This is a genomic window from Streptomyces sp. WMMB303 (assembly GCF_029351045.1).
Classification (GTDB): Bacteria; Actinomycetota; Actinomycetes; order Streptomycetales; family Streptomycetaceae; genus Streptomyces.
Window position 1 is genome coordinate 5689030 of sequence record NZ_JARKIN010000001.1, and the last position, 113414, is coordinate 5802443.

Genomic DNA, 113414 nt, shown 5'->3' on the forward strand with positions numbered 1-113414 from the left:
TACTTCTCGAAGCAGGGCGAACACTCGTCGAAATGCTCCTGGAACTTGGCGCAGTCGCCTTCGGGCATCTCCCGATCGAGGTACTCGTAGAGGTGGTCGAGGACCTCGGAGCAGTCCGTCTCGTGCGGCTCTCCGCAACTCATGAGCCCGAGCCTTTCCGGTCTTGCGACCCGTCCGCCGCGGCACCGGCCGGGACCAGGCCGCGCTCTTGCGCGTAGCCCTCCAGCATCTCGCGAAGCTGGCGCCGTCCGCGGTGCAGACGGGACATCACCGTACCGATGGGTGTCCCCATGATGTCGGCGATCTCCTTGTACGCAAAGCCCTCGACGTCGGCGAGGTAGACGGCGATGCGGAACTCCTCGGGGATGGCCTGGAGTGCTTCCTTCACATCGGAGTCCGGCAGGTGGTCGAGCGCCTGCGCCTCGGCCGAGCGCAGCCCGGTCGACATGTGCGACTCGGCGCGGGCCAGCTGCCAGTCCTCGATCTCCTCCGCGGCACTGCGCTGGGGCTCGCGCTGCTTCTTACGGTAGGAGTTGATGAAGGTGTTCGTCAGAATGCGGTACAGCCACGCCTTGAGGTTGGTGCCCGCACGGAACTGGTGGAAGGACGCGTACGCCTTCGCGTAGGTCTCCTGCACCAGGTCCTCGGCATCGGCCGGGTTCCGCGTCATCCGCAGCGCGGCGGAGTACATCTGGTCGAGGAACGCGAGCGCGTCCCGCTCGAAGCGCGCACTGCGCTGCTCCACCGTCTCCGACGCCGCTGTCTCCTGCTCTGCGCTCGAGCCGCCTTCGGTCCCGGTGACCGGACCCACCTCCTCCAATGTGGTGGCGAGCCCGAACGAAGACCCGCCCGAATCGGAGAATAGACGACGACCGCCACCGCCCGCCGCTTGAATCTTCGCGCCGGAGGACAGTGCCACCGTGGCCCAGTCCAGGTCAGCGGCCCGCGGACGCTGGGGGCAAGCGACAGAACCCATCGGGGCGGCTCCCTTTCCTCATGGAGGGTATGGCTGCTCTCACACTGTTCCCGGCCGCGGACCTGCTCCACGACCGGACACCCCGCACAACCATCCGGGTGCGCCGATCATTCCCGGTCCCCGCGGGGAACGCTCATCCGCGGCGTCGCCACGCCTCCCGGCCACCGGTGATCCACCGGGTGACGGCATCGGTGACCAGCCCCATCGCCGCCGCCTCGGTCAGCTCGGCGGACTTGGGCAGGGCGAAGCCGTGGTCGGCGCCGGGCACCTCCACCGGAGCCGTACCCGCCGGGAACTCCTCGGGGCGCCCGAACGGGTCACGGCCGCCCTGCACCACCAGCACCGGCAGCTCCACCGAGGTCAACTCCTCGGCGCGGGACCTCTCCGGCCTGCCGGGCGGGTGCAGCGGGAAGGACAACGCCAGCACCGCGCAGGCGCCCAGCGCTCCCGCGGTGCGGCAGGCGACGCGGGCACCCGCGCTGCGCCCCCCGGCGATCACCGGAAGCCCCGGCAGCGCCAGCGCCGGCCACAGGGCGCTCCACGCGGCGTCCAGGGTGCGGGGCGCCGGAGCCACCTTCTTCCCCGCCACCCGCCAGGGCTGCTCGACCAGGGCCACCGTCACACCCTGGGCGGGCAGCGCCGCGGCCAGTGCGCGCAGGTCCCGGGCCTCGATCCCGCCGCCCGCGCCGTGCCCGAGCGCCAGCACCATGTGTGCCGGACGCGCGTCGTGCCAGGTGATCCTGGCCTCGCCCGCCGGTGTGACGACGGTCTCGGCCCGGGGTCCGGCCCTCCGCGGCTGCGGGGCCTGCTGCTGCGTGCTCATACCGGCATCCTGCCAGCGGTCCGCGCGGAAACCCTCGGCAAGCAGGCACCCGGCACGTCCCGGCACACGCAGAAACGCCCGGCACGTTCAGAAGAGCGTCTCCTCCTCCGGCGCGGGAAGCTCCTTGAGGAGGTGCGGGCCGTTGTTGCGGACGTTGCTGACGTCCGTGGAGACGGGCCAGGCGCGCAGCAGGCCCTCCGGCGGCGGGGCAAGCAGCTCGCGGAGTTCCCCGGAGTCGGTGCGGGCGGGGTCCAGCCAGGCGTCCCAGCGGTCCGGGGTGAGCATCAGCGGCATCCGGGGATGGATGTCGGCCAGCGACCGGGGGCCGCCCTCGCTCTGCTCGTCCGCGTCGGCCAGCGGCGTGGTCTCCGCCGCGGTGGTCAGGACGGTGCACGTCGCCCACCAGCCCTGCGGATGATCCTCGGGCAGCGTCTTGTCCCGCCAGAACTCGTACAGGCCGGCCATCGCCATCACCGGCTGCTCCTGCTGGGCTCCGTGCACGGCCGGAGCGTGCGGCGCGGGGGCGTGCGGCGCGGGGGCGTGCGGCGCGGGGGAAATGAAGTAGGGCTGCTTGCGGGGGCGCTTGCGCTTGCCCTCCTGTTCGAGCTTCAGCTCGCCCTGTGCGGTGACCCACTCGTAGTAGCCGTCGGCAGGCAGCAGGCAGCGGCGGGCGGCGAAGGGGCGGCGGTAGGCGGGCTTCTCGTGCACGGTCTCGGCCCGGGCGTTGATCATCTTGACGCCCATGTCCGGTGACTTGGCCCACCCGGGCACCAGACCCCACTTGAGCGTGCGCAGCTGCCGCACCGGCCGCCGGTCGTCACTTCCCTTGAGAGGGCGGTCGAGGACCGCGTGGACCTGCTTGGTGGGAGCGACGTTCCAGTCCGGGCCCGGCGCCTCGGCGGGCTCCCACTTCTCCACCTCGAACAGCCGGACCAGGTCCTCGGCACTCCGGCTCGCTGCATACCGTCCGCACATGCCTGCAAGACTGCCACGGCACGCCGGGCCGTCGCCGTGCGTCGACCGGACGCGGAGCGGCACGGCTCACGAGCACACGAGGAGAGCACCCCGAACATGGACAACGCGAGCATCACGGATGTCTGGGACCGGGTCGTCGGCGGCCAGCAGCCCCCCGAGGAGTGGCTGGTGCTGGTCACCGGTCTCGTCGCGCTGCTCACGGTGGCGCCGCACGGTGTGTGGCGGATCTCGCGCAACGCGGTCACCATCGCGCACGAGGGCGGACACGGGCTCATAGCCCTGCTCACCGGGCGCCGGCTGGACGGCATACGGCTGCACTCGGACACCTCGGGGCTGACGGTCTCGCGCGGCAAGCCGCACGGTCTCGGCATGGTGCTGACCGCCGCCGCGGGCTACACCGCTCCCCCGCTGCTCGGCCTGTGCGGCGCCTGGCTGCTGTCCTCCCACCACATCACCGCACTCCTGTGGGGAGCCACGGCGCTGCTGGTGGCGATGCTGGTGATGATCCGCAACGCCTACGGCGTGCTCGCCCTCGTCCTGACCGGCGGCGCGTTCCTGCTCATCTCCTGGCTGACCGGCCCCCAGGTGCAGGCGGCGTTCGCCTACGTGGTGGTCTGGTTCCTGCTGCTGGGCGGGGTGCGGCCGGTGTTCGAGCTGCAGGGCAAGCGGCGACGACAGGGCGCGCGCCGCGGCCCGGCCGGGCCCGGTCTGCCGGACTCGGACGCCGACCAGCTCGCCCGGCTGAGCCATCTCCCGGCAGCCGCGTGGCTGTTCCTCTTCCACGCGGTCGCGCTGTGCTCCCTCGTCGGCGGCGGGCGCTGGCTGCTGGGGCTGTGAGCCGGGGCCCGGCCGCGACCGCGGGCGGGGGTGCCGACCAAGCGGGGCGCCGACCACCAGCCATTACAGTGGCTCCATGACCGACCAGCGCACCAGCCCCGCAGAGACCGCACTCTGGCCCGCTCCCACCGCACCGGGCCGGGTCGAGGCGACCGTCACCGTGCCGGGGTCCAAGTCGGTCACCAACCGCGCCCTGGTACTGGCCGCGCTCTCCTCCGAACCGGGCTGGCTGCGCCGCCCGCTGCGGTCACGGGACACCCTGCTGATGGCGGAAGCGCTGCGGACCCTGGGGGTCGGGATCGAGGAGACCGTCTCGTCCTCCTCCTCGGCCACCGCGGCCGACAGCGAGCGCCCCGGCGGCGAGGCGTGGCGGGTGATCCCGACGGCGCTGCGCGGCCCGGCGACCGTGGACGTCGGGAACGCGGGCACCGTGATGCGCTTCCTGCCGCCGCTGGCGGCGCTGGCCGAGGGGCCGATCCGCTTCGACGGCGACCCGCGTTCCTCCGAGCGCCCGCTGCACGGCGTCATCGACGCGCTGCGCACGCTGGGCGCCCGGGTGGAGGACGAGGGGCGCGGCGCGCTGCCGATGACGGTGCACGGCAACGGCTCGCTGGCGGGCGGCCCGGTCGAGATCGACGCGTCCTCCTCCAGCCAGTTCGTCAGCGCCCTGCTGCTGTCCGGCCCGAGGTTCAACCAGGGTGTCGAGGTGCGGCACACCGGGCGCACGCTGCCGTCCATGCCGCACATCCGGATGACCGTGGACATGCTGCGCGCCGCGGGCGCGAAGGTGGACGCGCCGGAGGGCGGCGGCGCCCCGAACGTGTGGCGGGTGACGCCGGGGGCACTGCTCGGCCGGGATCTGACGGTCGAGCCGGACCTGTCCAACGCGCAGCCCTTCCTCGCTGCGGCGCTGGTGACCGGCGGCCGGGTCACCGTCCCGGACTGGCCCGAGCACACCACGCAGCCCGGTGACGCGCTGCGGGAGATCTTCACCGCCATGGGCGGCTCCTGCGTGCTGGACGAGCGGGGCCTGACGTTCACCGGCGGCGGCCGCATCCAGGGCATCGACATCGACCTGGGCGAGGTGGGCGAGCTCACCCCGGGCATCGCCGCCGTCGCCGCGCTGGCCGAGGGCGAGTCGGTGCTGCGCGGTGTCGGGCATCTGCGGCTGCACGAAACCGACCGGCTGGCGGCGCTCGTCAAGGAGATCAACGGCCTGGGCGGGGACGTGACCGAGACGGAGGACGGACTGCGGATCCGGCCGCGCCCGCTGCACGGCGGCGTCTTCCACACCTACGACGACCACCGGCTGGCCACCGCGGGCGCGGTGCTCGGCCTGGCGGTCGAGGGCGTCGAGGTGGAGAACGTCGCGACGACGTACAAGACCCTGCCGGACTTCCCGCGGATGTGGGACGAGCTGCTGGGACTCGCGTCCGGGGCCGGAGCGAGAGCCTGAGAGGGCGCCCGCGATGCGCCGCTACGGCAAGCACACCGACGAGGACGACATCCGGGTGCGTCCCTCGCGCCGGGGCAGCCGCCCGCGCACCCACACCCGGCCCAAGCACGAGGACGCGGCCGAGGGCCTCGTCCTGACCGTCGACCGGGGCCGGCTGACCTGCCTGGTGGAGGGGCGCACGGTCACCGCGATGAAGGCCCGCGAGCTGGGCCGCAAGGCGGTCGTGGTGGGCGACCGGGTGGCCGTGGTCGGCGACCTGTCGGGCGAGAAGGACACACTCGCCCGCGTCGTCCGGGTGGCGGAGCGCAGCTCGGTGCTGCGCAGGACGGCGGACGACAACGACCCGTACGAGCGGGTCGTGGTGGCCAACGCCGACCAGCTCGCCGTCGTCACGGCGCTGGCCGACCCCGAGCCGCGTCCCCGGCTGATCGACCGCTGTCTGGTGGCGGCCTTCGACGCGGGGCTGGAGCCGCTGCTGGTGCTGACCAAGTCCGACCTGGCACCGGCCGGTCCGCTGCTGGAGACGTACGCGCCGCTGGGGGTGCGCCATGTCGTCACCAGCCGGGCGGAGCTGGCCGAAGGGCCGGGCGCCGAGGAGGTGCGCGAGCAGTTGCGCGGCCGGACCACGGTGTGCGTGGGGCACAGCGGAGTCGGCAAGACCACGCTGGTCAACGCGCTCGTGGAGCGGCAGCGGGCCACCGGTGTGGTGAACGCGGTCACCGGGCGCGGGCGGCACACCACGACCTCGGCGCTGGCGCTTCCGCTGCCGCCCTCACCGGTCGGCGCGGACGGCTGGGTGATCGACACCCCGGGGGTGCGCTCCTTCGGCCTGAACCACATCCAGCTCTCACGCGTCATCCACGCCTTCCCCGATCTGGAGGAGGGCGCCGCGGAGTGCCCCCGTGCCTGCAGCCACAACGAGCCCGCCTGCGCGCTCGACCGGTGGGTGGCCGACGGACACGCCGACCCGGCCCGCCTGCACTCGCTGCGCCGCCTGCTGGAGACGCGGGAGAGACGCGAAGGGGACTGACCGATTCCACCCGGCCTCCGCTGCATACTGGGCTTCCTGCGCTTGACCTGCTGCCCCACCGGAGCAACGAGAGGAAGAGCACATGGCGTGGCTGCTGGTGATGGTCGCGGGATTGCTGGAGACCGGCTTCGCTGTGTGCCTGAAGCTCTCGCACGGCTTCACCCGGCTGTGGCCCACGGTCGCGTTCTGCGCCTTCGCGCTGGGCAGCTTCGGCTTGCTGACGCTCTCGCTCAAGCGACTGGACGTCGGTCCGGCGTACGCGGTCTGGACGGGCATCGGCGCGGCGGGGACGGCCATCTACGGCATGGTCTTCATGGGCGATGTGATCTCCGCGCTCAAGCTGGTCTCCATCACGTTGGTCATCGTCGGCGTCATGGGGCTCCAACTCTCGGGCAGCGCACACTGAGCACGCCCCGAGCCCTCTCGCGGACCGGCCCGGCGTCTCGGTGCGGGGCACCGGATCAGCCCGGCAGCAAGGCGCGGACGACCTCGTCGACCCGTCCGCACGGTTCCTCGTCGCCGCGCTCGGGCGCGACGACGTAGGAGAGCGCGATCCGCAGCCCGGCCTCGTACGCGCGCTCCAACTCCTGCCGCCCTGCACCGCGCCACGCCGGGCCGCCGGGCGCAGGGCCGCCCACGGGAACCCGACCGCTGCGCTCCAGCCCGGCGAGTGCGCGACTGCGCAGCAGGGCGGCGAGCCCGCCCGGCTCGCCATCGGGCCCGCGGCCGGACGCCGGACGGGCGGGCAGCGGCATCCGCGCGCCCCAGCAGTCGGTGAGCGCCGCCCGGACGATGGGCTCGGCACGCGCCGTCCGCAGGATCCAGTGCGCGGCGGCGGCGCAGCAGGCCGCCGGGTCGGATCCGCTTCGGCACGCCTCGGCCACCGCTCGGCCCGCGCCGTCCAGGAAGTCGTCCAGCAACCGGTCGACCAGTGCGGCACCCAGCCCTTCCTTGCTGCCGAACTCGTTGTAGAGCGTCTGCCGCGACACCCCGGCGGCCGCGGCGACGTCGACCATCCGCACCGCCGTCCAGGGTCGCGCCCGTACCGCCACATGGGCGGCGTCCAGCAGGGTCTCGCGTGCAGCAGGCATCGTCGCCTCCCCGGCCCGTACCCCGCTGCCCCGACCTGTGCCGACGGCCTGTGCGCGCGAGGCGTCCGCAGACGGGCTGACCGGCAGCCCGGTGTGCGGCACACAATTGACGCACCGCCAAGAGGTGTCAATACGCGGCGCACGCGCATGGCCCTGTGGCCGGGGGTTTCGCCGCTCGATACTGTTCGGACATGCTGGACTATCACGATGATCTGCGTCTCGCCCATGTACTGGCCGACGCCGCCGACGCCGCGACCATGGAGCGGTTCAAGGCTCTCGATCTGGAGGTCGAGACCAAGCCGGACATGACGCCGGTGAGCGAGGCCGACAAGGCGGCCGAGGAACTGATCCGCGTCTCGCTCCAGCGCACCCGGCCGCGCGACGCGGTGCTGGGCGAGGAGTTCGGCACCGAGGGCCATGGGCCGCGCCGTTGGGTGATCGACCCCATCGACGGGACGAAGAACTATGTGCGCGGCGTTCCGGTGTGGGCGACGCTGATCGCGCTGATGGAGATGGGCGAGGGCGGGGACCGGCCGGTGGTCGGCGTCGTCTCGGCGCCCGCCCTCAACCGGCGCTGGTGGGCGGCGAAGGGTGCGGGGGCCTACACCGGCCGCAGCCTGTCCAAGGCCACCCGCATGGAGGTCTCGAAGGTCTCCGGAGTGCGGGATGCCTCGTTCGCCTACTCCTCGCTGCACGGCTGGGAGGAGCGCGGCATGCTGGGCGGTTTCATGGACCTGACCCGGGACTGCTGGCGGACCCGCGGCTACGGCGACTTCTGGCCGTACATGATGGTCGCGGAGGGAGCGGTGGACATGTGTGCCGAACCGGAGCTGTCGCTGTGGGACATGGCGGCGAGCGCGGTCATCGTCGAGGAGGCGGGCGGTGTCTTCACCGGGCTGGACGGGAAGCCGGGCCCGCACAGCGGCAGCGCGGCGGCATCGAACGGGCTGCTGCACGAGACACTGCTGAGCTATCTGACGGCCTGATCCGGCCCCTCGTCCGGGTGGTCCGTACACGCGTCCTTGTTGTGACCTCCGGCACATGTGAGCATGAGAATCCGCTCGCTTGTGCCCTTGTGAATCACTTCTCGAGGTCCCGGCCGGCTGTCCGCCGGGGCCCCGGGAGGTATTCCGCCAAGGAGGTAGCTCCCTCATGCCCGGACACGTCCAGCACGCCATGAGCACCGTCGTCCTCACCATCGGCCCGGCCCACACCCTGCGCCAGGCGGCCCGGCTGATGTCGGCCCGCCGCGTCGGTGCCGCCGTCGTCCTCGACCCCGACACCAGCGGGCTCGGCATCCTCACCGAGCGCGACATCCTCGACTCCCTCGGCGCGGGCCAGGACCCGGACCGGGAGCGGGCCCACGACCACACCACGAACGACGTCGTCTTCGCCACGCCGGACTGGACGCTGGAGGCCGCGGCGGAGGCCATGACGCGCGGCGGCTTCCGGCATCTGATCGTGCTCGACGAGCGGGAGGCGGTGGGCATCCTGTCGGTGCGCGACATCGTCCGCACCTGGTCGGACCGGCGCGTTCCGGCGGCACCGGAGCCCACCGAAGAGATCGCCGTCTAGGGCCCCAGGGGCCGGGCGCCCGGGATCGGGCGTGCCGGACGGACCCGCCGACGGGGTCGGACGCACCGGAGGGGCCGGAGCCCCATGGCGTCCGGCCCCTCCGGGCTCGTACGGCGAGCGGTCGATCAGCCGCGCAGGGCCTGGACCGCGGCCTCCAACCGCTTGCCGTAGTCCGGGTCCGCCTTGCGGAAGTTCTCGATCGCGCGCTGGGCGATGTCGTCGCGGGAGACGCCCGCGATGTTGCCCGCCAGGTTGTCGATCAGCCGCTGCTTCTCGTCCTCCGACATCAGCCGGTAGAGGTTCCCCGCCTGCACGAAGTCGTCGTCCTCGGCGTGAGCGGCCGCCGGGTGGTCCTCGGTCGTACCGCTCACCGAGGCGTGCTGCCACAGTGGACGGCCCGTCTCGGTCGGCGCGCCGAAGCTGTTCGGCTCATAGTTCTTCGCACCGCCGTGGCGGCCGTCGTACATCAGGCCGTCCCGGCCGTAGGTGCGCGCCTGGGTCGCCTTGGGCTCGTTCACCGGCAGCAGATCGGCGTTGATCCCGACCCGGTAGCGGTGCGCGTCGCCGTAGGCGAACAGCCGGCCCTGGAGCATCTTGTCCGGCGAGGGGCCGATGCCCGGCACGAAGTGGTGCGGGGAGAAGACCGACTGCTCGGTCTCGGCGAAGATGTTCCGCGGGTTGCGGTTCAGCTCCAGCTTGCCGATCTCGATCGGCGGGTAGTCCTCGTGCGGCCAGACCTTGGTCAGGTCGAACGGGTTGAAGCGGTAGTTGGCCGCCTCCGCCGCGGGCATGATCTGGACCTGCACGGTCCAGGTCGGGAAGTCGCCCTTCTCGATGGACTCCCGCAGGTCCCGCTGGTGGCTGTCGGGGTCCTTGCCGGCCAGCGCGTCGGCATCGGCAGCCGTGAGGGTCCGGATGCCCTGGTCGGTCTTGAAGTGGTACTTGACCCAGAAGACCTCGCCCGCCTCGTTCGTCCACTGGAAGGTGTGCGAACCGTAACCGTTCATGTGGCGGTAGGACGCCGGGATGCCACGGTCACCGAAGAGCCAGGTGACCTGGTGGGTGGACTCGGGCGAGAGGCCCCAGAAGTCCCAGACGTTGTCGGGCTCCTGCGACCCGGTGTAGGGGTCCCGCTTCTGGGTGTGGATGAAGTCGGGGAACTTGATGGCGTCCTTGATGAAGAACACCGGGGTGTTGTTCCCGACCAGGTCGTAGTTGCCCTCCTCGGTGTAGAACTTCAGCGCGAACCCGCGCGGGTCACGCACCGCGTCCGCCGCGCCGAGGTTGCCGGCCACCGTGGAGAACCGCAGGAAGACCTCGGTCTCCTTGCCGATCTCGGAGAGGAACTTCGCCCGGGTGTACTCGGTCACGTCCGCCGTGACGGTGAACTTGCCGTACGCACCCGCGCCCCGGGCGTGCACGATGCGCTCGGGGATGCGCTCGCGGTTGAAGTGGGCCAGCTTCTCGAGGAGGTGCTGGTCCTGGACGAGCACCGGTCCGCCCACTCCGGCGGTCTGGCTGTTCTGGTTGTCCGCGACCGGCGCACCGGCCTCCGTCGTCATGGGTCCGGCCGTCTCGTCCTGCACGGTCACGTGCGCCTCCTGTGCATCACATCTGTCCTGTGGGCCAACCACTCGACAGCCTACATTGGACTTTGTCCAAGTCAAGATGAAGACAAAACCCGTACGAGTTCTGCTCATGGACCCGCCACTGCTAGGCTGGCCGTATGAGTGACCTGCTGGAACGGCTGCGCGATCGCGGTTGGCGACTCACCGCACAGCGGCGAGTCGTCGCCGAGGTACTCGACGGCGACCATGTGCACTACACGGCGGACGAGGTACACGCCCGTGCGACGGACCGCCTGCCCGAGATCGCCCGCGCGACGGTCTACAACACCCTGAGCGAGCTGGTCGCTCTCGGTGAGGTGCTGGAGGTGAGCACCGACGGACGCGCCAAGCGCTACGACCCGAACGCCCGCCACACCCACCAGCACCTGGTCTGCTCCCGCTGCGGGGCGATCCGCGACGTCCACCCGACCGGCGACCCGCTGGCGGCGCTCCCGGAGAACGAGCGCTACGGCTTCGCCATCGCCGACGCCACCGTCACCTACCGGGGTGTCTGCCCGAACTGCGCCGGCGCCTGAGCGCTCCCGGCCCGGATCCACCGGATCGGCGGACTCCCCTCCCCGGCCCCGCACGGCCCCGCACCCCGCCCGGGTGCGGGGCCGTTCGCCGTCGCACACCAGGGCGCCGGCACCCGGGGCGTCGGGTCGGGAGGAGGAAGGCACGAGGTCATCGGAAAGAACGAAGGCCCGGATCCTGAGATCCGGGCCTTCGTCTTCAGTAGCGGGGACAGGATTTGAACCTGCGACCTCTGGGTTATGAGCCCAGCGAGCTACCGAGCTGCTCCACCCCGCGCCGTTGTGTGCACAACTCTAACCCGGCTCGACGACCAGCGCAAATCGAGATCCCGGGGGCGGCTGTGGCCCGTGTGCCGGCGCTATCCCGGCCGCCGCCAGCCGCCCCGGGCCGCCGCCGACACTTCCGACGTCACGGCAGCGGCCGAATGGGCTGCCCTCCCGAGCCGCGGGAGAACACCCCGTCCCCACCCCTGCCGGGGACGGGGACGGACCCGCGAGCAAGGACGGAAAGGCCCCGTCAGGCCGTCAGCTCCGAGCGGAGGGCCTCACGGAGTTTCGCGGCCCGTTCGGCCACCTCGGCCGGGCCGAGCTCCATGGCGCGGGCGCACCAGAACTGCCCCTCGTCCAGTTCGCCGCCGCGGGCGCTGATCAGCGCCAGCCGCAGTGCGGCCCTGCCATGTCCGGCCTCGGCGGCACGGGCCCACCACACGGCCGCCTCCGGCTCGCTGCCCTCACGGGCCAGCAGCAGACCCAGGTTGAAAGCCCCGTTCGGGCTGCCCGACTCGGCCGCGGCACGGTACCAGCGGGCCGCGTCCACGACCTCGCCGCGCGCGGCGGCGCACATGCCCAGCCGCACCTGGGCCCGGCGGTGGCCGTGTTCCGCGGCACGTTCGTACCACTCCTCGTATTCGGGTCTGGCGCCGTCCGCACGGCCGAGTTCGTGTTCCGAACCCAGCTCCCCCGCGCCGTGCCGGGTGACCCGTTCCAGCAGCGCGCCGAGCCGGAAGGCGCCCTCGACACTGCCGCCGCCCGCGGCGCAGCGCAGATGCCGCTCAGCGGTGTGCAGTTCGCCCTCGCGCAGCAGCGCGATGCCGACCTGGAGGGCGGCCTCCGCGTGACCGGAAGCGGCAGCCCGCTCGTACCACTGGCGGGCGGTGGGCTCGTCGCCCCGTCCGGCGTACAGGATGCCGAGGTTGAAGGCCGCGTCCACGCTGCCGGACTCGGCGGCCTTGGAGAACCACGGCTCGGCGCCTTCGGCGTCCCCGCGCTGGAGCAGCAGCACGGCGAGCGCGTTGGCGGCCTCCCGGTGCCCCGCGTAGGCGGCTCGGCGGTACCACTGTTCGGCCTGCGCGGTGCGGCCCTGGGCAGCGGAGAGCAGCCCGAGGTTGAAGGCGCCGTTGTCGGAACCGGCGTCGAGCGCGACGCGGTACCAGCGCTCGGCGGCCTGCCGCTCGCCCCGATCGGCGTGCAGCGCGCCCAGCGCGTTGGCCGCGCTGCCGTCGCCGTCCTCAGCCGCCCGGCGCCACCACACGGCGGCACTCTCCTCGTCGCCCGCGTCCCGCAGCAGGAACCCGAGTGCGCAGGCGGCCCGCGCCTCACCGTCCTTGGCGGAGGTGAGGTACCACCGGCCGGCCTCCTTCAGCTCGCCTCGGCGCTCCAGCAGCGCGCCGAGGCGGAGCGCCGCTCCGCGGTGACCGCGGGCGGCCGCCTGCCGGAACCAGCGCTCGGCCTCCTCGGCGGTCTCCCGCACCGCGGCGGCCGTGGGTCCGCTCCGGGCGGCCAGTTCCTCGGCCCGCGCGTGCACCGCCCGGGCGACGCGGTAGGCCGCCTCTCGGTGCCCGTGCTCGGCGGCGGCCCGGAACCACTCCTCGGCGCCGTCCTCCCCGTGGTGCTCCAGCAGGTCCGCCAGCGCGTAGGCGCCCAGCGCGTGACCGGACTCGGCGGACTGCCGCAGCCAGTAGAAGGCCGCGGGCTCGTCCCCGCGTTCCCGGTGGTGGCGGCCGAGCGCGTGCGCGGCGGCCGCGGAGCCGGCGACGGCCGCGGTACGCCACCACTCGGCGGCTTCTTCCGGATATCCCCGCTGGTGCAGCAGCACCCCCAGGTTGTTGGCGGCGGCGCGGTCGCCCGCGGCGGTGGCCGCGCGCAGATGCGGTTCGGCGCCGTTCAGGTCCCCCCGGCGCAACAGTTGGGCGCCCAGCACACTGTCGGCCGCGGTCGTCTCGGCCGGCGCCCCTGCGCTCTCTTCCGCTGTCGTCCTCCCGACTGCCGTCGTCTCCTCGACTGCTGCGATCCGCACGGCTGCTGTGGTCTGCTCGGTGTACTCCTCCACGCTCAGGCCCGGACCGGGACGCACCGGGCCCGTCAGCCTTGCCTTCTCCCCCATAAGCTCCATCGTCGCACCACCCGCAACCCGCGTACACCTCGTATACCGCAGCCGACGAGGTCACTTCAGAGGTTTGTCGACTTCCCGACGAAGAGATTCCCCAAACCCCCTGGTCCAACTGTCCCCCGCACAAGCGAAAGAGGCCCGGAGTCTGTTGACTCCGGGCCTCTCCCGAGTGGTAGCGGGGACAGGATTTGAACCTGCGACCTCTGGGTTATGAGCCCAGCGAGCTACCGAGCTGCTCCACCCCGCGCCGTTGTGAGTACAACTCTACACCACTCGGCAGGGTGGTCTCACCCGCGCTACCCGCCGCTGCCGGATGAGCTCTCGCCACTGCCCTTCTGCTCGGCCTCGGCCGCCTCGTCCAACGCGTCCTCCAGCGCCTCCTGCTGCTTGCCGTACTCCTCCCAGTCGCCCTTCTTGCGCGCCTCCTCGCTCTTGTCCCACGCGGTCTGGGCGTCCTTGAGCGCTTCGGCGACCGAGGCGTTGGGCGGATTCTTCTCCTTGTCCTTGCCCTTGTCCTTCTCCTGGTCGCCGGGGCCGGTCCGTTCTCCGTCCTGCTGCCGGCCCTCGGTGTCGAAGACCTTGTTCAGCGCCTGTTCGAGGCTGTCCTCGAAGGCGATGCGCTCGTTGTAGGCGACGAGGACCTTGCGCATCCGCGGATAGTTGGTACCGGCACCGCGGACGTAGACCGGCTCCACGTAGAGCAGACCGCCCTCCACGGGCACGGTCAGCAGATTGCCGTACTCGACCTCGGAGTCACCCTTCTTCAGGATGTTGATCTTGTCCGCGATCACCGGATCGGAGTTGAACTTGCTCTGCACCTGTGAGGGGCCGGCGACCGTGGTGTTCGGCGGCAGTCTCAGCAGCCTGAGCTTGCCGTAGTCGCCGCTCTTCGCATCCGCGTCGACGGCCATGAACGCGCCCAGCGTCTCGCGCTTGTTCGGGTTGAACGTCGTCGTGAGCTGGAACTGCTGTTCCTTCTGACCCGGCATCTTCATGCTCAGGTAGTACGGCGGGACGGCGTTGCCCTTGTGCGTGGGGTCGTCCGGGACCTGCCAGCGCTCACTGCCGCTGTAGAACTGCGACGGCGAGGTCACGTGGTAGGTCTGCAGCAGGTCGCGCTGCACCTTGAAGAGGTCCTGCGGGTAGCGCAGGTGGTCCATCAGGTCATCGCTGATGGCGCTCTTGGGCTTCACCGTGTCGGGGAACGCCTTCATCCAGGTCTTCAGTACCGGGTCCTTCTTGTCCCACTGGTACATCTCGACCTTGCCCGTGTAGGCGTCCACCGTCGCCTTGACCGAGTTGCGGATGTAGTTGACGCGGTTCTGCTGGGCGACCACCGCGCGCTGTCCGTCGGTCAGCGAGTCCTCCGTGGTGTCCCCCAGGGTCGTCCGCGACGAGTAGGGATAGCCGTTGGAGGTGGTGTAGGCGTCGACGATCCACTTGATGCGCCCGTCGACCACCGCGGGATAGGGGTCGCCGTCGATGGTCAGCCACGGGGCGACGGCCTCCACGCGCTCCTTGGGGGTGCGCTTGTACAGGACCCGCGAGCCCTCGCCGATCGCCCCCGAGTAGAGGATCTGCGGCTCGTTGAAGTTGACCGCGTAGGCCGCGCGGTTGAGCGGGTTGGAGAGGTTGACGCCGCTGTTCGCCTTGTAGGTGTAGGTCTTCTCCCCGTTGTCGTCCGCGTAGTCCAGTTCCTTCTGCGGACCGCCGACGATGGAGTACTGCGTCGTCTTCTCCCCGTAGTAGACCCGGCCCTGGTACTTGCCCAGGTCGCCCTCCGGCGGCAGGTCCTTCTCGGTGAAGTCGGGAGCACCGTCCTTGTCCACCGAGGTGCCCTTGGCCGCGACCATGCCGAAGCCGTGGGTGTACTTGAAGTGCTCGTTGATCCAGTTCTTCTCCGGGATGCCGTTGGTGTTGATCTCCCGGAGGCCGACGACGGTGTCCTGCTCCTTGCCGTCCTTCGTGTAGCGGTCCACATCCAGGGTCGCCGGGAACTGGTAGTACCCGCGGACCTGCTGCTTCTGCTGGAAGGTCGGCGAGACGACGTTCGGGTCGAGCAGCCGCAGGCTCGCGGTGGTGTCGGCCGCGTTCCGCAGCTTCTCGTTGCTCGCCTTGCTGGTGCCCCGGTAGTCCTGCTCCTCGGCGTCGTCGATGTCGTACGCCTTGCGCGTCGCCTCGATGTTCTTCTTGATGTACGGCGTCTCCTTGGCCTGCTCGTTCGGCGAGACCTGGAACTTCTGCACCAGCGCCGGGTAGAGCCCGCCGATCAGGATGGCCGAGAGCACCATCAGCCCGAAGCCGATCACCGGCAGCTGCCAGGTGCGGCGCCAGATCGTGGCGAAGAAGAGCAGAGCGCAGATGATGGCGATGATGAACAGGATCGTCTTCGCCGGCAGGTAGGCGTTGGCGTCGACGTACTTGAGGCCCGTCCAGTTGTCGGTCGCCTTGAAGTCGCCCGACTTGACCGCCAGGCCGTACCTGTCCAGCCAGTAGGCCACCGCCTTCAGCGCGACGAAGACGCCCAGCAGCACCGAGAGGTGGCCGGTCGCCTGCGCCGTCGCCCGCGCGCCCGGGGTCGTCACCCGCAGCCCGCCGTAGAGGTAGTGCACCAGGGCGGCGGCCAGCAGCGAGAGGATCGCGGCAGCGAAGCCGAAGCCCAGCAGGAACCGGTAGAAGGGCAGGTCGAACGCGAAGAACGAGATGTCCTTGTGGAACTGCGGGTCCTTCGAACCGAACGGGACGCCGTTCACCCACATCAGCCAGGTGCGCCACTGGCCTGCCGCGGAGGCACCGGAGATCAGCCCGATCAGGGCCGTGGCCCCCAGCAGCACCCACTTCTTGTAGGGCGCCAGCGCCATGCGGTAGCGGTCGAGGCTCTGCTGCTCCATCGACATCGCGCTCAGCGGCGGGCGCAGCCGGTGGGCCAGCCAGATGTTGAACCCGACAGCCACGGCCATCAGCAGTCCGAAGACCGCGAACAGGCCGATCTTGGTCCACAGAGTCTTGGTGAAGACCGAGCTGTAGTCGACCGAGCGATACCACAGCCAGTCCGTCCAGAACCCGGAGAACATGACGAAGAGCATCGCCAGGACCACCAGCACGCCCGCTGTCATCAACAGCGTACGGGCGCGCCGGGAAGGCCGGCCCACTCTGATCCGTGGCCCGGAGGGGCCCCCTGAGCCCCGGTCCGGCATCTGGAAAGCCAAGGTGCGCACCTCAAAGATTCGCAGTTGATGAAGCGATGATGCTGGGCCCGCATCGTAGGCCCACCTAGGCAACTTAACGAAGCTTTACCCAGTTCCCGGTTCCGGGGTCCGAGTCACGTTTTCCGGCACCGGGACGGCACGATATGGGGATGGACAATCTCTCTCCCGAGGGCACGCCCCTCGCCTCCGGACCTCTGACCCGCGCGGTCCTGGAGATCGACGAATACGCCTCCGGCCTGGGCTGGGACCAGCCCGCACGGCTCTTCGCGCTGGTGAACACCGAGCGGCTGCGGGCCGAGGAGCCCGGCCTGGCCGGGCAGCTGGGGCTGGACCAGCAGCCGGACAGCACCCGGGGGACCTCCTTCACGCCGGTCGAGCAGGACGAGATCTCCGCGGAGGTGCCGCTGGACGAGTTCCTGGGGACGATCGCCTGGCCCCCGTCGGTCGACGGCTGCGCCGTCACCGTGGAGCGGCTGATGCTGCCGCCGTCGGCGGAGGCGACGGTGCCGCAGGACCTCGGCGAGGAGGAGCTGGCCCACTGGGTCGCCGAGCATCCCGAGCGCAGCGAGGTGCGGATGACGGTGGCGGTCCTGCGGGACGGGGAGCGCGAGTCGGCGCTACGGCTGCGGGAGAAGGACTCCGCCACGGAGGTGCTCACCGGTGGCGACCTGGTGCCCGGTCTCGCGGAGGCGCTGGCCGCGACCTTCGCGGAGTAGCCGGGGCCGGAGGGCGGCGCCGCACCGCGCCGCCGCCCGGCCCTGCGGGGCGGCCACAGGGGCCGCGCGGCGGAGGCTGAGGGGGCGGCGACGTCCCGGGGGCGCCTTCGCGCCCGGTGCGCCGCTCAGGGCGCCTTGCACCGGGTGAGCTCGTCGGTCCTGCCGCTGCGGATCTTCTTCAGCGCGCTGAGCGCGTCGTCGATGGTGGCGGTCTTCACCAGGGTGAGGCCCTCGGGCTTGTCCTTGGCGGCGGAGGCGCAGTTGCCCGCGGGGGTGAGGAAGTACTCGGCGCCCTTCTTGCGGGCGCCCACGGTCTTCATCTGGATGCCGCCGATCTCGCCCACCTTGCCGTCGTCGTCGATGGTGCCCGTCCCGGCGACGAACTTCCCGCCGGTCAGGTCGGCGGGGGTGAGCTTGTCGACGATGCCGAGCGCGAACATCAGTCCGGCGCTGGGGCCGCCGATGTCGGCGAGCTTGATGTCGATCTCGAACGGGAAGGTGTGCCCCACCGCGGGCTGGATGCCCACGACCGCACGGCCGTCGTCCGCGGCCTTCCGGGTGCCGACGGTGACCTTCTCGGCGTCCTCGGCCGGGGGCTTCTCGCCCCGCTTCTGGGCGGCCTTCACCCGGGCCGCCGGGATCACGGTGAAGGTGACCTTCTCGCCGGGCTTGTGCCGGGTGACCAGCTTGCCCACGCTCTGCGCCCCTCCGACCGGTGTGCCGTCCACCGCCGTGATGACGTCTCCCGCGTGCAGCCGCTTGTGCGCGGGGGCGCCCTTCTCCACGGAGCCGACCAGGATGTGGGTGCTGACCGGGAGATCCAGCTCCTTCAGGGCTGCGGCCTTGGCGCTCTCCTGGGAGGCGGTGAATTCCTCGGCGTTCTCCTCGTCGACCTCCTGGGCCGATTTGTCGTCCGGGTAGAGCGTGTGGTGCGGGACGACCAGGCTGTCATGGCGCAGCCAGCCGGACAGTGCCCCGAAGAGGGTCATCTTGTACTCGGAGCTGGTGACGCGGACGGTCGTCATATTGAGGTTGCCCGAGGTGTCGTACACCTCGGGACGCCCTTTGCGGCCCGGCTCGTCCTTGACGTTGAGCACCGGATCCCCGTCGTGCGAACCGAGGGTGTTCACCGTCGGGCCCGGTGACATCTCGGCATAGGGCACGTTCAGGAGCGCTCCGGCGCAGAACATCGTTATGAGCAGCAGCGCAGAGGTCAGCAGGGTCGCGGTGCGGCGAGGCATGGCACGACAGTACGGGAAGGGCCTGTCAACCTGCTTCCCGGGCCGGTCCGTCCGGGGTCGTGCGGGCCGCCGCGCCGGCGGAGGCGAGTTCGTGATCCGCCTTGCGCCGCCACCACCGGGGGTCGCGGCGGGCCTCGGGCTCGTCGGCCACCGCAGAGGCGTCGGGGGCGTCGTCGGCGCGGGACCGCTCCATGGCGACCCGGAAGCGCTCGTAGCCGGCCACCCCTGCGGCGTCGGGCGTCTTGACCCGGCGCCGCCCGACCCAGCTTCCCCACATGCTCGTGGCGACAGCGGCGACCAACGGGATCAGCAACCAGGCGAGAGCAGCCATCCGGAACCTCCCGACCCTCGTAGGTGCCTCCCGGGCACACGGCCCGGCGACCGGCAGACCGGCCGATGAGCAGATTAACCGTCGGTGTCTCAACGGTCAGGGCGAGGGGCCGGTTACGCAACCGGAACGAGCTGCACCCGCGTGCGCGGCGGACTGTGCCGAGCCCCCGGGATTCCGGGGTGATTCCCGGGCCGGGAACGGCTGCCTAGACGCCCACCCATTCCTCGGCTCCGTCGGCGAACGTCTGGTGCTTCCAGATCGGGACCTCGTGCTTGAGGTCGTCGATGAGCTTGCGGCAGGCGTCGAACGCCTCCGCACGGTGCGGACAGGAGACGGCCACGACCACGGCCAGGTCCCCCACCGCCAGCTCCCCGACACGGTGCACCGCGGCGAGGGCGCGCACCGGGTGGTCGGCGACGACCTTCCCGGCGACCCGGCGCAGCTCGGCCTCGGCCGTGGGGTGCGAGGAGTAGCCCAGACGGGCGACGTCGGCGCCGCCGTCATGATCGCGGACGGTACCGACGAAGAGCGCCGTGCCGCCCGCGGCGTCGTCGCCGACCGCGGCGAAGACCTCGTCCACGGACAGCGGGGCCTCGCGGATCTCCAGCAGCCGGATCGGGTCCGCGGCCCCCAGTTCACCGGGGTGGTCGGAGTTCACGCGCCGGTCCCCGGACCCGTGCTCGCCGTCGTACGTCTGTGCCATGCCGGTCATGCTGCCCTACCTGCCCCGGATCCGGAACACCCCGCCTGTCGCACCCGTCGTGTCGTACCCGCGCGACCGAGCTGGGCCCGCGGGGACCGCTCACAGCCCACGGGTGCCGCTACAGCCCGCGCCGCTTGCGCGCCCTGCGCACCAGTGCGGCGGTCCCCAGCAGCGCGACGGTCGCACCCGCGGCGCCGGCCGCGGTGGCCGCCTCCGTACGGCCCAGTCGCCGCCCCGCGACGGTGTGCCTGCCCGAGACGTCCTCCAGCAAAGCCTCGAGCACCTCCTCGTTCGTCCAGGCCGGACGCCAGCCCGCGTCGTGCAGCCGGCTGCCGCTGACCACCCAGGGATGCATGGTGTAGGCGAGGTCGGCGGCGGGCGAGGGGGTCAGTCCGAGCCGGTGCAGCCGGGAGGCGGCGCCCAGCGCGACGCTGGAGGGCAGCTCCATCCGACGCATCCCGGTGAGCTGCTCGACCTCCTCCTGCTCCAGCCAGCCGTCGCAGCCCACCACCATCTCGCCCTCGACCTTCTCCAGAGCGGCGTACTCGAGCGCGCCGACCAGGTCCTCCACGTGGCAGAACTGCCAGCAGGGGCGTGATCCGGCGACCACCAGGAGCCGCGGCGACTCGAAGTGGCGGGTGAGCGTGGTGTCCGTTCCGGCGCCGACCAGCACGGTGGGGCGCAGAACGGTCACGTCGAGGCCCGGGTGGGCCCGCGGGGCGCGCTGGGCCAGGCGTTCGAGCTCCAGCAGGTCGCCCACTCCCGTGGCGTCCGCGGTGGCCCGCAGCTCGGCGTCCTCCGAGAGCGGCACGTCGTTGTCCTGGAGCGCTCCGTAGACCATCGCCGAGGTGCACAGCACCACCCGGCGGACGCCCGCGGCCGCCGCGGCGGTCAGCACGGTCTGGGTGCCGCGCACGTTGTAGGCGGTGCGGGCCACCGGGTCGGTCTCCAGATCCAGGTCGAGCGCCAGGTGGACGACCACGTCCACCGGGTCGCCGTCGCCGCGCAGCCGGTCGGCGATGGCCGGGTCCCGCACGTCCAGGGTGTGCCACTGGGCCTCGGTCACCTCGCCTCTGCGCTCGTCCAGTGCGATGACCTGCTTGATCTCCTCGGACGCCGCCAGCCGCTCGGTGAGCAGCGCGCCGACCCCCGCGGCTGCGCCGGTGACGGCGACGGTCGGGGTTCGCGCTGCGCGAACGTGGGACTCGGAGGAACTCACCGGGCGTCTCCAGTGGTTGTTTCTGGTACGGGGTGCGCAGGCCCCATCCTGCCTGACTCGTGTCTAGGCTGGAGGCAGAGCCCGCACATCGCACCAGGACATAACGGCGCAGACCCGACCGCACCGAGGACATGCAGACCGTCCACGAACCACCAGACCGTCCTACGAGACAGAGCCGAGGAAACCCGTGAGTGACACCCCATTCGGATTCGGCGTACCTCCTGAGGAGCCCGAGGACGGGAACGACGGCGAGAAGAAGAAGCCGGGCGGCGACCAGCCGAACCCGTTCGGTTTCGGCGGCGCCACGGGCTCCGGCGGTGCCGACAACCCCCTGGCGGCGATGTTCGGCTCGCTGGGCGGCGGGCAGGGCCAGCTCGACCCGAGCGACCTGGGTGCCGCCTTCCAGAAGCTCGGCCAGATGCTCTCCTACGAGGGCGGCCCGGTGAACTGGGACATGGCCAAGGACATCGCGCGGCAGACGGTCGCGTCGGGGGCCCAGGACGGCTCCAAGGACGCCTCCGTCAGCCCGCACGACCGCGCGGCCGTCGAGGAGGCCGTACGGCTGGCCGACCTGTGGCTGGACGGGGTGACCTCCCTGCCCTCCGGCTCCGGCGCCGCGGTGGCCTGGAGCCGCGCGGAGTGGGTCGAGGCCACGCTGCCGGTCTGGAAGGACCTGGTCGACCCGGTCGCCGAGCGCGTCGGTTCCGCCATGGGCGACGTGCTGCCCGAGGAGATGCAGGCGATGGCCGGCCCGCTGCTCGGCATGATGCGCTCCATGGGGGGCGCCATGTTCGGCACCCAGATCGGGCAGGCGCTCGGCGTGCTGGCGGGCGAGGTCGTCGGCTCCACGGACATCGGACTTCCGCTCGGGCCGGCCAACAAGGCGGCACTGCTGCCGGTCAACATCGAGGCGCTCGGGGGCGGGCTGGGCATCCCGCTGGAGGAGGTCCGCCTCTACCTGGCCCTCCGGGAGGCCGCGCACCAGCGGCTGTTCGCGCACGTCCCCTGGCTGCGCTCGCACCTCTTCGGCGCCGTCGAGGGCTACGCCCGGGGCATCAAGGTGGACACCGCCAAGCTGGAGGACGTGGTCGGGCAGATCGACCCGCAGCGCCCCGAGGAACTGCAGGAAGCGCTCCAGCAGGGCATGTTCCAGCCGGAGGACTCCCCGCAGCAGAAGGCGGCGCTCGCCCGGCTGGAGACGGCGCTGGCGCTGGTCGAGGGCTGGGTGGACGCGGTGGTGCACGCCGCGGCCGAACCGCACCTGCCGTCCGCCTCCGCGCTGCGCGAGACGCTGCGCAGGCGGCGCGCCTCCGGCGGCCCGGCGGAGCAGACCTTCTCCACGCTGATCGGCCTGGAGCTGCGCCCCCGTCGGCTGCGCGACGCGTCCCGGCTGTGGGCCTCGCTGGCCGACGCACGGGGCGCCGAGGGCCGGGACGCCGTGTGGGAGCACCCGGACATGCTGCCGACGGCCGCTGACCTGGACGACCCGGACGCCTTCGTCCACCACGAGCAGCCGGACTTCTCCGAGCTGGACAAGATGCTGGGCGACGCGGCCGCAGCGGACAGCGGCACCGGCAGCACCCCTCGGGACGAAACCGGGAACGAGACCTCCGGCCGCGACCGATCGCAGGAGAAGCGCTCCGGGGAGCAGCCCGGCGACACGGACGGCACCGACGGCGGCGAGGGCGAAGGCACGCGGTGAGCGCGTCACCGAACGGCCTCCACGCGGATGCCGAGCGTGTCCTCACCCGGTGGCGCGGCCAGGACGGCGACCTCGCCCAGGAGGAGCTGCGCCAGGAGTACCTGCGCCACCTCGCCGACCGGCCGGACGGCATGTGGAAGGCATGCTCCGCGGGGCACATCACCGCCAGCGCGATGGTCGTCGACCCGCGGAATGACCGGGTGCTGCTGACGCTCCACCGCAAGCTGGGCAGATGGTTGCAGATGGGGGGCCACTGCGAGCCGGAGGACACCACCCTGGCAGGAGCGGCGCTGCGGGAGGCCACGGAGGAGTCGGGCATCCCGGGGCTCTCCCTGCTGCCCGGCGGCCCGCTCAGGCTCGACAAGCACCGCACGCCCTGCGCCTGGCATCTGGATGTGCAGTACGCGGCTCTCGCCCCCGAGGGCGCCGTCGCGGCGATCAGCGAGGAGTCCCTGGATCTGCGCTGGTTCGGCTTCGAGGAGGTGGCCGGGGTCGAGGATGCGTCCGTGGTGCGGCTCGCCCGGCTCTCGGCCGCGGCGGTCGCGGTCAGCCCCGGCCGGACCCCTCTCCCATGACGGAGCCGGAACCCTCCTCCGGGACGGGGCCGGGGCCTTCTCCCGCTACGGGCTGGTGCGGCAGCCGCTCGGCTGCCGCCACCCCCTCCAGGTAGCCGCGCGCCCGCTCGGTGCGCGGATACGCCTCCAGCAGTCGCCAGAACCGCGGACCGTGGCCGGGCACGAGCAGATGCGCCAACTCGTGCAGCAGCACGTAGTCGATGACGTACTCGGGCATGCCCTGCAGCCGGTGGGAGAGGCGGATACTGCCCTCCGCCGGTGTGCAGGAGCCCCAGCGGGTGTTCTGGTTGGTCACCCAGCGCACCGAGGCGGGCCGGGCATGCCCGCCGAGATACTGCTCGGAGAGGGTCGCCGCGCGCCGGGCGAGGTCGCTGTCGTCGAGCATGCGCCTGCTCTCCTGGGCGGCGAGCTTGTCGAGCATCACGCCGACCCAGCGCGCCTCCTCGTCCGCCGTCATGCGGGCCGGCAGCAGCACGACGGTGCGGTCGCCTTCGCGGTAGGCGGAGACGGTGCGGCGTCGGCGGGTGCTGCGGCGCACCTCGACCGCGCGTCGGCTGGTGCTGTTCAGCGGGTCGGCGGGCACGCCCCGACGTTACCCGCTGCGGTCGGCGGAAGTCCCGCCTCCAGGCTTGTTCGAGGAGGAAAGGCGACAAGAGACGGGGCACGGTGTAGATGAACGGCTCACGCTCGTATGACTGATGCCCTCGCCTGTGGACAACGCGCTCCGCGAAATCCGCCGGCGACGGCATGCTGTCCCCAGTGATCGACAGCCGAGCCGGGTCGAGTCCCGGCACGTCAGGGGGGAACGTGCACCCGATGATCAAGCCCGCGCTACGGCGGGGCTGGCGAGACAGGCAGACCGTGCAGTGCGGTGTGGCACCCGCGCACGCGGTGCTGCTGGGACCGTTGAGCGACGCGGCGGCGGCCTTCATCGAGATGATGGACGGAACCCGCAGCATGGAGCGGCTCCAGCAGGAAGCGGACCGGCTCGGGCTGGCGCCCCGGACCCCGGCGAAAATCACCGAGCGGCTCAGCGCCGCCGGGGTCTTGGACGATGCGACGGCCGACCGCGAAGCCGCGGCACACGTCACCGACCGGTTGCGGCCGGATCTGGCGTCACTGTCCGTGGTGCATCGCGAACCGGGCGGCGGGGTGCGCAGACTCGCCGCCCGGCGGGCCGCGCGCGTCCAGGTACGAGGGCTGGGCCGGGTGGGCGCCGCGGTGGCCGCGGCCCTGTCGGCCGCGGGGGTGGGCCAGGTGGATGTGGCGGACGGGGGCGTGGTGGAGGAGTGGGACACCGGACCGTGCGGGGTGCCTCCGGAGCAGGTGGGCACGCGCCGCGACGTGGCGGCACGCGGCGTGGTCCGCCGCTCCCGCTCCTGGCGGAGCGGCGCCCGCTCCGAGGTCGGCCTGGTCGTGGTGACACCGCGGGACGGCCTGGACGCCTACGCCCCCGACCCGGAAGCCACCGAGCGCTTCATGGAAGCGGGAACACCCCATTTGTTCGGCGGCGTGGTCGAGGCCACCGGGGTGGTGGGCCCTCTGGTGCTGCCCGGATCCGCGCCGTGCGCGGAGTGCCTGGCACGCACCCGGGCGGAACGGGAGCCCAGCTGGCCGATGCTGGTGGGCCAGTGGCGGACGGCGAGCAGACGGCGTACGGGGGTGCCCGCCTGCGACACGGCACTGGCCACCATGGTGGCGGGCGCGATCGCCTCCTACGCGCTGAGCTATCTGGACGGGGACGGAGCCTGCGCGGTGGGTTACCGGTTGCGGTTCGCGCTGCCCCACCTGCTGCCGGACACCGAGCAGTTCGCGGCGCATCCGGAGTGTCCGTGCGGTGCCGCTTCGGTGACCGCACCCCCCGCACAGCCGCGAACAGACGAAGGCAGGCGACAATGACCGGGTGGCCGACGTCCTCGGTGCTGTCTCGGGTGAGCTGTCAGGGAGTTGGAGGGACGCATGTCTGATCTTCCGCGCAAGGCGGTGACGCGGACGGCCAAACTGGCCGCCCTGCCGCTGGGCTTCGCGGGCCGCTCCGCATGGGGGCTCGGCAAGCGCCTCGGGGGCCTCTCCGCCGATCTCGTCGGCCAGGAGCTGCAGCAGCGGACGGCCGAGCAGCTCTTCAAGGTGCTCGGCGAGCTGAAGGGGGGTGCCATGAAGTTCGGGCAGGCCCTCTCGGTCTTCGAGTCCGCTCTCCCCGACGAGCTGGCGGGCCCCTACCGCGCCACCCTGACCCGACTCCAGGAAGCCGCTCCGCCGATGCCCGCCGGCACCGTGCACAAAGTGCTGGAGGAGGAGCTGGGCCAGGAGTGGCGCGAGTACTTCGCCGAGTTCGACGACAAGCCCGCCGCGGCGGCCTCCATAGGCCAGGTACACCGCGCCGTCTGGCACGACGGGCGGGAAGTCGCGGTCAAGGTGCAGTACCCGGGCGCCGGCGAAGCCCTCGTCTCCGACCTCACCCAACTGAGCCGGTTCGCCCGGCTGCTGGGCCCGCTGATACCGGGCATGGACATCAAACCGCTCATCGCGGAGCTGCACGAGCGGATCGCCGAGGAGCTCGATTACAGCCTGGAGGCGGAGGCCCAGCGCAGCTACGCGGAGGAGTACGAGGCGGACGAGGACGTCGTCGTCCCGCACGTGATCCACCAGGCCGACCGGGTCCTGGTGTCCCAGTGGCTGGAGGGCGTACCGCTCTCGCAGGTGATCGCCGACGGCAGCCAGGAAGAACGGGACCGCGCCGGGCGGCTGCTGAGCCGGTTCCTCTTCTCCGGCCCCGTACGCACCGGACTGCTGCACGCGGACCCGCATCCGGGAAACTTCCGGCTGGTCCCCGGCGGCACCGGAACCTCCGCGGACTGGCGCCTGGGAGTGCTGGACTTCGGCACCGTCGACCGACTGCCGGAAGGACTGCCTCCCACGATCGGCGAGGTGCTGCGGATGATGCTCGACGGCGACGCGGAGACGGCCTACGCCCTGCTCCGCGAAGAAGGGTTCGTCAAGCGGGAGATAGAGCTGGAACCGGAAGCGGTACGGGAGTACCTGCTGCCGATCGTCGAGCCCGCCTGCGTGGAGGAGTTCGCCTTCAGCAGAGACTGGATGCGCACACAGGCAGCCCGGATCGCCGACCCCCGCTCCGCGGCGCACCAGCTGGGGCGGCAGCTCAACCTGCCGCCGTCCTATCTGCTGATCCACCGGGTGACGCTCAGCACCATCGGCGTCCTGTGCCAGCTCGGCGCGACGGTGCCGATGCGGCACGACATGGAGACCTGGGTGCCGGGGTTCGCCGCCGCGGAGGCCCCGGAGCCCGGGCGGTCCGAGGGGCCGCCGGGCGAGGAGACGGCAGCGGCCGGAGAGGAGCCGGAGATCGCCCTGTGAACAGGGTCCGCACCCCGGCCGCAGAACGGCACCCGGTCCGGCAGCAGCGGTGAACACCGGAGAGCCGGGGCCGACGGGCCCCGGCTCTCCGGTGTTCAGGTCACACGGGCCGGATGTTCACAGACCGCATCACTGCATCACTGCATCACGGCCATGGCGAGGGCACGCCGCGCGCGGAGCGTCGCACGCTCCGCGCGCCGCTGAAGGCGCTGCGCGGTCCTCAGCCGCAGCGCCCTGCGTTCCGATTCGGCCTCGTGCATTCGTTGCTGTATCTGTGCTCTGGCCAGGCTTTCTGGCATGAGTTGCATGTCTCGGGTCCTGTTCTGGCGGACGACTGTCGCGTCGGAGCGGGTACGTGCGGTGGTCTCGTGGACGGGTGTCATCGTCGGGTCCTGCTTCGTGAGGTGGCGCGTACGGGGATCCCGCGCCGACGGGCTGTCGATCGTTCCGGCAACCGCCTTGCGGCGGGCGGGCGATCCATGGGGGCGACGGGGGTTCATGCCGTCACCGGGTTCTTGCGGGGACGGCCCCGCGGGCGCTTCCGCGGCACCACGACGCCCTGTACGAACAGCTCGCCGCCCCAGACGCCCCAGGGCTCGCGGCGGTCCTTGGCACCGGCGAGGCATGCCTCGCGCAGCGGGCAGGTCTGGCAGAGGGACTTCGCGTACTCGACGTCCGCGGGGGACTCGGCGAAGAAGACCTCGGGGTCGTAGGAGCGGCAGGGAACATCGACGCCGAGCCGCTCGATGGCGTCGTCGAGCTCGGTGAGGGTGATCTGCGGGGCGGTCAAGGAGTCCTCCGTGGTGAGATCAGGCGGCAGAGAAGGCGCGGGGCGCAACATGTCGGGGTGCGTCTCGGTGTGCACTGCGGTTCTTCCTGTCTGTCGGATGTCTGTTGTCGTGTCGGGCCGGCTGGTGGCCGGTCGGGGCAAACAGAAGGGCCGCGGATCCCGGTGTGGGTTCCGCGGCCCTGGAAGGTGCCGACCTGATCTCGCCGATCAGGCTGGATCTCTCCAGGGTCGGAGGCCACGGAAGGCCCACATGGTGTAGCGCTGCGTCTTCTGGCGTCCTTCGCCGGCACCGTCGGCCGCGGAGCCACCGGCAAAGGCGGCTGCCTGTGCCTGTGCTGCTACCTCGAGTGCCTTGCTCGGTCGCTCGTTGCCGCCAGGGTTGACACCGGACAGACCGGTGCCGTGGAGGTTGGAGCCGAGCAGGCAGGTGCGAATGACCGAGTGATCGGTCATTTTGATCTCCGAAATGATCGTGGCCACTGGTCTCGCCTCCTCTCGGCGCCTCGGAGGACCCGCCCGTGGGGCTGGTCCGTGGATGTTCAGGACGTAGTACAGCATGGAAGAGGAAGAGCGAAAAGGCCCGCCCTCTCCATGCCCGGAAGGCTATGAGGCTCCGTACGGCCCGCGCAAACTATTTTTCACGGCTTTCTGTCACAGCTTCTGTGACATGGGCCCCGCACCGCCTCGCCGCCGGTCATCACCCCTGCCGAGGCTCCTCGTCCGTGTCCGTGTCAGCGCCCGTGTCAGCGCCCGCGGGCAACTCCTCCCCCGCGCACAGCGCGAGCACGTCGGCACCGAACTGCTGGAGCTTACGATGCCGGACCCCGGAGATACGGGAGAGCTCCGCCGCATCGCCGGGAACGGCCTCGGCGATGGCGAGGAGCGTCTTGTCGGTGAAGACGCAGTAGTCCGGCTGCCGCAGCAGCGCTGCCTGCCGGGCCCGCCACCGGTGCAGCCGCTCGTGCAGCACCTCGTCCAGCTGCGAGGGGCAGTCCTCGCAACGCATCAGCTTCACCTCACCGGGCTGGGTAAGCGACCGGCCGCACACCCGGCACCGGGCCGGCGCACGACGCACCCGCCCCCGGCCCCCGGACGGAGCGGGAACGCGCCCACCGCCGGTGACGCTGCCGCCCGCCCCCGCACCGGTCCGGGCAGCGCTCGCCCCGGAGCCGGCACGCAGCCCCGCGAGGAACCGACTGGGCTGCCTGCCGGCCCGGCCTCCCGGTGAGCGGGCGAGCGCCCAGGAGAGGGTCAGGAACCGGCGGGCGCGGGTGATCCCGACATAGAGCAGTCTGCGCTCCTCCTCCGTCTGCTCCTCGGTCCTGGCGTGGGTGATCGGCAACATCCCGTCGGTGAGGCCCACCACGAAGACGGCATCCCACTCCAGCCCCTTGGCCGCGTGCAGCGAGGCCAGCGTGACGCCCTCGACGGTGGGCGCGTGCTGGACCCGGGCCCGCTCGTCCAGCTCCGCGACCAGATCGCCGAGCTCGGCACCGGGCCGGGCCCCGGCGAAATCCTCGGCCAGCCGCACCAGAGCCGCCAGCGACTCCCACCGGTCCCGGACCGCTCCCGAACCGGACGGCGCGTGCGGGCTCCAGCCCTTGGTGCCGAGCACGGCACGCACCTGCGAGGGCAGATCGACCGCCTCGTCCAGCAGCGCGTCGTTGCCGCCGGCCCGGGCCGCCCCCCGCAACGCCACGAACGCCTCCCGCACCTCGGGGCGTTCGAAGAACCGCTCGGCACCCCGCAGCCGGCAGGGGACCCCGAGATCCGCCAGCGCCTGCTCATAGACCGCGGACTGGGCGTTGATCCGGTAGAGCACGGCGATCTGACTGGCGGGGACTCCCGAGCCGATGAGATCCCGGACCCGCCGGGCCACCCCCTCGGCCTCGCCGGGTTCGTCGGCGTACTCGGCACAGACCGGCTCGGGGCCCGGTTCGCGCTGGGAGACCAGCTCCAGCCGGTGTTCGGCGGCCCGGCCCCGGGCCTGCGCGAGCAGCCCGTTGGCGAAGTGCACCACCTGCGGGGTCGAGCGGTAGTCACGGACCAGCTTGACGACCGTCGCCTCGGGATGACGGGAGCGGAAGTCGAGGAGGTGATCGGGGGTGGCGCCGGTGAAGGAGTAGATCGTCTGGCTGGCGTCGCCGACCACGCACAGACCACCCCGCTCCCCCACCCACAGCTCCAGCAGCCGCTGCTGCAGCGGGCTCACATCCTGGTACTCGTCCACCGTGAAGTGCTGGTACTGACCGCGGACCGTCTCGGCGATGTCCGGACGGTCCTGCAGGATGCCGACGGTGAGCAGCAGCACATCCTCGAAGTCGATCAGCGACCGCTCGCGCTTGAGCTGTTCGTAGAGGGCATAGACCTGGCCGGTCTCGGCACTGTCGCGGGGGGCCGCGCGGCCCGCTGCCGCGGCGGCGGCCGGATAGTCCTCGGGCACCGTCCGGGTCACCTTGGCCCACTCGATCTCGCCGGTGACGTCCCGCAGCTCGGTACAGTCGAGCCGGATCCGGCACCGGGCCGCGGCCTCCCCGACGAGCTGCGCCTTGCGCTCGACCAGCTGCGGCAGCTCGCCGCCGACGGCGCGCGGCCAGAAGTACTGGAGCTGGCGCAGCGCGGCCGAGTGGAACGTGCGCGCCTGGACGCCCTGGACGCCGAGCTCGCGCAGCCTGCCGCGCATCTCCCCGGCGGCTCGCTGAGTGAAGGTGACGGCGAGCACCTCGCCCGGAGTCAGGATGCCGGCGCGGACGCCGTAGGCGATGCGGTGGGTGATCGCTCTCGTCTTGCCGGTGCCCGCACCGGCAAGTACGCACACCGGCCCGTGCAGCGCCGTCGCCACCGCACGCTGCTCCGGGTCGAGCCCCTCGAGCACCGCGTCGGGAGAGTCGGGAACCCGGGGGAAGAGAGTGGAGTCCGTTGCTGCTGTCACCCCGCCATGCTGCCAGCCCGGCCGGGAGGGGTGGCACGGCTGTCCACAGCCGTGCCCCTGCGGTCCTACGAATCGCCGCCCTCCGGCGCGGGGCCCTGGGAGGATGGCCCGGGGGAATGTCCCCGGGGCGTCGCGCGTTCAGATATCGCACCCGGACGAGACGAAGGAGCACTGGAGAAGATGACGGGCACTGTGACGATGTACAGCACCACCTGGTGCGGCTACTGCCGTCGGCTGAAGGGCCAGATGGAACGCGCGGGCATCGCGTACACGGAGATCAACATCGAGCAGGACCCCGAGTCGGCGACCTTCGTCGAGAAGGCGAACGGCGGCAACCAGACGGTACCGACGGTTCAGGTACTTCCCTCCACCGGTGGTGCTGAGGTCGTCATGACGAACCCGAGCCTCGCCCAGGTGAAGCAGGCGCTCGGCGTCTGACCAGGGAGTAGGCATAAGAGACCCCGCCCGAGGATCACGGGCGGGGGTCTCGTCGTCGTACGGCTGCTCAGCAATACGGCTGCTGGTCGGTCAGTGACGCCGCTACTCGCATGAAGACACCGAAGAGCTGGTGGAGCCGGGGGACCTGGTGGAGCCGGGGGACTTCGAAGCGATTCCTGGGGTCAGCCTGCGAGACTCGCGCACCATCGAGGTGACGGGGCCAGGAGGGAAGTCTCAAGACCGTCCACAGTGCTGTTCCCCGACGGTTCGACGCCGACCAATCCCTCGCCGGCCCAGGTCAAGGAGCGGGTCGGCGACTGACCGGGGCGGGCGGCGGGGCCGGTTCGGCCTACCGGGCCGCCCGCCGCCGCCTCAGTCGTGGTGCCGGGGCTGCGGCAGCGGCTGCCCGTACCAGAGCTCGACCAGGCGGGCCGCGATCGAGATGCCCGAGGGGGTGAGCACCTCGCCGGAGTCGATGGCCGCCCGCAGGTCCTCGCGGGAGAACCAGCGGGCCTCCTCGATCTCGTCCTCGTCCACCTGGATCCGGGACGAGGTGGCGCGCGCCATGAAGCCCAGCATCAGGCTGGAGGGGAACGGCCAGGGCTGGCTCGCCACATAGCTGACGGTCCCGACGGCCACCCCGGCTTCCTCGGCGACCTCGCGGCGCACCGCGGCTTCCAGGGACTCGCCCGGCTCCACGAAGCCCGCCAGCGTCGAGAACCTGCCTTCCGGCCAGTGCACCTGGCGGCCGAGGAGGGCGCGGTCCTGGTCGTCGGTGACCAGCATGATCACCGCGGGGTCGGTGCGCGGATAGTGTTCGGCCCCGCAGGCCGGGCAGCGGCGGATGTGCCCTGCTGCCGCGATGACGGTGCGCTCGCCGCAGCGGGAGCAGAAGCGGTGCGTGCGCTGCCAGTTCTCCAGCCCGACGGCGTGCACCAGCAGTTCGCTGTCGCGGTCCGAGAGCAGCACGCCCGCCTCGCGCAGTCCGGCCGGGCGGGCGATGTCGTCCATCCGGCCCGGGAGCGAGTCCTTCTGGAGCGCGAAGTACCGCACTCCGTCCTCGTCGGTGCCCAGGAAGTAGCGGTGGGCCTCGGTGAAGGGCGCGTCGAAGGACGGCATCGTGACGAGTTTCGTCGTGCCGTCCTCCTGGTCCTCGATCAGGGCCTGTCCGCCGGAGACCACGAAGACCCGGGTGCTGGGGTGGCTCCAGGCCGCCGCCAGCCACGCCTCGTCCAGCCGGTGGTGGGAGGCCCGGTCGATGCCTCCGGTACTGGTGAGGCTGATGGTCGGGTCGCCGGCGGGTCCGGGCCGGGCGGCCGGGCCGCCGGGCCCGGCGGTCCGGTCGGCGCTGGGGTCTGTCGAGGTCGGGATGGTCACTTCTGCTTCCTACTCCCCCTGGGTCGGGGCTCCCCGCCCGGCAGCCGGGTCGGGGGGCGGTTGGCGAGCGTTCGTGAGTCGGTCGGAGGGGCGCGGCGGGCGGCGCCCGGATCGGGTCGTCCGGGCCGGGTCAGCCCTCGCTCCAGTGTGCCGCGAGGTCCTCCCAGAGGTATGCGGCGGTCTCCGCGCCCTTGAACAGCAGATCGAGTTCGATCTTCTCGTTCGGCGCGTGCCAGCCGTCCGAGGGGACCGAGATGCCGAGGAAGAGCACCGGGACGTCGAGCGCGTCCCGCAGGTCGGCCGCGGGGCCGGAGCCGCCTTCGCGGGTGAACCGGACGGGGGTGCCGAAGGCGCGTCCCATGGCCCGGGTGAGGGAGCGGAGTGCGGGGTGGTCGAGGGGGGTGAGGCAGGGGCGGGTGGCGCCCCAGAAGGTGATCTCGTGCCGGATCCCGGCGGGCAGCCGGTCGGCGACCCAGTCCCGGAGTGCCTGCTGGATCTTCTCCTCGTCCTGGCCGGCGACGGTGCGGAAGGACAGCTTCAGCTCGGCCGTGGCGGGCACGATCGTCTTGCCGCCGGGGCCCTGGTAGCCGCCGCCGATCCCGTTCACCTCGGCTGTGGGGCGGGCCCACACCCGCTCCAGCGTGGTGTAGCCGCGTTCGCCGAGAGTGGCGCGGGAGTGCGCCGTGCGCAGCCAGGCGTCCTCGTCGAAGGGCAACTCGGCGAAGAGGGTGCGCTCCTCCTCGGTCAGCTCCACCACTCCGTCGTAGAAGCCGGGAAGGGTGACCCGGCGGTCCTCGTCGTGCAGGGCTGCGGCGAGCCGGGCGGCCTCGGTGGCCGGGTTGGGTACGGCTCCGCCGAAGGAGCCGGAGTGCACGTCCTGGGCCGGTCCGTACAGCTCGATCCGGCAGTCGGTGAGCCCGCGCATCCCGGTGCAGACGGTGGGGGTGTCCTCGTCCCACATGCCGGTGTCCGAGACGACCACCGCGTCGCAGCCCAGCCGGGCCGCGTGCGTGCGCAGCAGTGCGGGGAAGTGCGGGGAGCCGGACTCCTCCTCGCCCTCGATGAGCAGTTTGACGCCGACGGCCGGGGTGCTCCGTCCGGTGGCGGCCAGGTGCGCGCGCAGGCCCAGCGCATGGAAGAGGACCTGTCCTTTGTCGTCGGCGGCGCCGCGCGCGTACAGCCTGTTGTCCCGCTCCTCGGGCTCGAACGGTTCGCTGTGCCAGCCGTCGGAGCGCGCTGCGGGCTGGACGTCGTGGTGGCCGTAGACCAGAACGGTGGGTGCCGCCGGGTCGTCGGAGGGCCACTCGGCGAAGACGGCGGGCGCGCCCTCGGTCTCCCAGACCTCCGCGACGGGGAAGCCGGTGGCGCGCAGCGTCGCGGCGAGCCAGTCGGCGCTGCGCCGCACCTGGGGTGCGCGCTCCGGGTCGGCGGAGACGGACGGGATGCGCAGCCAGTCGCGCAGGTCGCCGAGGAAGGCGGGTCGCTGGTCCTGGATGAAGGTCCGGACAGCGCTGTCCGGGGGAGCGGGGGTGGTGCTCATGCCCTCGAGCCTATCGGGCCGGGAGTGGTCAGCCGTCGGCCGGAGGCTCGTGCCCGGGGTGCCGCGGGGGCTGCCGGGGGTCGTGCGCGCGCTGCTCGGGGGCGCCGTCCAGCAGCAGCCGTTCCAGTCCGGCCCGGTCCGGCAGTTCTGCGGGCCGCACCAGTTCGCCGCTGCGCACGTAGAGGAATGCCGCGCCGACGGAGGAGAGCGGTACACCCTCCTGCTCGGCCCAGGCGAGGCGGTAGACGGCGAGCTGGAGCGGGTCGGCCTCGCGGCCGCGGCCGGTCTTCCAGTCGATGATGTCGAAGGTCACGCTCCCGTCCGGTGCGCGGTTCCGGTAGACGGCGTCGATCCGGCCCCGGACGATCCGTCCGGCCAGTGCGAGCTGGAAGGGTGCCTCGACACGGTGGGGCGTCCGGCGTGCCCAGGGGGTGCGTTCGAACGCCTCTTTGAGGGCGGCCAGGTCCCGCTCGTCGGTGATCTGCGGGGGCTCGCCCGCGTAGCGGCCCTCGCCGTCCGCGCCCGGCAGGTCTTCGGGGCCGAGCAGCGGCAGCGGGAGTTCTTCGAAGCGGGATTCCACCCAGGCGTGGAAGCGGGTGCCCCGGCGGGCGGCCGCGCGCTGCGGAGGGCGCGGCATGGGGCGGGCCAGATCCCGCGCGAAGCCCTCGGGGTCGGCGGCCAGGCGCAGCAGTTGGGAGGCGCTCAGCGTGCGCGGCAGCGGGACGTCGCGTACCGCGGCGCGGGAGCGGCGCAGCTCTCCGGTGAGTGCCTCCAGGTCCCGGTCCCAGGCCGCGGCCAGCCGGGCCTCTTCGGGGTCGAGGTCGTCGGGCTCGCGGGCCGCGTCCGGTTCGGCTGCGTCGTCGGCGTCGGCGTCGGCATCGAGGTGGGCCAGCACTCGGTTCGCCGCCGCGCGTCGCAGTGCCAGCGCTTCGGTGTCCAGCGGCAGCGGCCACGCGCGTTCCTCGGCGGGCTCCTCCAGGGCTGGGTTGGCCGCGTCCTGCTCCGGCGGCTCGGCCCAGTGCTCGACCTCGCCGTGTGCCGGGTCGGCCTCGCAGTGGGCGCGCAGGGCCTCCAGGAAGGCGGAGGGACCGCGCGGGCGCTTCTGCACGTGCCCCCACCAGTGTCCGGAGCCCAGCAGCAGGCTGCGCGGGCGGGTGAAGGTGACGTAGCCGAGCCGCAGCTCCTCCGTCGACTGGTGGGCCCGCAGCGCGTTCTCGTGGGCTTTGAGGCCCTTGGCCGTCCATTCGGGCCGGGGCGGGAGGGTCTCCGCGTCCCCGCGCAGCGCGTACGGCAGTACCTTGGGCTGGGTGAGCCAGGTCTCGCGGGCCTGTTCGGAGGGGAACTGCTTGGCGACCAGGCCGGGTACCGCGACCACGTCCCACTCCAGCCCCTTGGCCTTGTGCGCGGTCAGCACCTTGACGGTGTTGTCCCCGCCGGGAAGCGAGCTGTCCAGTCCCTTCTCGTACTGCACTGCCGTCCGCAGGAACGCCAGGAAGGCCAGCAGGGTGGCTTCGCCGTCCAGGGAGGCGAACCCCGCGGCCATGTCGAGGAATCTGCCGAGCGTCTCGCGCCGCCGCGCCGCCACCGCGTGCGGGGAGGCGGCCAGCTCGACCTCCAGACCGGTGACGGTCAGTACCCGGTGCAGTACGTCCATGAGCGGATCGGCCAGCGAGCGGCGCAGGTCGCGCAGTTCGGCGGCCAGCCGTGCGAAGCGCACCCGCGCCTCGGCGGAGAACGGCAGGTCGTCGTCGTAGCCGTCGGACTCCAGGAAGGTGTCCAGGGCGTCCGCCAGAGAGCGCAGCTCGGCCGGGTCCGCGCCCTCGACAGCCGCTGCCAGCCGCTCATCCGGATCGTCGTCCGGGTGTCCGCGCTGGTGTGCGACGAGCAGCGCCGCGCGGCGTCCCAGCAGCGCCAGGTCGCGGGGGCCGATCCGCCAGCGCGGTCCGGTCAGCAGCCGCACCAGTGCGGCGTTCGCGGTCGGGTCCTGCAGTACTTCGCAGACGGCGACCAGGTCGGCGATCTCCGGCAGGTGCAGCAGTCCGGACAGGCCGACGACCTCGACGGGCAGGTCGCGCTCGACCAGTGCGCTCTGGATCTCGGCGAAGTCGCCGGCGCTGCGGCACAGTACGGCGATCTCGCCGGGCGGGGTTCCGGTGCGCACCAGGTGTGCCAGCGAGTCGGCCAGCCAGGCGATCTCCTCCGCGTGTGTGCTCAGCAGCGCCGCGCGGACCCGGCCCTCCCGCTCCGCGCCGGGTGCGGGGCGCAGCGCCTCGACGCCCTCGTGGCGCTCGCGCAGCGGTGCGGCCATCGTGTTGGCGAGGTGCAGCAGTCTGCCGCCGCTGCGCCGGTTCTCGCTCAGCGACTGGCGGCGGGCCGGGGTGCCGTCGGTGTGGGGGAAGTGGCGGGGGAAGTCGTCCAGGTTGGCGACGGAGGCGCCGCGCCAGCCGTAGATCGCCTGGCAGGGGTCCCCGACGGCGGTGACCGGGTGGCCGGTGCCCTGTCCGAAGAGCCCGGCCAGCAGGACGCGCTGGGCGACGGAGGTGTCCTGGTACTCGTCCAGCAGGACGACGGAGAACTGTTCCCGCAGGGCGCGGCCCACCTCCGGCATCCGGGCGAGCCGGGCGGCCAGCGCGATCTGGTCGCCGAAGTCGATCCGCTCCTGCGCGTGCTTGCGGGCCCGGTACTCGGCCACCAGGCCGAGCAGTTCCTGCCGGGCGAGCGCGGCCTGCGGCACCTTGCGCAGCTTCTCGTTGGTCAGCCGGGCGTCTTCCAGGCCCGCGAGGAGCTCGGCGTCGTACGCGCGGAGGTCCTCGGGCGCGACGAGGTGTTCGGACAGTTCGGCGTCCAGCGCCAGCAGGTCCTCCACGAGCGCCGGTACGGACTTGGTGAGCGCCGCGAAGGGGCCCTGCGCCGTGCGCAGCACCGCGGCGGCGAGCTGGAAGCGGGTGGCGTCCGCCAGCAGCCGTACGGTCGGCTCCAGCCCGAGGCGCAGTCCGTGCTCGGTCAGCAGCCGTCCGGCGAAGGCATGGTAGGTGGAGATCTGCGGCTCTCCCGGTTCCGCGTCGTCGGGAGCCGCCGGGTCGGGGTCGGTCACCCCGGCGCGCAGCAGTGCTCTGCGTACCCGTTCGGACAGCTCTCCGGCCGCCTTGTTGGTGAACGTCAGTCCCAGCACACGGTCGGGTGCCACCTGCCCGGTGCCCACCAGCCAGACGACGCGGGCCGCCATGACGGTGGTCTTTCCCGAGCCCGCTCCGGCCACGATCACCTGCGGAGCGGGCGGCGCGGTGATGCAGGCCGTCTGCTCCGGGGTGAACGGGATCCCCAGCAGCTCGGCGAGGTGTGCGGGGTCGGTGAGTGGTGCGGGCACTCGTAAGACGCTAGCGCTCGCGGCTGACAGCGTGCGCGGGGGCCGGACGAGCCCGCTACTCGACCACCTGGCGGCCCTCGGGGCGGGCGGAGCAGGCCGCGCGGAAGGCGCAGTGTGTGCACTGCTGACCCGGCGAAGGGGTGAAGCGCTCGTCCAGGACCCGGGCTGCGGCGGTGGCCAGCAGCTCGCCGACCCAGTCGCCGTCCGGCCCTGCCCCGGATGCGGCTTCCGTAACGGATGCGGCTTCCGGTCCGGTTTCCGGTGCGGTGCCGGACTCCGGTGCGCTTTCCCCTCCGGGTCCGGAGCCGGGCTCCGGTGGCGCCTCCTGCCGCTGGACGACCGGGAGCGCGTCCCCGCCGTCGCGGCGGGCGGCGCCGAGCCGCAGGTGCACCAGTTCCGCCCCGCCCGGCTCCGGGCGCACTCCGTCGAACAGGGCGTCGGCCGCGCCCTCCTGTACGGCGCGCTGGTAGACGGCGAGCTGGGGGTGGCGCTCGACCTCGGGCCCGGTGGGACGGGTGCGACCGGTCTTGAAATCGACCACGTAGGCGCGGCCCGCAGCATCGCGTTCGACCCGGTCCATGCTGCCCCGGATGCGGACGGCGTGCTCACCGGCCCGCAGCGTGACATCGAAGCCGTGTTCACTGCCGACCAGCTCACGCCCCTCGCCGCGCTCCATGACGTGCCAGCGCAGGAAGCGTTCCAGGGCGGCGCGCGCGTTCTCCCGCTCCTGCCGCGACTTCCACGGGGCGTCGAAGGACAGGCCGTCCCAGACGGCGTCCAGCCGCTCCATGAGCGCGGACAGGTCGCCGGGGCCGCCGCCGGAGGCCACCTCGTCGGCCAGTACGTGCACCACGTTGCCGAAACCCTGCGCGGCCGTGGCCGGTTCGTCCGCCTTGACCTCCCGGGCCAGGAACCACTGCAGGGAGCAGGAGCGTCCGAGCTGCTCCAGCGCGCTGCCGGACAGGGCGACCGGCGCCTCCCTCTCGCGCAGCGGCACGGCGGAGCGGGTGAGTTCGGCCAGTCCCCACCAGCGCTGCGGATGCGCTGCGGGAACGAGTGGATAGCCCTCCTCGTCGCGTTCGGCCGCCAGTCCGGCCAGCCGCCGCGCGGCCGCGTCCCGCAGCGCGGGCGAGGCCGCCGGGTCGACGGTGGTGGCGCGGAGTTCGGCCACGAGCGCGGGGACCGAGAGCGGACGGCGGGGGCGGCTGCCGACCGACTGCGGCTGGACGCCCAGCTCGCCCAGGAACCGCGAGGGCTGGTCGCCGTCCTCCGCCGGCGCCGCCACGGCCGTCACCACGAGGCGCTCCTCGGCGCGGGTCGTCGCGACGTAGAAGAGCCTGCGCTCCTCGGCCAGCAGGGCTCCCGGAGACAGCGGCTCCGCGATGCCGTCCCTGCCGATCCGGTCCGCCTCCAGCAGCGAGCCCCGGCGTCGCAGGTCGGGCCAGAGCCCCTCCTGCACCCCGGCGACGACCACCAGCCGCCACTCGCGGCCCTTGGCGCGGTGCGCCGTCATCAGCCGTACCGACTCGGGCCGCACCGCGCGCTGGACGAGTGTGTCGGCCGCTATGTCCTGCGCTTCCAGCTCCTCCAGGAAGTTGAGCGCACCCCGGCCGCCGCCTCGTTCCTCGGCGCGCGCCGCGACGGCGAAGAGGGTGCACACGGCGTCCAGATCACGGTCGGCGTTGCGGCCGGCGGGCCCGCCGCGGCGCGCGGCCCGCTCCAGCCGGTCCGGCCAGCCGGTGCCGCTCCACAGCGTCCACAGGGCCTCCTCGGCGGTGCCGCCGCCGGCGAGCAGCTCGCGGGTCTTGCGCAGCAGCAGTCCGAGGCTGTGCGCGCCCTCGACGGAGCGCCCGCCGGGTGCCGGGGCCGCGGCGCCGGAGTGCGGGGTGTGGGCGACCAGGCGTTCGGGCTCGGCGAGGGCTTCGGCCAGCAGGGTGTCGGAGGGGCGGGGCACCTTGGCACCGGCGGCACGCTCCTCCTCGCGCAGCGTCCGGCCGAGGCGGCGCAGGTCGGCGGCGTCCATCCCGCCGAGGGGCGAGGTCAGCAGAGTCAGCGCGGTCTCGGTGCCGAGCGCGGCGGACTCCTCCAGCGCTCCGGTGGCCGCGACGCGCAGCGCCGTCAGCAGGGGTGCGACGGCCGGTTCGTGGCGCAGCGGTACATCGTCGCCGTCCACGTCCACGGGCACGCCCGCGGAGACGAGGGCGCGGCGGATCACGGGAAGGGACCGCCCGCCCGCGCGTACCAGGATCGCCATCTCGCCCCAGGGGAGGCCGTCCTCCAGGTGGGCGCGGCGCAGCAGGTCGGCGATGTTGTCCACTTCGGCGCCTGCGGTCGGATATGTGTACGCCTCGACCCGGCCGGAGGCGTGCGTACCCTCCCCGCCCGGGCCGAGACCGTCCTCGGCTCCCATGCCGTCCTTGCTGTCCGCGCCCGCCGGGTCCGCCGGGTCCGGTGCGCCCGCCGGGTCCGGGCCGCCGGACGGCCCGGGACGCAGGGCGCGATGAGCGCGCACGGCCTCGGCCGGCAGCCGGGTGAGGGGCATCCGGGCGGTCAGCTCGCGGGTGGCGGACAGCAGCCGGGGCCGGGAGCGCCGGGCGGTGCGCAGCACGTGGACGGGCGCGGGGGCTCCGGAACGCTGCGGGAAGAGGTCGGGAAAGCGCAGGATGCCGTTCACGTCCGCGCCGCGGAAGGCGTAGATCGACTGGTCGGGGTCGCCGAACGCCACCAGGGTGCGGGCCCCGCCGCCCGCCAGGGCCTGTAGCAGCCGCACCTGGGAGGGGTCGGTGTCCTGGAACTCGTCGACGTAGATCGCGTCGTACGCGTCGTGCAGCCGGGCGGCCACCTCCTCGCGCCCGGTGAGCAGGACGGCGCGGTGTACCAGCTCGGCGTAGTCGAGCACGCCCTGCATGTCCAGTACATCCAGGTACTCGGCGAAGAACCCGGCCGCGGCGCCCCAGTCGGGGCGCCGGGCACGACGCGCGAAGGCGTCGAGCGCCGCGGGACCCAGTCCGAGCTCGCGCCCGCGCGCCAGCACGGCCCTGACCTCGTCGGCGAAGCCGCGGGTCGTCAGGCAGGCGCGCAGCTCGTCGGGCCAGCGCACCGTCGCGCGCCCCCGCGCCGCCAGCGCGAGCTGCCCCTCCAGCAGTTCGCGGATGTGCAGATCCTGCTCCGGACCGGTCAGCAGACGCAGCGGCTCGGCGAACAGATCTGCGTCCTGATGCGCGCGAACCAGCGCGTAGCAGTAGGAGTGGAACGTGGTCGCGGCGGGAGCACGCAGGGCGCCCCCCGGGGGGCTACCGCCGCCCTGCCGCTCCGAACCACACGAACCGCCCGAACCGCCCGACGCCGGGGCCTGCCGGGGCACCCCGGCGGGTGCGGTGTCCGCTGCGAGCCGGTCCGCCATCCGGTCGCGCAGGTCGACGGCGGCCCTCCGGCTGAAGGTCAGCACCAGGACACGCTCCGGGTCCACGCCCTCCCGCACCCGGGCCGCGACCGCCTCGACCAGGGTGGTCGTCTTTCCGGTACCCGGTCCGGCCAGGACGAGCAGCGGGCCGCCACGATGGTCAACCACAGCACGCTGGGCCGCGTCAGAGGCAGGGAGATCGACCGGTCCCGCCCCGGTGCGCACCAGTCGGTACGCACCGGGCTCGCGGGGCCGCTGACGCGGGTCGGCAGCAAGGGAGGTACTCACGTGGATCGCCTAGGGGGAAGTCTGTGCGGAGCGGTACAGACGCTACGCCTGCGGACACACGTGTCGCAGTGCCCCGCTCCCGTACCCCGTACGGCTGCTGTACCCCGTACGGACTGCCCAGCGCATCGGGCCGGGCGGCATGGCGGAAGCTGGGAACTGTGAGGAGCCGCAGCGCGGGGTCACCCGACCGTCCCGTCCCAGCGGGCCCGGCGCATGTCGAGACGCGGGACCTCGCCCCGGCGGCGGGACGCGGCGGCCGGCTCGCGCAGCGGGGTGCCCTCCGCGTGGTAGTGCGCCAGGGCCTGCCGTTCCTGGCCCGCCAGCGGGACCCCGTCCGCGCGCACCACCCGCCACCAGGGGACGGCACCGCCGTACAGCGCCATGGCTCTGCCCACCTGGCGGGGGCCGCCCTCCTCCAGCCACTCGGCGATGTCCCCGTACGTCAGCACCCGGCCGGCCGGGATCAGCTCGGCGACCTCGAGTACGCGCTCCGCGTAATCGGGCAGCGCGGGCACGTCGGTGTCCCGGGACGCGGCAGAGGCGTCGTCGTCCGGCTCCGCCTCTCGGGGGTTTCCAGCCATGCGGGCCATGGTGCCGCATGGCACCGACAGCCGGGCCGCTCCGGCCGGGGGCGCCCCTGCCCGGATGCCGATTCGTCCCCCACGCCACCGGAATGCACCCTCGTGCTCCCGCCGACCCGCCCCTCGTGCCACCATCTTCCGGGCGGTGACGAGTGATACGCGACCACGACGAGACGGCAGCGGCAGGACAGCGGCACGGTGACGGTCCCTCCGAAGAGGGCGCACCCGCCGCCGGAAGTGCTGCCCGGACCGGCGCGGGTACCGGTCGGGAGTCCGCCCGGCAGGGTCCCCCCGAACCGGAGCACGAGCCGGAGCCCGAGCACGAGCCGGAGCCCGGGCCCAGGACCGAGTCCGCGCCCGGCCCGGAGGCCCGGCCCGTGCGGGAGCCGGAGCCCGGCGCGGGCGGCTCGTCGGCCGCGGCGGAGCCGCCGGAGAAACCGGAGGTCGTGGCGGAGGGGGACCGGGTCGAGATCGAGAGCGACGAGCCGCTGCTCTCGGCGCGGGTGCACCGCCCCTCCGATCTGCTGCGGATGGTGCTCGGGCTGCTGGGCATCGCGCTGGTGCTGGTCATCGCGAACTTCGCGCACGGCACCACGGCGGGACTCGAACAGGACATCGACAAGGGCACCGCGGAAGCTCCCGATCTGCTCATCAGCCTGACCGGGCTGGCGTCCAGCATCGCCGTGCTGCTGGTCCCCGTGGCGTTCGCGATCGAACGGCTGATCAAGCGGGACGGGCTGCGGATCGCGGACGGCGTGCTGGCCGCCGTCCTGGCGCACGGCGCCTCGCTCGCCGTGGACCTGTGGGTCGCCCAGGCGGCGCCCGACTCGATCCGGGACGCGCTGACCAAGGCGATCACCCCGCAGGACGCCACCACCCCGGTGCACAGCTATCTCGCGCCGGTCATCGCGTACATGACCGCGGTCGGCATGGCCCGCCGGCCGCGCTGGCGCGTGGTGCTGTGGGGCGTGCTGCTGCTCAACGCGACTGCGGTGCTGGTGCCCGGGTACACGACAGCGTTCTCCATCGTGGTGACGGTCCTGATCGGCTGGACCACCGCCTACGGCACGCTGTACGCCGTCGGCACCCCGAACGTCCGGCCCACCGGCCAGACGCTGCTGGCGGGACTGCGCCGCGTGGGCTTCACCCCGGTCAGCGCGGTACGGGTGGAGGACGCCGGGGAAGCCGACCGGCGCGACCACAACGACCGGGGGCGCCGCTACCGGGTGACGCTGGACGACGGCCCGCCGCTCGATGTCACCGTCGTCGACCGCGAGCAGCAGGCCCAGGGCTTCTTCTACCGCGTCTGGCGGCGGCTGGCGCTGCGCGGCATCACCCAGCGCCGCAGTCTCCAGTCGCTGCGGCAGGCCCTGGAACAGGAGGCGCTGCTCGCCTACGCGGCCATCTCCGCAGGCGCCAACGCGCCCCGGCTGATCGCCACCTCGGAACTCGGCCCGGACGCGGTGATGCTGGTCTACGAGCACATCGGGGGCCGCAGCCTGGACGCGCTGCCGGACGAGGAGATCACCGACGAGCTGATGCGCACGACCTGGCGCCAGGTCGAGGCACTGCAGTCGCGGCGCATCGCCCACCGCCGGCTGGTGGGCGACGCGCTGCTGGTGGACCGCTCCGGCGCCGTCTACCTGACGGACCTGCGCGGCGGGGAGATCGCCGCCGGCGACCTGATCCTGCGGATGGACATCGCCCAGCTGCTGACCACGCTGGGGCTGCGGGTGGGCGCCGAGCGCGCGGCCGCGACCGCGGTGGACGTGCTGGGGCCCGACGCCGTCGCGGACAGCCTGCCGCTGCTGCAGCCCATCGCGCTCAGCCGCAGCACCCGCACGACTCTGCGGCGGCTGGCCAAGGAGCGGGCCGAACGCGAGCGCGAGGCCGTCATCGAGGCGTCCCGCACCGGCAAGGGGGCCAAGGCCCGGGACGGGGCCGAAGCGCCGGCGACGGGGGGCCGCGCGCACCGCAAGTCGCTGCGCGCGGAGAAGAACGCCGAGAAGAAGGCAATAGACGAGGCGCTGGAGGAGGCCCGCGAAGAGGATCTGCTGGCGCAGATCCGGCAGCAGGTGCTGCGCATCAGGCCGCAGGCGCCCATAGAGCCCGCGCGGCTGGAGCGGATCCGGCCACGCACCCTGGTCAGCTTCATCGCGGGCACCCTGGCCGCCTACTTCCTGCTGACCCAGCTCTCCCAGGTCCCGCTGGACAAGGTGCTCAGCGCGAACTGGGCCTGGGTCGGCGGTGCGGTGCTCTTCTCCGCGGTGACCTACCTGTTCGCCGCCATGTCACTGCTGGGCTTCGTCCCGGAGAAGGTCTCCTGGTGGCGGACGGTGCAGGCGCAGGTGGCCGGCTCCTTCGTGAAGCTCGTGGCCCCCGCGGCGGTCGGCGGGGTGGCGCTGAACGCCCGGTTCCTCCAGCGCTCCGGGGTGCGCCCGGGGCACGCGGTGGCGAGTGTGGGCGCCTCCCAGCTCTTCGGGCTGGGCAGCCACATCACCTTGTTGATGCTGTTCGGCTACATCACCGGGACCGAGCACACGCCCACCCTCTCGCCGTCCCGCGCGGTCATCGCCGGACTGCTGACCGCGGCCGTGCTGGTGCTGATCGTCACGGCGGTGCCCGCGCTGCGCCGGTTCGTCTCGAACCGGGTGCGCTCGCTGTTCGCGGGCGTGGTGCCGCGGATGCTGGACGTGGTGCAGCGGCCGCAGAAGCTGCTCACCGGTGTGCTGGGGATGCTGCTGCTGACGCTGGCGTTCGTGATGTGCCTGGACGCGTGCGTGCGCGCGTTCGGGCACGAGACGAGCTATGCGAACCTCGCCGTCGTCTTCCTGACCGCGAACGCGCTCGGTTCGGCCGCGCCCACCCCGGGCGGGCTGGGTGCCGTCGAGGCGGCCCTGATCGCCGCACTCATCGCCTTCGGAGTGCCGAAGGAGGTGGCGACCCCGGCGGTGCTGCTGTTCCGGCTGCTGACGCTGTGGATGCCGGTGCTGCCCGGCTGGCTGTCCTTCACCCATCTGACCCGCAGGGGCGCGCTCTGAGGAAGACCACCCGTCCGCCTCACACAGCGCGCCGCCGTACCGGGTCCGTCCGCACGATGAACGTCCCACCCCCTGTCGGGAGGACGTCCCCATGCGCCATTCCCGCTCCCCGCGGCGGCCTGTCGCCGCGCTCGCGGCAGCGCTGATGGTGGCCGCCGCCGTGACCAGCGGCTGCGGCAGCGAGGAACCGGACCGCACCCGGAAGACCGAGGCCAGGCCGAGTGGCCGGAGTCCGGCCACCTCCGAGTCCGCCTCCCGCTCCCCCGCGCCCGCCAGGACCTCGGGGGGCCGGTCGCTGCCGGACTCGCTCACCCGGCAGCAGCCGCGCTGGTCGCCGTGTCCGGCGCCGAACGCCGCGCAGGGCACCGACACCGGCTCGCCCGCGCCGCTGCCGGGAGGCGACCGGTGGGAGTGCGCGAAGCTGAAGGTGCCCCTGGACTACAGCGAACCCGGGGGCAGGACGCTGGGCATCGAGATGATCCGCGCCGCGGAGCGCCCGGGCGGCGGCAAGCGGATCGGCTCGCTGGTGTTCAACTTCGGCGGCCCCGGAGGCTCCGGGGTCGCCGCGCTGCCCGCCTTCGCAGACGAGTACGAGACCCTGCGCGGCCGCTACGACCTGGTCAGTTTCGACCCGCGCGGGGTGGGCCGCAGCGAGGGGGTGCGCTGTCTGAGCGACGAGCGGCTGGACTCCTACTTCGCCGCCGACTGGACGCCCGACACCGACGCCGAGGAGCGCGGCCTCTTCGCCCGCCAGAAATCCTTCGCCGACGGCTGCGAGAAGCGGGCAGGGGACCTGCTTCCGCATCTGACGACCGAGAACACGGCCCGCGACATGGATCTGATGCGACAGGTCCTCGGGGACCGGAAGCTGCACTACTTCGGCATCTCCTACGGCACCGAACTGGGCGGTGTCTACGCGCACCTGTATCCGCTGAAGGTGGGCCGCGCCGTCTTCGACGCGGTGGTCGATCCCGCTTCGAACCCGGCGCAGGGGTCGCTGAGCCAGGCGGGCGGGTTCCAGAAGGCGCTCGACAACTATCTGGACCGCTGCACGTCGGGCGAGGAGGAGTGCCCGGTCGGCGACGACCCCGCGGAGGGGAAGGAGCGGATCACCGAACTGCTGGCCGACCTGGACGCCGAGCCGATGCCCACCGACAGCGGCCGCAAGCTGACCGAGTCGCTGGCCGAGGGCGGGATCGCGCAGGCACTGTACTCCGAGGAGACCTGGGACCTGCTCACCCAGGGGCTGGAGGAGGCGATGACGGACAGCAACGGCTCCACGCTGCTGCTGCTGGCGGACGCGCTCAACGGACGCAACCAGGACGGCACCTACAGCACGCTGCAGTCGTCGCTGACGGCCATCAGCTGCGCGGACAACGAGCAGCGCTACGGGACCGGAGCGATCAGGAACAGGCTGCCGGACTTCGCCGAGGCGTCCCCGGTCTTCGGGCCGATGTCCGCCTGGGGGCTGGCCTCCTGCCACGACTGGCCGGTGGACGGCAGTTGGCGGACGCCTCCGGTGAGCGCGGCCGGGTCCGATCCGATCCTTCTGGTCGGCACGACCGGGGATCCCGCCACCCCGTACGGGGGGACGCGGGCGATGCAGCGGGAGCTGGGTGACGGCGTCGGGGTGGAGGTCACCTACCGCGGTGAGGGGCACGGCGCGTACGACAGCCGGAACTCCTGCGTGCGCAAGGCGGTCGACGGCTATCTGCTGCGCGGCCGGGTGCCGCGGAACGGTACCGACTGCACCTGAGGCGAGCACGACCGGGGGCGCACGGCGGATGTCCGGCCGTGCGCCCCCAGTGTGGTCCGGCGGTGCTAGTAGACGGGCTTGTCCGGTTCGATCTGGTTGACCCAGCCGATGACGCCGCCGCCGACGTGCACGGCGTCGGAGAATCCCGCGTTCTTGAGCACTGCCAGGACTTCCGCGGAGCGGACACCCGTCTTGCAATGCAAGACGATCTTCTTGTCCTGCGGCAGGTCCTGCAACGCGGTGCCCATCAGGAACTCGTTCTTGGGAATCAGCCGGGCGCCGGGGATCGAGACGATCTCGTACTCGTTCGGCTCCCGCACGTCGATGACGTCGACGCTCTCGCCCTCGTCCAGCCACTCCTTGAGCTGCTTGGGGGTGATGGTGGAGCCCGCGGCGGCCTCCTGCGCCTCGTCGGAGACGACACCGCAGAACGCCTCGTAGTCGATCAGCTCGGTGACCGTGGCGTTCGGTCCGCAGACCGCGCAGTCGGGGTCCTTGCGGACCTTGACCTGGCGGTAGCTCATCTCCAGCGCGTCGTAGATCATCAGGCGGCCGACCAGCGGGTCGCCGATGCCCGCCAGCACCTTGATGGCCTCGGTCACCTGGATCGACCCGACGGAGGCGCACAGCACGCCCAGCACGCCGCCCTCGGCACAGCTCGGCACCATGCCGGGCGGCGGGGGCTCCGGGTACAGGCAGCGGTAGCAGGGCCCGTGCTCGCTCCAGAACACGCTGGCCTGGCCGTCGAAGCGGTAGATCGAGCCCCACACGTACGGCTTGTTCAGCAGCACGCAGGCGTCGTTGACCAGGTAGCGGGTGGCGAAGTTGTCCGTGCCGTCCACGATCAGGTCGTACTGCGCGAACAGCTCCATCACGTTCGACGAGTCGAGCCGCTCCAGGTGCAGGTTGACCTGCGCGTGCGGGTTGATCCCGAGCACCGTGTCCTTGGCCGACTCCGCCTTCGGCCGGCCGATGTCCGCCTGGCTGTGGATGATCTGCCGCTGCAGGTTGGACTCGTCGACCTCGTCGAACTCGACGATGCCGAGGGTGCCGACACCGGCGGCCGCGAGATACATCAGGGCGGGCGAACCGAGGCCGCCCGCGCCCACACAGAGGACCTTCGCGTTCTTCAGCCGCTTCTGACCTTCCATCCCGACATCCGGGATGATCAGGTGACGCGAGTACCTGCGGACCTCGTCGACGGTGAGCTCGTCGGCTGGCTCGACCAGGGGTGGCAGTGACACGGAGACTCCGATGGTCGGTGGAACGTGCGGGAAGTCACCCGCCCGGAGGGCGAGCTTTTCCTTCCGTAACACTGCCACGCCCTATCTCATTCCGAGACACCTGGTCCAAGACACGAGACGATCTCGTCCCAGTAGCCGGGCAGCGCCGCCCATGGGTCCTGCCCCCGGTCGCGGGTGCGGTCCGTGAAGCAGACGGTGCCCGCGCCCTGCCAGCGCGCGATCCGCAGCGCCTCCTCCAGGTGCGTACGCGGCAGGGCGTGCACCAGATGGCAGAACCGTTCGGCCGGATACGTCGCCGTCCACTCCGCCGCCTGCGACCAGCGGTAGTCTCCCCAGCTTCCGGCATAGGTGACCAGCTGGTCGGCGCACCCGAGGTGGTCGGGGTGCGGATGGCCGCCCGTCTCCAGCACCAGGAAGCCCGCGGGCCCGGTGGCGTCCTCGGCGTGCTCGGCGTCTTCGGCGCGCGCGCCGGCGGCGCCGCACAGCGCACGCAGCGTGGCGCTGAGCCGCTGGACGTGCCCCAGCAGGGCCGGAGCGTCCGGACAGTGCGCGAGATAGAAGCCGTCGACCCCGTACCAGTCCAGGAACCGGTGGGCTTCGGAGATCAGCTCACCGAATGTCCGCGTGCCTTCCCGCATGTCGAGACGGCCGAGTACCGGAACGCCCGCCGAGCCCAGCGCGGCGGCCGCCGGGGCGCAGTACGGATCGGGCCGCGTGCCCGGGCCGTCGGCGACATCCAGCACCACCCAGTGCAGTGGGCCCGCGGCCCGCTGCGGGCCGGGACAGGCGCCGAGCCCGGGCCGGGCGAGCTCCGCCCACTCCATGGGCGCCAGCATCGGGTGCGCACACCCCGGTACGCCGAGCCCCGGCCGCCTGCTGGCCGTGCCGCTGCCGCCGCCGGACGCCCGGAGCCGGCCCGGGGGTGTCGTCAGATACGGCACGCCGCCTCCATCCAGATGTCGGCCAGCGACTCCTCCAGACCGATCCGGGGCCGCCAGCCGAGCCGGTCGCGCGCCGTGCGGACGTCGGCCTGCTGCCAGCCGCCGCAGCCGTCCGGATACGGGTGGGAGGCGGGCGGCGACGGCTGCGCACCGTGCTGCTGCGCGGGGATGGCGGGGGCGCCGCCGACCGGGCCGCCGAGCACTCCGGGCACGGCACCGGCCGGGGGCCCCTCGGCCGGCCCCTGCCCGGCCGGACCGCCGCCCTGGTCGTGGACCGCACCGGCGTACCCGGCCACCCGGGCCAGCAGCGAGGCGGCGTCCCGCAGCCGCACCGCCCTGCCGGTACCGATGTTGACGATGCCCTGCGCCGCGGACAGGGACGCGGCGTGCACGGCCCGCGCGATGTCGCGGACGTCCACGAAGTCGCGCTGCACACTCAGTCCGCCCAGCTTCAGTTCGCTGTCGCCCTGCTGCATCGCGCGCCGCATCGCCTCCGCGATCCGCCCGAGCGGCGAACCGGCGGGGGTGCCGGGGCCGATGGGGGAGAAGACCCGCAGCACGACGGCGTCCAGCCCGGAGGCCAGCACCAGTTCGGTGCCCGCCAGCTTGCTCACCCCGTACGGGCCACCGGGACGCGGCAAGGCGTCCTCACCTGTGGAGGAACCGGCCTGCGCCGCCCCGTACTCGGCGGCGCACCCCACGTGCACCAGGCGGGCGCCGCAGCCGCTGCGGCGCAGCGACTCGCAGACGGCGGCAGTGGCGACCACGTTGTGCCGGATCAGTTCCCGCCCGTTGCCGCGGGTGGTACCGGCGCAGTTGACGACGACACCGGGGTGGACCGCGTCCAGGAAACGGGTGAGGGCACCGGGGCTTCCGGTGGACAGGTCGAAGCGGACGTCGGCTTCGTCGCTCCTGCCGAGCGCGGTCAGTTGCACCGCGGGGTCGGCCAGCAGGCGGTCGGCGACGAAGCGGCCCAGGTATCCGCTGGCGCCCAGTAGCAGCACCCTCATTGTGCGGCCCCCTGGCACGTGTGCGGGGCCCGGCACTGCCGCACGCCCGGGTGCGGTCGCCTCCCAGGGGTGCCGGGATGTGCCAACTGCGCGTCGATCATCGGGTCTTGCTCCTTGTCGGTGTCGCACGGGCGGGTCCGTAAGCCCGTGCCGGAGGGAGGGTTCGGGGGCGTCCCGGCGGTCATACGGGCGCCGCCCCCCGGTGGTGCGCCGAGGCGTTGGACAGTGCCGCCGCCGCGTACGCCAGCAGCGCGAGGGCTGCACAGCCGCAGGCGACGACCGGCACGGCCGCCGCCCCCAGGTGCACGACCAGTGCCTCTGGAAGACGGCCCGGTGCCCCGAGGCCGGGCAGCCGCGCCACGGGGACGGCGAGCAGCGCCGCGGTCTCCACGGCGCAGGCGGCGGCGAGTCCGGCCGTGGCCGCCCGTCGGAAGCCGTGCGCGGCAAGCAGCAAGGCGGCGAAGAGCAGCAGTCCGAGGGCTCCGGTGGCGGCGGCGGTGGCGGGCAGGGGGGCGTGCGGGCCGGGCGCCGCGGCGGCCAGCGGGCCGTCGACGAGGGCGCGGGCCGCCAGGTGGAGCACCGGCAGCCCCACCACGACGGCGCAGACGGACAGCACCAGCAGCGGGCGCACCGCCGCGGCGAAGTCCTCCAGGCTGCGGCTGCCCGCCAGTCGGCTCCGGGCGGCCGAGGCGAATCCGCGCGCCCCCCACACGACGGGCGCGGCAGCCAGCGCGAGGGCCAACGGGACCGCGGGCGAGGGCATCCGGGGCGCGCCGTTCGGGGCGTCGGGCCCGCCGCCCAGCAGTTGGGCCAGAAGCCAGTCGCCGTACAGCGCGTACCCCACCAGCCAGCAGACGCACAGCGCGGCGGACGCCGGGAACACGGCGCCGCAGAACGCACGCGGGACGCGGGGGACGGCCCGCAGCGCCGCGATCGCACTGCCCGGCACGATGAGGGCGCCCAGGACGCACAGGGCGGCCCGTACCGCGGCGGGGCCGTCGCGCAGCAGCACCCACCAGGCGAGTGTGCCCGCGCACAGCAGACCGGGCAGCAGCGGCAGCGCCAGCAGCGCGCACCATGCGCGCAGCCGCCGGCGCGTGGCGCCCGGCGGGCCCGGGTGCCGGGTGTCCGCCGAGGGCGCACGGCGCGTGCTCGCCCCGCAGGCGCCGTCCCCCGTGTGCCGCGTGCCGGGATACGGAGTGCGCGCGTACAGCTCCTCGGCCAGCGAGAAGACGTCGCGGTGGCGGCATCGGGCGACCGTCCGGTTCGTGATCCCGTCGGCTTCCAGTCCGGCGGCGATCTCCAGCGGGTCGACGGCGCGCTCGCACAGGGTGCGGTGCTGGTGCAGCAGTACGCGTACCGGGTCACCGGGTGCGGAGCGGGTCGTCACGGGGCCGTCCCCTCCCCCTGCTCGGCACCGACCGCGGCCCGCTCGGCGGGGTGCGGCCCGCCCGCGCTCTCCCGCGGTCCGCGGTCCGGCCGGGCCCAGCTCGGCACGTGCGGGGAGCCGCCACCGGTGCTCCGCGCCCCGGCCGTGCGCCGGCCGGAGCGGCCGGCCGGACGGCGCCCGTCGGCACCGAGGACTGCCGCACCGGCGGCGGTGTCCGCGGCCGGGTCACCGGACCGCTGGGTACCGGCCGCCGCGTGGCCCCTCAGGGGGTTCCCGGGAGTGCGGGCGAACGGGACCGTATCCGCGGGCGGGGCCCCGGCGCTCCCGGCGGCGGGCTGCCGGAGGCCGCCCGCGGGCCGCCGGGCGAGTTCGCGGTAGATACCGCGGAACGCCTCGACGTTCTGCCGCACCGTGAACAGTTCCAGTGCCCGCGCCCGTGCGGCGGCGCCCAGCCGTGCGGCGCGCGCCGGGTCGCGCAGCAGCGCGACGCAGGCGTCCGCCAGCGCCCGCGGGTCGCGCGCGGAGACGAGGCAGCCGGTGCCGCCGATCACCTCCGGGGCTGCCCCCACATCGGTGGAGACGGCGGCTCTGCCGCAGAACATCGCCTCCACCAGCGGTACCGGGAAGCCCTCGACGGTGCTGGAGAGCACGGCGACTCCGCCCAGCGCATAGGCGTCCGCCAGGGTGGGCGCGGCGGGGCCGCCCAGCTCCTCGAAGCCGACCGGGCCCTCGGCGCCCGGCGGCACCGCGGGGAAGAGCTGCGCGGCGAGCGCCCGGCAGTGCGCACGGTAGCTGCCCGTGGCAGGCTCCCCGGCCCCCTCCGGGCGCCCGCCGGGCCGGTCCGCGCCGTCCTCCGCCGGGGTGCTGCCGCCGTCCGCCGAAGCGCGGGGGGCACGGTCCGTCGCCCCGGGACCGCGCGGGTCCGCCCGCTCGACGATGCGCAACCGGGCGGTCGGCACCGCCTCGCGCACCCGGACGAAGGCGTGCAGCAGGGTGTCCAGGTCCTTGGCGGGGCCGGGGGCACCCACCCACACCAGCGTGGGCGCGCCGGTGCGGCGGGGGCCGCCGGGCGGCGGCAGATGCACGGCCCGTTCCCCGACGGCGTCGAAGGGTGTCGGGTCCATGCCGGGGTAGACGGTGCGCAGCCGCGCGCTGTCGGCGCCGCAACGCTCCTGCCAGCGGCGCGCGTGCGTGTTCCCGGGGGTGATCAGGTGGGCCTGGGCGTACGCCTCGCGGGCCAGGCGCCGCTGGAAGGAGGCGAGCAGGGCTCGTACGGGGGCGCCCACGACCCCACGGGCCACGGCGCCCACGGCGCCGGCGGCGCTCGCCAGGTAGTGCTCACGCAGCCGCACGCCGTACTCGGTGATCAGCAACGGCACGCCGAACGCCCGCTTGGCCCAGAGGCCGGGAAGGGCCGCGGGTCCGGCGCCGACCGCGTGGCACAGGTCGGCATCCGACAGCCCGGCCTCCCCGCCCCGCTGCCCGTACCAGTCCAGGGAGAGCGGACGCAGCGCGCGCTCCAGCTTGTCGGTGACGGCGAGCAGGTCACAGACCTGGGCGGCATGCGCGGCGGGCATCGCGCCGGGCGCACGGCAGGCGGACTCCAGGATGCGTACGGCGCTCTCGGAGCGCAGCGCGGCGGCCAGCCCGCCGCCCTCGGCCGCCAGTTCGGCGAGTCCGTAGAGCCCGGCGGCGAAACGGTCCGCCTGAGCGGTGGCCGGGGGGCGCGCGGAGCTGATTCCGCTCCCGTGGGCGCCGGCCGTCGCGGGCCGGGCGGCGGCGAACCCGTCGGAGCCGGGCGGGTCGGACCCGGGCCGGTAGGGGTCCGCGCCGCAGACGGCTTCGGCGAGCACCCCGAAGCACTCGCGGAAGCGCTGCTTCTCACGCCGCCCGTAGGAACCCCCCGTCAGCCCGCGTACGCCCGCGGCGGCGGGCTCGGGGCCCCACAGCGGTGCGGTGCGCACCCGTACGACGTTGGGCGGCCTCTCGCGCCAGCCGCTCCGCTCCTGCCGGGCACTGCGGCTGAGGGCGTACACCGCGAACTCGTGGCCGTCCAAACCGCGCACCAGGCGGTCGCACCACAGCGCGGACTCACCCCGCACATAGGGGTAACCACCCTCCGTAAGCAGCGCGATGCGCACGTGCGCACCCCCGATCCCTCTCGTGGCGTGCCGCGCGCCCGGCGGCTCGGCACGGGCGCGGCGGCGGAATGTCGAAGACGCAGCAGACGCTATGCGGGCGTCCCCGGCATGCGGCGGACGGTTGTCCGCGACGCCATCAGAAGGGGTGAAGACCCGTGACTTTCGGGAGGCTCGCGCGTTTACCAGCGCTCAGCGCCGGCCTCGGTCACCCCTCGGCCGGGACGGGTCACCGGACCCGCTCAATCGCGCGGGTGGGGCCAGGCGTTGATGCGGCAGGTCTTGCCCTGCGTGGTGAGGTACTTGGTCTGCTGCATCATCACCGGCGCCGGCTTGCCGTCTCCGGGACAGCCCACATGCCCGTGGCCCAGCCGGTGGCCCACCTCGTGGTTGATGAGCATCTCCCGGTAGGCGCGCATGTGGTCGGGGCCGAACGTCTCGGCGCCGCGCGCCCACCGCCATGCGTTGATCATGACGCGATCGGTGGCGGCCGAGTCGCAGGAGACCTTCTCCTCACTGGTGTCCAGCCCGGACTTGGCACACCACACGTCGGTGGTACGCGGACTGGCCAGTGTGATGACGAACCGCGCCTTGCCGGAGGAGACCCGCTCGAAGCTGCGCTTGCCGTCGTGCGCCCAGCTCCGCTCGTCGTTGAGGGTCTTGTGCACCGCCCGCGCGAACAACTCGCCGTCCAGCGGCACCCCGCCCTCCACCTCGACGCGGTAGCGCACCACCTCGCCCTTGCCCGGGCCCTTCTGGTGGCCGGGCACCGCGCTGAACTTGCCCGAGCCCTCCAGATCGTCGGCCAGCGGGTACTGCCGGGCCATCTTCTCGCCGTAGGAGGCGGGTGCGCTGCCCGGTGTGGGACGCGCGCCGCGGTCGGCGCGCTCGGGGTCGGAAGCGCCGTCCGAGTCGTCCGGTGCCCGCTCCCCCGTCTTCAGCCCGCGCCCGGAGTCCCCGCTGCTGTGCTCACCGCCGGCCACCTGCGCGGCCACGATGAAGGCCAGCACCGTCGTGACGGCCGCGGCGACGATCCCGGTGGCCGTGCGGGCGCGGCTGGTCGGCTTCCGGGTCAGCGGCGCGGGCTCCGGCTCGGGCTCCGGATCGGGAAGCGCCTGGCGCGCGCCGCTCCCGACGCCACCGGCCGGGGCGTCGGGCGACCGCGCCCCGGGGGGCGCACCGGCGGCGGCCGACGGGAGTCCGCCGGGCCGGCCCGCGCGGGGCTCGTCCGCGGCGAAAGCGCCCTTGTCGAAAGCGTCCAGATACTCCTGCCGCGGCCCGCCGGACCACTGCTCACCGGGCGCCGTACGGCCCGCGCTCCCGACGCCCCGGCCGCGCGTGCGGGGCGGCGCGGGCGCGCCCTCCGGGTGTTGCGGATGGCCACCGCGGGCGGCCTGCCCCTCCGCGTACACGGGCACGCCGTGCGCGGGGGTGCCCTGCGGGCCGGGTCCCGCCGGGCGGCCACCGGCCCCCGGCGGTACGGCAGGTGACGGCCTGCCAGATACGGCGGGCGCGGGGACGCCGGGTTCGGGCACGCCGGAGCCGCCGGTCCCGCCCGGGGCGTCACCGGGGCGGGGCCGGGCTGCGGCGTCGGGGCCCGGGCCGGGGCGCTCGGGTATCCGGGCGCGCTCCTCTCTGCGCCCGAAACCGGCCTTGCCCTTGCGGCTATGGCGTCCCACTAGTCACCTTCCGGGGTTGCCGGGGCCGGGGTGAAGGCACCGGCGGAGGAGTTGTCCGGCCACTGCGTCGCCGCACCCGCCTCCCGGAGCAGGTCGCGGACCGCGCCCGCGACGATCCCGGGGTACTCCATCATGGCGACATGGCCCGCTTCCGGCAGTGCGAGCAGCCGGGAGTCGCGGAAAGCGGCCGAGGCACGCCGCGCCACCCGGAAGGCGACCAGTTGGTCGCGCCCACCGTAGACCAGAAGCGTGGGTGCCAGCACCCGCTCGGCCTGCCGCCACAGCGCGTGCTGCCCGCCCAGCGTGTACGCGTCGACGATGCCCCTGGTCGAGCGGACCATGGCGTCCCAGAAGTAGGGCAGTTCCAGTCTGCGCGCGTACTCCTCGCAGGCCGCGGCGAAGTCCTCGGCCGAGACCCGTGCCGGATCGCCGTAGCAGAGCCCGAGCACACCGCCCGTGCGCCGCTCGGCGGACCAGTCCCGGGTCAGCCGGCCGAACAGCGCGGCCACCCCGGGCACCGCCAGCAGCGCCGTCGGCCAGGCGGTGCGCTGCGGAGGGATCTCCGGCAGCGCGGGCGAGACGAGGGTCAGCGTCCGCACCAGGTCGGGGCGGACGGCGGCCACCCGGGTCACCACCGCGCCGCCGAGCGAGTTGCCCAGCAGATGCACGGGGGCACGCGCGGTGGAGTCCAGGTACCGGATGACGGCACGCGCGTGCCCGGAGACCGAGTAGTCGCCGCTGTCCGGCGGCGGGGAGTCGCCGAAGCCGGGCAGGTCGAGGGCCTCGCCGCGCAGGTCGGGCGCGAGTTCGGCCATCAGCGCGGACCAGTTGAGCGAGGAGCCGCCCAGCCCGTGCACGTACAGTGCGGGCGGCCTGGCGTCCTCGGCGGCGTCCGCCACGTCCTCGGACCGCCCCCGTACGGCCAGCGTCAGCCCGGGCAGGGAGAGGGTCCGCAGCGTCTCCCGCTCCCCGACGCGGGACCGCGAGGGGTTCGGGGCAGCGCTGAGGGCCGTGGAGGCGGGGACTCCCGGCTGCTCGGTGGAGGACATGGAGCAATGTTACGAGACGATCACACTCCCCCTCACGTGTTCACCGTCACAAGAAGAAGCACACTGGTTGTACGGGGAGCACGAGCTTCTGCCGGTCGCGGCAGCGGCCGGAAACGGATCCGGGAGCACCCGCCGGGATGCGGGAGGCATGCACCGTGCGCCTCCGGTGACCCGCTCCTAGTCTCGTAAGAAGGGCCCGCCCCGTCGGGCCCCGCCTGGAAAGGAAGGCCGGCATGGCAGTCGATCCGACCGACCCGGAGACCTTCGGCTCCTACGACCGCGACGACTACGAGGAGGAGCCGGAGGTAGCGGGGAGCCCGGAGGCCCCCGAGGCGGACACCGCGGAGCAGCGCACCGACCTGCTGACCGACCGCGACGACCCGCTGACCGACCGCGGCTCCGACGAGGTGAACGCGGCGGACGCGGCGGAGCAGGCCCGCGTGGTGGAGCTGAACGAGGACGAGTACCGATAGCGCAGCGCCGGTGCCGGGACGAGTACCGCTCCGGACGCCGGAAGCGCAGACTGACAGGTGGACGGGAGCTGACGAGGGCCGCCGAAACATCGTCGGCCGGTGGCGCCGGAGGGAAGGGCCCGGGGCACTCGAGGGAAAATTTCGTGGGCCGGGAACCTTTCACCCCCGTTACCGAAAAGTACGATGGCGGCGCAGCGCAGCTCGCGCTCAGGAACTTCAGGGAGGCGGCGTGACAGCCATCGAGCAGACCGAGGCGCGCCCGCGCGGTACGCGTCTGCCGCGCCGTGCGCGACGTAACCAGCTACTGGGCGCAGCTCAGGAGGTCTTCGTCGCGCAGGGCTACCACGCGGCAGCGATGGACGACATCGCCGACCGTGCCGGGGTCAGCAAACCGGTGCTCTACCAGCATTTCCCGGGGAAGCTCGAGCTGTACCTCGCGCTCCTGGACCAGCACTGCGAGGCGCTGCTGCAGGCGGTGCGCGCGGCGCTGGAGTCCACCACGGACAACAAGCAGCGGGTCGCGGCCACGATGGACGCCTACTTCGCCTTCGTGGAGAACGAGGGCGGCGCCTTCCGGCTGGTCTTCGAGTCCGACCTGACCAACGAGCCCGCGGTGCGCGAGCGCGTGGACAAGGTGAGTCTGGACTGCGCCGAGGCGGTCAGCGAGGTCATCTCCGAGGACACCAAGCTGCCGTCGGAGCAGGCGATGCTGCTGGCCGTGGGACTGTGCGGGATGGCCCAGATCACCGCGCGCTACTGGCTGAGCTCGGGGCAGCAGATCCCGCGCGACGCTGCGGCGAAGCTGATCTCCTCGCTCTCCTGGCGGGGCATCGCGGGCTTCCCGATGCAGTGAGGGGGCGCGGCGGAATGCGGTTGTTCGCTGCCGGCGTGCGACCGCGCGCCCTCCGCTTCCCTGCTGAGAGCTAGGGTTGCTCCGTACGGCGCGGTTCGCCGCGCATCACATCCCGGGCGAGGCCACGGGATACCAGGACCGTCGGAGGGACATAGCCGTGGAGGTCAAGATCGGCGTGCAGTACGCGCCTCGCGAGATCGTCATGGAGAGCAAGCAGACTCCTGACGAGGTCGAGAGCGCCGTGGCGGCGGCACTGGAGAAGGGCTCCGGGCTGCTCGGCCTGGAGGACGAGCACGGCCGGAAGATCCTGGTCCCGGCGGAGCGCATCGCCTACGTCGAGATCGGTGAGGCGTCGGGCCGCAAGGTGGGCTTCGGCGCGATCTGACCGCGTGCGCCCCGGGGCGCACGCGCGCGCGGCAGGCGCACGGATGTACGCAGCTGACGGCGGCCGCGGGATTCCTCCCGCGGCCGCCGTTTCAGCGTCCGCGCCCAGGGGGAGGACCGGAGCGACCGCGGCCGGCCAGGGTGCGGTCCCCCCGACCGTCCCCACCCGAGGAGGTCCTCATGATCTGGGAGGCTCTCGGCTCCGCAGCCCTGGGATGCGCCCTCGCGCTCGCTGCCACCAGGCGGTTCCCCGAGCGGCTTCCCGACCGGCGGCTGGTGCTCGCGACGGGCCCCGTCGCCGCCCTCGCCGGCGGTCTCATCAGCCGCACCGTGCTCGGCTCCGGCCACCTGGCGGTGGTGTGGTGCCTCGCACTGGGCTTCAGCGCGGCCCTGCTGTCCCTGCTGCTGCGGGACGAGTCGCCCGGGCGCCGCCAGTGGCGCCAGGACGCGCTGCGCACCGCCCCGGCACCCGCGGGGGCGCGCGCCGGGTTCGGGCAGTCGTCCGACTTCAGGCAGCAAGCCCCAGGGCTGCCATCCGCTTCGTATGGGCCTCGGTGATCCGGGAGAACATCTTGCCGACCTCCGCGAGGTCGAAGCCGTCGGCGAGGCCGCCGACCAGCATGGTGGAGAGCGCGTCCCGGTCGGCGACCACCCGCTGGGCCTGGGAGAGCGCCTCTCCCATCAGCCGCCGCGCCCACAGGGCGAGCCGGCCGCCCACCCGGGGTTCGGCCTCGATGGCGGCGCGGACCTTCTCCACGGCGAAGCTGGAGTGCCCCGTGTCGTCCAGCACGCTCAGCACCAGGGCGCGGGTGTCGGCGTCGAGCCGGGTGGCGACCTCGCGGTAGAAGTCGGAGGCGATGGAGTCGCCGACGTACGCCTTGATCAGCCCCTCCAGCCAGTCCGAGGGGGCGGTGAGCCGGTGGAACTCGTCCAGTGCGGCCGCGAACGGCTCCATGGCGGCGGTGGGGTCCTCGTCGATGCGGGCCAGCCGCTCGCGCAGCTTTCCGAAGTGGTGGAACTCGGCCGACGCCATGGAGGCCAGCTCGGCCTTGTCCGCGAGCGACGGCGCCAGCTTGGCGTCCTCGGCGAGCCGCTCGAAGGCCGCCAGCTCCCCGTAGGCCAGCGCTCCCAGCAGGTCGACGACCGCGGCGCGGTAGGTCGGGTCCGCCGATGCCTGCTCCCAGCTCTGGGTGGCGATGGTGGTGGCGGGGGCGGGCTCGGTTCCGGCGGCTTCGGGCTCGGTGGCCCCGGCTTCGGCGGCGGTCTTGTCAGGCGTCTCCATACCTCGCACGATAGCCCGCGACCGCAGGCCGGGAAGGACCCGTCCGGCCCCCCATCGGCCCCACGAGACCCCAGGTGAACTCGTACACAACGATTGCCCCGGTACAGATGCGCGGATCCGGGGTACAGTGATATTGAGTCCACCGGATGGCGTGGACTCGCTGCATGCATGTAATGCGGATGCCCGGTCGGTGGCCCGATCGGCTCCGACCCGACAGCCTTCCGTCGGTCCGCGCTCCCCGTGCGGGCCGCACTGAGAGGGACCGCTCGCGCGAGTGAGGCGCTTGAGCGGGAGACAGTGGTCCCGCACCGCTCGGCGGGCCGCAACGACGGCCGCTGGGTCGCGGTAGATCCTCTCCTCGCTCCGTCGGCACGCCCAGAGAACTGGGTCGGCCGGACGCCGCAGCCCCACTCGCGCGTCACACAGAAGAGGCAAGCATCCTGTCCACGACGTTCAGAGAGCTCGGGATCCTCCCCGAGACCGCCGAGGCCCTCGAAGCCGTCGGCATCACATCCCCCTTCCCGATCCAGGAGATGACGCTCCCGGTGGCCCTCGCCGGCACCGACGTCATCGGCCAGGCCAAGACCGGCACCGGCAAGACGCTCGGCTTCGGGCTGCCGCTGCTGGAGTCGGTCACCGTTCCCGCCGACGTCGAGCTGGGCCGCGCCCGGCCCGAGGAGCTCTCCGAGGCTCCGCAGGCGCTCGTCGTCGTGCCCACCCGCGAGCTGTGCCAGCAGGTGACCAACGACCTGCTCACCGCCGGCAAGGTGCGCAACGTCCGAGTCCTGTCGATCTACGGTGGGCGCGCCTACGAGCCCCAGGTCGAGGCCCTGAAGAAGGGCGTCGACGTGGTCGTCGGCACGCCCGGGCGACTGCTGGACCTGGCCGGCCAGAAGAAGCTGCGGCTCTCGGAGATCCGGGCGCTCGTCCTGGACGAGGCCGACGAGATGCTCGACCTGGGCTTCCTCCCCGACGTCGAGAAGATCATCGAGATGCTGCCGACCCGGCGCCAGACGATGCTCTTCTCGGCGACCATGCCCGGGCAGGTCATCTCGCTCGCCCGGCGCTACATGAGCCAGCCCACGCACATCCGTGCCACCGCGCCGGACGACGAGGGCCAGACGGTGGCGAACACCACACAGCACGTCTTCCGCGCCCACTCCATGGACAAGCCGGAGATGGTCGCCCGGATCCTGCAGGCCGAGGGCCGCGGGCTGGCGATGGTCTTCTGCCGCACGAAGCGCACGGCGGCCGATGTCGCCGAGCAGCTCTCGCGGCGCGGCTTCGCTGCCGGTGCGGTCCACGGCGACCTGGGCCAGGGCGCCCGCGAGCAGGCGCTGCGCGCGTTCCGCAACGGCAAGGTCGATGTGCTGGTGTGCACGGACGTCGCCGCGCGCGGTATCGACGTCGACAACGTCACCCACGTGATCAACTACCAGACGCCCGAGGACGAGAAGACCTATCTGCACCGCATCGGCCGCACCGGCCGCGCGGGCAACTCCGGCATCGCGGTCACGCTGGTCGACTGGGACGACATCCCGCGCTGGCAGCTGATCAACAAGGCGCTGGACCTGGACTTCAACGATCCGGAGGAGACCTACTCCACCTCGCCGCACCTGTACGAGGCGCTGAAGATCCCCGCCGGGGCCAAGGGCATCCTGCCGCGTACCGAGCGCACCCGGGCGGGGCTCGCCGCCGAGGAGATCGAGGACCTGGGCGAGCCCGGCGGGCGTGCGCAGGGCCGGTCCGGCCGGTCCGGCGGCACCACCGAGCGCACGCGTCCGGCGCGCAAGCCGCGCGAGCGCAGGCGCACCCGTGGCGCACTGCGTACCGGTGAGTCCGGCTCCGGCCAGGACGCCGCTTCCGCCGGGTCGGAGCCCGCCACGGAGGGCTCGGCAGCCTCCGTCGAGGGCGGGGCGGCACGTAAACCGCGCCGCCGTCGGCGTACCCGCTCGGCCGCCGCCGAGACGGGGGCGCAGGCTCCCGCAGCCAAGGAGAGCGGCGAGGCGGGCCGGGCCGCGGTCGGCACGGAGGAGGCTCCGCGCAAGCCCCGCCGCCGCCGGACCCGTTCCGGCGGCGCGAGCCGCACCGGTTCCGCGGCGCAGCAGTCCGCGGAGGGCTGACGCCCCGACCCGGTCCACGGAGGGCTGAGGCCCTCACGGGCGACGCACACACGGCCCGGCGTCCCGCTGCGGGACGCCGGGCCGCTTGCTGTCCGGGGCGCTCCTGCGGGTAGCGTCCTGGCATGAGCAAGCCCCCCTTCCTCGCGCTCCCGTCCGGTGTGCGGGCGTACCGGATGGCCACCGCACGCGGGGAGTTCGCCGTGCACGACACCGGGGAAGCGGGCCGTCCGGGGCCCGCCGTGCTGCTGCTGCCGGGGTTCACGGGCAGCAAGGAGGACTTCATCGGGTTGCTGGAGCCGCTGGCCGGTGCGGGGTTCCGGGCCGTCGCGGTCGACGGCCGGGGGCAGTACGAGACGGGCGGCCCCCGGGAGGCGGCCGCCTACGCGCAGCCCGAGCTGGCCCGGGACGTGCACGCGGTCGCGGCGGTGCTCGGCCGCGGGGAGACCGGCGCCGTGCATCTGCTCGGGCATTCCCTGGGCGGCCTGGTCGCACGCGCCGCGGTACTGCGGGATGCGGCTCCCTTCGCCTCGCTGACGCTGCTGAGCAGCGGCCCGGCCGCCGTCGCGGCAGCGCAGCAGGAGCGGGTGCGGATGCTGCTGGGTGCGCTGGGGACGATGAGCATGGCGGCGATCTGGGAGGTCATGCGGGAACTCGACCAGTCGGTCGGCTCCGCCGGTGAGGCGCCGTACTCGCGGCGGGAGGCGGCGGAGACCTCGGTGGCGCTGGAGGGGTTCCTGCGGCGCCGCTGGCTGGCCAATGTGCCCTCGCAACTCGCGGCCACCGGAGAGCAGTTGCTCACCGAGCCGGACCGGGTGGGCGAACTGGCGGCGCTGGAGCTGCCGTTCCATGTCGTCTCCGGTACGGCGGACGATGCCTGGCCGGTGCCGCTGCTGGACGCGATGGCCGAGCGGTTGGGTGCCCGCCGGTCGGTGATCGCGGGTACCGGCCACTCCCCCAACGCGGAGCGGCCCGCGGAGACCGCGCGGGCCCTGGCGGGGTTCTGGCTCAGCCCTTCCCCTCGATGAACTGGGTGATGCCGCCGGCGATCTGCTGGACGGCGATGGCCGAGAGCAGCATGCCGGACAGCCGGGTGACGAGGACGACTCCGCCGTCCTTGATGACGCGGATGATCAGCAGCGAGTAGCGCATCGCCAGCCCCAGCACCAGGTGCATGGCCACGATCGCGGCCCAGACGGAGAGCTGTCCGCCCCAGCCGTCCGCGTGCTGCACCGCCAGGATGACGGAGACGATCGCGCCCGGCCCCGCCAGCAGCGGCATGCCGAGCGGGACGAGCGCCACGTTGACGTCCTTGGTCTGGGTGGGCTCGTCGGACTTGCCGGTCAGCAGGTCGAGGGCGACGAGTAGGAGCAGCAGCCCGCCCGCGACCATGAGGGCCGGGATGGAGACGTGCACGTAGTCGAGGATCTGCTGGCCGCAGATCCCGAACAGGGTGATCACTGCGAAGGCGACGGACGCCGCCTGCCAGGCCATCCGGCGCTGGACCTTCGCCGGCCGACCGGAGGTCAGCCCGAGGAAGATGGGGGTGATGCCGGGCGGGTCCATGATGACGAAGAGGGTGAGGAAGACGGACCCGAAGAGAGCGAAATCGAACACGGTGGTGCCTGTGCCTTGCTGAGGAGAGGGTGAGAAGGGAGGAAGCAGAGGGCTGAAGAGGGATACGGGGAGCGGAGGAGCGGGCGCACGGCGGTGCGGCGTGCCCCGCGGGAGCCCGCTGGGCGCGCGCGGCGGCCCTGCCCCCTCTCGCGAGGGCGGGCCGGGCGGGACGGTACCGCTTCCCGGCGCCCCTCAGCCCGGGATGGGCGCCGCGCCTGAGCCGCGGGCGGCGATCTCGGCGTAGACGTCGGGCTCGGTGGTGAACTCTGCGAGCCGGAGGGGCTTGCGGGTGCCGTGGTAGTCACTGGAGCCGGTCGCCAGCAGCCCGAGGTCGGCGGCGAGGGCGTGCACCCGCTTGCGGGTGTCGGGGTCGTGATCCGCGTGGTCGGCCTCGAGGCCGTCGAGTCCGGCCTGCGCCAGGTCGGCGAGCGCGCTCTCCGGGATGCAGTGGCCGCGCTGTGCGGCCATCGGGTGGGCGAGCACGGCGACGCCTCCGGCGCCCTTGATCAGCCGCAGTGCGTCGAACGGGTCCAGTTCGTGCTTGCTCGCGTAGGCCCGCCCGTCGTTCGCGAGCCACTCCGCGGTGAAGGCGTCGGAGACGGTCTCGACGACGCCCTGCTCCACCATGGCGGCGGCGATGTGCGGGCGGCCGACCGAGCCGTCCCCCGCGATCCGGCTCACCTGCTCCCAGGTGACGGGCACGCCCAGCTCGCGCAGCTTGGCCACCATGGCCTGGGCCCGCGGCACCCGGTCGTCGCGGACGAGTTCACGCTCGCGGGCGAGTGCGGGCTCGGCCGGATCGAAGAGGTAGCCGAGCATGTGGATGCCGACACCGTCGAGCCGGCAGGAGAACTCGGCACCGGTCACGAGGGTGAGCCCGGCGGGCAGCGCGGCGGTGGCCTCGTCGTACCCGGCGACCGTGTCGTGGTCGGTGAGCGCCACCACGTCCAGCCCGGCGGCCGCGGCGTTGCGCACCAGCTCGGCGGGGGTGTCGGTGCCGTCCGAAGCGGTGGAGTGGGCGTGCAGGTCGATGCGCACTTCGACGGGCTCCGATAGCTGGACGGCGGGGTGTGACGGGCTCATGGCGAGCAGCCCCCAGGATAGCCGTACCGGCCCGCTCCTCTTCCGGCTCCTGGTGCGGGCGCCGCTCGGGCGGGTCGGCGGGGCCGTCGAACCGGCGGCGGAGGCCCGCGACCCGCGGACCGTACGCGGCGTGGCGGGGCTCGAGGGCCCCGGGCCGTCAGCGCTGCGCGGCGGGCCGGGAGATCAGCCGGGGGGAGAGCGCCCCGCAGGGCACCAGTTCCACTTCGGCGCCCGCGTCCCGCAGATCGGTCAGCACCAGTTCGTCGTAGAGCAGCAGCCCGGACTCCGGCGGCCAGACGATGGCCCACAGCCACAGTCCGCACGCCTCCCCGGCGAAGACGGCCCGGTCCGCCGGCGCCCCGCCGACCTGCCACAGCGGAGTGGGGTGTCCAGCGGCGTGCACCTTGGCCTGGGGCGGCTTGCCCGCGCAGATGGCCGGGCCGGGGTCGGGGCCCTCGATCCCGGCGTAGCGGGCGCCGAGGCCGACGCCGAGCTCCTCGGCGATGAGCAGCAGCTCACCGGGGCCGCCGAGCGGCGCGGGCCCCGAGCAGGCGACGGCGGTGGCCCGGCCCCCGCTCCGGTCGTCGCCCGCGCAGGCGACGCCGGTGAACAGCCAGCCCACGGGGAGCGGCCACGGCATCCACACCGGTACCCGGGTGCGGCCCACCACGACGGCGAGTGCGTCGACGCTGGGTGGAAGGACCGGCTGGAGCGGGTGCACAGCACCGTGCACGCCGCACTGCCAGGTGTCGGCGAAGAGTCCGGGCGCCCTGATGCGGCCACCGCACTTCGGGCAACTGGGTTCGCCCCTCATGGGCCCTTACGGTCCTACCGGGCCGCCGTCCCGTCAAGGACGATCACCCACCCGGACTCCACCCCTGAACAACACGGGGTGTGAGTGCCTCCGCGAAGACGGCCGATGACCTGCTGATCATATAGATGCCATTTGCATTAATTAGGCTTGCTAATTTATTGTGTGTACACACCAACCACATCGCCGCGGGGGAAGATCCGCGACCGCCGGCCGGCGGCAGCACCCGTGGCGGCAGACCCCGAGGAGGAGCGGCAAGCATGAGCGGTGATCCGTTCGACAAGGGCGGGGGGAACCTCCTCCGCCAGCCGAAGGCCGTATGGGCCACGGCGGGCGCGTCCGTCGTGGCCTTCATGGGCATCGGCCTGGTCGACCCGATCCTGCCCTCGATCGCGAAGGGGCTCGCGGCCACTCCGAGCCAGGTCAGCCTGCTGTTCACCTCCTACTTCCTGATCACCGCCGTGGCGATGCTGGTCACCGGCTTCGTCTCCAGCCGGATCGGCGGCCGCAGGACCCTGCTGCTGGGACTGGCCCTGGTCGTGGTCTTCGCGGGACTCTCCGGCACCTCGCACTCCGTCGGCGAACTCGTCGGCTTCCGCGCCGGCTGGGGCCTGGGCAACGCCCTCTTCGTCTCGACGGCGCTCGCGGTGATCGTCGGCGCCGCGGCGGGCGGCAGCGCGGCGGCCATCCTGCTGTACGAGTCGGCCCTGGGCCTGGGCATGGCCTGCGGCCCGCTGCTGGGCGCCGTGCTGGGCGACGCGAGCTGGCGCTTCCCGTTCTTCGGCACGGCCGTGCTGATGGCGATCGGCTTCCTCGCCATCACCGCGTTCCTCAAGGAGCAGCCCGGGCCCGCACGCAAGACGTCCCTGCTCGATCCGGTCAAGGCGCTCGGCCACGGCGGGCTGGCCTCCGCGGCCGCATCGGCGTTCTTCTACAACTACGCCTTCTTCACCGTGCTGGCGTTCACCCCGTTCGTCCTGGACATGTCCCCCTACCGCTCCGGTGCGGTGTTCTTCGCCTGGGGTGTGCTGCTGGCGGTCTTCTCGGTGCTGGTCGCGCCCCGCCTCCAGGAGCGCTTCGGGTCACTGCGGGTGCTGGGCACCTCGCTGGTGCTGATGGCCGTGGACCTGGTGGTGCTCGGCTACGGCAACCACACCGCGGCCATCGCCGGCACCGTGGTCTCCGGAGCCTTCATCGGCCTCAACAACACCGTCTACACCGAACTCGCGCTCGGGGTCTCGGACGCGCCCCGGCCGGTGGCCAGCGCCGGATACAACTTTGTCCGCTGGTTCGCGGCCGCCGCGGCGCCCTTCCTGGCGCCGAAGATCGAGGAGTGGGCGGACGTCCACCTGCCGTTCGTGGTCGCGGCGCTCGCCGCCCTGGCCGGCGCCGCCGTGGTGGCCGTCCGCCGCAAGGCCCTCACCACGGAGGCCGAGGAGCTGCTCCCGGCCACCGCTGATCCCGAACCGGTCGGCGCCTGACGCCCACGGCACGCAGCCGCGCGCTGCGGCCCCGCCGTCGCGCGGTCACTCCCCCAGCGGGACGGCCGCGCGGAACGGATCGCGCAGGTCCGTGCCGTGCCGCAGCCAGCGCTCCTGGAGCGCCTCGGCGCCGTGCACCCGCTTCCAGGCGGCCTCCGCGGGAGTCATGGGCAGCAGCGGCAGGAACCGGACCGGCTCGCGCGGCGGTTCCAGGACCACGTCTTCGACCAACCCGCCGGATTCGGCCACCAGCACGGAGGTGAAGGGCGCACCCGGCCACAGCGGCTCGCCGGTGTCCAAGGAGGCGCCCGGGGCCACGACGACCCCCTCCACCTGTGGCGAGGCGGCCAGCACGGCCAACGGGCGCAGGACCTTGTCGGTCTCGGCGTTCATCGCCCCGCTCCCCGCGCCCACGGACAGCAGCAACTCGGCGCGCGGCCCCACTTCGGGGTCGGCCAGCGCCTGCGCCGGGTCGGTCATGGGGCCGGCCGACATGCCGAGGGTGGCGTAACGCACAGTGCCCGCCCCGGCGTCCAGGAACCGCAGCACCTCGATGCGCTCGGTCCCCAGAAAGGTGACCGAGGCGCGGGCGTCGGGCTCGCCGAAGGCCTCGCGCAGCCGGGCGTCGACCAGAGTCAGCACGTCGTTCATCCGGCGAGCATAGAGCGGACGGCAAGCGCCCCGCGGAGCGGCACCGGGGACGAGCGCACGGAAGCGGGCCGGGCGGATCCGCGGGCCGGCGGGGAGTTCGGCCGCCGGCGGGTCCGGCGGGTCGTTCGGGTAAGGAACGGGCAAAGGCCGCCGGGAGCGGTCACGCCGGGCTCGCGGAGGGTTCGCGCAGTGCTACCGTTGGCTGCCGGTCAAGGTGTGTACAGATCGTCCCCCACAGGGGCCCGGCCGGAGGAGGTGGTACTGACATGGATCCGAGTCGACCGTGCAGTACCGGCCGTTCTTCCTGTCCGGCAGCGACCGCGTCACCGGGGATCTAGTCCCTCGCGGCCACAGCGCGCACACCTTTCCCCCGAGGACCGATGGGGTTCCTCCCGGGGTGCGCACGGCGGAAGAGCGTCCGCGTCTCGCAGTTTCGCATTGTTCCGTCAGTCAGCGATCGCCGTCTTCCCACGGCCTGCGTGTGGTGCCCGCTTTGCGGACCTCCGGGTGGTGGCCCGTAGGCCCCCGTTCCGGGCAGCACGACGCCTCGGCCGGGGCCGCGACGGCATGGCACGGCACCGTGGAGGGCCCACATGTCGATGATCCGAGAGCTGCGCGCCGTCGTGCGCCCGGCACTGCGCAAGGACAACCGGCCGGGATACGGCTTCGGATACGAGCGGGTCGGCGCGGCCACCAGCAGCGCCGTCGTCGACTGCGGCGTCTACCTGGACGGCCGCCGTGAAACCGAGCAGCTCACCCCGGCCCAGGCGCTGCGCAAGGTGCGGTCGCCCGAGGGGCAGGGCCGCCGCGGCTTCGTGTGGATCGGCCTGCACGAGCCCACCGAGGAGGAGTTCTCCGGTATCGCCCAGGAGTACGGCCTGCACCCGCTGGCCGTGGAGGACGCGGTGCACGCGCACCAGCGGCCGAAGCTGGAGCGGTACGACGAGAGCCTGTTCACGGTCTTCAAGACGGTGCACTACGTGGAGCACGCCGAACTGACCGCCAGCAGCGAGGTGGTGGAGACCGGCGAGGTGATGTGCTTCACCGGCCGGGACTACATCATCACCGTCCGGCACGGCGGCCAGGGCTCGCTGCGCGCTCTGCGGCACCGGCTGGAGGACGATCCGGAGCTGCTGGGCAAGGGCCCCTCGGCGGTGCTGCACGCCATCGCCGACCAGACCGTGGACGGCTACCTGGCGGTCGCGGACGCGGTGCAGGACGACATCGACGAGGTGGAGATCGACGTCTTCTCCGACCGCTCCGGCAACGGCAAGCGGGGCGGCGACGCGGGCCGGATCTACCAGCTCAAGCGCGAGGTGCTGGAGTTCAAGCGCGCCGTCTCACCACTGATGCGACCGTTGCAGACGCTCAGCGAGCGGCCGGTGCGGCTGGTCGACCCGGACATCCAGAAGTACTTCCGCGACGTGGCCGACCATCTGACCCGGGTCAACGAGCAGGTACTGGGCTTCGACGACCTGCTCAACTCGATCCTCCAGGCGAACCTCGCCCAGGCGACGGTCGCGCAGAACGAGGACATGCGGAAGATCACCGCCTGGGCCGCCATCTTCGCGGTGCCGACGATGATCGCCGGGATCTACGGCATGAACTTCGACTACATGCCCGAGACGGAGTGGACGTACGGCTATCCGACGGTGCTGCTGCTGATCGTCACCATCTGCTACGGCATCCACCGGGGCTTCAAGCGCAACGGGTGGCTGTAGCCTGCGGGCTATGAGCGTGACGCCCCAGAAGCCCGAGAGCCGCCCGGAGAGCCGTGCGGACCGGGCGCTGATCGAGGAGACGGCCAAGAAGTCGGGGCTGGTCTGGGTCCGCGGCCCCGAGGGCCCGGCGCGCGGGCTGTGGCATGTGTGGCACGAGGGAGCCGTCTGCCTGGTCGGCGACGGCCCGCTCGAACAGCCGCTCGACGACCTGGGGCTGACGGACGGCGGCAGCGCCACCGTCACGGTACGCGGCAAGGACAAAGGCGCACGGCTGGTCGTATGGCCGGCCCGGGTACGTGAACTCGCCCCGCACGGCCCGGAGTGGGAGGCGGCGGTCGGCGAGCTGAAGGGCAAACGGCTCAACGCGCCGGACGCCGAGACCATGCCCGAGCGCTGGGCCGAACACAGCCGGGTGCTGCGGCTGGAGCCGGCCGGGGAGTCGCTGGAGCGCCCCGGCGCGATGCCGCACGACTCCCCGGCGGCGGCACCGCTGGCCACCCCGGCCACCACGCGCCGCCCCCGGCCCGCCGGGCTGCCGCGGCTGCTCTTCCGCCGCCGGAGCCGCTCCCGCGGCTGAACCGGCCCGGTGCGCCGGCGGCGGCACCGCTCCGGCGGCCCGGCCCGGCAGCGCAGGCAGCGGGTCAGCTTCCGTGCTGCCCGGAGGAGATCTTCTTGCCGTAGTCGACGGTCTCGTCCTTCTTCGGGGCGTGCAGCGGGAAGCCGTCGTTCCAGTCGCTCAGCCGCACGGTTCCGGCATCCCCCGCGCGGCGCAGCCGCAGCGGGTAGGGCTTCCCCTCCAGCGAGACGTCCACCGTGCCGCCGCTGCCCTTGCCCGCCGTGACCCGGATGGTCCTGGTGTCGTCCACCGTGCCGCGCTCGCCCGTCTCGCGCTTGCCCTCCATGGCCAGCAGCCCCTCCAGCAGGGTCTCCATGTCGGTGAAGACACTCAACTGCTTGTAGGCCGGGTCCTGTTCGGGGACCTTGACGTACTTGCCCTTGAGCTTGCCCGCGGCTGCGACATCGCTCTTGCTGGGCTCCTTGCCGCCCTCCTGCTGGGCCCAGAAGTCGGTGCCCGCCTTGAGATAGAGGTCGCGGCCGGTGCGCAGCAACTGGAAGGTGGTACCACCCTCGGCGGAGACCTCGCCGACGCCGCCGCTCCCCTTCAGCCGCATCTTCAGACGGTAGGTGCGCCCCTTACTGACCACCTTGCCGGAGACCCGTACCGCCTCCGCGCCCTTGGCCGCCGCCTTCGCCTTCCGCTCGATCTTCGCCGCCGAGAGCTTGCCCACGCCGTTGGTACCCGCGTCCGGATCCTCACTCCCGCAGCCGCTCAGTGCCGTACTCGCTCCGACGCAGAAGAGAGCGAGCAGCGCTGCACTCCGGGGGGCGCGGGCGCGTCCAGTCACGAGGGGTTCCTCCTGTGGTCGGCGGCGGCAAGAGGGCACCCTACCCGGACGGAGGCGGCTCCCCGGAAGGGAGCCGTCCGGACCACTCGGCTGCGGCGGCTGTGGCGCCCGTCACACTAGCCTGAATACGTCATATACCTGTATGAGTGAGGTAAAGGTACAAAACGAACGAACGGCCTGATACGTCGGCGACCGGTCCGCGGGGCCGAGGAGGGAGGCGGCTCATGGCGGCGAGCGCCCCCCGGGTCTTCGTCTCGCACCTGGCCGGTACCGCGGTATTCGACCCGAACGGCGACCAGGTCGGCAGGGTCCGCGACGTGGTGGCCCTGCTCGGCGGCCGACGCAGGTTGCCCAGCGTCCTCGGGCTGGTGGTGGAGGTCGTCAGCCGACGCCGGGTCTTCCTGCCCATGACACGGGTGACGGGTGTGGAGTCCGGCCAGGTCATCACCACGGGTGTGCTCAACATCCGGCGCTTCGAGCGGCGGCCCAACGAACGGCTGATCCTCGGCGAGCTGCTGGACCGCCAGGTGACGCTGGTGGAGACCGGCGAGGAGGTCACCGTCCTGGATGTGGGCCTCCAGCGGCTGCCCGCCCGCCGCGACTGGGAGATCGACCGGCTCTTCGTCCGCAAGGGACGCAAGGGCGGCGGGCTGCGGGGCCGGCGCGGGGAGGCGCTCACCGTGGAGTGGGACGCGGTGACCGGCTTCAATCTGGAGGAGCCCGAGCAGGGCACCGCCAACCTGCTGGCCACCTTCGAGCAACTGCGTCCCGCGGACCTCGCCAACGTCCTGCACCACCTCTCCGAGAAGCGCCGGGCCGAGGTGGCCGCCGCGCTCCACGACGACCGGCTCGCCGACGTGCTGGAGGAGCTGCCGGACGACGACCAGGTGGAGATCATCAACAAGCTCGCCGACGAGCGGGCGGCACTCGTCCTGGAGGCGATGGATCCCGACGACGCGGCCGACCTGCTGGGCGAGCTCCCGGAGGACGACAAGGAGCGCCTGCTGGACCTGATGCAACCTCAGGAGGCGGCACCGCTGCGGCGGCTGCTGTCCTACGAGGAGGGCACGGCGGGCAGTCTGATGACGACCGAGCCGATCGTGCTGCGCCCGGACGCGAGCGTCGCCGAGGCGCTGGCCCGGGTGCGCCTCGAGGACCTCCCGGCGCCGCTGGCCTCCCAGGTCTACGTCTGCCGGCCGCCGGACGAGACCCCCACCGGCAAGTACCTGGGCGTCGTGCACTTCCAACGGCTGCTGCGCGAGGCGCCGTTCGCCCTGGTCGGCGCACTCGTCGACGCCGACCTGCGACCGCTGCCGCCGACCGCCTCGGTGCCCGCCCTGACCAGCTACCTGGCGGCGTACAACATCGTCTCGGCGCCCGTCGTGGACGAGGGCGGACATCTGCTGGGCGCCGTCACGGTGGACGACGTGCTGGACGACCTGCTGCCGGAGGGCTGGCGCGAGGCGGCTGCCGTGGGCGGGCTGCCGGGCTTCGCGCCGGGCCCGCACGAGCGGCCCGAGGCGCCCGCCGCACCGGGCGGCGCGGCGCACGGGCCCGACGGGAGGGAGCCGGAGGATGGCTGAGCGGGAGGGACCACGGCTGGACGTACCGCGAGCGCCCCGGCGCACGCTGCTGCCGGCCTACGACCCGGACACCTTCGGACGGGCCTCGGAGCGGATCGCGCGGTTCCTGGGCACCGGCCGCTTCCTGGTGTGGATGACGGTCGTGATCATCGTCTGGATGGGATGGAACATCGTCGCCCCGGACGGTCTGAAGTTCGACGAGTACCCGTTCATCTTCCTGACGCTGGCCCTCTCCCTCCAGGCGTCCTACGCGGCCCCGCTCATCCTGCTCGCGCAGAACCGCCAGGACGACCGGGACCGGGTCAATCTGGAGCAGGATCGCAAGCGCAACGAGCGGAGCATCGCCGACACCGAGTTCCTCGCCCGCGAGATCGCGGCGCTGCGGATGGGCCTGGGCGAGGTGGCCACCCGGGACTGGATCCGCTCGGAACTGGCGGAGCTGGTCAAGGACCTGGAGCAGCAGGAGCGGCCTGGAGCGGCCACCGGCCACGGACCGGCCGGGGCCGGTGAGCGTGACCAAGACCGCTGACCGGTCGCTTAGCCCACGCACCCTACCCGGCCGTACCATGCATGCATGGCTACCGAGACCCAGGAATCCACCCCCACCGAAGACGCGGTGCGTGCGGCGCTCGCGACGGTGAACGATCCGGAGATCCACCGGCCGATCACCGACCTGGGGATGGTCAAATCCATCGGTATCGCGCCCGGTGGCGCGGTCGACGTCGGGGTCTATCTGACGGTCTCCGGCTGTCCGCTGCGCGAGACCATCACCGCGAACGTGACCGAGGCCGTGCAGCGGGTGCCGGGGGTCACCTCCGTCAGCGTCGAGCTGGACGTGATGAGCGACGAGCAGCGCCGCGAGCTGGCGGCCTCCCTGCGGGGCGGCACCGCCGAGCGTGAGGTCCCCTTCGCCCAGCCCGGCTCGCTGACCCGGGTGTACTGCGTGGCCTCCGGCAAGGGCGGGGTCGGCAAGTCCTCGGTGACGGTGAACCTGGCCGCGGCGCTGGCCGCCGACGGGATGAAGGTCGGCGTGGTGGACGCCGACATCTACGGCCACTCCGTTCCCCGCATGCTGGGCACGGACGGGCGTCCGACCCAGGTCGAGGACATGATCATGCCGCCGTCCGCGCACGGCGTGAAGGTGATCTCGATCGGGATGTTCACCCCGGGCAACGCACCCGTGGTGTGGCGCGGCCCGATGCTGCACCGCGCGCTCCAGCAGTTCCTGGCCGACGTCTACTGGGGCGATCTGGACGTGCTGCTGCTGGACCTGCCGCCCGGCACCGGGGACATCGCCATCTCGGTGGCCCAGCTCGTCCCGAACGCGGAGATCCTGGTGGTGACGACCCCGCAGCAGGCCGCGGCCGAGGTCGCCGAGCGTGCCGGGTCCATCGCCGTGCAGACCCATCAGAAGATCGTCGGCGTGATCGAGAACATGTCCGGCATGCCGTGCCCGCACTGCGACGAGATGGTCGACGTCTTCGGCAGCGGCGGCGGTCAGAAGGTGGCCGAGGGGCTGACCCGCACCACCGGCGCCGAGGTGCCGGTGCTCGGCGGCATCCCGATCGATCTGCGGCTGCGCGAGGGCGGCGACGAGGGCGAGCCGGTGGTCCTCAGCGACCCGGACTCCCCCGCCGGGAAGGCGCTGCGCACCGTCGCCGACAAGCTCAGCTCGCGCCAGCGCGGCCTGTCGGGCATGTCGCTGGGGCTCACCCCGAGCAACAAGTTCTGAGGCCGCCAGGCGCCCGTACGGCGCCGCGCGCCCCCCGTGCGGTGAGCACCGGGCGGGGGTCGGCGCGGGCCCGCCCGGCCGGGCGCTCAGCCCCGCTCGTATCCGGTGATGTCCTTCACCACGGCGAAGCCGAGCCCGTAGGCGCTCATCCCGCGCCCGTAGGCGCCCAGGTGGACGCCTTCCTGGGCCGAGCCGGCGAGCACCCAGCCGTACGCGGACTCGCGGTAGTGGAAGTCGGTGGGGATGCCGTCCACCGGCAGCGAGAGGCTGCTCCAGCCGGAGCCGTCCAGGTCGTCGGCGAGTTCCCAGGCGACACCGGTCTGCTGGTCGAGCCAGTCCTGCCGCAGGCTGCGGTCCATCTCCATCGGGAAGCTGCACGAGAGCAGCCCCGAGCCGGCCAGCCAGGCGGCGGTGGAGACGGAGGTGGCCTCCAGCGTGCCGGTGCCGTCACCGCTGCGCCGCACAGGGCGGCTGGCGAGGGTGACGACGACGGCGAAGCTCTCGTCCTCCGGGGTGGTCTCGACACGGAGGGAGGGCTCCTCGCCGTGGCCGGTGGAACCGTGCTCGACCGTGCCGTCGGCCGCCGTGCCGACCTGCATCAGCCAGCGTGGCCCGGTGAAGGCCGCGTCCAGGCCGTACCACGGAAAAGCGGCCATCAGATAGTCGTCCACAGCCCGCCGCGCGCCGGGAACCCCCTGTGCGGCGGGCCCGGATTCACCGGCCGGCCGACTCGTCGTCTCCATCTGTGCGACGCCTCCTCATTGCCCTGTTGCCTGGGCAGCCGAGCTCCTCGGACGGCGACCCCCGACACTGGGAGGATAGCCACACCGGTCCGCCGTGTCGGTCATGCCCGGTGGATCAGGACGCGGTGCGAGTGGCGAGATGGACGGCAAACGCCACAGATGTCCCGGTGGTGTGAATGCCGAGGTGACGGGATCGTTGCCTGATGAGGCGTCAAATGAGGGTCAGGTGGCGTCCGCGTCGAACGGCGGCGGGTCGCCCTTGCGGAGCACGTCCCCGTGCACCGGTCGGCCGTTCACCCCGTCGGAGGTGCGCTTGGTCAGATCCGGTGCCTGCTGACCGCCGCCCCGGAGACCCTTGCCGGTCCGCTCGGACCCGCCGGAGCCGCTGCCGCGGGAGGAGCCGGCACCCCCGCTGTCGGTGCCGTTGACCGCGTCGGTGACTTCGGCCAGATCCTTGCGCAGGTCGAAGCTGTTGCTGATCTCCTTGATGCCCAGGTCGTCGTTGTCCAGCAGGTGCTTGCGCGCGAAGTTCTTCGGATTCAGGTCCTCGAACTCGAAGTCCTTGAACTCCGGTCCCAGCTCGCTCCGGATGTCCTCCTTCGCGCTGTCGGAGAACTGGCGCACCTTGCGAATGAAGGCGGAGACGTCCTGGATCACCTTGGGGAGTTTCTCGGGGCCGAACACGAGCACCGCCAGCACGATGAGCGCGACCAGCTCCAGTGGTCCTATATCGAAGAACACCGCGCAGCTCCCTCACTCCGTCCACGGCTCCTGCAGCCAGATGTCACGGTACCCGCCCGCGGCCCGCGAGCGGGACCCCGCCCGGGCGCCCGGCGTCAGCCGGTGGCGGAGCCGAGCGTCACCCGGACCGTCCGCCGCGCACCCTCCGCACCCCCGCCCAGTACGGTCAGCTCCAGCTTCTCGCCCGGACGGTGGCTGCGGATCCGGACGATCAGCTCCTCGCCCCCGGTCACGGGCTTCCCGCCGACCTCGGTGATCACATCCCCGGCCGCCAGCCCGGCCCGGTCGGCCGGACCGCCCGGCACGACCGCACCGCGGCCGCCGGTGCCACCGATCCGCGCCCCCTCGCCCTCGTACCGCATGTCGAGGGAGACGCCGATGACCGGATGGGTGGCGCGGCCCTCGTTGATGAGTTCCTCGGCGATCCGGCGCGCCTGGTTGACCGGAATGGCGAAGCCCAGACCGACACTGCCGCCACCCTCTCCGCCGGACAGGCCCGGAGCGCCGCCCGCGCCCCTGATCGCGCTGTTCACCCCCACGACCCGGCCCCGGGCGTCCACCAGCGGGCCGCCGGAGTTTCCGGGATTCATCGGAGCGTCGGTCTGCAGCGCGTTCACATAGCTCAGCTCGCTGCCCGGCTCCCCGCCCCCCGCCGTGATGGGCCGCTCGGTGGCGCTGACGATGCCGGTGGTGACCGTGCCGTCCAGGTCGAAGGGGGCGCCGAAGGCGATGACGGGGTCGCCGACCCGGACGGCGTCGGAGTCGCCGAGCGGCAGCGGGGTCAGCCCGGAGACGTGGGAGACCTGGACGACCGCCAGGTCGTAGCCGGCGTCGCCGCCGACCACCTCGCCTGTCGCCGTCTGACCGCCGTCGAAGGTGACCCGGACCCCGTCGGCGGACTCGGCGCCCTCGACGACATGGTGGTTGGTGAGGATGTGGCCGCGCCGGTCCAGTACGAAGCCGGTGCCCGTGGCCTCGGCGCCGCCGCCGCGCGCATGCAGCGTGACGACGCCGGGCAGGGTCTGCCGCGCGATCCCCGCGATGCTCCCCTTCGGCCGCGCGCCCCCCTCGGCCGCCGCGGTACGGGGCAGTTCGATGTCGCTCACGGAGCCGTTCCGCTCGATGTAAGCGCCGATGAGCCCGCCCGCGCCACCGGCCACCAGCGCCAGCACCAGGGCGCCGAGCGCGATCCCGCGCCCGCCGGGCCGGGGCCGCGCGGGAGGCCGCGGCGGGAGCGGCGGCACGGCGGACTGCGGGACCGGCTGCGGCTCAGGCCCCCTGGACGGCCCGCCGGACTCCGGCGCCCCGGTGCTCCGCTGGTCCACCGGGGGCACCGCGGCAGAGCCGGAACCCTCGGCCGGCACCCCGTTCGGTGGCGTCGTGCTGCCGGGCGGCAGGGCGACGCCGCGCGGCGGGGTGACCGGCGGACGCAGGACGGGCGGTGCGGGGGCCCAGGGGCCGGGCCCGCCGTAGGGAGGTGTGGAGTACGGATCCACGCCGTGCAGCGGCTCGGGGCACGCGGCGGGCGCCGCGGCCGGCTCCCCGGCCGCGGCCTGCGCCTCAGGACCGGCGCTGCCCGGCGCGGCGGACCCCCCGGCGGCTGCCTCGGCGGCCTGCTCCCGCGCGGACTCGACCGCCGCGGGCCCGGTCTCCGCGGAGCGGGTCTCCGCGGGCTGGGTCCGGCGGTCCGGGACCCGGCGTGGGCGGCTCCACCACTTCGGCTCCTGCCTGGTGGCGTTCGGCTCGTCCATGCACTCTCCAGTTGGTCACCCACGACTCACGCCCTCCCCGGACCTCGGCCGGGGGCAGGGCGTCGGAAGGATTCAACCAGGAACGCGGCGCGCCGCCCAGCGCGCGTCAACCCGGCGCCGCGTCACCGCCCGGCCGGACCCGGCGCGGTGGCGGAGAGCGAACTCGTCACCCCCGGAGCGCGGCCGGGGAACGAGCGCAGCACGGAGGGGTCGTGCCGGACGGCCGGCCGCCGGGCGAGCCGCATCTCGGTGGAGGGCTCCTTCCTCGGCCCGCCGGACAGCAGCGAGCCCGAACCGCGCAGTGCGCTCAGGGTGCCCGCCGTACCGCTGTCCTCGTACCAGCCGGAGGCGTTGGTGGCGGGCGAGAGCCGGGCGGGGGCCGAGCGCCGCAGCATGCTCACGGGCGCGTTCGGCTGCGCGGTGGGGGCCGCCGCACCGTAGGAGGCCACGGGCGCGAAGGTGGGGCCTGAGTCCGAACCGCGGGTGCTCTGGGTGCCCCCGCGCTGGTCGCCGCCGCGCCGTCTGCCGTCCCGGGAGGCCCCGGAGCCGGAAGCCGGGCTGCGTACCGCGTTGGCGGAGGGGTTGTCGCCGCCCGTCCCGCCGGAGGTGCTCGCCGCACCCGAGGCCAGGGTGCCGCCGAAGGCGAGGGCCGCCAGGGAGAAGGCGCCCGCCGCGGCGAACGCGAAACGGCGGCCTCGGGATGCCGAGCGCTCCCGCTCGGCACGTTCGGCCCGCTCGGCGCTGTCGGGCGGCGGGATCTCATGTATCCGGAAGCCGCCGGGCGGGGTGAGCGGGCTGCGCCCGCCGCTCCGGCCGCCGGGAAGGTGGTCGAGGGCCCAGGGCGAGCGGCCGGAGCCGCCCGGCAGCACGGGCGCGGCGAACGCGCCGCCGCCCGGCCCGCCGGGGCCGGGGCCGGCCCCGGCCCCGGGGCGCGGGTCGCCGTCCGCGGGCAGGCCCTGCAGCCTGGCGAGGAGCCCGTCCGAGGGCGGTGGCGGCGCGGCGTCCGCGAAGACGTTCTTGAGCCGGCGCTGCGCATCGGCCTCGGCCTTGCACCCCGGGCAGGTGGCCAGATGCGCAAGCACCCGCTCGCGCGCGTCGTGCCCCAGCTCCCCGTCGACCAGTGCGGCGAGGCGGTCTCCGAGATGGTGTTCGGCGGAGGTCACCCGGCGCTCACCTCGCCCGCCCGGGCCGACGGCATCACCGCGCTCAGGGTGCGCCGCTGCTCGGTGCGCGCGGCGGGCGAGCGGTGCTGGAGCGCCTTGCGCAGGTGGGATCGGCCGCGGTGGATCCGGCTGCGGACGGTGCCGAGCTTGACCCCGAGTGTCGCGGCGATCTCCTCGTAGGAGAGCCCCTCGATGTCGCAGAGCACCACGGCGGCGCGGAACTCGGGGGCGAGGGTGTCCAGGGCCTGCTGGACGTCCGCGTCGAAGTGGGTGTCGTTGAAGTGCTGCTGCGGGGTGGGCTCGCGGCTGGGCAGCCGCTCGGCGGCGTCGTCGGCGAGCGCGTCGAAGCGGATGCGCTGCTTGCGCCGGACCATGTCCAGGAAGAGGTTCGTGGTGATCCGGTGCAGCCAGCCCTCGAAGGTGCCGGGCGTGTAGGTCGACAGCGACCGGAAGACCCGGACGAAGACCTCCTGGGTGAGGTCCTCGGCATCGTGCTGGTTACCGGTCAGGCGGTAGGCGAGGCGGTAGACCCGGGCGCTGTGGTTGCTGACGATCTCCTCCCAGGAAGGAGGGGTCCACGCCTGCGCGTCCGCATCGGTCGCGAAAGTCGCCGTGGTCGCGGAATCGGCGGTGCGGGACTGGTCAGCGGTGTCGGTCACGGATTTCGGCTGTCCCGTCGACCTGCGGAATCTGGAGAAGACGCCGCGGTCCCGGCTTGCAGCCGCACCTCCCCTGTCGGCTCTGGTGGTGTCCACTGGAGCCCCTACCATAGCCACATCTCCCGTTAGCTCCGGATAAGAAACTTTGCCCGGCTTTGCCGACCGCCCTCCGGCGGTCCCTGCTCCCTCAACGCCCGGCCCCAACTGCGGGTTCCCGGGGCAACGGATACAGTCACGATTGCGTGGAGGACGGGGACAGGAGAGGGCCATTACCGGCAACCGGCAGACGAGCTGGGAGTTCGCCGACGCGTACGGCGCCGAGCTCGTCGAGAACGCCGAGAGCGAAGCACTGCGCTGGGCCCGCGACCGGGCCCAGGAGGCTGGGCTGCGCACGGTCTCCCCCGCCACCGGAGCGGCACTGCGGCTGCTGGCCGCGGCCGCCGAGGCCAAGGCGGTCGCGGAGATCGGTACCGGCACCGGCGTCTCCGGACTGCACCTGCTGCACGGGATGCGCTCCGACGGGGTGCTCACGACGGTCGACACCGAACCGGAGCGGCAGCAGTTCGCCAGGGAGGCGTTCCGCGCGGCCGGGTTCGTCGGCAGCGGGGGCAACAGGGTGCGCTTCATCCCCGGCCGGGCGCTGGACGTGCTGCCACGGCTGGCGGACGGCGGATACGACCTCGTCTTCTGCGACGGGGACCGGACGGAGTGCCTGGACTACCTCGCCGAATCGTTGCGGCTGCTGCGGGACGGCGGGCTGATCTGCTTCGCCGGGGTCTTCGCCGACGGGCGGACGGGCGAGGCCGCGGACCAGTCCCAGGAAGTGCTGCGACTGCGCGAGCTGTTGCGCACCGTCCGGGAGAGCACGCTGCTGGTGCCCTCGCTCCTGCCGGTGGGCGACGGACTGCTGTGCGCGGTCAAACGCGGGGAGTGACGGAGTCGTCGCACAGCGCGTCCGTGCTGCCGCCGGGCCTCCCGGAGCGGCTCGGTCCGGGTTCCGGACCCGGCCGGCAGAGGGGCGCCTGCGCGGCTGCGCCCGGACCGGAGAGGGCTGCGCCCGGGGAGACGAAACCGCCCCGGCGCACACGCGTGGCGTGCCTACCGGGGCGGCGATCCGCGGAGCGCTCAGCCGCAGACCTTCTTCAGCTCCTCGCCGAGCGCTGTCGCCTCATCCGGTGTCAGCTCGACGACGAGTCGCCCACCGCCTTCGAGCGGAACGCGCATGACGATGCCCCGCCCCTCTTTGGTCACCTCGAGCGGGCCGTCACCCGTCCGCGGCTTCATGGCCGCCATGCTCGTTCCCCTTCCTGAAACCAGCCGATCGCGCCGGGGGTCCCGTAAGCGGGCACAGTTTCACCGGCATCGAACACATTGCTTCTTCGTCATTATCCCGCATGGCAGGACCCGATGACCAACATCGGTCGACATCTCTTCTTCCTCGACCACCCACAAACCCACCCAATGCGGCGGCCGCCCCGCGGTACTGCCCGGAATTCCCCTCCGTCACCGGCGTCCCTCGGTTTGACGCAGGTCACATCCGCCGGGGCCGCGGAGCGTGCGCGGTGCCCTGTCAGCGCCCGACGATCCGGGTCATGCTGAGGGCATGTCCGACACCGTGCGCTACGAAGTGACCGAGGGGCTCGCGAAGGTCGTGCTCGACCGCCCCGACGCGATGAACGCCCTCGACAACGAGACCAAGGCCGCCCTGCGCGACACCCTGCGACGGGCCGCCGACGACGAGGGGGTACGCGCGGTGCTGCTCACCGGCAGCGGCCGCGCCTTCTGCGTGGGCCAGGACCTCAAGGAGCACACCGGCGCCCTCGAAAAGGGCGGCGGAAGCGCCCTGAACACCGTCGAGGAGCACTACAACCCGATCACTCTGGCCCTAGCCGGGATGCCGAAGCCGGTGGTGGCGGGCGTCAACGGGGTGGCCGCCGGGGCCGGCGCGGGCTTCGCCCTCGCCTGCGACTACCGGATCCTGGCGGACACCGCGGCATTCAACACCTCCTTCGCCGGGGTGGCGCTGACCGCGGACTCCGGCGTCTCCTGGACGCTGCCGCGCCTGGTGGGCCCGGGCCGGGCCGCCGACCTGCTGCTCTTCCCGCGCAGTGTCAAGGCCGACGAGGCGCTGGAGCTGGGGCTGGCCAACCGGGTGGTGCCCGCCGCCGAGCTCGCCGCGGAGGCCGAGGCCGTCGCCCGGCAGCTCGCGCAGGGGCCGACCGCGGCCTACGCGGCGCTCAAGGAGTCCCTGGCCTACGGCTCCTCCCACTCCCTGGCCGAGACGCTCGCCAAGGAGTCCGAACTCCAGCTGCGGCTGGGCGGCTCCGCCGACCACCGGATCGCCGTGGAGGCGTTCGTGCACAAGCAGCAGCCCCGCTTCACCGGGCGCTGAGCTCGCGGCCGCGGGCTTCCGCCCGCCGGCTGCGCGTTCCGGGCGGGTCAGCCGGCGGCGGAGCCGCGGCACCAGCAGTCCGCCAGGTGGTCGTCGACCAGCCCGCACGCCTGCATCAGCGCGTAGACGGTGGTGGGGCCCACGAAGCGGAAGCCGCGCCGTTTGAGCTCCTTGGCCAGGGCGGCCGACTCGGGCGTGCTGCCGGGCACCTCCGCCGTCGTGCGGGGCGCGGGCCGGGCGGCCGGGTCGGGGGCGTAGGACCACACCAGCCGGTCCAGCTCGCCCGGCTCCCACCCGGCCGCGACCCGCGCGTTGCCGAGGGCCGCGCCGATCTTGGCCCGGTTGCGCACGATGCCGCTGTCGGCCAGCAGGCGCCGCTCGTCGTCCTCGGTGAACCGCGCGACGGCGGCGATGCGGAAGTCCGCGAACGCGGCGCGGAACGCCTCGCGCTTGCGCAGGATCGTCAGCCACGAGAGGCCGGACTGGAAACCCTCCAGGCACAGCCGCTCGTAGAGCGCGTCGTCGCCGTGCACCGGACGGCCCCACTCGGTGTCGTGGTAGGCCGCGTAGTCCTCCGCGCTCGTGCCCCAGGGGCAGCGGGCGCGCCCGTCGGGGCCGGGCACCGCGGCGCCGGCGGAATGCTCGGGGGCGGCGGCCGAGAGCTCGGGAGCGGCGTCGTCGGGTCCGGTGGTCATCGCCCCTCCTCCGGGTCTGTCAGGGATCCGCTCCGGGGGCTGTCCCCTTCCGCCCGTGCCTCCGGGCCCGCGTCCTGCGCCGCGCCCGGAGTCCGGCCCGGCTCCGGGCGCCGCTCCTCGGCCCGGCCCATCGCGACGGCCTGGGCACCGGCCAGCGCGGACTCCAGTTCGGCGATCCGCGCGTCGCGCTCCGCGAGCTCGGCCCCGAGCCGGTCGAGGACGTCGTCTACCTGCTCCATCCGGTATCCGCGCACCCCGACGGCCAGCCGCAGCCCGGCCACGTCCCCGTGGGTGACGGGGCGCTCCGGTGGCAGGGGCTCGTCCAGCAGGTCGGGCGGTGCGTCGGGGAGCCCGCCCACCGCGCCGCGGGCCTCCTCACCGGGCCGGGCGCCGCTGCCGACAACGGCGAGCGTCACCGCGGCGACGACCACGACCAGCGAGAGCAGCAGGAACACGAACACGGATGAACTCCCCGGGTGGTTGCCGATTGCGGGCGGACCCTGATCGTGCCATGGGCCGGTGACAGCTATGGTCGGCGGCGGAGACCGGTGCACGGGCCACGCGGCTGCGGGCAGCAGGCGGGCACCGTCGAGAGGAAGAGGATGGCTGATGCTGCGCCTGGGCACGCGCGAGTTCGGTGAGCACGAGCCGGTGATCATGGCGATCGTCAACCGGACGCCGGATTCCTTCTACGACCGGGGCGCCACCTTCCGGGACGAGCCGGCGCTCCACCGGGTCGAGCAGGCGGTCGCCGAGGGCGCCGCCGTCATCGACATAGGCGGGGTGAAGGCGGGGCCCGGCGACGAGGTCACGGCCGAGGAGGAGGCCCGGCGCACGGTGGGCTTCGTCGCGGAGGTGCGGCGGCGCTGGCCGGACGTGGTGATCAGCGTCGACACCTGGCGGCACGAGGTGGGCGAGGCCGTGTGCGAGGCGGGGGCCGATCTGCTCAACGACGCCTGGGGCGGGGTCGATCCCCGGCTGGCCGAGGTCGCGGCGCGGTACGGCGCGGGTCTGGTGTGCACCCACGCGGGCGGTGCCCGCCCGCGGACCCGCCCGCACCGGGTCGCCTACCAGCCGGGCACGCGGGGCGGGGGAGGCGGCAGCGGAGTCGTCGACGACATCCTGCGGGTGACGCTCGGGCTGGCCGAGCGCGCCGCGGAGCTCGGGGTGCGCCGGGACGGGATCCTCATCGACCCCGGGCACGACTTCGGCAAGTCCACCCGGCACTCCCTGGAGGCGACCCGGGAGCTGGGCCGGATGACCGGGACGGGCTGGCCGGTGCTGGTCTCGCTGTCCAACAAGGACTTCGTGGGCGAGACCCTGGACCGCCCCGTCCAGGAGCGGCTGACCGGCACCCTGGCCACCACCGCCGTCTCCGCCTGGCTGGGCGCGCGAGTCTACCGGGTGCACGAGGTGGCCGAGACCAAGCAGGTCCTCGACATGGTGTCCGCGATCGCGGGCCACCGCCCGCCCGCGGTGGCCCGTCGGGGGCTGGCCTGAGGAGTGCCCTCAGGGGAGCGTCGTCCGCCCCGGGGTCGGACGTGCCGTCGCGGACACGGCCTAGCGGCGGCCGGGCGGTCCGGGGCGCTGGGCCGCCGGGACCTGACCGCCGACCTCCTTGGTGACCAGCGCCACCGCCTCGTCGATGTCGTCGGTGACGTGGAAGAGCTCCAGGTCCCGCTCGGACGCCTTGCCACCGCCGACGACGGAGTGGCGCAGCCAGTCGGCGAGCCCCCGCCAGTAGTCCGTGCCGAAGAGCACGATCGGGAAGCGGGTGACCTTCCCGGTCTGCACCAGGGTCAGCGCCTCGAACAGTTCGTCCAGCGTGCCGAGCCCGCCGGGCAGCACGACGAACCCGCTGGCGTACTTCACGAACATCGTCTTGCGGACGAAGAAGTAGCGGAAGTTCACGCCGATGTCGACGTACTTGTTCATGCCCTGCTCGAAGGGGAGCTCGATACCGAGCCCGACCGAGGTGCCGTTCGCCTCCAGGGCACCCCTGTTGGCCGCTTCCATCGCGCCGGGGCCGCCACCGGTGATGACGGCGAACCCGGCCTCGGCCAGCGCCCGGCCGATCCGCACGCCCTGGTCGTACTCGGGCGCCTCGGGGGGTGTGCGCGCCGAGCCGAAGACGCTGATGGCGGGGCCCAGCTCGGCCAGGGCTCCGAAGCCCTCGACGAACTCGGACTGGATGCGCATCACCCGCCAGGGGTCCTGGTGGATGAAGTCGGAGGGGCCCGCGGTGTCCAGCAGGCGCTGGTCGGTGGTCTCCGACTGCACCTGGTCACGGCGGCGCACGACAGGCCCCAGTCGCTGCTCCTTGGGCCCTCCGCCGGTCTCGTCGGTCATCTACGGCACTCCTTCCGCCTGCGATCTTTCCGCTTCAGGGTATGCGGACGCCGGCGGGTACCGTCGGGAATCGGGGCGGCCGGCAGCCGTCGATCGGTTGACCGGCAGGTGGCGCGAGAGCTCCGGCGGGCCCGGCTCAGGCCGTCAGCCAGCGCCGCAGCCGCTCCTCGCACCGGGTGATGAGCGCGGTCTCGACCCGCTCGTCCCGCTTGTGGGCGAGGTTGGGATCCCCGGGACCGTAGTTGACGGCGGGCACCCCCAGCGCGCTGAACCGGGAGACGTCCGTCCAGCCGTACTTGGGCCGCGGCTCGCCGCCCACCGCGGCGAGGAAGGCGCGGGCCGCCGGGTGCGAGAGGCCGGGCAGTGCGCCGGGGGAGCTGTCGTCCACCTCGAACTCCTCGACCCCGCATCCGGCGAACACCTCGCGCACGTGGTCCAGCGCGTCCTGCTCGCCGCGGTCGGGCGCGTAGCGGAAGTTGACCGTGACGGTGCACAGGTCCGGGATGACGTTGCCGGCGACGCCGCCCTCCACGCCGACGGCGTTCAGTCCCTCCCGGTATTCCAGTCCGTCGATCGTCGGCCACCGGGGCTCGTAGCCGGCCAGCCGCTCGAGCACCGGCCCGGCCGCGTGGATCGCGTTGGCGCCCATCCAGCCGCGCGCCGAGTGCGCCCGGGTGCCGCGCAGGTGCAGCCGCACCCGCAGGGTGCCCTGGCAGCCGCCCTCGACCTGGCCCTCGGAGGGTTCGAGCAGCACGGCGAAGTCGCCGGCCAGCCACTCGGGGCGGGCCTCGGCGACCTTGCCGAGGCCGTTGAGGTGGGCGGCGACCTCCTCGTTGTCGTAGAAGACGAAGGTCAGGTCGCGGTTGGGCTCGGGGACCGTGGCGGCGATCCGCAGCTGCACGGCGACCCCCGCCTTCATGTCGCTGGTGCCGCACCCCCACAGCAGCCCGTCCTCGTCGAGCCGGGAGGGCAGGTTCCCGGCGATCGGCACGGTGTCGAGATGGCCCGCGAGGACGATCCGCTCGGCCCGGTCCAGGTGGGTGCGGGCCACCACGTTGTTGCCGTACCGGTCGACGCTCAGGTGGGGCAGTGCGCGCAGCGCCTCCTCGACGGCGTCGGCGAGCGCCGCCTCGTCCCCGCTCTCGGAGGGGAGGTCCACCAGTCGGGCGGTGAGCCGGGCGGCGTCCTGCTGCAGGTCGAGTGCGCTGTGAGGCATGGCCACAGCCTACGGCGGGGCCCCCGCGCGGCCCGGCGCGCCCCGGGGCTCGGGCGCTGTCGCACCCAGCGGCTACCTTGGTGCGCGTGCGCCTCTCACGACCGTCCCGCCCGCCCGGCGGGTCCGGGGGTCCGCCCCGGACCGAGGGCCGCGGCAGACCCTTCAGGATCGCCGTGGCCTGCGCCGTGCTGCTCGCCGTCGCCGCGTATGTCGCGGTGCGCGGGCTGTCGGGGCAGGACGGTGCGATGTGCACCGTCCGGGCCGCGGACGGCGGGAGCGGCGCCGACGGCAAGAACGCGACCGCCGCCGCGGACGGCTCCGGCACCCCGCACGACTACGAACTCACCCCCGTGCAGGCCCAGAACGCGGCGACCATCGCCGCGGTCGCCGCGCGCCGCGGGCTGCCCGAGCGGGCGGTGACCATAGCCCTGGCCACCGCCATGCAGGAGTCCCAGCTGCGCAACATCGGCCACGGGGACCGGGATTCGGTCGGCCTCTTCCAGCAGCGCCCCTCGCAGGGCTGGGGGACGTTCGAGCAGATCCAGGACCCGGTGTATTCGGCGGGCCGGTTCTACGACCATCTCGCCGAGGTGCCCGGCTACTCGCGGCTCCCGCTGACCGTGGCCGCCCAGCGCGTGCAGCGCAGCGGCTATCCCCAGGCGTACGCCAAGCACGAGACCGACGCGACGCTGCTGACCGGCGCGCTCACCGGCCGCCGACCCGCCACGCTGAGCTGCACGACAGGCGGCCGGGAACCTGCCGGGCCAGGTGATCCCGCGCTGGTGCGCAAGCGGCTGGTGCGGGAGTTCGGCCGGGACGTGCTGGCGGACGGCACCGGCACCCTCGCGGCTCCGGCACCGCGGACGGCCGGGTACCCGAGGGCGCGCTCGGCGGCGCGGTCCGAGGCCGCGCCCGTCGTCCCGGTGCCCGCACACGGCCGCCGTCAGGGCTGGGAGCTGGCCCACTGGGCGGTCGCGAACGCGGAGCGGCTGCGCATCGAGCAGATCTCCTACGGCGGCCTCCGGTGGTCGGCGGAGCGCTCCGCGGACGGGTGGCGCAGGACGGACGGCGGCGCGGCAGCGGACGGCGGCGGGCCCGGGGGCGGCGGCACGAGGAAGGACGGCGGTGACGCGGCGGAGGGTGGCGCGGCCGACGGCGGGGGCGCGGCGGACGACACGGTGGAGCTCCGGCTGGCCCCCGGTCACTAGTCCGCCTACTCACCCGGTGGAGCGAACCCGGTCCACCGGGGTGGACGTTTCTTCCCCCGCTCGACGGTCGCCGCCAGGAGTGAACCCGCTCGGCCGGTCGTGCCTGGCCGCAGCCGGTTCGGCTCCTCGGGTACAGGTCAATCGGCTGCGAGGAATGCCCAGTTTGAGGGCTCACGCGGCAAACCTGGATTGCCAATCCTTTACCCGGCTTCCCCGCAACCTCCGTGCCGTTCGGGGCGATAGGCACTGCGTCCGACCGGGGGATCCCGGCTGACAGACCAAGAACCCCTTCTCCGTCAAAGGAGCACCATGTCCAACCCCCTCACGCGCCGCATCGCCCGCACCGCGCTGCTGACGGCGGCCGGCGCCGCCACCGTCGTCGGCGCCGCCGGAGCCGCGAGCGCCGTGGAACTGCCCGCGAGCCCGGTGGGCGGGGTCAGCAACCTGGACGGCGAGGGCCTCGGCAACACGCTGGACAGGACCGCCCAGGACACCACCGCCGTCGCCGGGGAGACCGGCGGCAGCGCCGTCGAGAAGGCCGTGCCGACCGCCGGCAAGGCCGTGGGCAAGGCCGGCCGGACCGCGGCGCCCGCCGCGCAGAACCTCGCCGGGAACGCGGCGGGCGAGGCCGGCGGTCTGCTGGGCGACACCGCCTCTTCCGCGGCGGACACCGGCCTTCCGTCCGTCGGCAACCTCGGTGGCCTTCCCCTCGGTTGAGGGCTCCCCCGGTCACCACTGCGGGGCGCCCCCACTGTCCGGCCCCGCCTCCCGGAGGCACCCTCCCCGGCCGGACAGCGCTCAGGCACTCCGTTCCTGAGCGCCCGCAGCCGGTGACCCGATCGGGCCGCCCGGACCGCACGGTCCGGGCGGCCCTTCGCGTGCGCGCTCCGGAGCCGGCCCCGTCCGCTGCCCGGGGGCCGTCGGCCGCACCGGCCCGGCCCCCGGGACGCCGGCGTCCGCAGTCCGGCAGCGGGCCCGCGCGAGCGACCCGGCACCCCGGGGCCGCTACGCGGAGAGCCTGCGCACCGCGGCGGCGATCCGCTCGTCCGTGGCCGTGAGAGCGACACGGACGTACCGCTCCCCCGCGGGTCCGTAGAACTCACCCGGCGCCACCAGGACGCCCCGCGCGGCCAGCCCGGCGACGGTCTCCCAGCAGGACTCGTCCCGGGTCGCCCACAGGTACAGCGACGCCTCGCTGTGCTCGATCCGGAAGCCCGCGGCCTCCAGCGCACCCCGCAGCGCGGTGCGGCGCGCCCGGTACCGCTCGCGCTGCTCGGCCACATGGGTGTCGTCGGCGAGCGCCGCGACCGTCGCCGCCTGCACCGGCGCGGGCGTCATCATCCCGCCGTGCTTGCGGATCTGTAGCAGTTCGCCCAGCACCTCGCTGTCCCCCGCGATGAACGCCGCCCGGTACCCGGCGAGATTGGAGCGCTTGGAGAGCGAGTGGACGGCCACCAGGCCCGCGGTGGAGCCGCCGCACACGTCCGGGTGCAGCACGGAGACCGGGTCGGCCTCCCAGCCGAGCTCCAGGTAGCACTCATCACTGAGGACGAGCACACCGTGCTCGCGCGCCCAGTCGACGACGGTGCGGAGCCGCTCGGCGGGCAGCACCTGACCGGTGGGGTTGGAAGGCGAGTTGAGCCACAGCAGCTTGAGCCCGGAAGGGTCCAGCTCCAGCGGGTCGTCGTAGGCGACGTGGTCGGCACCGGCGAGCCGGGCGCCGACCTCGTAGGTGGGATAGGCGAGCCGGGGGAATGCCACCCGGTCGCCCGGTCCGAGGCCGAGCTGGGTGGGCAGCCAGGCCACCAGTTCCTTGGAGCCGACGACGGGCAGCACGTGCTGCTCCGTGATGCCGCGCGCGCCCAGTCGGCGCTCGCACCAGCCGGTGAGCGCGTCGCGCAGCTCCCGGGTCCCCCACACCGTGGGGTAGCCGGGGCTGTCGGCCGCCTCGGCGAGCGCCTGCCGCACCTGCGCGGGTACCGGGTCGACGGGGGTGCCGACCGACAGGTCGACGAGGCCGTCGGGGTGCCCGGCGGCGGTGGTCTTGTACGGCTCGAGCCGGTCCCAGGGGAAGGCGGGGAGGCGGTCGGAGACGGAGGGCATGGTGCTCACTTTCTTCGGCTGTCCCGGCTGCCCCGGCGGCCGGCGCGGGTCGGCCGCGCGGTCCGCCGGCGCCCGGACGGCGGTCGGGCGGTCGGGGCGGGGCGCGCCGCGGCAGGGGCGGCCGTACGGCGCGCAAAACACCTCAGTCCCGTACGGCAGGACACTGGGACCGCCGTACGGGACTGTGCGGAAGCCGCACGGGGCGGCTCACTGCTCGGGCGTCACCCGTGGGTCACTCGTCGTGCTCCTGCGGCGGGAGCGCGGAGATGAGCGGGTGGTCCTTCTCGATCAGACCGAGCTTGCTGGCGCCGCCGGGCGAGCCGAGGTCGTCGAAGAACTCGACATTGGCCTTGTAGTAGTCCTTCCACTCCTCGGGGGTGTCATCCTCGTAGAAGATGGCCTCGACCGGGCAGACGGGCTCGCAGGCACCGCAGTCGACGCACTCGTCCGGGTGGATGTACAAGGACCGCTGGCCCTCGTAGATGCAGTCGACCGGGCACTCCTCGATGCAAGCCTTGTCCTTCAGGTCGACACAAGGCTCCGCGATGACGTAAGTCACGCTGTCGTTCCTCCTCGTTAGGGCTGGCGGGCCGGTGTCCGGCTCCGCCGCGGGCGCGCGGGAGCGCTCTTTCGCTTCGGACGGCGGCGATGCCCACACCTAGTATCTCCGTTCCCGGACACAACACGAACAGGAGGGGCGGTTAGGACTGTGGAATTCACCACGGGCGGACGCTTGGAGGTCCGCATCACCCCTTCCGACGTGGGCAGACGTGTCTCGGTGCGGTCGCTGACGACTGCCGGGGAGCGGCATGGGCGGTTCACGGACACGCTCGGCATTCTCACATCGTGGACCAAGGGCGTGCTCACAGTCACCCGACGCGATGGTGAGCAGGTCGAGATCGAGGAGACGTCGATGGTGGCTGGAAAGACCGTGCCGGCCACGCCCGCGCGCCGCCGGGGTCTGCCGTCCGCCGACGCGGCCGAACTCGTCGCGGTGGCCGCCAGGGGCTGGCCGCCGGCCGAGTCGCAGGCGCTCGGCGGCTGGACCCTGCGCGCTGCCGGCGGGTTCACCGCCCGCGCGAACTCCGTACTCCCGCAGGGCGACCCCGGGTTGCCGCTGCCCGAGGCGCTGGGCCGGGTCACCGGCTGGTACGCCGAGCGGGGCCTGCCCGCGCGGATCCAGATCTGCGTGGCGGAGGACGCGCTGCTGGACGCGCGGCTGCGGGAGCTGGGCTGGACGACCGAACGACACGGGCTGATACAGGTGGGCGCGCTCGCCCCGCCGGCCGACCGGGAGCCCGATGCGCGGGTGCTGCTGCACCGCACACCGGACGACCGGTGGGCCTCGCTCTACAACAGAGCGGGCGGCGCGGGCCTGTCGGACGCGGCGCGGCAGGTGCTGGCGGGCGGGTCCTCGGTGTGGTTCGCGACGGTGGCGGATCCGCACGGCGACGCCGTGGCCATCGGCCGGTGCGCGGTGGACGGCCGCTGGGCCGGGTTCGCCGCCATAGAGGTCGCGCCCGAGTGGCGCCGGCGGGGGCTGGCCCGGGCGGTCACCGGCGAACTGGCCAGAGCCGCGCTGGCCGAGGGCGCCTCGGCCGCCTACCTCCAGGTGGAGCGGGACAACACGGTGGCCCGGGCGCTCTACGAACGGCTCGGCTTCGCCGATCACCACGCGTACCACTACCTGCGCGCCCCGCAGGACTGACATGGGCGGCGGAGACGGTACGGGCGAGGAGGGCACCGGCGCGGCGCGGCGGCGGTTCGCCGAGGCGGCCCGCGAGGACCGGCCCGATCTGGCGCTGCTGTGCCTGCTGATCGGCGCCGAGGCGGCGACCCGCGGCACCCTGCGAGGCGGGCGGGACACCGGGGACACCGGAAACCCAGCGGGCGCGGCCCGCACCGGGGTGCCGGGCCCGCTGGACGAGGAGGCCACCGTGGACCGGCTGGTGGACGAGAGCCAGGCGGAACTCGACCGGCTGGCGGGGCTGTTGCCATTCGGGCGCGGCAGCACACCCGCGGAGTGGGCGGCTGCGCTGGAGCGGACGCTGGGCCGGGAGCTGGGGTTCGGCGGCTCGGCGCCGGACTACCGGAGGCTGGAGTCCTCGCTGCTGCCCGAGGTGCTGCGCCGACGGCGGGGCCTGCCCATCCTGCTGTCGGTGGTCTGGACGGAGGTGGCCCGACGCGCGGGCGCCCCGGTCTACGGGGTGGCGCTGCCGGGGCACTTCGTCGTCGGCTTCGGTGATCCGGCGGGTGCGCATGTGCTGGCCGATCCGTTCGGCGGCGGCAATCAGCTCGGCGAGGACGAGCTGGCCGTCATGGTGGCCGGTGCCACCGGGGTTTCGCCGCTGTCGGCCGCCTCGCTGCGGCCCGCCGGTCCACTGGAGACGGTGCTGCGGATCCTCAACAACATCCGGGCCTGGGCCGCGCCCCGGCCCGAGCGGTCCGGGGTGCGGCTGTGGGCGGTCGAGCTGTCGCTGCTGCTGCCGCACCATCCGGGCAGGCTCCGGTTCGAGCGGGCGCAACTGCTGGTGGAGCGGGGCCATTTCCTGCGGGGCGCGCGGGAGATGGAGGAGTACGCGGATGTCGTCGCGGCGATGGAGCCGAACGCCGCGGAGAACGTGCGCAGAGCCGCCAGGGCCGCCCGGGCCCGGCTGAACTGAGCCGCGCCGCAGCGTCTTCCGGGCCCTCTCCGCGAAGGGGCCCGGGAGCCGGGCGGCGAACCGGGCTGTGCCCGGCCGAGCCGCTGCCGGGGGCGGTCCGGGCCGGTCCGGTGCCGGTGGGGGGCCGGGCCGCGTCCGGCCGGGAAGCCGCGGGCCCTACAGCCAGCCCTTGTCCCGGGCGATCCGGACGGCCTCGGCGCGGTTGCGTGCTCCGGTCTTCTGGATGGCGGTCGACAGGTAGTTGCGGACCGTGCCGTGCGACAGGTGCAGCGCCCCGGCGATCTCGGCGTTGCCCGCGCCCCCGCGGGCCGCGGCGAGCACGTCGCGCTCCCGGTCGGTGAGCGGACTGGCGCCCTCGGCGAGCGCGGCGGCGGCCAGCCCCGGGTCGATGACGCGCTCGCCGGCCCGCACCCGGCGTACCGCGTCCGCGAGCCGGGCCGCCGGTGCGTCCTTGACCAGGAACGCGTCGGCGCCCGACTCCATGGCCCGGCGCAGATAGCCGGGGCGGCCGAAGGTGGTGAGGATGACGACCTTCAGCGCCGGGTGCCGGGCGCGCAGCCCCTCCAACGCGTCGAGTCCGGTCAGCCCGGGCATCTCGATGTCCAGCAGTGCCACGTCCGGCTGGTGCGCGGCGACCGCGTCCAGTACCTCGTCGCCTCTGCCGACCTGGACGGCGATCTCGATGTCCGGTTCCAGCCCCAGCAGCGCGGCGAGCGCCTCGCGGACCATCGCCTGGTCCTCGGCGAGCAGCAGTCTGATCACCGCCTCAGGGTACTGACGGCACCGCGGCGCACAGGGTGAAGCCCCCGCTCAGGCCCGCCGAGGTGGACAGCGAGCCGTCGGCCAGGGCCAGTCGCTCCCGCAGTCCGCTCAGTCCGTTGCCCTCGGCCGCGCCGGAGGGGCCCTTGCCGTCGTCGGTGACGGTGAGCCGCAACGGCTCCCCGGCCGCGTCCGGCACCTGGAAGCTCACCGTGCAGCGGGCCGCGCCGCTGTGCCGTACGACGTTGGTGACCGCTTCCCGCAGCGCCCACGCCAGGGCGCCCTCCCGCTCGGGCGCCAGCGGCACGGACGGCGGCCGGTGCGGCAGCTCCGCCTCGACACCGGCGGTGTCCAGGGCGGTGCGGGCCCCGGCCAGCTCGACGGCCAGGGTGGGGCGGCGGTATCCGCCGACCGCCTCCCGGACGTCGACCAGGGCCTGCCTGCTGACCTGTTCGATGTCGGCGACCTGCGCGGCCGCCTCCTCCGGTCGCTCGGGCAGCATCCGTCCGGCCAGCTCGCTCTTGAGGGTGATGAGGGAGAGCGAGTGCCCCAGCAGGTCGTGCAGATCGCGGGCGAGCCGCAACCGCTCCTCGTTGGCGGCGAGCTCCGCCACCACCGCGCGGGCCTCCCGCAGCTCGCGCAGCGTGAGGACGGTCTTCCGCGCCGACATCAGCGCCAGCCCGGCCAGCACACAGGGGATGACGAAGGACGTCCAGCCGCCCCACAGCGGCCGCGCCCCGAAGTCGGTGCCGACCAGGGCCAGCGCCGTCACGCACGCCGCCACCGCCGGCACCGCCCGCCGCCAGGGCAGCGTGGCTCCGGCCGCCACGGCGACGTAGACGAACAGCACCAGCCAGGGCTCGCCCGCGGTGAGCGCGAGCACCAGCGCCAGGGCGAACAGGGCGGCGAGGAGCATGTGGACGGTGCGCGGCGGGAACGGCGTCCTGGTGTGCCGGTAGACGAGCGCGACGTACGCAGCGAGGAAGGCGGCCAGCCCGGCGGCGGCTGCGGCGACGGCGGGCCGGCTGTGCCCGCCCGCCCACAGGTCGCGTACCGCTCCGCCGAGGAACACCAGCCAGACGGCGACCATCAGCGCCCGGTTCCGCTGCTGCCGCCGGGTCTCGGTGCCGCCCGTCCCGGCGGGGGCGCGGCGTGTCATCTCGTGCACCGGAGCATCATGCCGTGCGGGTGTCCTTGCGGTAGAGCCAGGCCGCCGCTCCGGCGAAGAGGACGAGGTAGGCCAGCAGCAGCGCGGCGTCGCCCGGGTGCGGCGCCTCGCCCACCTCCACGGCCCGGCCCAGCGCCGTGTAGGCGTAGGTGGGCAGCCACTCCCCGATGTCCTGGACCCACTGCGGGAGGGTCGACATGGGCAGCCACAGCCCGCCCAGGAAAGCCAGCCCGAAGTAGCAGAGCATCGTGATCGGCCGCACCGCGTCCCCCGTCGCCAGGTAGCCGAGGGCCACGCCCAGCGCCGCGAAGACGAAGCTGCCCGCCCACGAGCACAGCGCGACCGCGGCCCACTGCCACGCCTGCAACCGGACGCCCATGACGAGGGCGCCGGTGAGCAGGACCAGCAGGATGGACGGCAGGCTGACGGTGGCGGCCGACGCGACCTTGGCGGTGACGTAGCCGCGGCCCGGCAGAGCCGTCAGCCGGAGCTGCCGCACCCAGCCGGCCTCGCGCTCCTTGGCGATGCGTTCGCTGTTGCCCATCAGCACGGCCGTCATGGCGCCGAACGCGGCCATCGCGACCATGTAGTACAGCTTCATGTCGACGCGGAGGCCCGGCATGTCGCCCGGGACGTCCCGGCCCGCGATGATCATGTAGAGCACCGGCGGGTAGATCACCGAGAAGAACATGAACTTCTTGTTGCGCAGTGAGCGCGTGATCTCCAGCTTGACGAGGGTCTTCACCGTGCTGCCGCCTTCCGGCCGTGGTTCTGGGAGGTGGAGATGCGGGCCTGTTCCGCGCGGGAGGTGAGGGTGACGAACGCCTGCTCCAGTCCCAGGCCGGTGACCTCCAGACCGTGCGGATAGATCCCCAGCGCGTAGAGCGCGTGCACGGTGGCGTCCGCGTCGGTCGAACACAGCCGGACGGCTGCCCCGGCCAGCCGCAGTTCGCCGACCCCCGGGAGGGCGCGCAACTGCGCCTCCAGCACTCCGTCGGGCACCATCTCCAGCGTGAAGCCGACCCGGCGCACGCCCGCCATCGCCTTGATCCCGGCCGCGCTGCCGTCGGCGAGCAGCCGTCCCCCATGCAGCACCAGCACCCGGTCGGCCACCTCGTCGGCCTCCTCCAGGTAGTGCGTGGCGAACAGCACCGTGCGGCCCCCGGCGGCCTGGTCCCGCATGGCGGACCAGAAGGAGCGGCGTGCGGTGACGTCCATGCCCGTGGTGGGCTCGTCCAGCACGATCAGATCGCTGTCCCCGGCGATCGCGAGTGCGAACCGCACCCGCTGCTCCTGGCCACCGGAGAGCTTGCCCACCATCCGGTCGGCCAGCTCGGTGATGCCGGCCTCCAGCAGCACCCGCTCGACCGGGTGACCGCGCGGATGCAGGTCGCAGGCGAGTGCCACGAGTTCCCTGACCCGTACACCGTCCATCAGACCGCCGGACTGGAGCATGGCGCCCACCCGGCCGTCGGTGACCGCCTGCCGCGGTGTCTTCCCGAACAGCCGCACCCGGCCGCCCGGGTCCGGGGTGCGCAGCCCCAGGAGCAGATCGAGGGTGGTGGACTTGCCCGCTCCGTTGGGGCCGAGGAGGGCGACGGTCTCACCGGGGTGCAGGGCCACCTCCAGCCCGTCCAGGGCCCGGACCGAACCGTAGGTCTTGCCTGCGGAGAGGAACTCCACGGCCGGTGCCGTGGCGTGCGTCGATGTCATGCCCTCAGGTTCGCCCGGCGCGCGGTGCCGGTGGCAGTGCCGATGGTCGTGACCTGCGGCTGACAGATGTCATGCCCGCGGGCCCGCCTCGGTGGCCGGAAGCGGCAGCGGCCCCGCGCGGGCGTGCGGGCCGAGTACGGCACGAGGGGTGCCCCGCCGCTGCGGGGCACCCCTCGTGAACGTCCGCGCGCCGCCCGGGCGCTGCCGTGCGGAACGGGCCGGCCGGATACGGCTCAGCGGGAGCGGGATCCGGGGACCGTGGCGTAGCGCCGTCCCGGCTCCGGCGGCGCCTTCTTGCGCAGGGCTTCCACCATGGCGACGGCCGCGTGCTTCGGGGTCATCCGCACCGTTCCGGCGCCACCGTCGATCACGACGTCGTCGAAGGCCGACCCGTAGGTCTTCTTGAGCTTCGCCGGGTCGATGGCCGGCTGGAGCCTGCCGCTGCCGCCCGCCCGCATCGTGAGGAACTTGCCCATGGTGTCCTGGCTGAACGGCACCACGACGTCGCCCGCCTTGAGCCACACCCAGCCGGACATCGCGGTGCGGCCGAAGCCCTTCACCGCCTTGTTCAGCTCGGCCTCGGTCACCTTGGGCTCGCGCACCGTGCCGGGGAGCGCCACCGGCTCGTTCTTGCCGGAGACCGCACGCTCCCGGAACGCCTTCTCCAGCGCGGCCGGGGCCTTGTCGACGTCGATGACCTTGTGCGGACTGCCCTTGACGGCCACCGCCTTGCCGCCGGTGAACTTGACCATGCCCTCGGAGGGGGACTTCGCCTCCGCCTCGGCCATGACGGGCTTGAGCGCGGCCCGTACCTTGGCCTCGTCCACCGTGATGGCCGGGTCCGCCTGGCGGGTACCGCCCATGAGGGAGCCGAGGACGGAGACCGGGTTGTAGTCGCGTCCGGCCGCGGCGCGCACGGTGGCCTCGGTGTCCAGGGTGACCCCGGCGACGCCGGGCTTCAGCTCGGTCCGACCGCCGGCCGTCTCGATCTTGAACGGTTCCTTCGTCCGGTCGCCCAGTTCGGCGTCCAGCTTGTTGACCGCCTCGTGCTTGCTCAGGCCGCCGATCTCCACGCCGAGCACGGTGGTGCCCTTGGGCACGTCCGCGTGGTCGAGCAGCAGACCGGTGCCGTAGGCGACCCCGAGGACGCCGACAACGGCCGCGCCCGCCAGCACCAGTTTGGAACGGCCGCGCTTCTTGGCCGGTTCGCGGGCTGCTCCACCGCTCTGCGGCAGCGGTCGGGCGGGGGTGTCATCCGGCCCGCCGGAGTCGGCGCCGGGCGCCGGGCCCGCACCGTCGGGCTCACCGCCGGCTGCTCGCGGCGGGCCGCTGACCATGGTGTCGCTCGACAGCCGCGCGTCGCCGCCGCGCGCTCCGGGAGCCGCCGGGCCCGCGCCCGGGGCACCGGCGCGGTCCGGCTCGGCACCGCCGGGGAACCGGGGCGTGCCCGCGGGGGGCGTGCCCCCGGGGCCGTCGGCGAGGCCCGCGGGGCCGCGGCCGAACGGGTCCGGTCCGGAGCCGCCCTGCCCGGGCCCACCGGGCACTCCTGGACCGGCGGGCCGGCCCGTGCCGAAGCCGGGCCCGCCGTCCGCGCCCTGGCCCGCGCCCGGCGCGGCCAACGGGCCGGGGCCGGGTACGCCGGGGGCGGGCGGCACGGGCATGTCACCGCTGGCGGGCCCGGTGGTGGGACCGGCGGGCCCGCCCAAGGGGTCCGCACCGAGGTGCGGCATCCCGTCGGGAGGCGTGTCAGCGGGACCGGCTCCGCCCGGAAACGCCGGTCCCACACCGGGCGTTCCGGGGATCCCGTGCGAACCGGTCGGCTCCGGAATCCCGTGCGAACCGGTCGGCTCGGGAATCCCGTGCGAGCCCGTCGCCTCCGGAATCCCATGCGAACCCGTCGCCTCCGGAATCCCATGCGAACCCGTCGCCTCCGGAATCCCATGCGAACCCGTCGCCTCCGGAATCCCGTGCGAGCCCGTCGACTCGGGGTCCGGGCCGGTGGTGGGGTAGGGCGACTCGCCCCGGTCCGCGCCACCGGCACCGCCGGGCACGCCCGCGCCAGGCCCGCCACCGGCCGCCGAGGCGGACGGTGCGGCACCGCTCCTGGGCGACTTGCGGGGCGCGAACCAGTCGCTGGTCTCCTGAGTGAACTGCTCCTCGGCGACGGACGCGGCCTCGGCACGGCTCCCGGGACCACCGGGGGTGCCGGTGCTGCCGGGCGGCGACGCCTCCGGCGCGGGCGGGGGGACAGCGGTGCCGGAGCCACCGCCGGTAGCGCGCTGGCCCGCCCCGAGGTCCGGGGCGCCCTTGGCGTCCCGGCCGCCGACGGCGGGGTCCGCTCTCCCGGACGTGTCGTCCGCGTTCTCGTCCGTGACCGGGGTCCGCATCACCACGGGCGGAATGGGCCGCGAACCGGGGATGTTGATGCGGATGCGGGTGGTCAGCGTCGTCTCGGTCCGGGGCTCGTCCGGCTTGGACCCGGCCGAAGGTTCGGCACCCCGGTCGTCCCGGTCCGCGCCGGAGCCCGAGGTGCCGTACGGCTCGGTCCCCGAGGGGTACGACGAACCGCCGCGCCCCTTGGGCCCGGAGGACGAACTGTCAGTTTCACGACTCAAAGCAGGTACTCCCGGATGGATTCGCCGTCTTCCTGTCGGCCTGAAGGCGGCTCGCCGGCGCGCACCACTGTACTTGGGGCGCGGGGCACCGACCCCGCGACCACCTGATCGCCCCGATGACGGCCCTCTCAGCGGTTCTTGTCGAGTGATACCGGTGGCGCGGGAAGCGCGATGGTGGTACACATCACAGCCACCAGCATGCCGCCGAACAGGTAGACATAACTACCGATCCCGGCGGCGTACAGGAAATCACCCTCAGCGCGGGAGGACGTCGTCAGGAGCACCGCGAGCACCCACCCGGCCGCCGGAGCCGCGGCTCCGACCTTCGTGCGGCACAGCGTGGCCCCGCCCCAGAAGAGCCCGCCCGCCGCGGCCAGCGCGAGCAGCAGCCCCAGCGGGAACCAGCCGCCCTGGACGAGGGTGCCGGCCACTCCGGTCAGCAGGCCGAGAAGGACCAGTGCCGCGTAGACGGCGATCCGGGCCCCGTACGCGCGCGGGTACGCACTCCGCACGCCAAGACCCCCCGCGCTCACACCCGCACCTCGGCGAACAGGTCGTCGGCGCGGGCCGGGTCCGCGTCGCCGCGGTGGGCGCGCTGGAAGAACTCCGTCCCGGTCAGCGGCTGGGCCAGTCCGTTGGAGAGGGCGAAGAAGGCCCCGCCGGAGGTACGGCGCACCGACACCTGGGTCTCGTGTGCCGCCATGGCCGCCGCCTTCGCCTCCGTGTACGCTCCGGCGTCCACGGTGACATCCACCTGGGCGGCGCTCTCCACCACCCCCGGCACGTCGTCCGGCTGTGCGAAGCCCGTTCTGCCCTGGAAACCGGGGAAGGGGAAGACCTCACCCTCCGCGTCGGCCGCGTGCAGCAGCGCGAAGCCTTCCTCCAGGACCGGCCGGGGCACCACGTTCCAGTACACGCGCTGCACCTCGTGCGGTCCGCCGCCGACGCGTCCGGTCTCCCGCGCCGCGATTTCGACCGCGCGCATGGCGACGCGGTGAGCCTTGATGTGGTCCGGGTGGCCGTAGCCCCCGTCCGGCCCGTAGGTGACGAGCACCTGGGGGCGCACCTCGCGCAGCACGGTCGCGAGCAGGCGCGCGGCCTCGTCCAGGTCGGCCTGCCAGAAGCAGCCGGGGCGGTCGTTGGTGGCCGCTCCCATCATCCCGGAGTCCCGGTAGCGCCCCGGCCCGCCGAGGAAGCGGTGGTCGGTGACGCCCAACGCGCGCATGGCGGCGCGGAGTTCCCCGATGCGGTGCGGGCCGAGGGTGTCGTCCTGGTCCGGCGCCAGGTGGGCCAGCCCGTCCGGGACGACCTCGCCCTCCTCGCCCAGGGTGCAGGTGACGAGGGTGACGTGGGCGCCCTCCGCCGCGTACTTGGCCATGGTGGCGCCCGTGGTGATCGACTCGTCGTCGGGGTGCGCGTGCACCAGCAGCAGCCGGCGCTCGGAGGCGGCCGGAGAGCCGGGGGCCGCCCCCGGGGGAAACGCAGCGGTCATGCCCCGAGCCTACGACGGGCACCGCGCCCGGAGGGGGTGCGGGCACCGTCCCGGCCCGGCGGCGTCACGACACCGGCACGGCGCGGGCGCCGCGGGGCACCGGCACGGCCCCGGGTGTTGTTGCGGGGCGGGCGACGAGGGTACCGAGGAGGGTCCGGTCAGAACTTCAGCTCCCCGATCATGCCGGCGACGTTGGAGGTCAGATCATTGATGGTGGGCGCCATCGAGGAACTCGCCAGATAGAAGCCCAACAGCATGCAGATCACCGCGTGTCCGGCTTTGAGCCCGGATTTCCTGACGAGCAGGATGACGATGATCGCCAGCAGCACCACCGCCGAAATCGAGAGTGCCACGGCGGTTCACCTCCAAGTCGCACGGTCGGTTCGGGGGATCTCGGTACGGGTCGCACGGACACGGCAGCACGCCTCCGGCATGGAGGAGCCACCGGCTTCATACCCAGCCCTCACCATGCGCAACGGATCATAATTATCCGGGTGACCGCACGGCTCGGTGCACAGGTGCAGACGAGGGGCGCATATTCAGTTCCAGCCAACTGCACACCACCGGACGATCGTTCCGGACGACGCCTCCGGAGCGGACCGCGGCCCGGCGCGTGCGCAGTACGGTCGGCCGCATGGCTACGACTTTCCCGCGGCAGCACGCCCGTACCCACAGATTCACACTCGGGGCTCCGAGGTCCTTCACTGTCGCCCCGGACGGCACACGAGTCGTCTTCCTTCGCTCCCGTAACGGCTCCGACCTGGCTCACCTGCTCTGGGTGCGGGATGTGGCGAGCGGCGAGGAGCGGATCGCGGCCGACCCCGAAGCGCTGCTCGGCGGCGCCGCCGAAGAGCTGTCGGCGGAGGAGCGGGCGCGGCGCGAGCGGAGTCGCGAAGGCACCGCGGGCGTCGTGGGATATGCCACCGACACGTCTGTGAACAGCGCCGCTTTCGCTCTTTCGGGTCGGCTCTTCACCGCCGACCTGCTCTCCGGACAGGCGCGGGAGCTGCCGGTGCCCACGCCGGTGGTCGACCCGCGCCCCTCCCCCGACGGCCGGCACGTGGCCTATGCCACCGGCGGAGCGCTGCGGGTGGTGACGGCGGCGGGTGCGGACGACCGGGCGCTGGTCGAGCCCGAGGCCGAGACCGTCACCTGGGGCATGGCCGAATTCGTCGCCGCCGAGGAGATGTCGAGGACGCGCGGCCACTGGTGGTCACCGGACTCGGACCGGCTGCTGGTCACCCGTGTCGACGACGCGCCCGTGCGCCGCTGGACCATCGCCGACCCCGCCAACCCGCACGAGGAGCCGGCCCGGATCGCCTACCCCGCGGCCGGAACCGAGAACGCCGAGGTCACGCTGCATCTTCTCGATCTGGACGGAACCCGGTGCGAGGTGGTCTGGGACCGCGGGCGCTATCCCTATCTGGCCCGTGCGCACTGGTCGTCCGGCGGGCCGCCGCTGCTGCTCGTACAGAGCAGGGACCAGCGCGAGGCGGCGTATCTGAGCGTGGACACCGCGACGGGTGCGACGTCCGTCACACTCACCGAGAATGATCCAATCTGGCTGGAACTCTTCGGCGGGGTCCCGGCCTGGACGCCGGACGGCAGCCTGGTACGGATCACGGACGAAACCGGTGAACCGGACGGCACCGCCGGCACCCCGGGCGCACGGGTGCTCATGGCGGGCGCACGGCGGCTGACCCCTGCCACCCTGCATGTGCGGGCCGTGCTCGACATCGGCGAGCAGGACATCCTCTTCTCCGCCTCCGAGGGCGACGGCGCACCCCGGTCCCGCCCCGGCGACATCGGGGTCTACCGGGTGCCGCCGGCGGGAGGCGAGCCGGTGCGGGTGACCGACGGGGACGAGCCCCACGTGGCGTCCGCGGTGCGCGGCGGCGGGACGCTGGTGCTCTCGACCGCGACCCTGTCCCGGCCGGGTTCCCGGGCCGTCCTGCTGCACGAGGGTGGCGCGGCACCCGGGGGCGGCGAGCCAGCCGCCGTCGCATCGTTCGCCGAGAAGCCCGTGCTCGGCACCGCGCCGCGCCTGGTGCACGCCGGGCAGCGGCGCATTCCGGCCGCCGTCCTCCTGCCCACCGGATACCAAGAGGGAGACGGGCCGCTGCCGGTGCTGATGGATCCCTACGGCGGGCCGCACGGACAGCGGGTGGTGGCCGCGCACAACGCGCATCTGACGGCCCAGTGGTTCGCCGACCAGGGCTTCGCCGTGGTCACAGCCGACGGCCGCGGCACCCCCGGGCACAGCCCCGGCTGGGAGAAGGCCGTCTCGCGCCGGCTGGCCTCCGTCACGCTGGACGACCAGGTGGCGGCGCTGCAGTCGCTGGCCGAGGAGTATCCGCTGGACACCTCCCGGGTCGGCATCCGCGGCTGGTCCTACGGCGGATATCTCGCGGCACTCGCGGTGCTGCGGCGACCCGACGTCTTCCACGCCGCGGTCGCCGGTGCCCCGGTGACCGACTGGCGGCTGTACGACACCCACTACACGGAGCGGTACTGCGGCACCCCGCAGGACGACCCCGAGGTCTACGTCGAGTCGTCGCTGATCACCGACGCGGGACTGGCCGGGGCGGACCGGGACGCTCCGCACCGGCCGATGATGATCATCCATGGGCTGGCCGACGACAACGTCGTGGTCGCGCACGCCCTGCGGCTCTCCTCCGCCCTGCTGGCCGCCGGGCGTGCGCACGAGGTGCTGCCGCTCTCGGGCGTCACGCACATGGCCGGTGATGCCGAGGTGGCGGAGAACCTGCTGCTGCTCCAGGTGGACTTCCTGAAGCGGTCGCTGGGGACCGGCGGCTGACCCCAGCGGCCGGCCGGACCGTCGCGGGCGGCTCGGCCGGCCCGCTGCGGCCCGGCCGGGAAAGCCACGGCGGAGGGTTCCGGGCCGGGCCCGGAACCCTCCCTGCTACCGGACTACCGGCCGGCCTCCACGGCGGCGTCCTGGGTACGGGCCACGGTCGTCGGCTCCTCGGGGAAGTGGCAGGCGGTCAGGTGGCCGCCGGTGTTCCCGGGGATCTGGACCAGCGGCGGCTCGTCCGTGGCGCACTTGTCCTGGGCCTTCCAGCAGCGGGTGCGGAACCGGCAGCCCGAGGGCGGGTTGACCGGCGACGGCACGTCCCCCACCAGCCGGATGCGCTCCCTGGCCTCGCCCCCCGTCGTCTCCTCGTCGTTCAGCACCGCTTCCGGCACCGCCGAGAGCAGCGCGTGCGTGTAGGGGTGGCGGGGCCGGTTGTAGATGGCTTCGCGCTCGCCCACCTCGACGATCTTGCCGAGGTACATCACCGCGACCCGCTCCGAGAAGTGCCGCACGATCGCCAGGTCGTGGGCGATGAAGACGAAGGCGATCCCCAGGTCCCGCTGGACCTGCTGGAGCAGGTTGACGACCTGGGCCTGGATGGAGACGTCCAGCGCCGAGACCGGCTCGTCGGCCACGATCAGCTTCGGTTCCAGCGCCAGGGCGCGGGCGACGCCGATCCGCTGGCGCTGGCCGCCGGAGAACTCGTGCGGGAACCGGTTGTAGTGCTCGGGGTTGAGACCGACGGTCTCCAGCAGTTCGCGGATGCGCTTCTCCCGGCCGCCGGGCGGGTTGATGCCGTTGACCTCCATGGGGCCGCCGATGATGGCGCCCACGGTGTGCCGCGGGTTCAGCGACGAGTACGGGTCCTGGAAGATCATCTGGATCTCGGAGCGGACCGGTGCCAACTGCTTGCGCGTCGCGTGGGTGATGTCCTGCCCGGCGTAGCTGAGGGAACCAGCGGTGGGCTCCAGCAGCCGGGTCAGCAGCCGTCCCGTCGTGGACTTGCCGCAGCCCGACTCGCCGACGAGTCCGAAGCTCTCGCCCGCGTGGACGGCGAGGTCGACCCCGGAGACGGCCTGGACCTCGCCCACCTTCCGTTTGAAGGGGAAGCCGCCCATGATCGGGAAGTGCTTGGCCAGGTTCTCGGCCTTCAGCAGCGGCTCGCCCGTGCGCGCGGGCCGCTGCTCCCGCGGTTCGCCCCCGCCCGGCTCGGTCAGGGTGCCGTCATCGCTCATTGGTCTGGGTCTCCCTCTGCCCGGCCTAGCTCAGCCTGGGCTTGATCTGCTCGACGAAGAACGTCCGCTTCTGCTCCGCCGTCAGGTGGCAGGCGGCGCCCCGGCCGTCCGGAAGCTGCGGCCGGTCGGCGGTGCAGGAGGCACCGGCGACCTCGTCCACGAAGTCGCAGCGGGGGTGGAAGGGGCAGCCGGGCGGGGGTGCGAGCAGGCTGGGCGGGGTGCCGAGGATCGGTGAGAGCTCCTCGTTCACGTCCCCGGTCAGCCGGGGCATCGAGGTGAGCAGGCCCCAGGTGTAGGGGTGCTGCGGCGCCCGCAGCACCTCTGCGACGGAGCCCCGCTCGACGGCCCTGCCGCCGTACATCACCAGGATGTCGTCCGCGACGTTGGCGATGACGCCGAGGTCGTGGGTGATGAAGATGATCGCGGAGCCGAACTCCTGCTGGAGGTCCTTGAGCAGGTCGAGGATCTGCGCCTGCACGGTGACGTCGAGCGCGGTGGTGGGCTCGTCCGCGATCAGCAGGTCCGGGTTGCACACCAGCGCCATGGCGATCATCGCGCGCTGCCGCATACCGCCGGAGAACTGGTGCGGGTAGTCGTTGACCCGCAGCTTCGCGTTCGGGATGCCGACCTTGTCGAGCATCTCGACGGCGCGCAGCTGCGCCTCCCGCTTGGAGCAGCCGGTGTGCTTGCGGTAGGGCTCGGCGATCTGCCGGCCGATCGTGTAGTAGGGCGAGAGCGCGGTGAGCGCGTCCTGGAAGATCATCGCCATCTTGTTGCCGCGCAGCGACTCCAGGGTCTTCTCCCGCGCGCCGGTCAGCTCCTGGCCGTCCAGCATGATCTCGCCGGAGACCGCGGTGGTGCGGGGGTTGTGCAGTCCGAGGATGGACAGGTTGGTGACCGACTTGCCGGAGCCGGACTCACCCACGATGCCGAGGGTGCGACCGCGTTCCACGGCGAAGGAGAGCCCGTCGACTGCCTTGACGGTGCCGTCCTCGGTGTCGAAGTGCACGTACAGATCGCGCACCGAGAGGAAGGCGTCCCCGTCGCCGGCGCCGCGCGGGCCCGGTACGTCGGCTTCCTTGGTCAGGGTGGTCATGAGCCGGTTCTCCTAGGACAGCCGCACGCGCGGGTCGATGAACGCGTAGGCGGCGTCCACGATGATGTTGAAGAGGATGATGAAGGTGGCCGCGAAGAGCATCACGCCCATCACCATGGGCAGGTCGGTGTTCTGCACCGAGTTCACCGCGAGGGTGCCGAGCCCCGGCAGTGAGAACGTCCACTCGGTGATCATCGCGCCGCCGAACAGCGACCCCATGTCGACACCGAAGATGGTGACGATGGGGATGAGCGAGCCGCGCCAGGCGTAGCGGAAGAAGACGTACTTCCCCGACATGCCCTTGGCCCGCGCGGCTTTGACGTGGTCCTCCTGCAACTGTTCGATCATCGAGGAGCGGGACAGACGGGTGTAGTTCGCGGTGAAGATGATCTGGATGACCAGCCAGGGGAGCAGCAGTCCGAGGAACCAGCCGACCGGATCCTGCGTCAGCGGCACGTACTTGGGCTGGTCGAGCAGCTCCAGGTTGTAGACCACCAGCGCGAGCACCAGCGGACCGATGAAGTAGATCTGCATCGAGGAGAGCAGCAGCGACATCGAGCTGAACGCCTTGTCGATGAGCGTGCCCTTCTGCCAGGCGGCGATCATGCCCGCGCCCAGCCCGATGATCAGGAAGACCACGGCACCGCCGATGGTCAGCGAGACGGTGGTCGGGAAGCGGTCCAGGATGGTCTGCCAGACCGGGTCCTGGTTGGCGAAGGAGTAGCCGAAGCACGGTGCGGGGCAGTCCCCGACGTTGAACTGGCGGCCGGCGACGATGCCGACCATGAAGTGCCAGTACTGCATGGGGATCGGTTCGTCGATGCCCATGTTCTTGCGGATGACCGCGAGCGCGTCCGGCGTGCAGTTCTTGCCGCAGGCCAGCATCGCCGGGTCCCGTGGGACGGCGTAGAAGAGGAAGAAGGTGACGGCGCTGATGATCAGCAGGATCACCACGGCGCCGAGCGACCGGCGGATGAGGAATCGCAGCATGACGGAACGCAGCTCTCGTGCGACAGCGGAATCGAGACGTGCGGGACGGCGGAGTCCGGGCGAGCGGACTCCGGGCTCCGCCGCCCGGCCCTGCGGGCCGGGCGGCGGGGACGGCACCTACCGGTGCCGGGTGGGTGCTACTTCTTCACGTACAGCGACGTCGGCTGGATGTCGTGCAGCTGCTCGTCGTAGTACATGCCACCGATGTTCGAACCGGAGAGCTGGACGGCCTTGTAGTAGTGCATCGGCACGGCGGGCACGTCCTCGGTGAGGATCTTGTCCGCGAGCTTCTGCCACTCCTCGGCCGCCTTGTCCGCGTCGGACAGGGACCGGATGCGGTCCATCTCCTTCTCGAACTTCGGGCTCTTGTGGTGCGAGTAGTTGGCGGCGCCGTCCTGCACCTGGCGCCCGTCGAACAGGTTCGGGATGACGGTCGAGGAGCTCGGCCAGTCGGCACCCCACGAGTTGTGGTAGATGTCGTAGCCGTTCTTGACCTTGCCGATCTGGTCGTAGTACGTGTCCTGGATGATGTCCTTCTTCTGGACGTCGAATCCGGCCTTCTCCAGGTTCTGCGTCGCGGCGACGGCGAAGTCCTGCCACTCGGGGGAGTTCTGGTAGGCGAAGGTGAGCTTCATGCCCTTCTTGCCGGACTCCTTGAGCAGCTCGGCCGCCTTCTTGACGTCACCCTGCGGATTCTTCAGCTTGTCGAAGGGATCGGTCTTCTTGTGGCCCACCAGGGTCGGGCTGATGTAGTTGCCCGCCATCTCGGCGCCGCCGGCGCCGCCGAAGGCCGAGACGATGGACTGGTTGGGGATCGCGTAGGCGATGGCCTGCCGGACCTTCTTGTTCTTGATCCGGTCCATGTTGATGTTCAGGTAGCTCACGTAGGACTGGTAGCCGGAGACCGAGCGCTTCTTGATCTCCGGGTCGGTCCGCACCTTCTGCAGGCTGGAGGCGTCGACCTGGTTGGTGAAGCTGGTGGCGGTCTTGTTCTCACCGGCGTCCGACATCAGCCGCTTGGTGGAGTCCTCGAAGGAGACACCGAACTGGATGTTGAACGCGTCCGGGTACTGGTGCCGCGCCGGGTCCGTCTTGGGGTCCCACTCCTTGTTGCGGACCAGCTTCATGTTCTTGCCGGACTTGAACGACGCGATCTTGTACGGGCCGCTGCACAGCGGCTTCTTGTCGTACTTCTCCTTGGTGTCCTTCTCCTCGGACACCGCCGCGTAGCCCGCCATGGCCAGCGCGTAGGGCAGCTCGGCCTGCGGCTTCTTGAAGTGGAAGATGATCGTCTTGTCGTCCGGGGTCTCCAGGACGTCATCGGGCAGATGCTTGCCCTTGTAGGGGCCGTCCTTGAGCAGGTCGCGGTACTTGGCGCCACCGGTGTCGGCCAGCCACTGCTGGATGAAGGTCGGGCCCTCGGTGACGAAGGGGGCGAACGTCCGCTCGATGGTGTGCCGGATGTCCTTCGAGGTGATGGCCGAGCCGTCCTCGAATTTGATCCCGTCCTTGAGCTTGTACGTCCAGGTCTTGCCGCCGTCGGACTTCTGGCCGCTGTCGGTGGCCAGGTCGCCCACGACCGCGTACTCGTCGCCGCTGACCCGCTTGTAGGTGGTCAGACCGCGGTGGATCAGCGTGGCGAGGGCGCCCTCGTCGCTGACGTAGATCTGCGCGGGGTCGAGGTGGGCGTAGCTGTCGCGCTGCAGCACCTTGATGGTGCCGCCCTTGCGGCCGCCTTCGACCTCCTTGGCCGGCCCCTTGGAGCCCGCCGCGTCGGCGAAGGTGTAGGAGACGTCCGAGCCTTGCTTCTTGGCCTTCTCGTCCTTCGATTCGCTGTCGTCGCCCCCGCCGCCGCTGCTGCAGCCGGTGAGGAACAGCGCCCCGGCGGCGAGCGCCGCGAGGGAGGCACGCGCCGTGCGTATGCTCACTCTGCTCATGGTGGTGTCTGCACCTGCCTGTCGGTTGTCCGTCGCTGCCTGACTGATGCCGTACGGGGTGGCAGCACCCCCCACCACTCGGTCGCGCCTGGCCCTCATCGGCCTGACTTCGGGTCGAACGCGTCCCTGACCGAGTCTCCGAGCAGGTTGAATGCGAGGATGAAGATCACCATCGCGCCGCCCGGGAAGAACATGTAGGTGATGTCGCTCTGGTAGATCTCGGCGCCCGTCGCGAACATCCGGCCCCAGTCGGGGGTGGGTTCCTGCAGGCCGATGCCGAGAAAGGAGAGTCCCGCGATGGCGGTCACACTGTTGGGCAGCATGTAGGTGGCCTGCACCAGGATCGGCGTGACGAGGTTCGGCAGCAGTTCCTTGCGGACGATGCGGCCGGGCGGGGTCCCGGCGACCTTCGCGGCCTCGATGAACTCCCGCTCCCGCAGGGACAGCGTCTGGCCGCGCAGCAGCCGGGCCAGCGTCATCCAGCCCAGCAGCCACATCACGTAGATCAGCACGCAGGCGCGCAGCCAGGTGGGCATCTCGTCGCCCGGGTCGACCAGCAGCGCCCCCACAACCGGGGTGAAGGCCACGAAGAACAGCTGGTTGGGGAAGGACATCATCAGGTCGGTGAACCGGCCGAGAAAGTAGTCGACCTTGCCGCCGAAGTACCCGCCCGCGACTCCGATCACGATGGCGGTGAGCACCGACAGCAGGGTGATGATCACCGCGAGCGAGAGGGAGGTGCGGATCCCGTAGATGAGCTGGGTGAAGACGTCCCGGCCCAGACCCGGCTCCAGGCCGAACCAGAACTCGCCGTCGATGCCGCCGTTGGGCTTGACCGGGTAGAAGTTCTCGTTCAGCAGATCAGGCCGCAACTGCCCGTAGCGGGTGTAGGGGTCCTTGCCGTACAGCTTGGCGATCACCGGTGCCAGGGCCGCGATCAGGAAGAAGGCGAGCACGATGCACGCCGAGATCACGCCCGTGCGGTCGCGCTTGAAGCGCATCCACATGAGCCGGCCGGGGGACCGGCCCGCGAGTTCGTCCTTCTTGGCAACTCGCGTAGAACTCAGACCGGCGTCCTCGGGACCAGGGGTGTCGGCCCCGGCTGCCGCAGCCTGGGAAGTACTCGTCATCGCGTGTGTGCTCCCGCGCTCATATCTCGCCGAGACCCGAATCGTTGGGCGTGATGCGGGTGGGTTGAGCCGGACTTTGGCAAGCGGGTTACGTGCCAGTCAAGGGGTGTTGGGCAGGCTCGATGCTGTCCACCGCTTTCTTGAGCGAACGTTGCGCAGATCGAGGTGGCAACGTGCTTGACATCACATCGCGCTGCCGGGCAAAGCCGCCCAGGCCGCCAGGAATCGCCTTAACGGTTCCGCAACATGGCCGTCGTCTCTCCGATATCCGAAGCAGCCGCCCTGAAGTGCGTACGGAATCCAACTGCTCCGTATGAGTGATCACTTGGAGTTCCCAGGCGCGAGCGATGCACATCGTGCGAAGATGGAGCGGCGGTCGGAGTGCCGTGCGGCGCGGCGCCAGGGGAGCTTGTAGCCGGACGGCGATCACGGGTAGACACGGACGGATCCGGGGACATCGCGACACCGCACACACGGGGGGCCGAGCCATGGGCCAGGACAGGACACTCGCGCGCGGAGCGCGCGCCTTCGGGGCCCTGCTGACGGCAGCGCTCGCGCTGATCAGCCTCGGCTGGATCGCCCGGGACTTCGCCAGGGCCCACGAGGTCATCGACGTCTGGTGGAACTGGGCCGGACTCCCCGCCCGCGCCGAGGACGGCGTATGGGTCACCTCGTTCCTCGAACCGACGCTCGTGCTGCTGTACTCGATCGCCGCCGTGACCGCGTTCCGCTCCTCGTCATCGGCGGCGATACTGACCTGCACCGGCCTGCTGACCGTCGCCGTGCGGGTGCCGGGCCTGTGGAATCTCAACGCCGACTGGATGCAGGGCGTCCCGGACGGGCTGCTGAGCAAGGTGCTCTTCAGCACCATCGCCGCGATCGTCATCGGGGCCGTCCTGGTCGTCACGGCGATAGCCGGCCGCCACCCCACCCACGCCGGTTTCGACGGGTACGGCCCCGGACCGTACGGCCTCGACGGCCGGGACGAGCCCGACCCCGCCGACGGCCCCCCGTCGGGACCCACCCGGAGCGGAGCCGTCGCCGCCTTCCTGCTGCTGGGAACCTGCGGGGTGGTGCTCGCCGCATGGGAGATACGCACCTGGCAGCAGTACGGCTGGGAGCGCTACGCGCACACGCTCACCGGCGAGCGCGGGATCGTCCGGCTGCTGGACGCACCGACCGGCTGGACGCTGTGGGCCGTCGTCGTGCTCAGCCTGGTGACGGCGACCGCGGCCCTCGGCGGCGCGCCCTTCTCCCGTCCGCTCGGCCTGATCGCCTCCGCGCCGCTGCTCGCCCTCGGCGTCTTCGGGACGGCCTTCAGCCTCAAGCTGGACTTCTTCCGGCACCTGGACGACCTCGGTATCGAGAGCCGGCTCCATGTCCTGACGAACGTGTTCGAGGCGGCCGCCGGGCTCGCCGTGCTGCTGGCCCTCGCCAAGGGCACGGTCCGGGACTCCCGCGCTGTCTCCCCCTCTCCGGACCGGCATCTGACCACCTCCTGACGGAACCGGTCCCTCCGCGCGGCGCCGACGGCACCGTCGCCCGGCCGTCCGCGCACCGGAGGCGGCCGTCCGGGAACACGCTGTCAGCGGTTCGACGGAGGGATCACCGCAGTGCGCTCGGCCGCGAAGTGACACGCGGACGGGTGGTGCACGGGCTGGTCGGGCAGGGTGCCGGCGAAGTTCTCCGGCAGTGCCAGCGCCGGTTCCTCGACGACGCAGCGCTCCTGGGCCTTCCAGCAGCGGGTGCGGAAGTGACATCCGGAGGGCGGGTTGGCCGGCGAGGGCACATCGCCCTCCAGCACGATCCGCTCGCGCCCGTCCTCCGTCTCCGGGTCGGGCACCGGCACCGCCGACAGCAGGGCCTGGGTGTAGGGGTGGGTGGGATGCTCGTAGATCTCCGTCTCGGTGCCGATCTCCACGATCTTGCCGAGGTACATCACGCCGACGCGGTCGGAGATGTGCCGCACGATGGACAGGTCGTGCGCGATGAACATGTAGGAGAGCCCGAACTCGTCCTGCAACTGCTCCATCAGGTTCACCACCTGCGCCTGCACCGACACGTCCAGCGCCGAGACCGGCTCGTCGGCCACGATGATCTCCGGACGCAGCGCCAGCCCCCGCGCGATCCCGATCCGCTGCCGCTGACCACCACTGAACTGATGCGGATACCGGTTGATGTACTCGGGATTCAGCCCGACCACATCCAACAGCTCCCGCACCCGACGACGCCGGTCCCCCTTCGGCGCCACCTCCGGATGAATGTCGAACGGCTCCCCGACGATGTCCCCCACCGTCATCCGCGGATTCAACGACGTGTACGGATCCTGGAACACCATCTGAATGTTCCGCCGCACCGCCTTCAAAGCCCGCCCCGACAGCTTCGTGACGTCCTCGCCCCGGTACCGGATGGTCCCCGAAGTGGGCTGTTCGAGGTGGGTGATCAGCTTGGCGACCGTGGACTTGCCGCAGCCCGACTCCCCCACGATGCCCAGCGTCTCGCCCGGGTACAGGTCGAAGGAGACACCGTCGACGGCCTTGACCGCGCCGATCTGCCGCTTGAAGAGGATGCCCTGCGTCAGCGGGAAGTGCTTGGCCAGATCCCGCACCTCCAGGATCGGCTCGCCCGCCGGGTCTGCGGTGCCCCGGTGCGGTCCCGTCGCCGGATTCCGCGCCTCCCGGGCCGCGCCGTGCCCCGAGCGGTCAGCGTCCATCGAACATCTCCCTCCAGAAGTGGCAGGCGCTGTGCCGCTGTGCGGACACCTCGTACAGCGGCGGCTCGTCCGTGCGGCAGACCGCGCGCGCCATCGGGCAGCGCGGGTTGTAGGCACAGCCGGGCGGGATGTCCAGCAGGCTGGGCGGCATCCCGCGGATGACGTTGAGCTGCTGCCCCTTCTGGTCCAGGCGCGGGATGGAGTCGAGCAGGCCCTTGGTGTAGGGGTGGGCGGGTGCCTGGTAGAGCTCCTTGACCGGTGCCGTCTCCACGATCCGGCCCGCGTACATCACCGCGATCTTGTCGGCCACGTCCGCCACCACGCCCAGATCGTGCGTGATCAGGATGAGCCCCATCGTGTACTCCCGCTGGAGTTCCGCGAGCAGCTCCATCACCTGGGCCTGCACCGTGACGTCCAGCGCCGTCGTCGGCTCGTCCGCGATGATCAGATCCGGCTCCAGCGCCAGCGCCAGCGCGATCATGATCCGCTGCCGCATACCCCCGGAGAACTGATGCGGAAAGTCGCCGACCCGCTGCCGCGCCGCCGGGATGCGGACCCGCTCCATCAGCTCCACGGCCCGCGCCCTGGCCTCCTTGCGGCCCAGGCCCTGGTGGACGCGGAACATCTCGGCCAGCTGGAAGCCCACGGTCAGCACCGGGTTCAGCGACGAGAGCGCGTCCTGGAAGATCATCGCCATCTTCGAGCCGCGGATCCGCCGCCGCTCCTCCTCGGGGAGGCTCAGCAGGTCACGCCCCTGGAAGAGGATCTCGCCCCCGGTGATCCGGCCCGGCGGCATGTCGAGGATCCCCATCACGGCCTGTGCGGTCACGGACTTGCCGGAGCCGGACTCGCCCAGCACGGCCAGTGTCTCTCCGGCCTCGACGGTGTAGCTGACGCCGTTGACGGCCCGCGCCACTCCGTCCCGGGTGCGGAACTCGACGAACAGGTCGCGGACTTCGAGCAGACTCACCGCACTCACCTCAGCTTCGGGTCGAGGGCGTCGCGGACGGCGTCGCCGAGCATGATGAAGGCCAGCACGGTGAGGCTGAGCGCGGCGGCCGGGTACAGCAGGATGTGCGGCGCGTTGCGGAACTGCATGCCCTGGGAGGCGGCGGAGATGTCCGCTCCCCAGGAGACCGTGGGCGGCTGGAGCCCGACGCCGAGGTAGCTGAGCGTGGCCTCCAGCGAGATGTAGGTGCCCAGCGCGATGGTCGCGGTCACGATGACCGGCGCGACGGCGTTGGGCAGGATGTGCCGCACCATCATCCGGGCGTTGCCCGCACCCAACGCCCGGGCGGCCTGTACGTAGTCGTTCTGCTTGACGGTGATGACGGAGCCGCGCGCGATCCGCGCGACCTGCGGCCAGCCGAGCAGCACGATGAAGGTGACCACCGTCCAGACGGACCGGCTGCCGGTCATCGACAGGAAGACCAGGCCGCCGAGGACGATGGGGATGCCGAAGAAGATGTCGGTGAGGCGGGAGAGCAGGGCGTCCCACACCCCGCCGAAGAACCCGGCGAGTCCGCCCAGCAGGCTGCCCAGCACCGCCACTCCGGCGGTGGCGCAGACACCGACCGTCACCGAGGTGCGGGCGCCGTACACGACCCTGGTGTAGACGTCGCAGCCCTGGGTGTCGAACCCGAACCAGTGCCCGGCCGAGGACGGGTCCAGCGAGCGCCCGAGCCGGCAGGAGAGCGGATCCCGGGTGGCGATCAGACCCGGCCACAGGGAGATCAGCACGAGGAAGGCGATGATCAGTCCGGCGATCACGAACACCGGGTTGCGCCGCAGCTCGTGCCAGGCGTCGGACCACATGCTCCGCCCCCGCGCGGGCCGCCCGCGCCCGGACGGGGGCGTGCCCTCGAGTCCCCCTCCCCCTTCCTCGGCCAGCTCCTCCATGGCCCCGCCGGGTCCCTCGATGGCCGGCGTCCCCGTCATGCGCTCCCCTCTCTTCCCGCGGCCGCGCCGCTGGCTGCCGCGGGTGCCGCGGCGGGGGCCGGGCCGTTCCCGGCGGTGTCGGAGGCGTCTCCCCGGCGGAGGCGGGGCGGGTCAGGCATAGCGGATCCTCGGGTCAAGCACCGCGTACAGGAGGTCGACGAGCAGGTTCGCGAGGAGGAAGACGATGACGAGGACGGTCACGAAGCCGACGACGGTCGGTGAGTTCTGCCGGACGATGCCCTGCCACAGCTGGAAGCCGACCCCGTGGATGTTGAAGATCCGCTCGGTGACCAGCGCCCCGGCCATCAGGTTGCCGACGTCCGTCCCGAGGAAGGTGACGACGGGGATCAGCGAGTTGCGCAGCAGGTGCCGCACGGTGACCCGGCGTCGGGAGAGCCCCTTGGCCACGGCGGTCCGCACATAGTCGGCACGGGCGTTCTCCGCGATCGAGGTCCGGGTGAGCCGGGTGACGTAGGCCAGCGAGACGAGGGCGAGGACCAGCGCGGGCAGCAGCAGTTCACGCGCCGGCGCCGCGGGCGAGACGGCCGGGGAGATCCAGCCCCACTTCACGCCGAGCACGTACTGCGCGAGGCTGCCGGTCACGAACGTGGGGACGGAGATGACGACGAGGGTCAGCATCAGCACGCCGCTGTCGATAGGGCGCCCGCGGCGGAGCCCGGTCAGCACTCCCAGGGTGATGCCGACGAGGATCTCGAAGACGATGGCGAGCACCGCGAGCCGGATCGTGATGGGGAAGGCCGTCGCCATCAGTTCGGTCACCGGCTGGCCGTTGAAGGCGTTTCCGAAGTCACCGGTGAAGATGTTGCCCATGTAGAGGACGTACTGCTGCCAGATGGGCTTGTCGAGGTTGAATTCCTCGCGCAGTTGCGCGGCGGTGGCCGGGTCGGGAGCCCGTTCTCCGAACATCGCGTTGACCGGGTCCCCGACGGCGTACACCATCACGAAGATGAGGAAGGTCGTCCCGATGAACACCGGGATCATCTGGAGCAGTCGTCTGACGACGTAGCGCCCCACGGCGGCTCACTTGACCTTGATGTCGGTGAAGACCGGGACGGAGAACGGGTTGAGTTTGACGTCGCTGACCCGGCTGGAATAGCCGGCGTTCCCGTTCTGGTACCACAGCGGGATCGCGGGGAGGGTGTCCAGGATGCGCTTCTCGGCCTGCTGGAAGAGACCGATGGCGGCCTTCTCGTCAGTGGCGGAGTTCGCCTTGTCCATCAGCTTGTCGACCTGCGGGTCGGAGAAGCCGGAGTCGTTGGAGGAGGCGTCCGTGTAGAAGATGGGCTGGAGGAAGTTCTGGATGAGCGGGTAGTCCATCTGCCAGCCGGTCCGGAACATGCCCGTCATCTTCCGGTCGGTGATGTCGGAGCGGAACTCGCTGAAGGTGGGCACCGGGTTGACGGTGCAGGCGCTGTTCCGGCCCAGCGTGCGGTTGATGCTGTTGCAGACGGCCTCCATCCACTGCCGGTGCGAGCCGGTGTCGACGTTGGAGGTCAGGGTGATCTTCCCGCCGGGCAGCCCGCCGCCCTCCTCGATGAGCTTTTTGGCCTGCTTCGGGTCGTAGCTGCACACGTCGCCGCAGAGG

101 protein-coding genes and 2 tRNA genes (2 of these 103 only partly in view) are annotated in these 113414 nt (G+C 72.8%); 36 read left to right on the forward strand and 67 right to left on the reverse strand.

What is annotated here, in order from left to right:
* From rsrA to P2424_RS24705, 4 genes are all read right to left on the reverse strand, one after another.
* A protein-coding gene (gene rsrA, locus P2424_RS24690) for a mycothiol system anti-sigma-R factor (protein ID WP_276477906.1) crosses the window boundary here: on the reverse strand, window positions 1-143 show its 5' end (the start). Its footprint begins 235 nt before the window's first position; only the first 143 of its 378 coding nucleotides appear in the window; the start codon lies at window positions 141-143; the stop codon falls past the left edge of the window.
* On the reverse strand, window positions 140-811 hold the full coding sequence (locus tag P2424_RS24695) for a sigma-70 family RNA polymerase sigma factor (protein WP_276479116.1): 672 nt from the start codon (window positions 809-811) through the stop codon (window positions 140-142). The genes rsrA and P2424_RS24695 overlap by 4 nt, the downstream gene beginning before the upstream one ends.
* 298 nt (window positions 812-1109) lie before the next feature.
* Window positions 1110-1799 carry an alpha/beta family hydrolase gene (locus P2424_RS24700; RefSeq protein ID WP_276477907.1) on the reverse strand — a complete coding sequence of 230 codons (690 nt, stop codon included), beginning with the start codon at window positions 1797-1799 and terminating at the stop codon, window positions 1110-1112.
* Window positions 1800-1886: 87 nt separating this feature from the next.
* The gene (locus tag P2424_RS24705) at window positions 1887-2774 is read right to left on the reverse strand and encodes an SOS response-associated peptidase (RefSeq protein WP_276477908.1); all 888 of its coding nucleotides are present in this window, start codon (window positions 2772-2774) and stop codon (window positions 1887-1889) included.
* A gap of 96 nt (window positions 2775-2870) precedes the next feature.
* Here P2424_RS24705 and P2424_RS24710 point away from each other — a divergent pair, with 96 nt between their 5' ends.
* From P2424_RS24710 to P2424_RS24725, 4 genes are all read left to right on the forward strand, one after another.
* The gene (locus P2424_RS24710) at window positions 2871-3611 is read left to right on the forward strand and encodes a M50 family metallopeptidase (RefSeq protein WP_276477909.1); all 741 of its coding nucleotides are present in this window, start codon (window positions 2871-2873) and stop codon (window positions 3609-3611) included.
* Window positions 3612-3687: 76 nt separating this feature from the next.
* Window positions 3688-5067, forward strand: a complete 1380-nt coding sequence (aroA, locus tag P2424_RS24715) for a 3-phosphoshikimate 1-carboxyvinyltransferase (protein WP_276477910.1) — start codon at window positions 3688-3690, stop codon at window positions 5065-5067.
* A gap of 13 nt (window positions 5068-5080) precedes the next feature.
* Window positions 5081-6097 carry a ribosome small subunit-dependent GTPase A gene (rsgA, locus tag P2424_RS24720; protein ID WP_276477911.1) on the forward strand — a complete coding sequence of 339 codons (1017 nt, stop codon included), beginning with the start codon at window positions 5081-5083 and terminating at the stop codon, window positions 6095-6097.
* An 82-nt stretch (window positions 6098-6179) separates the two neighbouring features.
* The gene (locus tag P2424_RS24725; protein ID WP_276477912.1) at window positions 6180-6503 is read left to right on the forward strand and encodes a multidrug efflux SMR transporter; all 324 of its coding nucleotides are present in this window, start codon (window positions 6180-6182) and stop codon (window positions 6501-6503) included.
* 55 nt (window positions 6504-6558) lie between these two features.
* On the opposite strand, the gene P2424_RS24730 is transcribed toward P2424_RS24725, so the two are convergent.
* Entirely contained in the window at window positions 6559-7188 is a 630-nt protein-coding gene (locus tag P2424_RS24730) for a helix-turn-helix domain-containing protein (RefSeq protein ID WP_276477913.1), read from the reverse strand.
* 191 nt (window positions 7189-7379) lie between these two features.
* Here P2424_RS24730 and hisN point away from each other — a divergent pair, with 191 nt between their 5' ends.
* Window positions 7380-8174, forward strand: coding sequence for a histidinol-phosphatase (hisN, locus tag P2424_RS24735; RefSeq protein WP_276477914.1), 795 nt, complete (start codon window positions 7380-7382; stop codon window positions 8172-8174).
* A 166-nt stretch (window positions 8175-8340) separates the two neighbouring features.
* A complete protein-coding gene (locus P2424_RS24740; protein ID WP_276477915.1) occupies window positions 8341-8763 on the forward strand; it encodes a CBS domain-containing protein in 423 nt (140 codons plus the stop codon).
* A 125-nt stretch (window positions 8764-8888) separates the two neighbouring features.
* On the opposite strand, the gene P2424_RS24745 is transcribed toward P2424_RS24740, so the two are convergent.
* Window positions 8889-10355: a catalase gene (locus P2424_RS24745; RefSeq protein ID WP_276477916.1), complete on the reverse strand. Its 1467-nt coding sequence runs from the start codon at window positions 10353-10355 to the stop codon at window positions 8889-8891.
* A gap of 134 nt (window positions 10356-10489) precedes the next feature.
* On the opposite strand from P2424_RS24745, the gene P2424_RS24750 reads away from it, so the two are divergent.
* On the forward strand, window positions 10490-10906 hold the full coding sequence (locus P2424_RS24750) for a Fur family transcriptional regulator (RefSeq protein ID WP_276477917.1): 417 nt from the start codon (window positions 10490-10492) through the stop codon (window positions 10904-10906).
* Between the two features lie 200 nt (window positions 10907-11106).
* Here P2424_RS24750 and P2424_RS24755 read toward each other — a convergent pair.
* The 4 genes from P2424_RS24755 to P2424_RS24770 all read right to left on the reverse strand — a co-directional run bounded on the left by P2424_RS24755 (window position 11107) and on the right by P2424_RS24770 (window position 16510).
* Window positions 11107-11180 (reverse strand) — tRNA-Met (locus tag P2424_RS24755).
* 240 nt (window positions 11181-11420) lie between these two features.
* Window positions 11421-13286, reverse strand: coding sequence for a tetratricopeptide repeat protein (locus P2424_RS24760; RefSeq protein ID WP_276477918.1), 1866 nt, complete (start codon window positions 13284-13286; stop codon window positions 11421-11423).
* 176 nt (window positions 13287-13462) lie between these two features.
* Window positions 13463-13539, reverse strand: a tRNA-Met gene (locus P2424_RS24765).
* A gap of 49 nt (window positions 13540-13588) precedes the next feature.
* The gene (locus tag P2424_RS24770) at window positions 13589-16510 is read right to left on the reverse strand and encodes a UPF0182 family protein (protein WP_276477919.1); all 2922 of its coding nucleotides are present in this window, start codon (window positions 16508-16510) and stop codon (window positions 13589-13591) included.
* Window positions 16511-16650: 140 nt separating this feature from the next.
* Between P2424_RS24770 and P2424_RS24775 the strand changes: the two genes are divergently transcribed.
* Window positions 16651-17217, forward strand: a complete 567-nt coding sequence (locus P2424_RS24775) for a PPA1309 family protein (RefSeq protein WP_276477920.1) — start codon at window positions 16651-16653, stop codon at window positions 17215-17217.
* Between the two features lie 125 nt (window positions 17218-17342).
* Here P2424_RS24775 and P2424_RS24780 read toward each other — a convergent pair whose 3' ends face one another.
* The 4 genes from P2424_RS24780 to P2424_RS24795 form a co-directional block, all read right to left on the reverse strand.
* Window positions 17343-18458, reverse strand: a complete 1116-nt coding sequence (locus P2424_RS24780) for a PDZ domain-containing protein (RefSeq protein WP_276477921.1) — start codon at window positions 18456-18458, stop codon at window positions 17343-17345.
* A 25-nt stretch (window positions 18459-18483) separates the two neighbouring features.
* Window positions 18484-18789 carry a hypothetical protein gene (locus P2424_RS24785; RefSeq protein ID WP_276477922.1) on the reverse strand — a complete coding sequence of 102 codons (306 nt, stop codon included), beginning with the start codon at window positions 18787-18789 and terminating at the stop codon, window positions 18484-18486.
* A gap of 205 nt (window positions 18790-18994) precedes the next feature.
* A complete protein-coding gene (locus P2424_RS24790) occupies window positions 18995-19492 on the reverse strand; it encodes a molybdenum cofactor biosynthesis protein MoaE (protein ID WP_276477923.1) in 498 nt (165 codons plus the stop codon).
* Between the two features lie 118 nt (window positions 19493-19610).
* A complete protein-coding gene (locus tag P2424_RS24795) occupies window positions 19611-20711 on the reverse strand; it encodes an SDR family oxidoreductase (protein WP_276477924.1) in 1101 nt (366 codons plus the stop codon).
* A 187-nt stretch (window positions 20712-20898) separates the two neighbouring features.
* On the opposite strand from P2424_RS24795, the gene P2424_RS24800 reads away from it, so the two are divergent.
* Both P2424_RS24800 and P2424_RS24805 read left to right on the forward strand, forming a co-directional pair.
* On the forward strand, window positions 20899-22413 hold the full coding sequence (locus tag P2424_RS24800; protein WP_276477925.1) for a zinc-dependent metalloprotease: 1515 nt from the start codon (window positions 20899-20901) through the stop codon (window positions 22411-22413).
* The gene (locus tag P2424_RS24805) at window positions 22410-22988 is read left to right on the forward strand and encodes an NUDIX hydrolase (protein ID WP_276477926.1); all 579 of its coding nucleotides are present in this window, start codon (window positions 22410-22412) and stop codon (window positions 22986-22988) included. Before P2424_RS24800 ends, P2424_RS24805 begins: the two co-directional genes overlap by 4 nt.
* Here the strand turns inward: P2424_RS24805 and P2424_RS24810 are convergent.
* Window positions 22960-23571, reverse strand: coding sequence for a M48 family metallopeptidase (locus P2424_RS24810; RefSeq protein WP_276477927.1), 612 nt, complete (start codon window positions 23569-23571; stop codon window positions 22960-22962). The genes P2424_RS24805 and P2424_RS24810 overlap by 29 nt on opposite strands.
* Window positions 23572-23804: 233 nt before the next feature.
* Between P2424_RS24810 and P2424_RS24815 the strand changes: the two genes are divergently transcribed.
* On the forward strand, window positions 23805-24887 hold the full coding sequence (locus P2424_RS24815) for a ThiF family adenylyltransferase (protein WP_276477928.1): 1083 nt from the start codon (window positions 23805-23807) through the stop codon (window positions 24885-24887).
* 60 nt (window positions 24888-24947) lie between these two features.
* On the forward strand, window positions 24948-26363 hold the full coding sequence (locus P2424_RS24820) for an AarF/ABC1/UbiB kinase family protein (protein WP_276477929.1): 1416 nt from the start codon (window positions 24948-24950) through the stop codon (window positions 26361-26363).
* Window positions 26364-26500: 137 nt separating this feature from the next.
* Here the strand turns inward: P2424_RS24820 and P2424_RS24825 are convergent, their stop codons facing one another.
* The 4 genes from P2424_RS24825 to P2424_RS24840 form a co-directional block, all read right to left on the reverse strand.
* Entirely contained in the window at window positions 26501-26863 is a 363-nt protein-coding gene (locus tag P2424_RS24825) for a hypothetical protein (protein ID WP_276477930.1), read from the reverse strand.
* A complete protein-coding gene (locus tag P2424_RS24830) occupies window positions 26860-27204 on the reverse strand; it encodes a WhiB family transcriptional regulator (RefSeq protein WP_276479117.1) in 345 nt (114 codons plus the stop codon). The genes P2424_RS24825 and P2424_RS24830 overlap by 4 nt, the downstream gene beginning before the upstream one ends.
* Window positions 27205-27360: 156 nt before the next feature.
* Window positions 27361-27633: a hypothetical protein gene (locus P2424_RS24835; protein ID WP_276477931.1), complete on the reverse strand. Its 273-nt coding sequence runs from the start codon at window positions 27631-27633 to the stop codon at window positions 27361-27363.
* 217 nt (window positions 27634-27850) lie between these two features.
* Window positions 27851-30085 carry an ATP-dependent DNA helicase UvrD2 gene (locus tag P2424_RS24840; RefSeq protein ID WP_276477932.1) on the reverse strand — a complete coding sequence of 745 codons (2235 nt, stop codon included), beginning with the start codon at window positions 30083-30085 and terminating at the stop codon, window positions 27851-27853.
* Window positions 30086-30265: 180 nt separating this feature from the next.
* Between P2424_RS24840 and P2424_RS24845 the strand changes: the two genes are divergently transcribed.
* Window positions 30266-30523, forward strand: a complete 258-nt coding sequence (locus P2424_RS24845; RefSeq protein ID WP_276477933.1) for a glutaredoxin domain-containing protein — start codon at window positions 30266-30268, stop codon at window positions 30521-30523.
* 372 nt (window positions 30524-30895) lie between these two features.
* On the opposite strand, the gene nudC is transcribed toward P2424_RS24845, so the two are convergent.
* The 5 genes from nudC to P2424_RS24870 form a co-directional block, all read right to left on the reverse strand.
* Entirely contained in the window at window positions 30896-31807 is a 912-nt protein-coding gene (gene nudC / locus P2424_RS24850; RefSeq protein WP_276479118.1) for an NAD(+) diphosphatase, read from the reverse strand.
* Between the two features lie 223 nt (window positions 31808-32030).
* On the reverse strand, window positions 32031-33440 hold the full coding sequence (locus P2424_RS24855) for a M20/M25/M40 family metallo-hydrolase (protein WP_276477934.1): 1410 nt from the start codon (window positions 33438-33440) through the stop codon (window positions 32031-32033).
* 28 nt (window positions 33441-33468) lie between these two features.
* Window positions 33469-36807 carry an ATP-dependent DNA helicase gene (locus P2424_RS24860; protein WP_276477935.1) on the reverse strand — a complete coding sequence of 1113 codons (3339 nt, stop codon included), beginning with the start codon at window positions 36805-36807 and terminating at the stop codon, window positions 33469-33471.
* A 55-nt stretch (window positions 36808-36862) separates the two neighbouring features.
* A complete protein-coding gene (locus P2424_RS24865; protein ID WP_276479119.1) occupies window positions 36863-40504 on the reverse strand; it encodes an ATP-dependent DNA helicase in 3642 nt (1213 codons plus the stop codon).
* A 173-nt stretch (window positions 40505-40677) separates the two neighbouring features.
* On the reverse strand, window positions 40678-41079 hold the full coding sequence (locus P2424_RS24870; protein WP_276477936.1) for an MGMT family protein: 402 nt from the start codon (window positions 41077-41079) through the stop codon (window positions 40678-40680).
* Window positions 41080-41231: 152 nt separating this feature from the next.
* On the opposite strand from P2424_RS24870, the gene P2424_RS24875 reads away from it, so the two are divergent.
* Window positions 41232-44120 (forward strand): flippase-like domain-containing protein, encoded by a 2889-nt coding sequence (locus tag P2424_RS24875; protein ID WP_276477937.1) that lies wholly within the window; start codon window positions 41232-41234, stop codon window positions 44118-44120.
* 91 nt (window positions 44121-44211) lie between these two features.
* A complete protein-coding gene (locus P2424_RS24880) occupies window positions 44212-45876 on the forward strand; it encodes an alpha/beta hydrolase (RefSeq protein ID WP_276477938.1) in 1665 nt (554 codons plus the stop codon).
* A 65-nt stretch (window positions 45877-45941) separates the two neighbouring features.
* Here the strand turns inward: P2424_RS24880 and moeZ are convergent, their stop codons facing one another.
* From moeZ to P2424_RS24915, 7 genes are all read right to left on the reverse strand, one after another.
* Window positions 45942-47120 (reverse strand): adenylyltransferase/sulfurtransferase MoeZ, encoded by a 1179-nt coding sequence (moeZ, locus tag P2424_RS24885; protein ID WP_276477939.1) that lies wholly within the window; start codon window positions 47118-47120, stop codon window positions 45942-45944.
* 86 nt (window positions 47121-47206) lie between these two features.
* Window positions 47207-47944: a spherulation-specific family 4 protein gene (locus tag P2424_RS24890; RefSeq protein WP_276477940.1), complete on the reverse strand. Its 738-nt coding sequence runs from the start codon at window positions 47942-47944 to the stop codon at window positions 47207-47209.
* 104 nt (window positions 47945-48048) lie between these two features.
* Window positions 48049-49071, reverse strand: a complete 1023-nt coding sequence (locus tag P2424_RS24895; protein ID WP_276477941.1) for an NAD-dependent epimerase/dehydratase family protein — start codon at window positions 49069-49071, stop codon at window positions 48049-48051.
* A gap of 181 nt (window positions 49072-49252) precedes the next feature.
* Window positions 49253-50461: a hypothetical protein gene (locus P2424_RS24900; protein WP_276477942.1), complete on the reverse strand. Its 1209-nt coding sequence runs from the start codon at window positions 50459-50461 to the stop codon at window positions 49253-49255.
* Window positions 50458-52602: a DUF3492 domain-containing protein gene (locus tag P2424_RS24905; protein WP_276477943.1), complete on the reverse strand. Its 2145-nt coding sequence runs from the start codon at window positions 52600-52602 to the stop codon at window positions 50458-50460. The genes P2424_RS24900 and P2424_RS24905 overlap by 4 nt, the downstream gene beginning before the upstream one ends.
* Before the next feature lie 239 nt (window positions 52603-52841).
* Entirely contained in the window at window positions 52842-54011 is a 1170-nt protein-coding gene (locus tag P2424_RS24910) for a DUF3152 domain-containing protein (protein ID WP_346660116.1), read from the reverse strand.
* Window positions 54012-54277: 266 nt separating this feature from the next.
* Window positions 54278-55327, reverse strand: a complete 1050-nt coding sequence (locus P2424_RS24915; RefSeq protein WP_276477945.1) for an alpha/beta hydrolase — start codon at window positions 55325-55327, stop codon at window positions 54278-54280.
* 233 nt (window positions 55328-55560) lie between these two features.
* Between P2424_RS24915 and P2424_RS24920 the strand changes: the two genes are divergently transcribed.
* The 4 genes from P2424_RS24920 to P2424_RS24935 all read left to right on the forward strand — a co-directional run bounded on the left by P2424_RS24920 (window position 55561) and on the right by P2424_RS24935 (window position 57595).
* Entirely contained in the window at window positions 55561-55800 is a 240-nt protein-coding gene (locus P2424_RS24920; RefSeq protein WP_276477946.1) for a hypothetical protein, read from the forward strand.
* Between the two features lie 229 nt (window positions 55801-56029).
* Complete coding sequence (locus P2424_RS24925; RefSeq protein WP_276477947.1) at window positions 56030-56653, forward strand: TetR/AcrR family transcriptional regulator; 624 nt, start codon at window positions 56030-56032, stop codon at window positions 56651-56653.
* 157 nt (window positions 56654-56810) lie between these two features.
* The gene (locus P2424_RS24930; RefSeq protein WP_019354404.1) at window positions 56811-57038 is read left to right on the forward strand and encodes a DUF3107 domain-containing protein; all 228 of its coding nucleotides are present in this window, start codon (window positions 56811-56813) and stop codon (window positions 57036-57038) included.
* Window positions 57039-57217: 179 nt separating this feature from the next.
* Window positions 57218-57595 carry a hypothetical protein gene (locus tag P2424_RS24935; RefSeq protein WP_276477948.1) on the forward strand — a complete coding sequence of 126 codons (378 nt, stop codon included), beginning with the start codon at window positions 57218-57220 and terminating at the stop codon, window positions 57593-57595.
* Here P2424_RS24935 and P2424_RS24940 read toward each other — a convergent pair.
* Window positions 57546-58319, reverse strand: a complete 774-nt coding sequence (locus P2424_RS24940; RefSeq protein WP_276477949.1) for a ferritin-like fold-containing protein — start codon at window positions 58317-58319, stop codon at window positions 57546-57548. The genes P2424_RS24935 and P2424_RS24940 overlap by 50 nt on opposite strands.
* Before the next feature lie 533 nt (window positions 58320-58852).
* Between P2424_RS24940 and P2424_RS24945 the strand changes: the two genes are divergently transcribed.
* Window positions 58853-60442, forward strand: a complete 1590-nt coding sequence (locus P2424_RS24945) for a DEAD/DEAH box helicase (protein WP_276477950.1) — start codon at window positions 58853-58855, stop codon at window positions 60440-60442.
* 122 nt (window positions 60443-60564) lie between these two features.
* Window positions 60565-61467 carry an alpha/beta hydrolase gene (locus P2424_RS24950; protein ID WP_276477951.1) on the forward strand — a complete coding sequence of 301 codons (903 nt, stop codon included), beginning with the start codon at window positions 60565-60567 and terminating at the stop codon, window positions 61465-61467.
* On the opposite strand, the gene P2424_RS24955 is transcribed toward P2424_RS24950, so the two are convergent.
* From P2424_RS24955 to P2424_RS24965, 3 genes are all read right to left on the reverse strand, one after another.
* Window positions 61448-62056, reverse strand: a complete 609-nt coding sequence (locus tag P2424_RS24955; protein WP_276477952.1) for a MarC family protein — start codon at window positions 62054-62056, stop codon at window positions 61448-61450. The two genes, P2424_RS24950 and P2424_RS24955, sit on opposite strands and share 20 nt — an antisense overlap.
* A 192-nt stretch (window positions 62057-62248) precedes the next feature.
* Window positions 62249-63094, reverse strand: coding sequence for a PHP domain-containing protein (locus tag P2424_RS24960; protein ID WP_276479120.1), 846 nt, complete (start codon window positions 63092-63094; stop codon window positions 62249-62251).
* 202 nt (window positions 63095-63296) lie between these two features.
* The gene (locus P2424_RS24965) at window positions 63297-63953 is read right to left on the reverse strand and encodes a DUF6758 family protein (protein WP_276477953.1); all 657 of its coding nucleotides are present in this window, start codon (window positions 63951-63953) and stop codon (window positions 63297-63299) included.
* A gap of 257 nt (window positions 63954-64210) precedes the next feature.
* Between P2424_RS24965 and P2424_RS24970 the strand changes: the two genes are divergently transcribed.
* Window positions 64211-65431 (forward strand): MFS transporter, encoded by a 1221-nt coding sequence (locus P2424_RS24970; RefSeq protein WP_276477954.1) that lies wholly within the window; start codon window positions 64211-64213, stop codon window positions 65429-65431.
* Between the two features lie 45 nt (window positions 65432-65476).
* Here P2424_RS24970 and P2424_RS24975 read toward each other — a convergent pair whose 3' ends face one another.
* A complete protein-coding gene (locus P2424_RS24975) occupies window positions 65477-66082 on the reverse strand; it encodes a suppressor of fused domain protein (RefSeq protein ID WP_276477955.1) in 606 nt (201 codons plus the stop codon).
* Window positions 66083-66675: 593 nt separating this feature from the next.
* On the opposite strand from P2424_RS24975, the gene P2424_RS24980 reads away from it, so the two are divergent.
* Entirely contained in the window at window positions 66676-67803 is a 1128-nt protein-coding gene (locus tag P2424_RS24980; protein ID WP_276477956.1) for a magnesium and cobalt transport protein CorA, read from the forward strand.
* 10 nt (window positions 67804-67813) lie between these two features.
* Window positions 67814-68380: a hypothetical protein gene (locus tag P2424_RS24985; protein ID WP_276477957.1), complete on the forward strand. Its 567-nt coding sequence runs from the start codon at window positions 67814-67816 to the stop codon at window positions 68378-68380.
* Window positions 68381-68444: 64 nt separating this feature from the next.
* Here the strand turns inward: P2424_RS24985 and P2424_RS24990 are convergent, their stop codons facing one another.
* Window positions 68445-69209: a hypothetical protein gene (locus P2424_RS24990; protein WP_276477958.1), complete on the reverse strand. Its 765-nt coding sequence runs from the start codon at window positions 69207-69209 to the stop codon at window positions 68445-68447.
* A 224-nt stretch (window positions 69210-69433) separates the two neighbouring features.
* Between P2424_RS24990 and P2424_RS24995 the strand changes: the two genes are divergently transcribed.
* From P2424_RS24995 to P2424_RS25005, 3 genes are read left to right on the forward strand one after another with little or no spacing between them, the layout of a single operon-like run.
* Complete coding sequence (locus tag P2424_RS24995) at window positions 69434-70792, forward strand: CBS domain-containing protein (RefSeq protein WP_276477959.1); 1359 nt, start codon at window positions 69434-69436, stop codon at window positions 70790-70792.
* Window positions 70785-71321: a DUF1003 domain-containing protein gene (locus tag P2424_RS25000; protein ID WP_276477960.1), complete on the forward strand. Its 537-nt coding sequence runs from the start codon at window positions 70785-70787 to the stop codon at window positions 71319-71321. Before P2424_RS24995 ends, P2424_RS25000 begins: the two co-directional genes overlap by 8 nt.
* A 45-nt stretch (window positions 71322-71366) precedes the next feature.
* On the forward strand, window positions 71367-72524 hold the full coding sequence (locus tag P2424_RS25005) for an Mrp/NBP35 family ATP-binding protein (protein ID WP_276477961.1): 1158 nt from the start codon (window positions 71367-71369) through the stop codon (window positions 72522-72524).
* Window positions 72525-72610: 86 nt separating this feature from the next.
* Here the strand turns inward: P2424_RS25005 and P2424_RS25010 are convergent, their stop codons facing one another.
* The 5 genes from P2424_RS25010 to sigE form a co-directional block, all read right to left on the reverse strand.
* Window positions 72611-73267 carry a hypothetical protein gene (locus tag P2424_RS25010; RefSeq protein WP_276477962.1) on the reverse strand — a complete coding sequence of 219 codons (657 nt, stop codon included), beginning with the start codon at window positions 73265-73267 and terminating at the stop codon, window positions 72611-72613.
* Window positions 73268-73489: 222 nt separating this feature from the next.
* Window positions 73490-74008 (reverse strand): sec-independent translocase, encoded by a 519-nt coding sequence (locus tag P2424_RS25015; protein ID WP_276477963.1) that lies wholly within the window; start codon window positions 74006-74008, stop codon window positions 73490-73492.
* 95 nt (window positions 74009-74103) lie between these two features.
* A complete protein-coding gene (locus P2424_RS25020) occupies window positions 74104-75759 on the reverse strand; it encodes a trypsin-like peptidase domain-containing protein (protein ID WP_276477964.1) in 1656 nt (551 codons plus the stop codon).
* A gap of 122 nt (window positions 75760-75881) precedes the next feature.
* The gene (locus P2424_RS25025; protein ID WP_276477965.1) at window positions 75882-76922 is read right to left on the reverse strand and encodes a zf-HC2 domain-containing protein; all 1041 of its coding nucleotides are present in this window, start codon (window positions 76920-76922) and stop codon (window positions 75882-75884) included.
* Window positions 76919-77692 carry an RNA polymerase sigma factor SigE gene (gene sigE, locus P2424_RS25030; RefSeq protein ID WP_276477966.1) on the reverse strand — a complete coding sequence of 258 codons (774 nt, stop codon included), beginning with the start codon at window positions 77690-77692 and terminating at the stop codon, window positions 76919-76921. Before sigE ends, P2424_RS25025 begins: the two co-directional genes overlap by 4 nt.
* Before the next feature lie 127 nt (window positions 77693-77819).
* Here sigE and P2424_RS25035 point away from each other — a divergent pair, with 127 nt between their 5' ends.
* The gene (locus P2424_RS25035) at window positions 77820-78515 is read left to right on the forward strand and encodes a class I SAM-dependent methyltransferase (protein ID WP_027759075.1); all 696 of its coding nucleotides are present in this window, start codon (window positions 77820-77822) and stop codon (window positions 78513-78515) included.
* A gap of 191 nt (window positions 78516-78706) precedes the next feature.
* Here P2424_RS25035 and P2424_RS25040 read toward each other — a convergent pair whose 3' ends face one another.
* Window positions 78707-78874: a DUF3117 domain-containing protein gene (locus tag P2424_RS25040; RefSeq protein ID WP_016469583.1), complete on the reverse strand. Its 168-nt coding sequence runs from the start codon at window positions 78872-78874 to the stop codon at window positions 78707-78709.
* A 310-nt stretch (window positions 78875-79184) separates the two neighbouring features.
* Here P2424_RS25040 and P2424_RS25045 point away from each other — a divergent pair, with 310 nt between their 5' ends.
* The gene (locus P2424_RS25045; protein WP_276477967.1) at window positions 79185-79973 is read left to right on the forward strand and encodes an enoyl-CoA hydratase-related protein; all 789 of its coding nucleotides are present in this window, start codon (window positions 79185-79187) and stop codon (window positions 79971-79973) included.
* A 47-nt stretch (window positions 79974-80020) separates the two neighbouring features.
* On the opposite strand, the gene P2424_RS25050 is transcribed toward P2424_RS25045, so the two are convergent.
* The gene (locus P2424_RS25050) at window positions 80021-80668 is read right to left on the reverse strand and encodes a DNA-3-methyladenine glycosylase I (protein ID WP_276477968.1); all 648 of its coding nucleotides are present in this window, start codon (window positions 80666-80668) and stop codon (window positions 80021-80023) included.
* The gene (locus tag P2424_RS25055) at window positions 80665-81129 is read right to left on the reverse strand and encodes a DivIVA domain-containing protein (protein WP_276477969.1); all 465 of its coding nucleotides are present in this window, start codon (window positions 81127-81129) and stop codon (window positions 80665-80667) included. The genes P2424_RS25050 and P2424_RS25055 overlap by 4 nt, the downstream gene beginning before the upstream one ends.
* Before the next feature lie 148 nt (window positions 81130-81277).
* Between P2424_RS25055 and folP the strand changes: the two genes are divergently transcribed.
* On the forward strand, window positions 81278-82168 hold the full coding sequence (gene folP / locus P2424_RS25060) for a dihydropteroate synthase (RefSeq protein ID WP_276477970.1): 891 nt from the start codon (window positions 81278-81280) through the stop codon (window positions 82166-82168).
* Between the two features lie 60 nt (window positions 82169-82228).
* On the opposite strand, the gene P2424_RS25065 is transcribed toward folP, so the two are convergent.
* Together P2424_RS25065 and dapE are read right to left on the reverse strand one after the other, a co-directional pair.
* The gene (locus P2424_RS25065; RefSeq protein WP_276477971.1) at window positions 82229-83017 is read right to left on the reverse strand and encodes a TIGR00730 family Rossman fold protein; all 789 of its coding nucleotides are present in this window, start codon (window positions 83015-83017) and stop codon (window positions 82229-82231) included.
* A gap of 136 nt (window positions 83018-83153) precedes the next feature.
* Complete coding sequence (gene dapE / locus P2424_RS25070; RefSeq protein ID WP_276477972.1) at window positions 83154-84233, reverse strand: succinyl-diaminopimelate desuccinylase; 1080 nt, start codon at window positions 84231-84233, stop codon at window positions 83154-83156.
* 173 nt (window positions 84234-84406) lie between these two features.
* On the opposite strand from dapE, the gene P2424_RS25075 reads away from it, so the two are divergent.
* Together P2424_RS25075 and P2424_RS25080 are read left to right on the forward strand one after the other, a co-directional pair.
* Window positions 84407-85441: a heavy metal transporter gene (locus tag P2424_RS25075; protein ID WP_276477973.1), complete on the forward strand. Its 1035-nt coding sequence runs from the start codon at window positions 84407-84409 to the stop codon at window positions 85439-85441.
* Window positions 85442-85750: 309 nt separating this feature from the next.
* Window positions 85751-86158: an ATP-binding protein gene (locus tag P2424_RS25080; RefSeq protein WP_276477974.1), complete on the forward strand. Its 408-nt coding sequence runs from the start codon at window positions 85751-85753 to the stop codon at window positions 86156-86158.
* A gap of 288 nt (window positions 86159-86446) precedes the next feature.
* On the opposite strand, the gene dapC is transcribed toward P2424_RS25080, so the two are convergent.
* Window positions 86447-87544, reverse strand: a complete 1098-nt coding sequence (gene dapC, locus P2424_RS25085) for a succinyldiaminopimelate transaminase (RefSeq protein ID WP_276477975.1) — start codon at window positions 87542-87544, stop codon at window positions 86447-86449.
* 232 nt (window positions 87545-87776) lie between these two features.
* The gene (fdxA, locus tag P2424_RS25090) at window positions 87777-88103 is read right to left on the reverse strand and encodes a ferredoxin (protein WP_019354435.1); all 327 of its coding nucleotides are present in this window, start codon (window positions 88101-88103) and stop codon (window positions 87777-87779) included.
* 150 nt (window positions 88104-88253) lie between these two features.
* On the opposite strand from fdxA, the gene P2424_RS25095 reads away from it, so the two are divergent.
* Together P2424_RS25095 and P2424_RS25100 are read left to right on the forward strand one after the other, a co-directional pair.
* Complete coding sequence (locus P2424_RS25095; protein ID WP_276477976.1) at window positions 88254-89252, forward strand: GNAT family N-acetyltransferase; 999 nt, start codon at window positions 88254-88256, stop codon at window positions 89250-89252.
* Between the two features lies 1 nt (window position 89253).
* Window positions 89254-90207 carry a transglutaminase-like domain-containing protein gene (locus P2424_RS25100; RefSeq protein ID WP_276477977.1) on the forward strand — a complete coding sequence of 318 codons (954 nt, stop codon included), beginning with the start codon at window positions 89254-89256 and terminating at the stop codon, window positions 90205-90207.
* Between the two features lie 156 nt (window positions 90208-90363).
* On the opposite strand, the gene P2424_RS25105 is transcribed toward P2424_RS25100, so the two are convergent.
* The 8 genes from P2424_RS25105 to P2424_RS25140 all read right to left on the reverse strand — a co-directional run bounded on the left by P2424_RS25105 (window position 90364) and on the right by P2424_RS25140 (window position 98307).
* Window positions 90364-90969, reverse strand: coding sequence for a response regulator transcription factor (locus P2424_RS25105; protein WP_276477978.1), 606 nt, complete (start codon window positions 90967-90969; stop codon window positions 90364-90366).
* A 4-nt stretch (window positions 90970-90973) separates the two neighbouring features.
* On the reverse strand, window positions 90974-92125 hold the full coding sequence (locus tag P2424_RS25110; protein WP_276479121.1) for a sensor histidine kinase: 1152 nt from the start codon (window positions 92123-92125) through the stop codon (window positions 90974-90976).
* A gap of 16 nt (window positions 92126-92141) precedes the next feature.
* A complete protein-coding gene (locus P2424_RS25115) occupies window positions 92142-92879 on the reverse strand; it encodes an ABC transporter permease (protein WP_276477979.1) in 738 nt (245 codons plus the stop codon).
* Window positions 92876-93847, reverse strand: a complete 972-nt coding sequence (locus P2424_RS25120) for an ABC transporter ATP-binding protein (protein ID WP_276477980.1) — start codon at window positions 93845-93847, stop codon at window positions 92876-92878. The genes P2424_RS25115 and P2424_RS25120 overlap by 4 nt, the downstream gene beginning before the upstream one ends.
* A gap of 233 nt (window positions 93848-94080) precedes the next feature.
* Complete coding sequence (locus P2424_RS25125) at window positions 94081-96462, reverse strand: hypothetical protein (RefSeq protein WP_276477981.1); 2382 nt, start codon at window positions 96460-96462, stop codon at window positions 94081-94083.
* A 128-nt stretch (window positions 96463-96590) separates the two neighbouring features.
* On the reverse strand, window positions 96591-96974 hold the full coding sequence (locus P2424_RS25130; protein WP_276477982.1) for a DUF6113 family protein: 384 nt from the start codon (window positions 96972-96974) through the stop codon (window positions 96591-96593).
* Window positions 96975-96991: 17 nt separating this feature from the next.
* Window positions 96992-97954 (reverse strand): N-acetyl-1-D-myo-inositol-2-amino-2-deoxy-alpha-D-glucopyranoside deacetylase, encoded by a 963-nt coding sequence (mshB, locus tag P2424_RS25135; protein ID WP_276477983.1) that lies wholly within the window; start codon window positions 97952-97954, stop codon window positions 96992-96994.
* 158 nt (window positions 97955-98112) lie between these two features.
* Complete coding sequence (locus P2424_RS25140; RefSeq protein WP_276477984.1) at window positions 98113-98307, reverse strand: hypothetical protein; 195 nt, start codon at window positions 98305-98307, stop codon at window positions 98113-98115.
* 281 nt (window positions 98308-98588) lie between these two features.
* On the opposite strand from P2424_RS25140, the gene P2424_RS25145 reads away from it, so the two are divergent.
* On the forward strand, window positions 98589-100772 hold the full coding sequence (locus tag P2424_RS25145) for a prolyl oligopeptidase family serine peptidase (RefSeq protein ID WP_276477985.1): 2184 nt from the start codon (window positions 98589-98591) through the stop codon (window positions 100770-100772).
* 113 nt (window positions 100773-100885) lie between these two features.
* Here the strand turns inward: P2424_RS25145 and P2424_RS25150 are convergent, their stop codons facing one another.
* The 5 genes from P2424_RS25150 to P2424_RS25170 form a co-directional block, all read right to left on the reverse strand.
* Window positions 100886-102004, reverse strand: a complete 1119-nt coding sequence (locus P2424_RS25150) for a dipeptide ABC transporter ATP-binding protein (protein ID WP_276477986.1) — start codon at window positions 102002-102004, stop codon at window positions 100886-100888.
* Window positions 102005-102029: 25 nt separating this feature from the next.
* The gene (locus P2424_RS25155; RefSeq protein WP_019354448.1) at window positions 102030-103100 is read right to left on the reverse strand and encodes an ABC transporter ATP-binding protein; all 1071 of its coding nucleotides are present in this window, start codon (window positions 103098-103100) and stop codon (window positions 102030-102032) included.
* Between the two features lie 12 nt (window positions 103101-103112).
* The gene (locus tag P2424_RS25160) at window positions 103113-104090 is read right to left on the reverse strand and encodes an ABC transporter permease (protein WP_276477987.1); all 978 of its coding nucleotides are present in this window, start codon (window positions 104088-104090) and stop codon (window positions 103113-103115) included.
* 137 nt (window positions 104091-104227) lie between these two features.
* The gene (locus P2424_RS25165) at window positions 104228-106027 is read right to left on the reverse strand and encodes an ABC transporter substrate-binding protein (RefSeq protein ID WP_276477988.1); all 1800 of its coding nucleotides are present in this window, start codon (window positions 106025-106027) and stop codon (window positions 104228-104230) included.
* Between the two features lie 95 nt (window positions 106028-106122).
* Complete coding sequence (locus P2424_RS25170) at window positions 106123-107157, reverse strand: ABC transporter permease (protein WP_276477989.1); 1035 nt, start codon at window positions 107155-107157, stop codon at window positions 106123-106125.
* Between the two features lie 488 nt (window positions 107158-107645).
* Between P2424_RS25170 and P2424_RS25175 the strand changes: the two genes are divergently transcribed.
* Window positions 107646-108659, forward strand: coding sequence for a hypothetical protein (locus P2424_RS25175; RefSeq protein WP_276477990.1), 1014 nt, complete (start codon window positions 107646-107648; stop codon window positions 108657-108659).
* An 83-nt stretch (window positions 108660-108742) separates the two neighbouring features.
* Here P2424_RS25175 and P2424_RS25180 read toward each other — a convergent pair whose 3' ends face one another.
* The 5 genes from P2424_RS25180 to P2424_RS25200 all read right to left on the reverse strand — a co-directional run.
* Entirely contained in the window at window positions 108743-109870 is a 1128-nt protein-coding gene (locus P2424_RS25180) for a dipeptide ABC transporter ATP-binding protein (RefSeq protein ID WP_276477991.1), read from the reverse strand.
* The gene (locus P2424_RS25185; protein WP_276477992.1) at window positions 109860-110840 is read right to left on the reverse strand and encodes an ABC transporter ATP-binding protein; all 981 of its coding nucleotides are present in this window, start codon (window positions 110838-110840) and stop codon (window positions 109860-109862) included. Before P2424_RS25185 ends, P2424_RS25180 begins: the two co-directional genes overlap by 11 nt.
* Window positions 110841-110845: 5 nt before the next feature.
* On the reverse strand, window positions 110846-111808 hold the full coding sequence (locus P2424_RS25190) for an ABC transporter permease (RefSeq protein WP_276477993.1): 963 nt from the start codon (window positions 111806-111808) through the stop codon (window positions 110846-110848).
* Window positions 111809-111919: 111 nt separating this feature from the next.
* The gene (locus P2424_RS25195) at window positions 111920-112843 is read right to left on the reverse strand and encodes an ABC transporter permease (protein WP_276477994.1); all 924 of its coding nucleotides are present in this window, start codon (window positions 112841-112843) and stop codon (window positions 111920-111922) included.
* 6 nt (window positions 112844-112849) lie between these two features.
* On the reverse strand, window positions 112850-113414 hold the 3' portion of the coding sequence (locus P2424_RS25200) for an ABC transporter substrate-binding protein (RefSeq protein ID WP_276477995.1). Its footprint extends 1079 nt past the window's final position; 565 of the gene's 1644 nt are visible here — the last part of the coding sequence; its start codon lies beyond the right edge, outside the window; the stop codon is at window positions 112850-112852.

Coding starts and splice junctions, on each gene's coding strand:
- P2424_RS24700 (WP_276477907.1), bottom strand. CDS start 1,799: ATGAGCACGCAGCAGCAGGCCCCGCAGCCGCGGAGGGCCGGACCCCGG.
- P2424_RS24705 (WP_276477908.1), bottom strand. CDS start 2,774: ATGTGCGGACGGTATGCAGCGAGCCGGAGTGCCGAGGACCTGGTCCGG.
- P2424_RS24710 (WP_276477909.1), top strand. CDS start 2,871: ATGGACAACGCGAGCATCACGGATGTCTGGGACCGGGTCGTCGGCGGC.
- aroA (WP_276477910.1), top strand. CDS start 3,688: ATGACCGACCAGCGCACCAGCCCCGCAGAGACCGCACTCTGGCCCGCT.
- rsgA (WP_276477911.1), top strand. CDS start 5,081: ATGCGCCGCTACGGCAAGCACACCGACGAGGACGACATCCGGGTGCGT.
- P2424_RS24725 (WP_276477912.1), top strand. CDS start 6,180: ATGGCGTGGCTGCTGGTGATGGTCGCGGGATTGCTGGAGACCGGCTTC.
- P2424_RS24730 (WP_276477913.1), bottom strand. CDS start 7,188: ATGCCTGCTGCACGCGAGACCCTGCTGGACGCCGCCCATGTGGCGGTA.
- hisN (WP_276477914.1), top strand. CDS start 7,380: ATGCTGGACTATCACGATGATCTGCGTCTCGCCCATGTACTGGCCGAC.
- P2424_RS24740 (WP_276477915.1), top strand. CDS start 8,341: ATGCCCGGACACGTCCAGCACGCCATGAGCACCGTCGTCCTCACCATC.
- P2424_RS24750 (WP_276477917.1), top strand. CDS start 10,490: ATGAGTGACCTGCTGGAACGGCTGCGCGATCGCGGTTGGCGACTCACC.
- P2424_RS24760 (WP_276477918.1), bottom strand. CDS start 13,286: ATGGGGGAGAAGGCAAGGCTGACGGGCCCGGTGCGTCCCGGTCCGGGC.
- P2424_RS24775 (WP_276477920.1), top strand. CDS start 16,651: ATGGACAATCTCTCTCCCGAGGGCACGCCCCTCGCCTCCGGACCTCTG.
- P2424_RS24780 (WP_276477921.1), bottom strand. CDS start 18,458: ATGCCTCGCCGCACCGCGACCCTGCTGACCTCTGCGCTGCTGCTCATA.
- P2424_RS24785 (WP_276477922.1), bottom strand. CDS start 18,789: ATGGCTGCTCTCGCCTGGTTGCTGATCCCGTTGGTCGCCGCTGTCGCC.
- P2424_RS24790 (WP_276477923.1), bottom strand. CDS start 19,492: ATGGCACAGACGTACGACGGCGAGCACGGGTCCGGGGACCGGCGCGTG.
- P2424_RS24815 (WP_276477928.1), top strand. CDS start 23,805: ATGATCAAGCCCGCGCTACGGCGGGGCTGGCGAGACAGGCAGACCGTG.
- P2424_RS24820 (WP_276477929.1), top strand. CDS start 24,948: ATGTCTGATCTTCCGCGCAAGGCGGTGACGCGGACGGCCAAACTGGCC.
- P2424_RS24825 (WP_276477930.1), bottom strand. CDS start 26,863: ATGAACCCCCGTCGCCCCCATGGATCGCCCGCCCGCCGCAAGGCGGTT.
- P2424_RS24830 (WP_276479117.1), bottom strand. CDS start 27,204: ATGTTGCGCCCCGCGCCTTCTCTGCCGCCTGATCTCACCACGGAGGAC.
- P2424_RS24845 (WP_276477933.1), top strand. CDS start 30,266: ATGACGGGCACTGTGACGATGTACAGCACCACCTGGTGCGGCTACTGC.
- P2424_RS24855 (WP_276477934.1), bottom strand. CDS start 33,440: ATGAGCACCACCCCCGCTCCCCCGGACAGCGCTGTCCGGACCTTCATC.
- P2424_RS24870 (WP_276477936.1), bottom strand. CDS start 41,079: ATGGCTGGAAACCCCCGAGAGGCGGAGCCGGACGACGACGCCTCTGCC.
- P2424_RS24880 (WP_276477938.1), top strand. CDS start 44,212: ATGCGCCATTCCCGCTCCCCGCGGCGGCCTGTCGCCGCGCTCGCGGCA.
- P2424_RS24890 (WP_276477940.1), bottom strand. CDS start 47,944: ATGGAGTGGGCGGAGCTCGCCCGGCCCGGGCTCGGCGCCTGTCCCGGC.
- P2424_RS24895 (WP_276477941.1), bottom strand. CDS start 49,071: ATGAGGGTGCTGCTACTGGGCGCCAGCGGATACCTGGGCCGCTTCGTC.
- P2424_RS24915 (WP_276477945.1), bottom strand. CDS start 55,327: ATGTCCTCCACCGAGCAGCCGGGAGTCCCCGCCTCCACGGCCCTCAGC.
- P2424_RS24920 (WP_276477946.1), top strand. CDS start 55,561: ATGGCAGTCGATCCGACCGACCCGGAGACCTTCGGCTCCTACGACCGC.
- P2424_RS24935 (WP_276477948.1), top strand. CDS start 57,218: ATGATCTGGGAGGCTCTCGGCTCCGCAGCCCTGGGATGCGCCCTCGCG.
- P2424_RS24940 (WP_276477949.1), bottom strand. CDS start 58,319: ATGGAGACGCCTGACAAGACCGCCGCCGAAGCCGGGGCCACCGAGCCC.
- P2424_RS24945 (WP_276477950.1), top strand. CDS start 58,853: ATGACGCTCCCGGTGGCCCTCGCCGGCACCGACGTCATCGGCCAGGCC.
- P2424_RS24950 (WP_276477951.1), top strand. CDS start 60,565: ATGAGCAAGCCCCCCTTCCTCGCGCTCCCGTCCGGTGTGCGGGCGTAC.
- P2424_RS24965 (WP_276477953.1), bottom strand. CDS start 63,953: ATGAGGGGCGAACCCAGTTGCCCGAAGTGCGGTGGCCGCATCAGGGCG.
- P2424_RS24970 (WP_276477954.1), top strand. CDS start 64,211: ATGAGCGGTGATCCGTTCGACAAGGGCGGGGGGAACCTCCTCCGCCAG.
- P2424_RS24975 (WP_276477955.1), bottom strand. CDS start 66,082: ATGAACGACGTGCTGACTCTGGTCGACGCCCGGCTGCGCGAGGCCTTC.
- P2424_RS24980 (WP_276477956.1), top strand. CDS start 66,676: ATGTCGATGATCCGAGAGCTGCGCGCCGTCGTGCGCCCGGCACTGCGC.
- P2424_RS24985 (WP_276477957.1), top strand. CDS start 67,814: ATGAGCGTGACGCCCCAGAAGCCCGAGAGCCGCCCGGAGAGCCGTGCG.
- P2424_RS24995 (WP_276477959.1), top strand. CDS start 69,434: ATGGCGGCGAGCGCCCCCCGGGTCTTCGTCTCGCACCTGGCCGGTACC.
- P2424_RS25000 (WP_276477960.1), top strand. CDS start 70,785: ATGGCTGAGCGGGAGGGACCACGGCTGGACGTACCGCGAGCGCCCCGG.
- P2424_RS25005 (WP_276477961.1), top strand. CDS start 71,367: ATGGCTACCGAGACCCAGGAATCCACCCCCACCGAAGACGCGGTGCGT.
- P2424_RS25010 (WP_276477962.1), bottom strand. CDS start 73,267: ATGGAGACGACGAGTCGGCCGGCCGGTGAATCCGGGCCCGCCGCACAG.
- P2424_RS25020 (WP_276477964.1), bottom strand. CDS start 75,759: ATGGACGAGCCGAACGCCACCAGGCAGGAGCCGAAGTGGTGGAGCCGC.
- sigE (WP_276477966.1), bottom strand. CDS start 77,692: ATGGTAGGGGCTCCAGTGGACACCACCAGAGCCGACAGGGGAGGTGCG.
- P2424_RS25040 (WP_016469583.1), bottom strand. CDS start 78,874: ATGGCGGCCATGAAGCCGCGGACGGGTGACGGCCCGCTCGAGGTGACC.
- P2424_RS25045 (WP_276477967.1), top strand. CDS start 79,185: ATGTCCGACACCGTGCGCTACGAAGTGACCGAGGGGCTCGCGAAGGTC.
- P2424_RS25050 (WP_276477968.1), bottom strand. CDS start 80,668: ATGACCACCGGACCCGACGACGCCGCTCCCGAGCTCTCGGCCGCCGCC.
- folP (WP_276477970.1), top strand. CDS start 81,278: ATGCTGCGCCTGGGCACGCGCGAGTTCGGTGAGCACGAGCCGGTGATC.
- P2424_RS25065 (WP_276477971.1), bottom strand. CDS start 83,017: ATGACCGACGAGACCGGCGGAGGGCCCAAGGAGCAGCGACTGGGGCCT.
- dapE (WP_276477972.1), bottom strand. CDS start 84,233: ATGCCTCACAGCGCACTCGACCTGCAGCAGGACGCCGCCCGGCTCACC.
- P2424_RS25080 (WP_276477974.1), top strand. CDS start 85,751: ATGTCCAACCCCCTCACGCGCCGCATCGCCCGCACCGCGCTGCTGACG.
- dapC (WP_276477975.1), bottom strand. CDS start 87,544: ATGCCCTCCGTCTCCGACCGCCTCCCCGCCTTCCCCTGGGACCGGCTC.
- P2424_RS25100 (WP_276477977.1), top strand. CDS start 89,254: ATGGGCGGCGGAGACGGTACGGGCGAGGAGGGCACCGGCGCGGCGCGG.
- P2424_RS25110 (WP_276479121.1), bottom strand. CDS start 92,125: ATGACACGCCGCGCCCCCGCCGGGACGGGCGGCACCGAGACCCGGCGG.
- P2424_RS25120 (WP_276477980.1), bottom strand. CDS start 93,847: ATGACATCGACGCACGCCACGGCACCGGCCGTGGAGTTCCTCTCCGCA.
- mshB (WP_276477983.1), bottom strand. CDS start 97,954: ATGACCGCTGCGTTTCCCCCGGGGGCGGCCCCCGGCTCTCCGGCCGCC.
- P2424_RS25145 (WP_276477985.1), top strand. CDS start 98,589: ATGGCTACGACTTTCCCGCGGCAGCACGCCCGTACCCACAGATTCACA.
- P2424_RS25150 (WP_276477986.1), bottom strand. CDS start 102,004: ATGAGCGATGACGGCACCCTGACCGAGCCGGGCGGGGGCGAACCGCGG.
- P2424_RS25155 (WP_019354448.1), bottom strand. CDS start 103,100: ATGACCACCCTGACCAAGGAAGCCGACGTACCGGGCCCGCGCGGCGCC.
- P2424_RS25160 (WP_276477987.1), bottom strand. CDS start 104,090: ATGCTGCGATTCCTCATCCGCCGGTCGCTCGGCGCCGTGGTGATCCTG.
- P2424_RS25165 (WP_276477988.1), bottom strand. CDS start 106,027: ATGAGCAGAGTGAGCATACGCACGGCGCGTGCCTCCCTCGCGGCGCTC.
- P2424_RS25170 (WP_276477989.1), bottom strand. CDS start 107,157: ATGACGAGTACTTCCCAGGCTGCGGCAGCCGGGGCCGACACCCCTGGT.
- P2424_RS25175 (WP_276477990.1), top strand. CDS start 107,646: ATGGGCCAGGACAGGACACTCGCGCGCGGAGCGCGCGCCTTCGGGGCC.
- P2424_RS25180 (WP_276477991.1), bottom strand. CDS start 109,870: ATGGACGCTGACCGCTCGGGGCACGGCGCGGCCCGGGAGGCGCGGAAT.
- P2424_RS25190 (WP_276477993.1), bottom strand. CDS start 111,808: ATGACGGGGACGCCGGCCATCGAGGGACCCGGCGGGGCCATGGAGGAG.